Annotated in this window: 96 protein-coding genes and 3 tRNA genes (1 of these 99 running past the window's edge); 58 read left to right on the forward strand and 41 right to left on the reverse strand. The window is 43.3% G+C overall.

Annotation, left to right across the window (positions count from 1 at the left end):
• On the reverse strand, positions 1-268 hold a 268-nt coding region (locus JFC08_RS01995; protein WP_198329526.1), incomplete at its 3' end, for an IS630 transposase-related protein.
• 181 nt (positions 269-449) lie between these two features.
• Between JFC08_RS01995 and JFC08_RS02000 the strand changes: the two genes are divergently transcribed.
• On the forward strand, positions 450-1,079 hold the full coding sequence (locus tag JFC08_RS02000; protein WP_198329527.1) for an HNH endonuclease family protein: 630 nt from the start codon (positions 450-452) through the stop codon (positions 1,077-1,079).
• A gap of 107 nt (positions 1,080-1,186) precedes the next feature.
• Here the strand turns inward: JFC08_RS02000 and JFC08_RS02005 are convergent, their stop codons facing one another.
• Positions 1,187-2,785, reverse strand: coding sequence for a GMC oxidoreductase (locus JFC08_RS02005; protein ID WP_198329528.1), 1,599 nt, complete (start codon positions 2,783-2,785; stop codon positions 1,187-1,189).
• 392 nt (positions 2,786-3,177) lie between these two features.
• On the opposite strand from JFC08_RS02005, the gene trpB reads away from it, so the two are divergent.
• From trpB to nemA, 3 genes are all read left to right on the forward strand, one after another.
• Positions 3,178-4,404 carry a tryptophan synthase subunit beta gene (gene trpB, locus JFC08_RS02010; RefSeq protein WP_198329529.1) on the forward strand — a complete coding sequence of 409 codons (1,227 nt, stop codon included), beginning with the start codon at positions 3,178-3,180 and terminating at the stop codon, positions 4,402-4,404.
• A 218-nt stretch (positions 4,405-4,622) separates the two neighbouring features.
• Positions 4,623-5,525, forward strand: a complete 903-nt coding sequence (locus JFC08_RS02015) for a DMT family transporter (protein ID WP_198329530.1) — start codon at positions 4,623-4,625, stop codon at positions 5,523-5,525.
• Positions 5,526-5,866: 341 nt separating this feature from the next.
• Positions 5,867-6,970, forward strand: coding sequence for an alkene reductase (gene nemA, locus JFC08_RS02020; RefSeq protein WP_198329531.1), 1,104 nt, complete (start codon positions 5,867-5,869; stop codon positions 6,968-6,970).
• A gap of 138 nt (positions 6,971-7,108) precedes the next feature.
• Here the strand turns inward: nemA and JFC08_RS02025 are convergent, their stop codons facing one another.
• Together JFC08_RS02025 and JFC08_RS02030 are read right to left on the reverse strand one after the other, a co-directional pair.
• Positions 7,109-8,080 (reverse strand): pirin family protein, encoded by a 972-nt coding sequence (locus tag JFC08_RS02025; protein WP_198329532.1) that lies wholly within the window; start codon positions 8,078-8,080, stop codon positions 7,109-7,111.
• Between the two features lie 284 nt (positions 8,081-8,364).
• Positions 8,365-9,681: a BaiN/RdsA family NAD(P)/FAD-dependent oxidoreductase gene (locus JFC08_RS02030; RefSeq protein ID WP_198329533.1), complete on the reverse strand. Its 1,317-nt coding sequence runs from the start codon at positions 9,679-9,681 to the stop codon at positions 8,365-8,367.
• A 537-nt stretch (positions 9,682-10,218) separates the two neighbouring features.
• Here JFC08_RS02030 and acs point away from each other — a divergent pair.
• The 7 genes from acs to JFC08_RS02065 all read left to right on the forward strand — a co-directional run bounded on the left by acs (position 10,219) and on the right by JFC08_RS02065 (position 17,585).
• The gene (acs, locus tag JFC08_RS02035) at positions 10,219-12,180 is read left to right on the forward strand and encodes an acetate--CoA ligase (protein WP_060490294.1); all 1,962 of its coding nucleotides are present in this window, start codon (positions 10,219-10,221) and stop codon (positions 12,178-12,180) included.
• Positions 12,181-12,410: 230 nt separating this feature from the next.
• Positions 12,411-13,604 (forward strand): NAD(P)/FAD-dependent oxidoreductase, encoded by a 1,194-nt coding sequence (locus tag JFC08_RS02040; RefSeq protein ID WP_198329534.1) that lies wholly within the window; start codon positions 12,411-12,413, stop codon positions 13,602-13,604.
• Positions 13,605-13,682: 78 nt separating this feature from the next.
• Positions 13,683-14,111 carry an MgtC/SapB family protein gene (locus JFC08_RS02045; RefSeq protein ID WP_055123559.1) on the forward strand — a complete coding sequence of 143 codons (429 nt, stop codon included), beginning with the start codon at positions 13,683-13,685 and terminating at the stop codon, positions 14,109-14,111.
• A gap of 133 nt (positions 14,112-14,244) precedes the next feature.
• Positions 14,245-14,496 carry a hypothetical protein gene (locus JFC08_RS02050; RefSeq protein WP_198329535.1) on the forward strand — a complete coding sequence of 84 codons (252 nt, stop codon included), beginning with the start codon at positions 14,245-14,247 and terminating at the stop codon, positions 14,494-14,496.
• Between the two features lie 132 nt (positions 14,497-14,628).
• Positions 14,629-14,865, forward strand: a complete 237-nt coding sequence (locus JFC08_RS02055) for a hypothetical protein (RefSeq protein ID WP_227675952.1) — start codon at positions 14,629-14,631, stop codon at positions 14,863-14,865.
• 790 nt (positions 14,866-15,655) lie between these two features.
• Entirely contained in the window at positions 15,656-16,327 is a 672-nt protein-coding gene (pgsA, locus tag JFC08_RS02060; protein WP_198329536.1) for a CDP-diacylglycerol--glycerol-3-phosphate 3-phosphatidyltransferase, read from the forward strand.
• A 484-nt stretch (positions 16,328-16,811) separates the two neighbouring features.
• Positions 16,812-17,585 carry a hypothetical protein gene (locus tag JFC08_RS02065; protein ID WP_198329537.1) on the forward strand — a complete coding sequence of 258 codons (774 nt, stop codon included), beginning with the start codon at positions 16,812-16,814 and terminating at the stop codon, positions 17,583-17,585.
• 85 nt (positions 17,586-17,670) lie between these two features.
• Here the strand turns inward: JFC08_RS02065 and JFC08_RS02070 are convergent, their stop codons facing one another.
• Positions 17,671-18,165 (reverse strand): pyridoxamine 5'-phosphate oxidase family protein, encoded by a 495-nt coding sequence (locus JFC08_RS02070; protein ID WP_193009253.1) that lies wholly within the window; start codon positions 18,163-18,165, stop codon positions 17,671-17,673.
• 466 nt (positions 18,166-18,631) lie between these two features.
• Between JFC08_RS02070 and purL the strand changes: the two genes are divergently transcribed.
• The 4 genes from purL to JFC08_RS02090 all read left to right on the forward strand — a co-directional run bounded on the left by purL (position 18,632) and on the right by JFC08_RS02090 (position 25,439).
• Positions 18,632-22,642: a phosphoribosylformylglycinamidine synthase gene (gene purL / locus JFC08_RS02075; protein WP_198329538.1), complete on the forward strand. Its 4,011-nt coding sequence runs from the start codon at positions 18,632-18,634 to the stop codon at positions 22,640-22,642.
• Positions 22,643-22,946: 304 nt separating this feature from the next.
• Positions 22,947-23,420 carry a TIR domain-containing protein gene (locus JFC08_RS02080; RefSeq protein WP_198329539.1) on the forward strand — a complete coding sequence of 158 codons (474 nt, stop codon included), beginning with the start codon at positions 22,947-22,949 and terminating at the stop codon, positions 23,418-23,420.
• Positions 23,413-24,312 carry a DUF4231 domain-containing protein gene (locus JFC08_RS02085; RefSeq protein WP_198329540.1) on the forward strand — a complete coding sequence of 300 codons (900 nt, stop codon included), beginning with the start codon at positions 23,413-23,415 and terminating at the stop codon, positions 24,310-24,312. Before JFC08_RS02080 ends, JFC08_RS02085 begins: the two co-directional genes overlap by 8 nt.
• 62 nt (positions 24,313-24,374) lie before the next feature.
• On the forward strand, positions 24,375-25,439 hold the full coding sequence (locus tag JFC08_RS02090) for a hypothetical protein (protein ID WP_198329541.1): 1,065 nt from the start codon (positions 24,375-24,377) through the stop codon (positions 25,437-25,439).
• 382 nt (positions 25,440-25,821) lie between these two features.
• Here JFC08_RS02090 and tdh read toward each other — a convergent pair whose 3' ends face one another.
• The 9 genes from tdh to JFC08_RS02135 all read right to left on the reverse strand — a co-directional run bounded on the left by tdh (position 25,822) and on the right by JFC08_RS02135 (position 36,432).
• Positions 25,822-26,847 (reverse strand): L-threonine 3-dehydrogenase, encoded by a 1,026-nt coding sequence (gene tdh, locus JFC08_RS02095; protein ID WP_198329542.1) that lies wholly within the window; start codon positions 26,845-26,847, stop codon positions 25,822-25,824.
• Between the two features lie 58 nt (positions 26,848-26,905).
• Positions 26,906-28,096 (reverse strand): glycine C-acetyltransferase, encoded by a 1,191-nt coding sequence (kbl, locus tag JFC08_RS02100; RefSeq protein ID WP_198329543.1) that lies wholly within the window; start codon positions 28,094-28,096, stop codon positions 26,906-26,908.
• A gap of 92 nt (positions 28,097-28,188) precedes the next feature.
• Positions 28,189-28,935, reverse strand: coding sequence for a pyridoxine 5'-phosphate synthase (locus JFC08_RS02105; RefSeq protein WP_198329544.1), 747 nt, complete (start codon positions 28,933-28,935; stop codon positions 28,189-28,191).
• A 44-nt stretch (positions 28,936-28,979) separates the two neighbouring features.
• Positions 28,980-29,855 carry an N-acetylmuramoyl-L-alanine amidase gene (locus JFC08_RS02110; RefSeq protein WP_198329545.1) on the reverse strand — a complete coding sequence of 292 codons (876 nt, stop codon included), beginning with the start codon at positions 29,853-29,855 and terminating at the stop codon, positions 28,980-28,982.
• A 202-nt stretch (positions 29,856-30,057) separates the two neighbouring features.
• Positions 30,058-30,852 (reverse strand): MOSC domain-containing protein, encoded by a 795-nt coding sequence (locus JFC08_RS02115; protein ID WP_198329546.1) that lies wholly within the window; start codon positions 30,850-30,852, stop codon positions 30,058-30,060.
• Between the two features lie 225 nt (positions 30,853-31,077).
• Positions 31,078-31,491 (reverse strand): ribosome silencing factor, encoded by a 414-nt coding sequence (gene rsfS, locus JFC08_RS02120; protein ID WP_045443355.1) that lies wholly within the window; start codon positions 31,489-31,491, stop codon positions 31,078-31,080.
• Between the two features lie 141 nt (positions 31,492-31,632).
• A complete protein-coding gene (locus JFC08_RS02125) occupies positions 31,633-32,547 on the reverse strand; it encodes a nicotinate-nicotinamide nucleotide adenylyltransferase (protein WP_198329547.1) in 915 nt (304 codons plus the stop codon).
• Positions 32,548-32,828: 281 nt separating this feature from the next.
• Positions 32,829-34,985, reverse strand: coding sequence for a phosphate acetyltransferase (gene pta, locus JFC08_RS02130; RefSeq protein ID WP_198329548.1), 2,157 nt, complete (start codon positions 34,983-34,985; stop codon positions 32,829-32,831).
• A gap of 214 nt (positions 34,986-35,199) precedes the next feature.
• Entirely contained in the window at positions 35,200-36,432 is a 1,233-nt protein-coding gene (locus JFC08_RS02135; RefSeq protein ID WP_055123535.1) for an acetate/propionate family kinase, read from the reverse strand.
• Positions 36,433-37,106: 674 nt separating this feature from the next.
• Here JFC08_RS02135 and lptM point away from each other — a divergent pair.
• The 4 genes from lptM to JFC08_RS02155 all read left to right on the forward strand — a co-directional run bounded on the left by lptM (position 37,107) and on the right by JFC08_RS02155 (position 41,036).
• Complete coding sequence (gene lptM, locus JFC08_RS02140; protein ID WP_198329549.1) at positions 37,107-37,391, forward strand: LPS translocon maturation chaperone LptM; 285 nt, start codon at positions 37,107-37,109, stop codon at positions 37,389-37,391.
• 92 nt (positions 37,392-37,483) lie between these two features.
• Positions 37,484-38,839 (forward strand): diaminopimelate decarboxylase, encoded by a 1,356-nt coding sequence (gene lysA / locus JFC08_RS02145; protein WP_198329550.1) that lies wholly within the window; start codon positions 37,484-37,486, stop codon positions 38,837-38,839.
• A 260-nt stretch (positions 38,840-39,099) separates the two neighbouring features.
• Entirely contained in the window at positions 39,100-39,987 is an 888-nt protein-coding gene (gene dapF / locus JFC08_RS02150; protein WP_045443366.1) for a diaminopimelate epimerase, read from the forward strand.
• Positions 39,988-40,001: 14 nt separating this feature from the next.
• Positions 40,002-41,036 carry a tyrosine recombinase XerC gene (locus JFC08_RS02155; protein WP_198329551.1) on the forward strand — a complete coding sequence of 345 codons (1,035 nt, stop codon included), beginning with the start codon at positions 40,002-40,004 and terminating at the stop codon, positions 41,034-41,036.
• Between the two features lie 41 nt (positions 41,037-41,077).
• On the opposite strand, the gene JFC08_RS02160 is transcribed toward JFC08_RS02155, so the two are convergent.
• Positions 41,078-41,977 carry a nitrilase-related carbon-nitrogen hydrolase gene (locus JFC08_RS02160; protein ID WP_198329552.1) on the reverse strand — a complete coding sequence of 300 codons (900 nt, stop codon included), beginning with the start codon at positions 41,975-41,977 and terminating at the stop codon, positions 41,078-41,080.
• A gap of 313 nt (positions 41,978-42,290) precedes the next feature.
• On the opposite strand from JFC08_RS02160, the gene JFC08_RS02165 reads away from it, so the two are divergent.
• Positions 42,291-43,946, forward strand: a complete 1,656-nt coding sequence (locus JFC08_RS02165) for an RNA polymerase factor sigma-54 (RefSeq protein WP_198329553.1) — start codon at positions 42,291-42,293, stop codon at positions 43,944-43,946.
• Between the two features lie 428 nt (positions 43,947-44,374).
• Positions 44,375-44,743, forward strand: a complete 369-nt coding sequence (hpf, locus tag JFC08_RS02170; RefSeq protein WP_045443369.1) for a ribosome hibernation-promoting factor, HPF/YfiA family — start codon at positions 44,375-44,377, stop codon at positions 44,741-44,743.
• 238 nt (positions 44,744-44,981) lie between these two features.
• Here hpf and thiS read toward each other — a convergent pair whose 3' ends face one another.
• The 4 genes from thiS to JFC08_RS02190 all read right to left on the reverse strand — a co-directional run bounded on the left by thiS (position 44,982) and on the right by JFC08_RS02190 (position 47,308).
• Positions 44,982-45,182 (reverse strand): sulfur carrier protein ThiS, encoded by a 201-nt coding sequence (gene thiS / locus JFC08_RS02175; protein ID WP_055123529.1) that lies wholly within the window; start codon positions 45,180-45,182, stop codon positions 44,982-44,984.
• Between the two features lie 124 nt (positions 45,183-45,306).
• The gene (locus JFC08_RS02180) at positions 45,307-45,684 is read right to left on the reverse strand and encodes a DUF423 domain-containing protein (RefSeq protein WP_198329554.1); all 378 of its coding nucleotides are present in this window, start codon (positions 45,682-45,684) and stop codon (positions 45,307-45,309) included.
• Between the two features lie 63 nt (positions 45,685-45,747).
• Complete coding sequence (gene rpoH, locus JFC08_RS02185; protein ID WP_198329691.1) at positions 45,748-46,611, reverse strand: RNA polymerase sigma factor RpoH; 864 nt, start codon at positions 46,609-46,611, stop codon at positions 45,748-45,750.
• A gap of 241 nt (positions 46,612-46,852) precedes the next feature.
• Positions 46,853-47,308, reverse strand: coding sequence for a sulfurtransferase TusA family protein (locus tag JFC08_RS02190; protein WP_198329555.1), 456 nt, complete (start codon positions 47,306-47,308; stop codon positions 46,853-46,855).
• A 649-nt stretch (positions 47,309-47,957) separates the two neighbouring features.
• Here JFC08_RS02190 and JFC08_RS02195 point away from each other — a divergent pair.
• Positions 47,958-49,628, forward strand: coding sequence for a M48 family metalloprotease (locus JFC08_RS02195; RefSeq protein ID WP_227697600.1), 1,671 nt, complete (start codon positions 47,958-47,960; stop codon positions 49,626-49,628).
• A 47-nt stretch (positions 49,629-49,675) separates the two neighbouring features.
• Here the strand turns inward: JFC08_RS02195 and JFC08_RS02200 are convergent, their stop codons facing one another.
• Both JFC08_RS02200 and rpsU read right to left on the reverse strand, forming a co-directional pair.
• Complete coding sequence (locus JFC08_RS02200; protein WP_198329556.1) at positions 49,676-50,125, reverse strand: GatB/YqeY domain-containing protein; 450 nt, start codon at positions 50,123-50,125, stop codon at positions 49,676-49,678.
• A gap of 144 nt (positions 50,126-50,269) precedes the next feature.
• Positions 50,270-50,485, reverse strand: a complete 216-nt coding sequence (rpsU, locus tag JFC08_RS02205) for a 30S ribosomal protein S21 (RefSeq protein ID WP_010195908.1) — start codon at positions 50,483-50,485, stop codon at positions 50,270-50,272.
• 409 nt (positions 50,486-50,894) lie between these two features.
• Between rpsU and JFC08_RS02210 the strand changes: the two genes are divergently transcribed.
• The 4 genes from JFC08_RS02210 to JFC08_RS02225 all read left to right on the forward strand — a co-directional run bounded on the left by JFC08_RS02210 (position 50,895) and on the right by JFC08_RS02225 (position 53,723).
• Positions 50,895-51,293, forward strand: coding sequence for a hypothetical protein (locus tag JFC08_RS02210; protein ID WP_198329557.1), 399 nt, complete (start codon positions 50,895-50,897; stop codon positions 51,291-51,293).
• Positions 51,294-51,377: 84 nt separating this feature from the next.
• A complete protein-coding gene (locus JFC08_RS02215; protein WP_198329558.1) occupies positions 51,378-51,887 on the forward strand; it encodes a c-type cytochrome in 510 nt (169 codons plus the stop codon).
• A gap of 344 nt (positions 51,888-52,231) precedes the next feature.
• Entirely contained in the window at positions 52,232-53,290 is a 1,059-nt protein-coding gene (gene tsaD, locus JFC08_RS02220; protein ID WP_198329559.1) for a tRNA (adenosine(37)-N6)-threonylcarbamoyltransferase complex transferase subunit TsaD, read from the forward strand.
• Positions 53,291-53,351: 61 nt separating this feature from the next.
• Positions 53,352-53,723: a CrcB family protein gene (locus tag JFC08_RS02225; RefSeq protein ID WP_109591191.1), complete on the forward strand. Its 372-nt coding sequence runs from the start codon at positions 53,352-53,354 to the stop codon at positions 53,721-53,723.
• 127 nt (positions 53,724-53,850) lie between these two features.
• On the opposite strand, the gene JFC08_RS02230 is transcribed toward JFC08_RS02225, so the two are convergent.
• From JFC08_RS02230 to potA, 5 genes are all read right to left on the reverse strand, one after another.
• The gene (locus JFC08_RS02230) at positions 53,851-54,822 is read right to left on the reverse strand and encodes a tetratricopeptide repeat protein (RefSeq protein ID WP_198329560.1); all 972 of its coding nucleotides are present in this window, start codon (positions 54,820-54,822) and stop codon (positions 53,851-53,853) included.
• Between the two features lie 321 nt (positions 54,823-55,143).
• Positions 55,144-56,034 (reverse strand): LysR family transcriptional regulator, encoded by an 891-nt coding sequence (locus JFC08_RS02235; protein WP_045452563.1) that lies wholly within the window; start codon positions 56,032-56,034, stop codon positions 55,144-55,146.
• A 108-nt stretch (positions 56,035-56,142) separates the two neighbouring features.
• Entirely contained in the window at positions 56,143-56,973 is an 831-nt protein-coding gene (gene potC, locus JFC08_RS02240) for a spermidine/putrescine ABC transporter permease PotC (protein ID WP_198329561.1), read from the reverse strand.
• Positions 56,973-57,851, reverse strand: coding sequence for a spermidine/putrescine ABC transporter permease PotB (gene potB, locus JFC08_RS02245; protein ID WP_198329562.1), 879 nt, complete (start codon positions 57,849-57,851; stop codon positions 56,973-56,975). Before potB ends, potC begins: the two co-directional genes overlap by 1 nt.
• Positions 57,851-59,113 carry a spermidine/putrescine ABC transporter ATP-binding protein PotA gene (potA, locus tag JFC08_RS02250; RefSeq protein ID WP_198329563.1) on the reverse strand — a complete coding sequence of 421 codons (1,263 nt, stop codon included), beginning with the start codon at positions 59,111-59,113 and terminating at the stop codon, positions 57,851-57,853. The genes potB and potA overlap by 1 nt, the downstream gene beginning before the upstream one ends.
• An 86-nt stretch (positions 59,114-59,199) precedes the next feature.
• Between potA and JFC08_RS02255 the strand changes: the two genes are divergently transcribed.
• The 4 genes from JFC08_RS02255 to JFC08_RS02270 all read left to right on the forward strand — a co-directional run bounded on the left by JFC08_RS02255 (position 59,200) and on the right by JFC08_RS02270 (position 62,262).
• The gene (locus tag JFC08_RS02255; protein WP_198329564.1) at positions 59,200-59,352 is read left to right on the forward strand and encodes a hypothetical protein; all 153 of its coding nucleotides are present in this window, start codon (positions 59,200-59,202) and stop codon (positions 59,350-59,352) included.
• Positions 59,353-59,787: 435 nt separating this feature from the next.
• On the forward strand, positions 59,788-60,426 hold the full coding sequence (locus JFC08_RS02260; RefSeq protein WP_045443399.1) for a carbonic anhydrase: 639 nt from the start codon (positions 59,788-59,790) through the stop codon (positions 60,424-60,426).
• A 152-nt stretch (positions 60,427-60,578) separates the two neighbouring features.
• Positions 60,579-61,160, forward strand: a complete 582-nt coding sequence (gloA, locus tag JFC08_RS02265; protein ID WP_198329565.1) for a lactoylglutathione lyase — start codon at positions 60,579-60,581, stop codon at positions 61,158-61,160.
• A 115-nt stretch (positions 61,161-61,275) separates the two neighbouring features.
• The gene (locus tag JFC08_RS02270; RefSeq protein ID WP_227697602.1) at positions 61,276-62,262 is read left to right on the forward strand and encodes a mechanosensitive ion channel family protein; all 987 of its coding nucleotides are present in this window, start codon (positions 61,276-61,278) and stop codon (positions 62,260-62,262) included.
• A gap of 112 nt (positions 62,263-62,374) precedes the next feature.
• Here JFC08_RS02270 and JFC08_RS02275 read toward each other — a convergent pair whose 3' ends face one another.
• The 3 genes from JFC08_RS02275 to ribA form a co-directional block, all read right to left on the reverse strand.
• On the reverse strand, positions 62,375-62,845 hold the full coding sequence (locus JFC08_RS02275) for a c-type cytochrome (protein ID WP_045443409.1): 471 nt from the start codon (positions 62,843-62,845) through the stop codon (positions 62,375-62,377).
• A gap of 414 nt (positions 62,846-63,259) precedes the next feature.
• Positions 63,260-64,255 (reverse strand): oxygen-dependent coproporphyrinogen oxidase, encoded by a 996-nt coding sequence (hemF, locus tag JFC08_RS02280; protein WP_198329566.1) that lies wholly within the window; start codon positions 64,253-64,255, stop codon positions 63,260-63,262.
• Positions 64,256-64,285: 30 nt separating this feature from the next.
• Positions 64,286-64,957: a GTP cyclohydrolase II gene (gene ribA, locus JFC08_RS02285; protein ID WP_198329567.1), complete on the reverse strand. Its 672-nt coding sequence runs from the start codon at positions 64,955-64,957 to the stop codon at positions 64,286-64,288.
• Between the two features lie 554 nt (positions 64,958-65,511).
• On the opposite strand from ribA, the gene dxs reads away from it, so the two are divergent.
• Complete coding sequence (gene dxs / locus JFC08_RS02290) at positions 65,512-67,569, forward strand: 1-deoxy-D-xylulose-5-phosphate synthase (protein ID WP_198329568.1); 2,058 nt, start codon at positions 65,512-65,514, stop codon at positions 67,567-67,569.
• A gap of 352 nt (positions 67,570-67,921) precedes the next feature.
• Positions 67,922-68,749, forward strand: coding sequence for an inositol monophosphatase family protein (locus JFC08_RS02295; protein WP_198329569.1), 828 nt, complete (start codon positions 67,922-67,924; stop codon positions 68,747-68,749).
• A gap of 53 nt (positions 68,750-68,802) precedes the next feature.
• Here JFC08_RS02295 and JFC08_RS02300 read toward each other — a convergent pair whose 3' ends face one another.
• Both JFC08_RS02300 and JFC08_RS02305 read right to left on the reverse strand, forming a co-directional pair.
• Positions 68,803-70,242, reverse strand: a complete 1,440-nt coding sequence (locus tag JFC08_RS02300; protein WP_045452543.1) for a WS/DGAT/MGAT family O-acyltransferase — start codon at positions 70,240-70,242, stop codon at positions 68,803-68,805.
• Between the two features lie 113 nt (positions 70,243-70,355).
• A complete protein-coding gene (locus tag JFC08_RS02305) occupies positions 70,356-71,180 on the reverse strand; it encodes a thiazole synthase (protein ID WP_198329570.1) in 825 nt (274 codons plus the stop codon).
• A 161-nt stretch (positions 71,181-71,341) separates the two neighbouring features.
• Between JFC08_RS02305 and gspE the strand changes: the two genes are divergently transcribed.
• Positions 71,342-72,895: a type II secretion system ATPase GspE gene (gene gspE, locus JFC08_RS02310; RefSeq protein WP_198329571.1), complete on the forward strand. Its 1,554-nt coding sequence runs from the start codon at positions 71,342-71,344 to the stop codon at positions 72,893-72,895.
• A 176-nt stretch (positions 72,896-73,071) separates the two neighbouring features.
• Here gspE and JFC08_RS02315 read toward each other — a convergent pair whose 3' ends face one another.
• Both JFC08_RS02315 and JFC08_RS02320 read right to left on the reverse strand, forming a co-directional pair.
• Positions 73,072-73,560: a RidA family protein gene (locus JFC08_RS02315; protein ID WP_198329572.1), complete on the reverse strand. Its 489-nt coding sequence runs from the start codon at positions 73,558-73,560 to the stop codon at positions 73,072-73,074.
• A gap of 118 nt (positions 73,561-73,678) precedes the next feature.
• Positions 73,679-74,380 (reverse strand): DUF4442 domain-containing protein, encoded by a 702-nt coding sequence (locus JFC08_RS02320; RefSeq protein WP_198329573.1) that lies wholly within the window; start codon positions 74,378-74,380, stop codon positions 73,679-73,681.
• Positions 74,381-74,727: 347 nt separating this feature from the next.
• Here JFC08_RS02320 and JFC08_RS02325 point away from each other — a divergent pair, with 347 nt between their 5' ends.
• The 22 genes from JFC08_RS02325 to JFC08_RS13710 all read left to right on the forward strand — a co-directional run bounded on the left by JFC08_RS02325 (position 74,728) and on the right by JFC08_RS13710 (position 99,225).
• Positions 74,728-76,185, forward strand: a complete 1,458-nt coding sequence (locus JFC08_RS02325; RefSeq protein WP_198329574.1) for an McrB family protein — start codon at positions 74,728-74,730, stop codon at positions 76,183-76,185.
• A gap of 12 nt (positions 76,186-76,197) precedes the next feature.
• Positions 76,198-77,778, forward strand: a complete 1,581-nt coding sequence (locus JFC08_RS02330) for an McrC family protein (protein ID WP_226914289.1) — start codon at positions 76,198-76,200, stop codon at positions 77,776-77,778.
• 243 nt (positions 77,779-78,021) lie between these two features.
• A tRNA-Pro gene (locus JFC08_RS02335) sits at positions 78,022-78,098 on the forward strand.
• Positions 78,099-78,194: 96 nt separating this feature from the next.
• Positions 78,195-78,271, forward strand: a tRNA-Arg gene (locus JFC08_RS02340).
• Positions 78,272-78,310: 39 nt separating this feature from the next.
• Positions 78,311-78,386, forward strand: a tRNA-His gene (locus JFC08_RS02345).
• A 532-nt stretch (positions 78,387-78,918) separates the two neighbouring features.
• Positions 78,919-79,854: an AraC family transcriptional regulator gene (locus tag JFC08_RS02350; RefSeq protein WP_198329575.1), complete on the forward strand. Its 936-nt coding sequence runs from the start codon at positions 78,919-78,921 to the stop codon at positions 79,852-79,854.
• Positions 79,855-80,145: 291 nt separating this feature from the next.
• Entirely contained in the window at positions 80,146-81,201 is a 1,056-nt protein-coding gene (locus JFC08_RS02355) for a hypothetical protein (RefSeq protein ID WP_198329576.1), read from the forward strand.
• 81 nt (positions 81,202-81,282) lie between these two features.
• Positions 81,283-82,485 (forward strand): type II secretion system inner membrane protein GspF, encoded by a 1,203-nt coding sequence (gspF, locus tag JFC08_RS02360; protein WP_055123510.1) that lies wholly within the window; start codon positions 81,283-81,285, stop codon positions 82,483-82,485.
• Between the two features lie 688 nt (positions 82,486-83,173).
• Positions 83,174-83,593, forward strand: a complete 420-nt coding sequence (gene gspG / locus JFC08_RS02365; RefSeq protein WP_045443801.1) for a type II secretion system major pseudopilin GspG — start codon at positions 83,174-83,176, stop codon at positions 83,591-83,593.
• A 264-nt stretch (positions 83,594-83,857) separates the two neighbouring features.
• On the forward strand, positions 83,858-84,421 hold the full coding sequence (locus tag JFC08_RS02370; RefSeq protein WP_198329577.1) for a protein-disulfide reductase DsbD domain-containing protein: 564 nt from the start codon (positions 83,858-83,860) through the stop codon (positions 84,419-84,421).
• A gap of 67 nt (positions 84,422-84,488) precedes the next feature.
• Entirely contained in the window at positions 84,489-86,621 is a 2,133-nt protein-coding gene (locus tag JFC08_RS02375) for a cytochrome c biogenesis protein CcdA (protein WP_198329578.1), read from the forward strand.
• A 388-nt stretch (positions 86,622-87,009) separates the two neighbouring features.
• Positions 87,010-88,437 (forward strand): phospholipase A, encoded by a 1,428-nt coding sequence (locus JFC08_RS02380; RefSeq protein WP_198329579.1) that lies wholly within the window; start codon positions 87,010-87,012, stop codon positions 88,435-88,437.
• 27 nt (positions 88,438-88,464) lie between these two features.
• Positions 88,465-89,316: a ComF family protein gene (locus JFC08_RS13695; protein ID WP_227697603.1), complete on the forward strand. Its 852-nt coding sequence runs from the start codon at positions 88,465-88,467 to the stop codon at positions 89,314-89,316.
• A gap of 368 nt (positions 89,317-89,684) precedes the next feature.
• Entirely contained in the window at positions 89,685-90,170 is a 486-nt protein-coding gene (locus JFC08_RS02390) for a pilus assembly FimT family protein (RefSeq protein WP_244656490.1), read from the forward strand.
• The gene (pilV, locus tag JFC08_RS02395; protein ID WP_055123504.1) at positions 90,164-90,859 is read left to right on the forward strand and encodes a type IV pilus modification protein PilV; all 696 of its coding nucleotides are present in this window, start codon (positions 90,164-90,166) and stop codon (positions 90,857-90,859) included. Before JFC08_RS02390 ends, pilV begins: the two co-directional genes overlap by 7 nt.
• Positions 90,859-91,800, forward strand: coding sequence for a PilW family protein (locus JFC08_RS02400; protein ID WP_198329580.1), 942 nt, complete (start codon positions 90,859-90,861; stop codon positions 91,798-91,800). The genes pilV and JFC08_RS02400 overlap by 1 nt, the downstream gene beginning before the upstream one ends.
• A 28-nt stretch (positions 91,801-91,828) precedes the next feature.
• A complete protein-coding gene (locus JFC08_RS02405; RefSeq protein WP_198329581.1) occupies positions 91,829-92,659 on the forward strand; it encodes a PilX N-terminal domain-containing pilus assembly protein in 831 nt (276 codons plus the stop codon).
• A 109-nt stretch (positions 92,660-92,768) separates the two neighbouring features.
• A complete protein-coding gene (locus tag JFC08_RS02410) occupies positions 92,769-96,734 on the forward strand; it encodes a pilus assembly protein (protein ID WP_198329582.1) in 3,966 nt (1,321 codons plus the stop codon).
• 107 nt (positions 96,735-96,841) lie between these two features.
• Positions 96,842-97,423, forward strand: coding sequence for a type IV pilin protein (locus JFC08_RS13950; protein WP_055123501.1), 582 nt, complete (start codon positions 96,842-96,844; stop codon positions 97,421-97,423).
• Positions 97,423-97,878, forward strand: a complete 456-nt coding sequence (locus JFC08_RS02420; protein WP_227697604.1) for a type IV pilin protein — start codon at positions 97,423-97,425, stop codon at positions 97,876-97,878. Before JFC08_RS13950 ends, JFC08_RS02420 begins: the two co-directional genes overlap by 1 nt.
• Positions 97,879-98,197: 319 nt before the next feature.
• A complete protein-coding gene (locus JFC08_RS02425) occupies positions 98,198-98,629 on the forward strand; it encodes a pilin (protein ID WP_198329583.1) in 432 nt (143 codons plus the stop codon).
• Positions 98,630-98,778: 149 nt separating this feature from the next.
• Positions 98,779-99,225 (forward strand): pilin, encoded by a 447-nt coding sequence (locus JFC08_RS13710; protein WP_198329584.1) that lies wholly within the window; start codon positions 98,779-98,781, stop codon positions 99,223-99,225.
• 111 nt (positions 99,226-99,336) lie between these two features.
• Here the strand turns inward: JFC08_RS13710 and fdxA are convergent, their stop codons facing one another.
• A complete protein-coding gene (gene fdxA / locus JFC08_RS02435; protein ID WP_055123496.1) occupies positions 99,337-99,660 on the reverse strand; it encodes a ferredoxin FdxA in 324 nt (107 codons plus the stop codon).
• A 206-nt stretch (positions 99,661-99,866) separates the two neighbouring features.
• A complete protein-coding gene (gene mutS, locus JFC08_RS02440; protein ID WP_198329585.1) occupies positions 99,867-102,992 on the reverse strand; it encodes a DNA mismatch repair protein MutS in 3,126 nt (1,041 codons plus the stop codon).
• Between the two features lie 492 nt (positions 102,993-103,484).
• Between mutS and secA the strand changes: the two genes are divergently transcribed.
• On the forward strand, positions 103,485-106,262 hold the full coding sequence (gene secA, locus JFC08_RS02445; protein WP_045443474.1) for a preprotein translocase subunit SecA: 2,778 nt from the start codon (positions 103,485-103,487) through the stop codon (positions 106,260-106,262).
• A 287-nt stretch (positions 106,263-106,549) separates the two neighbouring features.
• Entirely contained in the window at positions 106,550-107,083 is a 534-nt protein-coding gene (locus tag JFC08_RS02450) for a hypothetical protein (RefSeq protein WP_198329586.1), read from the forward strand.
• Between the two features lie 73 nt (positions 107,084-107,156).
• On the opposite strand, the gene JFC08_RS02455 is transcribed toward JFC08_RS02450, so the two are convergent.
• The 5 genes from JFC08_RS02455 to JFC08_RS02475 all read right to left on the reverse strand — a co-directional run bounded on the left by JFC08_RS02455 (position 107,157) and on the right by JFC08_RS02475 (position 113,113).
• A complete protein-coding gene (locus tag JFC08_RS02455; protein ID WP_227697605.1) occupies positions 107,157-107,813 on the reverse strand; it encodes a YsnF/AvaK domain-containing protein in 657 nt (218 codons plus the stop codon).
• A gap of 261 nt (positions 107,814-108,074) precedes the next feature.
• Complete coding sequence (locus JFC08_RS02460; RefSeq protein WP_198329588.1) at positions 108,075-108,923, reverse strand: DUF2382 domain-containing protein; 849 nt, start codon at positions 108,921-108,923, stop codon at positions 108,075-108,077.
• Positions 108,924-109,351: 428 nt separating this feature from the next.
• Positions 109,352-110,533: a thiolase family protein gene (locus tag JFC08_RS02465; protein WP_193836941.1), complete on the reverse strand. Its 1,182-nt coding sequence runs from the start codon at positions 110,531-110,533 to the stop codon at positions 109,352-109,354.
• 96 nt (positions 110,534-110,629) lie between these two features.
• Positions 110,630-111,988, reverse strand: coding sequence for a homoserine dehydrogenase (locus JFC08_RS02470; protein ID WP_198329589.1), 1,359 nt, complete (start codon positions 111,986-111,988; stop codon positions 110,630-110,632).
• Positions 111,989-112,258: 270 nt separating this feature from the next.
• A complete protein-coding gene (locus JFC08_RS02475; RefSeq protein WP_198329590.1) occupies positions 112,259-113,113 on the reverse strand; it encodes a DsbC family protein in 855 nt (284 codons plus the stop codon).
• 413 nt (positions 113,114-113,526) lie between these two features.
• Here JFC08_RS02475 and JFC08_RS02480 point away from each other — a divergent pair, with 413 nt between their 5' ends.
• A complete protein-coding gene (locus JFC08_RS02480; RefSeq protein WP_198329591.1) occupies positions 113,527-114,456 on the forward strand; it encodes a DUF808 domain-containing protein in 930 nt (309 codons plus the stop codon).
• Between the two features lie 104 nt (positions 114,457-114,560).
• Here the strand turns inward: JFC08_RS02480 and JFC08_RS02485 are convergent, their stop codons facing one another.
• Positions 114,561-115,343, reverse strand: the 3' end of a protein-coding gene (locus JFC08_RS02485) for an Rne/Rng family ribonuclease (RefSeq protein ID WP_198329592.1). It continues 3,525 nt past the right edge of the window; 783 of the gene's 4,308 nt are visible here — the last part of the coding sequence; the start codon falls outside the window, past its right edge; the stop codon is at positions 114,561-114,563.

Raw genomic sequence — 115,343 nt, forward strand, 5'->3', positions numbered from 1 at the left:
CAGCCTCGATGCCCGACTTGCTACACCCAAAACGCTGTGCTCTCTCGTACAGGTACTCGTCTGGATGTTGTTCAACATCTTTTAATAATGCTTCGTTAGGTATTTTACTGGGTGGTTTATTGCGAGTGAGTTTGATACTAGGATCTTTGAGCCAATTCTGTAGCGTGGCCTTACTAATGTCATAGAATGCAGAAGCGTGTCTGATACTCATACCTTGTTGTTTAACACTTTTAATCACTTGAGCACGAAAATCTGCTGAATAAGTCATAATCTTTTTACTTTTCGCTTGTTTTAAAACTAATGTACCACTTTTATAAAGGCTCTACTATAGTAAAATTACTGATCTTCTAGTTGAGATAGAGCGTTACAACTTTTGTACATTTTCTTTGAGTAGACGACGTGCTAATACGGGTGACACAGAGTTCTATAGAAATGCTAGCGAGCTTCTGTTGGAAAACAGAAGTATTGATTCAGTTATTAGTAATGTTAGAAGTTGGTGTGATGAATATTTTAGTAAAGAAAAATTCTTGTCTTATGTTCAAGATAAATATGAGCTGCATTCTAAAGAAGGCTTTTATCGTTGGGATGATATAAGATATTTTCTGTATGAGTATGAACAATATCTCAAAGATAAAAGTAAGACTAACGATAAAAAGCTATCTTGGGATGAGCTTAATACTCGTAAGACAGACTATATAAGTGTAGAGCATATTTATCCTCAAACCGATACTGAACCTTACTGGCAAGCGCGTTTCAACACTTTTAATAACTATCAGAAGAATTTTTTAACTCATTCCTTAGGTAATCTATTAGCTTTATCACGTCAAAAAAACTCTTCTTTGCAAAATATAGGTTTTGATGAAAAGAGTAAAAGAAATAATATTTCGAATAACTCAGTAGAGTATTCGAATGGTTCATTTTCAGAAATAAGTGTGTCGAAATATGAGGAGTGGACTTCTAATGAAATATTGGATAGAGGTATGAATATGCTTAAATTTATGGAGGAGAGATGGTCTATAGAATTAGGAGATGATAATTTCAAACTAAAGTTGCTTCATCTTGAATTTTTGGATGAATAACTGTTTTCTGTATGATTTGATGTGCTGAAGTAAATCTAATCCAAACATAAGTAAATGAAGAACACATACCAAATGTGTTCTTCGTAAGTCTATAAACCTTTAATTTCTTATACAAAATCTTCCTTCAAAATAGTGGCCATATTACGCTCGGCAAGTCCGGTGATAAACACATACGGATTGACGCCAGCGCTACCGGGGATTAGCGCGCCATCTTGCACGTAGATATTTTCGTGTCCTTTGACGCGTCCAAATTCATCGGTCGCCAAGCCCAATACGCAGCCACCAAGCGGGTGATAGCAGAAGTCATCACCGAAGCCTTTGGTAAATAGTAAGCTTGAGGTAGAGCCGCCATTAGCTTTAGCGAGCTTATCTAACAGCTCTTTAGCCGCATTTACCGAATACTCATTTTGCTCACGTTTCCAGTTGAGTTTGACGGTTTTGGTAACTTTATCATAGTAATAGTTGCCACGTTCTGGATTGTCGGTGATGGCGAGATATAGCGTCGTCCAAGTCTCAAGTCCTAGCGGTAGTGGCGCAAGCTCAGCAAAGATTTTATATTTAGAATTGCCTCTATCGCCGTCCCACATATTAATAGCTTTGACAGGAATGGTAGATTGGATAGTACCAGCAGCGTGGACGAAATTGCGCCCAGTCATGATATTACCGTTGGGTCCCCAATGTTGTCCGATATGATCGTTTAGCTTAGTAAGCTTGCCCTCCGCTTGGCTTTTAAGCAGTAACTCTGAGGTTCCCGTACTGCCTGCATTAAGGAAGAGCTTATCGCAAGTGTAATGCTCCACTTCATCCACGCCGCCAGTTTTATTGATGACATGCACTTCTAAACGCAGTTGGTCGTTATCGAGCGCTTGAATGCTATTGACTTTGCGCAAGGTTTTGACCATGACATTGCCTGTGGCTTCAGCGTTTTTTAGGTAGGTTAAATCCAGTGAAAACTTGCCCGCATTGTTGCCATAGATGACTTCACCGCCAAGGCCAGATTTATAGACTTCGCCCTTCGCTTCCTTTTGCATATAGTCAAAATCGTAGCTGTTGCCAAAGAATTCGGTTTTCATTCCCGCCCTTGAAGCTTGGCGTTCAGCTGAACGAGTAAATTCGTAGTGCTCGGATTGATTAAAAAACGACTCAGGAATTTGGCTGACTTTTAATTCTCGCATTGCGCGAGGGAAGTAGGTTTCGTACATCTCATCCGCATCAATCCAAGGGAACGTTTCTTCAAAGTGCGAGCGTCTCGGCTGAATGGCAATCGCGCCATTGACGATAGAGCCGCCGCCGTAAGCACGCCCAGCGAAGACTTTCATATCCTCATATTCGATTAAATCTAAAACTCCAGGATATTTTCTGATAGGAATGGGTATCGGAATAGGAGCGTTTGGCATATTGCTAAACCAGCTTGAGCGTTTATCAGCGTTAATCATTTTGCAAAAGGTATTATGTTTGGGGCTTCTATCCCAGCGCATCCCCATCTCAAGGATTAAAACCTTGTGACCTTTTTCACTCAATCGCAGCGCCGATACCGCACCGCCATAGCCACTACCAACGATGATATTAGGAAAATGCCCAGCTTGAGTAATTTTGCTTGGTAGTTTTGGCTGCTTGGCAAGCGTTTGGCAACCACTCACCGCAGCGGAGGTGCTGATAGCGCCTAAGCTTAAACCCATGGCTTTAATCAGTTGGCGTCGTTGCATGGTGTATCCTAATTTGATATTTAAGCTAAAAAGCCCGTATGAAATAATATTAGCTTTAGACTGCAAAGGTGAGCTAAGTTAAGCGAGCATCATATTAGCAAACATAGGTTGCGTTATTATTTCAGTCACACGATTGCTGTAATACTTATAGGCAAATCGGGCTTTCATTCTCCGATTATTCTTGCCAGCTTTTATTAAATGTCTTAGCCAGTTACTTAGTCAATTATTTCTATAGTAAGGCGTAAACTTGACCGAATAGAGAATTTCGCTTATTATCTTGTTTCAATGTACTAGAACATAAATACATTCAATTATTCTTATCCTTAAAAAAGCTAAATCATTTGGCAAAAATGCCAATACTAATACTCCATTTAAAATAATAAGGGTTAATTATGACAACGCAAAATACAGCAGCTGGCTACGGTTTACATCAATCAATACTACCGAATAACGATGGTTTATATGGCGAGTTCGGTGGCAAAATTGGTCATCCTGAGCTTGCCAAAGCCATGGCAGAAATCGAATTAGGCTTCCGTGCAATCATTAAAAATGACGATTTTATCGCTGAGATTAAGCGCTTGCGTGAGACCTATGTTGGTCGTCCAAGTCCTATTTATCATGCGCAGCGTTTGACGGAGCATTGCGGTGGCGCGCAGATTTATTTTAAACGTGAAGATTTAAACCATACGGGCGCGCATAAGATTAATCACTGTTTGGGTGAAGTGTTATTGGCCAAGAAATTAGACAAAACCAAAGTGATTGCGGAGACGGGTGCGGGGCAACATGGCGTAGCATTGGCAACCGCAGCGGCCTTGATGGGCTTAGAGTGTGAGATTCATATGGGTGTGGTCGATATTAAAAAGGAGCATCCAAACGTCAGCCGGATGAAGATTTTGGGCGCCAATATCGTACCAGTCTCGCGTGGTGCTGGTACGCTAAAAGAAGCGGTCGATAGCGCCTTTGAGACTTATTTGAATGAGCTTGATACCAGTATGTTTGCGATTGGCTCGGCACTGGGACCTGCGCCATATCCTGAAATGGTCAGCTACTTTCAGTCAGTGGTCGGACATGAAGCGCGGGCGCAGTTCTTAGCAACGACGGGTAAGCTGCCCAATAAAGTGGTCGCTTGTATTGGCGGCGGCTCCAATGCTATTGGTATGTTTAGTGGCTTTTTTGATGATAAAAGTGTAGAAAAAATAGGCGTGGAACCCGCAGGTGAAGGTCTGGATACTCCTAATCATGCGGCGACAATGTCGCTCGGCGTCAAAGGCGAAATTCATGGGTTTAAGTGTTATGTATTGCTTGATGAAAAAGGCGAGCCAGCTCCTGTACATTCGATTGCCTCCGGTCTTGATTATCCTGGGGTTGGACCACAGCATTCGCATCTGCGAGATTTAAAACTGGCTACGTATGAATCAGCGACTGATGCAGAATGTTTAGAAGCCTTTATGGCATTGTCGCGCCTTGAGGGTATCATTCCTGCTTTAGAGTCAGCACATGCCATCGCTTATGCGATGAAAATTGCCAAAGATATGTCAGCGGATGAGACGATTTTGGTCAATTTGTCAGGGCGCGGCGATAAGGATATTGACTTTATTTTGGATAAAGTGAATTTGTAGAAGAAATCAGCGATAAATACAGAAAATACAACATCAATCGAGCAATTAAAAAGTTATCATCGAGGTTTTTTTATCACACGATACTTTTTACGACTGAGCCTTTTATAACTGCGCTTTTATGATGAATTTATTGATAACAATCATTTCATAACGAGAAGTTCATAAATAGCCATTTTATAAGTAAGGAGCAATCGTCTAACGCTTGATAGGATCACCCCATGTCTAACCGCGACCTCATTATTTTTATCACCTTATCCTTTATGTGGTCGCTGTCTTTTATTTTTTATCGTATCGGCGTGCCTGAGTTTGGCTCGTTAGCTTTTGCGAGCCTTCGTGTGGTCTTGGCTGGGCTGACCATGTTGGTTTTTGTTTTGATCAGCCCAAAAAATAGAGAGGGCATACGGGATAATTGGAAAGTGTTGACGCTGGTTGGATTATTTTCTGCGGCTATTCCCTTTATCCTGTTTGCCTTTTCAGCGCGCTCGGTAAACGCAGGGGTGTTGGCGGTGCTTAATGCGTCTGTGCCGATGATGAGCGGTTTCATCGCCAGTACCTTTTTTAAAGACAGACTGTCAAAAACACAGATTCTCGGTTTAGTCATCGGTGTTATCGGTGTGATTATTTTGATGAGTGAAAACTTATTTGGCGGTAGCGGGCAGGGCGCTGAGTCAAGTTCAGGGTTGCTACCAATGGGCTATGCGTTATTGGCCTGTGTCGGTTATGCCGTCGGTGCCAATATCACCAGAAACTACTTATACAATGTCTCACCAGTCGCTATTACCGCAGGTTCGCTCATCATTGCCAGTATTATCATGTTGCCGATAGCAGTCTACGAATTCCCGTATGGTAAAAGCATTAGCCTTACTGCTTGGGTTTCAGTCATTTGTATTGGCGTATTTTCAACAGCCATTGCCTTGATTTTTATGAATCAATTGATAAAAAGTATTGGTCCTATGCGTGCAACCAGTATTACCTTGGTGATTCCGATTTTTGCGATTATATTGGGTTACTTATTGCTTGGTGAAGCATTGGACACACCTGCGATCATCGGCTCGATGGTGATATTGTTTGGCACTTACTTGTCTTTAGAGTTGTCCATTAAAAAGATGCTCAAGTTGTAAAAATCTCGATTGGGTCATCGTTCAACACGCCCTAAGTAGACTTTTGACTGAGAGGTTATGAGTACACGTTATTGATAAATAATATTATTTTGCTATTTATGTTTTTAAATGATTAAAGCCATTCGCTTAATAGGCTAATAAGAGGCGTTGAATAATGAGTATTATCAATACCGATATCATGCCATATTGATATTTTTATTGGTCATTTTTCCTTGGAATTATCATGTTTGCCCCCTATAAAGACTACGGCTCATAAATAGCGTATTAAAAAACGAGCGCGCTATTTATTCATTAATAACAAACCAATCATTATGGTTTTATAACAACAAATAAGGCTTTTTATGGCACATGATAATTTATTTGAACCCGTAAAAATGGGTACGCAAACCCTAAAAAACCGCATCATCATGGCACCGTTGACACGTCTGCGTTCGATCGAACCTGGTGATGTACCGACGGCACTTGCTGGAGAGTATTATTCACAGCGTGCGAGTGCTGGGCTTGTTATTACTGAAGCGACGCAGGTATCTTTTCAGGCAAAAGGCTATGCTGGCGCGCCGGGTATCCATACCCAAGATCAAATCACTGCGTGGAAAACCATCGTTGATAATGTCCATGCCAAAGGTGGCAAAATTGTCGTACAGCTATGGCACACAGGATTGGTTGCGCATGAAAGCGTGCAGCCTGATGGCAAAGCGCCGATCTCAGCGTCTGATGTGCATGTCGGTGTGCGTACGTCATTGCGTGATAGCAATAATCACGCCATCCGTGTTGAAGCGACCACGCCACGTCCAGCGACACTTGACGAGATTAAGCAAGTCATCGCTGATTTTGCCCAAGCGACCAAAAATGCTAAAGAAGCAGGCTTTGATGGGGTAGAGATTCATGGTGCGCACGGTTATCTATTGCATCAGTTTTGGGTTGAGCAAACCAACCAGCGTGATGATGAGTATGGCGGTAGCCGTGAGAATCGTGCGCGTCTGACTCTTGATGTTATCGATGCTTGTGTTGATGCGTGGGATGCTGATCATGTGGGTATTCGTATCTCGCCACTTGGCACGTTTAACAATGTAGAAGCAGGCTACAACGAAGACGAAAACATCTGGCTAGTTGAACAGATCAACAAGCGTGGTCTGATGTATTTGCATATCTCTGAGCCTGATTGGGCAGGTGGTACGCCTTATAGTGATGCATTCCGTCAGCGTGTCCGTGATGCTTTTGATAATATGATCATCGCTGCTGGTGGCTATACGGCTGAAAAAGCGGAGAAAAATATTAAGGAAGGCTATATCGATGCGGTTGCTTTTGGCCGTGATTATATCGCCAATCCTGATTTGGTTGAGCGTATCCGAGAAGGGGCGGCGCTTAATGAGCAGCATCCAGAGAGCTTTTATGGTGGTGGTACTGAAGGCTATACCGATTATCCATTCCTTAACCAAGCATAATAGATAATCAGCTGCCTTTATGATTAGCTAACCTTAAGGTGTGTTAAAAATACCCTCACCGTTAGCCGATACATAAGCACATAATAAAAAGCCACCTGACGAAGACCGTCAGGTGGCTTTTTGATGCCTGTATTTTAACTATTTAACAAAGTTGCCCGTTTGGTAATCCCGAAACGTTTGGCGGAGCTCTTCTTGGGTGTTCATGACAAAGGGTCCATAACCTGCGACTGGTTCGCCGATAGGTTCGCCGCTTAATAGTAAAAGCTTGACTGGTGCTTGCTTGCCATTTTCGGTAGCAGGATAATGCAGCTCAATGTTATCAGTAGCCAGTGTTTGCTGAGCTTGCCCATCAGTGCGGTGCTGAGTTGGCGCATCAAATTGAATCAAATTGCCAGCACTGACTGACGTACCATTGACCAGTAGCTCACCTTCTTGTACTAGCAGTAGCGTATTGTGGGTGTTGGGCACTTTTAGCGTCGTCGCACCCGCAGTATGCAGCTCAATATCCCATAAGTTAATCGGAGTAAAGGTATTTGCCGCGCCTCTGATTTCTTGCCACGCACCAGCAATGATAGCCGCCTTACCAATAATCGTCGTTTGGTGGTTAGGGTTGCTGCTGTCGATTAACTCAACGATAGGCAGATCTGCCCGTTTGATGCTTTGATAGTTTGGGTCGGTCAGTTTGTGCGCACTTGGCAAATTAACCCACAATTGCACCATACTAAAGACGCCACCACGTTGACCGAAAGCCTCCGAATGAAACTCTTCGTGCATGATGCCACGACCTGCGGTCATCCATTGCACATCGCCTTTTTGAATAATCCCTTGCCCGCCTACTGAATCGGCATGACTGATTTCACCTTCGTAGGCGATAGTGACGGTTTCAAAGCCTTTGTGTGGATGCTGTCCGACTCCATGCGGCTGTGTTTTATAATTGGGGTTCGGATCAAAGGTTGTTGGTTTGCCATAATCAAATAACAAAAAAGGGTCGGTATGGCTATAATTAAAATGAGGATTATCGTCAAGATGGTTGATTAAGGTCTTTACATAAAAGCCGTCACCTACCCAGTGCGGCGCTTTATCACCATGAATATTTTTAATAGGACGCATTTATTACCTCGTCAGACAAAACGTATTTTTTAATAAAAAAGTTCTGTTAAGTTACGCTACATTTATAGCCACCTATATTGTGTTTATTTTAATAATTTATCAAGGACTAATGTAGATAAAAGGCAACTTAAGTAGAATAAAAATAGGGATATCTCATTAGAGCGTGGTGGGCATTTAGCCATGGCGCTGTTTATAAATGCTGTTTATAAATGCTGTTTATAAGTGCTGTTTATAAGTTCTATCTGTAAGCACTGCCGATAAGCACTGTTTATGATTAAATGAGGTTAAACCACTTCACCGCAGACAAAGCCACTGGCCCATGCCCATTGGAAGTTATAGCCGCCAAGCCAACCAGTAACATCCAGCACTTCACCGATAAAGTATAAGCCCTCCTGCATGTTACTTTGCATGGTCTTTGAGGAGACTTCATCAGTTTTTACACCGCCGCGGGTCACCTCAGCGGTACGATAGCCTTCTGTACCAGAGGGTTTGAGCTGCCAGCCATTCAAAGTCGCGCCAAGCTCCGTCAGCCGCTCATCTTTAATATTGGCAAGTTCGGTGTCTTTGATATCGTCCCAAAGGTGCGTTTGTAGCGCGGCAAGCAGCTTTTTTGGTAGCTTATTACTGTCATCGCCACTATCGGTATAATCCGCGACGACCGTCCGAATCAGTTGCTTTGGGTGCGATTTTTTGTGCGCAAGGAGCAGCGCTGTCATGTCGATATTTGGCAGCAGGTTGATACTAATGGTCTCGCCAGTGTGCCAATAGCTTGATAGTTGTAGCATAGCAGGACCTGAGAGCCCGCGATGGGTAAACAACATAGGCAATTTAAAAGAGATGCGCTCATTGCTAGCGATGACTGGCAAACTAATACCAGCCAAAGATCGGATAAGCTCACCCGTTTTATCCGTAAAGGTAAAAGGCACTAAGCTGGCATCGGTTGCAATCAGCGTGTGCCCAAATTGCTGCGCCAATTCATATCCTAAACCACTGGCTCCCATCGTTGGAATAGACAGTCCGCCCGTGGCGACCACGAGTGACTCACAGCGGTAGCCTGTTTGCGGCAGTTTGGTTTGATTGGCGGATTCTTTTCTCTCTTGCTTTTCTTTTTTACTAAACTGCTTGCTGGTCAGTAATTCAAATTTGGCGTTCTTGTCATTTTCGATAGCTTGTACACTGTCAATCTGCGCATTTAGCTTTACTTGTACACCAGCTGCCGTACATTCCGCGAGGAGCATGGTCAAAATATCTTGCGCTGAATCATCACAAAATAGCTGACCATGTTCGCGCTCATGATAAGGGATTTTATGTGCTGCCACCATACCGATAAATTCCCAGCTGGGATAACGACTGAGCGCGGATTTACAGAAATGTTGATTGGCACCGATAAAGTGCTCAGGCTCCACATAATAATTGGTAAAGTTGCAGCGTCCACCACCTGACATGAGGATTTTTTTGCCCGCTTTATTGGCATGGTCTAATACCAGTACGCGGCGACCACGGCGACCCGCTGTGAGCGCACAGTATAGCCCTGACGCGCCAGCGCCGATGATGATGACATCATAGTGGGTGTATTGTGATGCATTGCGGTGATTGCTCATGGTCGTCTCATAAAATAATAGGTTTAAAAACCAGCCACCAAATCGGTCATCGAATCAACAACAGAGTCGATTGCTTATCTTTATAGCAGCAGGTCAATAAGAGGGTTTAGTGAAGGGTATATTTTGGCGTCGTATTTCGCGTGTAGCTATTGTCCATATTTCATACAAGGTTACAAGGATTAAATGTCATATCATTATCTGATATCTGGACGGTGATGCCTTTGTTTATACCAAAATCAAAATTTGTGCCAAAATCAAACATGTTTTAAATTGGCCAATACCAATACCAATACCAATAGTAAAGGCGAGTAGATGCAAAACCACACCTCGTCAATAAATTTTATCATGGGTGATCAAGTATACCGCTATATAGGCATATTGTTATGAATGGCTGTTGATACCTTGCAACCGTTCTGCTTATTTGTCAAACTAACCGTGAGTGTCACACATTATGGAAGATGACCCTTATTACCTGTACAGGCAGTCGTTTTCGACCGTTATGCGTGCAGGTCATAATAATTAAAAAGGACAAATACGATGACTCAAAAATCATTTCCCATTGCAGCCGAATTTATCGCTGCTGCCAATACTACCGCTGAACAATACCGCGAAGACTATGAAAAATCTATCGAATCACCTCAGGCTAATGATGCTTTTTGGGCGAAGCGTGCCGAGCTGATCGATTGGATAAAAAAACCGACCAAAATCAGCGACGTTAACTATGATTTGGATGATTTTCGCATAAAATGGTTTGAGGACGGCGAGTTGAATATCTCTGTCAACTGTCTCGACCGACATGTCAAAAAAAATCCTTACAAGCCTGCCATTATTTGGGAGGGCGATCACCCTTCACTGCACAAAATCATCTCCTTTAAAGAGCTGCATCAAGCGGTCTGTCGCTTGGGTAATTCTATGCGTAAGCTTGGGGTTAAAAAAGGCGATCGCGTGACCTTATATATGCCGATGATACCTGAAGCAATGATAGCGATGCTGGCATGTACGCGTATTGGCGCTGTACATTCTGTGGTCTTTGGTGGCTTTTCTGCTGAGAGCTTGGGTAATCGCCTGATAGACAGTCGCTCAAAAATCATCATTACGGCTGATGAAGGCTTACGTGGTAATAAGCATACGCCGCTCAAAGCCAATGTCGATCGGGCACTAGATATGGATGGCACTGATAGCGTCACCAACGTCATTGTCGTTCATCGTACGGGTAATTCTGTACCGATGAGTGGTCGCCGCGATGTTTGGTATCATAACTTGGTCGATGGCGAGTCAGAACATTGCGAGCCAGAAGTCATGAATGCCGAAGACCCGCTATTTTTATTGTATACCTCTGGCTCTACTGGCAAACCTAAAGGTGTGCTGCATACCACGGGCGGCTATATCACCTATGCACTCTCTACTTTTCGAGATGTGTTCGATATTAAAGACGATGACGTCTACTGGTGTACTGCGGACGTAGGCTGGATCACAGGTCATACCTATGCAACCTACGCACCGCTTGCCAATGGTACGACGACGGTGATGTTCGAGGGTGTACCAGAATACCCCACATGGGCACGCATCGGTCATATTATCGATAAGCACGATGTGACCATTCTGTACACTGCACCGACGGCGATTCGAGCGATGATGAAGGAGGGTGATGTCTTTGTGAGGGAGTCCGATCGTTCAAGTTTGCGACTACTCGGAACAGTCGGCGAGCCGATCAATCCAGAAGCATGGGACTGGTATTATCATGTCGTCGGCGGTGGCAAGTGTCCGATTGTAGATACTTGGTGGCAAACTGAGACAGGCGGCATCCTCATGGCACCGATACCAGGCACGGTCGCCCTCAAGCCGGGTGCAGCGATGAATCCTTTGTACGGCATCAAGCCAGAGATTGTTGATAGTGACGGTACTATGCTAGAAGGCTCTGCTGAAGGAAACTTGGCAATTAACAGCAGTTGGCCGGGGCAAATGCGTACTATTTATAATGACCATGAGCGTTTTTTACAGACGTACTTTAGTGAGTATCCCGGTTATTATTTCACTGGTGATGGGGCGCAGCGTGACGAAGATGGACATTACTGGATCACAGGTCGCGTCGATGATGTGCTTAACGTCGCAGGTCATCGTCTGGGAACAGCAGAAATTGAGAGCGCCGTGGTCGCGCATCCTGCGACAGCGGAGGCCGCCATTGTCGGGATGCCGCACGAGATTCGCGGCATGGGCGTTTGTGCCTTTATTATTCTAAAATCGGGTGAAAAAGAGACAGAGGCGCTAAAGGCTGAGCTGAATCGACATGTTCGCGCTGAGATTGGTCCGATTGCCAATTTGGATGCTATTCATATCGTTGAAGCGTTACCCAAAACCCGCTCGGGCAAAATCATGCGCCGGATTTTACGTAACCTTGCGGCAGGTCAATATGTTGGTTTGGGTGATTTGTCTACTCTTGCGGATAGCTCGGTGATTAATCAGCTGGTTGAGGTAGTCAAAGCTGCGCGAGGAGAGTAGGCTAAATTATCGATTAAAAGCACGTTCAGTAAATAGACGATTAGCGTTCAGAAAAGTCATGTTATGAAAACTAGCATGGCTTTTTTACGCAGACGATATTGATATCAACAAACTTTAAAGGTTCAATACTTTCTATAACCATCTTATCTAACGATAGCCATATTATCTAAAACATTCCTACTATTATCACTCCCTTTTTTATCCAACATTATATGAGGCCTGCTGTCATTATGACCAATCACTCTTTGCCCGGTGTCGCTACAGAATCACCAAAAATTGCTATCATTGGTGGTGGTTTGACGGGGCTGTTTACCGCTACATTATTAGAGCGCGCCTTTGCTCAGAACATAGTACAAGATAGTGCGCAAACACCCTTACCGCAAATCACTGTCTTTGAAAAGTCACGTAGCGTAGGGCGTTTAGCCACTCGATATCGTACTGATAGCCACACTGGCAAAAACTGGCAATGGGCATTTGGGGCGCAGTTTTTTACGGCTAAGACGGCAAGTTTTAAGCAATTCATTACGCCTTGGTTAGAGACGGGATTGCTACAGCCATGGTGCGCGCAGGTGATCGATTTAACACCAGCGAATCATGATACTCAATCGCCTGATATCCAAGCGCCCGATATTCAGAGTAAGGAGCAATGGAACACCACGCAAGCCCGCTATATCAGTACGCCAAAAATGACCAGTTGGGGGCGTACACTGGCTGATGAGTTGCAGTACAGCACCATAAAATTTAAAACCCGCGTTGCGCCATTGGCTCAATTTGACAGGTCTATAGCGGAAAAGGTTGATAAAAAAACTGAGCTATTTGACGAGACTGGTGCGAGTCTAGGGCACTTTGACTGGGTGATATGTACCGCGCCAAACGGTCAGACCATAGAGTTAATGGCAGAGAGCGGCTTTGCTGAGCAAGCCAAGATTTCTGAGCCAAAAATGCTGGCGTGTTATACGCTGATGCTGGGTTGGGATAATTTTGATATATTACCAAAAATGTTAAGCGCTCAAGCAGCGCCACGCTGGGATGTGGCTTATCTGAATGACTCTATACTCGATAGAATATTTATCGAGCATCAAAAACCTGCTCGCGATGACCTGCTACCCAGTGTCACTATTCATGCGCGCAACGACTGGTCAGAGCAGCATGTCGATGACGATATGGATAGGATCAAAGCGCAGTTATTAACAGCTGCCAAGCAAGCATTGAATTGGAATGATGACCATGCTCCTAGCCAAATAGATTGCCATCGTTGGCGTTATGCCGCCACTGTCACTGATAGTGATAAAGAAGCATTAGGCATTTTGATAGACGAGTCTCATCAATGGATTGTCAGTGGTGATTGGTGCGGACAAGGCAATATCGAAAGCTGCTATCAAATGGCGCAACAGACGGTTGAGGCAATCAACAAAGCAAAATAATGGCCAAGTTTACTTAGCGACTGCGCTATCTGAAACTGGACTTTAAGGGCGTTTTCTTAATATGAAAAGGTGATAACGATGTTTGGATTCGATATAGATTTAGAGCTGATGGGCTATCATTTTTTCCAGTTGGGCATCGCCTTTATATTGTCATTACCGATTGCCCTTAATCGTGAGATGAAAGACAACGGCGCGGGGTTAAGGACGTTTCCACTGGTAACCATTGCTTCATGCGCGTTTATGTTAGTTGGTATGGATATTTATGATGCTACTGGTGAAGCGAGAATCATGTATGCCATCATCACAGGTATGGGATTTATCGGTGGTGGGGCGATTTTTAAAAATGAAAAAGGCTCAAAAGGCACTGCCACGGCAGCGAGCTTATGGAATACAGGTGCCATCGGTATTTCGGTGGCTTACGGTCGTTATGAGATTGCCATTATATTATCGGTCGTTGGCTTTTTGATTTTGCAATTCTCAGAGCCCTTTAAAGTTAAAAAACACTAAGCGATGGGTGCGACGAGTTAACCTGCATATACACTTAAATACTAAAGAGACTATAAATCAATACTATATAGTATCTCTATATCTATATGATATAGCAAGAAATCTATGAATTGTTGAAAATAAAGGATAGTTTATGAGTACCAGATTGAGAGGAAGTGGGCTGACTTGTGCCATGCTCGCACGAGGGGATAAGCAGGTTTTATGTGCGGTCAGTAATGAGAGCGACGAGCAAGCGATGGCTAGTATCGATAGCACTGAATATGATTCGCTAAGGCACATTATTTCTTTTGATAACGATAAATTCTCCTGTAAAGAAGGCGTTGAATGGCAATGCGCCATACCAGTAAAAAAAGTAGAACTTTTTTATGATGATATAAATCTATAGTCGCTTATAACTGAAAATTTGTGTATTAATTTGTAATACTTTAATTGAAAATAAAGCTACCCAAATTGCTAATAAACAGTTATATTCGTATAACATAATATACAAAATAGTACGAAGTTAGAGGTGAATATAGTGCTTAGAGGAAGTGAGCTGACTCGTGTAATGCTTGAGCATGGCTGCCATGAGATATGGTGTGCGGTAGATGATAATAGTGATGAAGAAGCTATGTGTGATCAAGATTCAAACGATTTTACTGCCCAAATCGTGTCTTATCATAACAACAGATTCTATTGTACTGCTGGTACTGCGTGGCTATTCGCTGTGCCAATCAAAATAACGGCGATGACACTGAGTGATGTAAAGCTCTAAATACCTTTCTTTGTATTATTAAGCCATCGCCGACTCATCATTTGTATTATAAAAACCCACCTTATGGTGGGTTTTTCCTTGTAAGCAATATGCCGCTTTTTAGATTATTGCTCAAACAATACAGATTTTTGCAGATAGTCATACTTGTATATGACAAGAACCTTTAACTAAGCATAAATTACAGGCAAAAAAAGAGCCCACAGAGGAGGAACTGTGGGCCGAGGAAAACTGATCGTGTAAAGGAACTACAGAGGCAGTGGTTGTGACCTATTGTTATTATGAGTGTTTCTATATTAATTAATATTAGGGTGGTGGTGATTAATTCAATAACTGCATATATTTACTTACATATTTAAGTGTACAAGTGTTTTTATCAGAATCGCTATCATAGCGCAATTGGCAGCGGTTTGGCTATTTTGGTTACAGGACATTACGTTTAGAGCTTATGAGAGAGAAAATTAATGTCGTATTTCCTCTCCAGTAGATGAGTCTTTTAGTTGTGTCATATCTAACATTGAAAAATGCGTAGCAAAGTTTTGTAGTTATATATGAAAGATTGATTAATTTTAATAGTCATTCCACTATAAAAATATTACTGCGTTAACCTCGCTTGAAGTATTAGATATACATCTACACTGCGATGCCTTGTACTAGGTTTAAATTCAACCGACTGTTTTTAAATGCAACTAACTATATCGATAACTGAATAGCTAAAGAGATGGCATGACGACCTGCGTGAAAAATGCTAAGCTATCTACCATCAATATGTCTATATGAAACTGGGTTTGCCATGACTGAGAATACGCATTTGCATACGCAGGATCCGCAAAATACCAAGAGTATTTTTAACTTGCCTAATAACCTTACTATCGCGCGGATTTTAATGATTCCGCTATTTGTCGCGATTGCTTATTGGCCACCTGCTATGGGAATTGGCATGCCTGCCATCTCAGACAATGTGATTGCGCGGGTCGGCATGAGCGAATTTAGTGATAGCTTATTACGTCATTTACTTTTGACTAGCGTTTTTATTATTGCAGCGATTACTGATTGGCTTGATGGATATTTTGCCCGTAAGCTTAACGTTATGTCAGCCTTTGGTCGTTTTCTAGACCCTGTCGCTGATAAGTTAATGGTGGCGGCGGCGCTTATTATCTTGGTGCAATGGCATCCCAATATTATTATGGCAATCGCCGCGATTGTGATTATCTCGCGTGAGATTGCGGTGTCAGCGCTGCGTGAATGGATGGCAGAGCTGGGCAAAAGTACCAGTGTGGCGGTGTCGTATGTCGGCAAGCTAAAAACGACGTTTCAAATGGTGGCTATTACGGTACTTTTATTAAACTGGGAGTCGCTCGAAACAATCGGTTATGTGCTGATGGTTGCTGCTGTTATTTTGACACTATGGTCGATGATGATTTATCTCAAAGCGGCTTGGCCGTACCTAAAGCAAAGCGGGTAAATATATAACGCAGATATGGTCAACAAATAACATAGACAACAAAAAACGCCAGTCGCATTAGCCGCTGGCGTTTTTTATGGTCTGTTTGAAATACGGCTGATGTTGCCTATTTGCCTTAGACATTGTTTGTATGGTTAATATATACTTAAAATTATTAGGGTCTGTTGAACATTCAAATATTAGGGCTGCTGATTGCTAAAATTGCACCAAACTAGGCGCAAACCGACGATAATGTCGAGACCTTAGCTAGGCTTGCAACAACGTTTGGGGTGATTTTAGCATCAGCCTTTCAGGCCAATACTCTTTTTTGCCAATATATAGCGAAATTGTTTAACCTAGAATGACTAGGCATCAAAAATTTCACTGCATATTGTCTAAAAAATAATGACTGCCAGCACCACATTTGAATGTTCAACAGACCCTGAACAAAATACAAGAAATTGGTCAAGCTATCATGAGACGTCATTCAAATAAGGAAATAGGCATGACATCATATCAGGCACAGTCGGGCGTTGCCGTATTATTGTTGGCATTATTAACGGGGTGTTCTTCTGGCTCAAACATGCAGGAAGAGACCACCTCAACCATTCAGCGAGAAAAATCTATTCAAACAGACGCTACTGCAGAACGTTCCACTCAGGACGCGGCAGAATCGGAGCGTTTGGGCACAAAGTGGGGCGATGACGTTAATTCAGAAGTGACAACGGTTGATCTGCGCCGTACGAGCAGTGAGCCTATCGAGCAGATGCAAGTCCGTTATGCTGATAAATCTTATAATGGACGTGCGGTTAATAGCATATCACTACTGGCGGGCAAGGTGGATTTTTCGATGGAAACTGACACAGATACGTTATCGATCTATCGAGATTCGGGCAATTACTACGTGCAAGGTCAAGCGGGTCAGGCCTACCGTTTGGTGTATCATAATAACAGCGACAACACTTATGAAGTCGTCGCTAGTATCGATGGAATAAATGTCCTCAATGGCAGTGCTGCCAGTCGCTATGATAGTGGATATGTGCTAAATCCACATGATAATTTGGTGATTGAAGGTTTCCGTAAGAGCCAAAGCTCAGTAGCTTCCTTTATATTTAGCAAGCCAGAAAGTGCCTATGCTGCCAATACCAGATCAGGTTCTATCAATAACACCGGTGTAATAGGTACAGCAGTTTATGGTCTATATGATCCATCTAAGCCGAAGCCTCAAAAGCCGCAAGCTTACCCTGCGGACAATGGTTATGCAAAACCGCCACAGTAATGCCTATCAATAGATAAAACATAAAGAAACGCCAGTCGCATTAGCCACTGGCGTTTTTAATTTTGCTATTTCTGGTTTAGATAACTTATAACGTCACTGAGTTATTTTCACCCAGATTGGTCGCTTTTTTGCCGTCCATTACAGCAGCAGTGGTCATCTTAAACATATTGACGACCGAGCTACCACTGAGCCAATATTCAGCGCCATGTGGTACGACTTTAATCAGCTGTACATTTGGATCTTCTTTACCTTGCTCATAAAAAGCATTGTAGATCGGCGACCATAGCTCGTCTAATTTCTCTTGGTCTTCGACCAGTTCCGCTTTACCATTAATTGAGACATAATTTTTGGCGTCTTGACTGACATAAGCCAAGTTTACTTGCGGATCTTTCTCAATGTCGCTGACGGTTTCGGTACTCTTGTCACCGATGAACCAAATCTCTTTTGCACCGATGCTCGTCTCGCTCGTTGTCATTGGGCAGGCATGCAAATGGCCTTCGTGAGTACGAGTTGTCATCATGGCAAACTTGATGTCTTTTACCAATTCTTGCACTTTATTGATATGGTCTTGTCTACTCATAGTAAATTTCCCTTTCTTTATTTTGATTAAGTCGTAGTGATTAAATAGTTGATTGTTTTAAATAGTTGATTGTTTATAGTAGTTTTTATTCAGGCTAAGCATTTTCCAAGTATCGAAAACCAGATGAATTTAGAAAAACAATCGTCGCCTTAATAACTGAAACTAGAATACCTAGTTGTGACCTTGTGTTTATATAGGTTGCCCGTAAGGCGATGTGAGGGTTTGTAAGGATTATAAGCTTTAGGTAAAAATTGTGACGACATCGCTGTTAAGTTTCTGTTGTGAAAGTAGCCTGTTGTAAAAGTAACAAGGGTTGCAACGATGGCGAAGATTTCACTATTATTGAATAGCAACCATCAGCAATTTATCTTGGTTTTGACCTGCTTATTACAGGGCTTCTTGTTATAATACCCAGACCATTTACTTTGCATGGCAGAGATGCCTTGATCTTACGGATTATGCCTTTATGATGACCATCGCCGGACAACCGTTTCTTACCGATTTTCAGACGCAGCAACTCATCAGTCAGTTTCAGCAAAAAACCGAGCTAAATGTCAGCCAAATCCATACCCAGCAAGTGTATGTGTTATCACGAGAACTAGAAGGTGATGAGCATAAAAAAGCGCTAGACTTACTTGCTGTCGATAGTAGCACTGTCCTTGAAGCCCCAAAAAGCAATCAATTACAAGTCATCGTAGGTCCACGTTTTGGCACTATATCGCCATGGGCAAGTAAAGCGACCGATATCTTTAATAACTGTGAAATTGCGATCAATCGCGTCGAGCGTGTCGTTGTCTATACGCTGACCATCGATAGCAAGATCAGTGAAAAGCTGTCTACTGCCGCTGAGCAAGTATTGTTTGACCGTATGACGCAGAGCTTGGTCTATGACTTGAGCGATGTCAGTAAATTGTTCGACGATCAAGCGCCAGCATCACTGAATCATATCGATGTCATCGGACAAGGTCGTACGGCACTAGAATTAGCCAACACCCAGTTTGGTTTTGCGCTATCTGTCGAAGATATTGATTATTTGATGAATGCGTATGTCAATGAGCTAAAGCGCAATCCAACGGACGTTGAGCTAATGATGTTTGCACAGGCCAACTCAGAGCATTGCCGTCATAAGATTTTCAACGCTGAGTGGACAGTCGATGGTGCTGTACAGCCAAAGTCATTGTTCCAAATGATTAAGAACACTTACAAAGCCAATCCACAAGGTATCTTGTCAGCGTATAAAGACAATGCCGCGGTAATGGCAGGTTCTGAGGGTATGCGTTTTTATCCAATTCCTACCGACGCGATGGATGCCAATTCAATTCACCCTTATGACTTTCATCAAGAAGAAATCGACATTTTAATGAAGGTCGAAACCCATAACCATCCAACCGCGATTGCCCCTTATTCTGGTGCAGCGACGGGTGCTGGTGGCGAGATTCGTGATGAAGGCGCGACTGGTCGTGGCGGTAAGCCAAAAGCAGGTCTGACAGGCTTCCATGTATCACACTTGCATATCCCAGAGCTCGCTGAGAAGTGGGAGCAGTCAGGTCAGTTGAGTACTCAGGCTTATGGCACGCCAGATCGTATGGCAACCAGTCTTGAGATTATGACTGAAGCGCCTCTCGGTTCAGCCAACTTCTCAAACGAATTTGGTCGTCCAAACCTATGCGGTTATTTCCGTAGTTTTCAGCTTGATACCTCAGCGGCAAAAGACGGCAGCGAAATGCGCGGCTATCATAAGCCAATCATGCTGGCAGGTGGTTATGGCAATATCAAACGCAACCTCATTGAAAAAAACACCATTCAGCAAGGTGATTTATTAATCGTCCTTGGTGGCCCTGCGATGCAGATTGGTCTAGGCGGTGGTGCAGCCTCTTCGGTTGATAGTGGTGACCTTGATGAAGGCTTGGATTTTGCCTCAGTTCAGCGCGATAACGCTGAGATGGAGCGTCGTTGCCAAGAAGTTTTAGATCGCTGCTGGGCACTTGCTGGTAATGATGTCGATGCGAGTAACAATAGTAAAGATGGTAACCCTATCGTGTCATTGCATGATGTGGGCGCGGGCGGTATCTCTAATGCAATGCCTGAACTGGTCAATGACCATGAGATGGGCGCGATACTAAATCTGCGTAAAATACCATCGTTAGAAGCTGGCATGTCGCCAATGGCTATTTGGTCAAACGAAGCGCAAGAGCGTTATGTCCTCGCGATTCGTCCAGACAGCGAAGCCCAATTCGATGCGATCTGTGCGCGTGAGCGTTGCCCGTATGCCATCTTGGGAACAGCCACGGATGTCCGTCAGCTAGTTGTTAATGATACGCTGCTAGAAGACCAACCTGTCGATATGCCGATGCAAGTATTGCTCGGTGGCACGCCGAAGATGAAGCGTAGCTTTGACCGTCATGACACCAGCTTACCTGCATTAGAGTTAGGTGAGGTCAATTTAGCTGAGTCAATCAAAGACGTGTTGCGTCACCCAACGGTCGCTAGCAAATCATTCTTGATCAGCATTGGTGACCGCTCTATCACGGGTATGGTCGTGCGTGATCAGTATGTGGGTCGCTATCAAGTGCCTGTATCAGATTGTGCGGTGACAGCGTCAGGCTTGATTGCGCTCGATGGTCAGGTGATGAGCGGTGAAGCCATGAGTATTGGTGAACGTACGCCAGTTGCGCTCATCAGCCCACAAGCCTCAGCACGACTTGCCATTGGCGAAGCGATTACCAACATCGCTGGTGCGCGCATTGCTCAGTTGTCTGATATCACGATGTCAGCGAACTGGATGGCTGCCTGTGGTGATGATGCAGAAGATGCAGCATTGTTTGACGCTGTATATACAGTCGGCGAAGAGCTATGCCCAGCATTGGGTATCGCGATTCCAGTTGGTAAAGACTCGCTATCGATGCGTGCCAACTGGACTGATAGCAGTGAAGAAGGCGAAACGGATAAATCAGTCGTATCACCAATGAGCTTGGTGATTACTGCCTTTGCTCCTGTCGTTGATGTGGCAAAAACGCTAACGCCTGAGCTAATCAATGGCGACAGCGCGTTCTACCGTATCGACTTGTCTAAAGGTAAGCTACGTTTAGGCGGCTCAATCCTTGCGCAAACGCTTAGCCAATTGGGTAACGACTGCCCAGATTTGGCACAGCCAAGCGACTTGGTAGACTTCTTTAACTTTGTCCAAGCGGGCAACGCGCAAGGCGTCATCAGTGCCTATCACGATATCGGTGATGGCGGTCTATTGGCAACTATCGCTGAGATGCAATTCACCAGCCGTCAGGGTATCAAGCTGTCATTAAATGATGATAACTTACTTGGTCAGCTGTTCAGTGAAGAGTTGGGTGCAGTTATCCAAGTATTGCCAGAAAACGTTGCGGCGCTCATGCAATTGGCAGAAGAATTTAACGTCAGCGATATGCTCAGCCTAGTTGGTCAAAGCTCGGAAGAAGACAGCTTAATTATCCAAACGCCTTTGCACATGGGTAATGAAACTCTAAGCTTTAGCCGTAGCGAATTACAACAAGAATGGAGTCAGGTCAGCTATCAAATCGCGCGTCGTCGTGACAATCCAGCTTGCGTACAGCAAGAATATGACTTGATTAGCGATGCTAGCCACCAAGGTCTTATCGCAGCGCCAAACTTTGACCTCAATCAAAAAGTCGAAGCACCCTACTTAAACAGCCGTGCTGATTCTGATAACAGCAAACCAAGAGTTGCTATCCTACGTGAGCAAGGCGTCAACGGTCAGACAGAAATGGCAGCAGGCTTTACTCAAGCAGGCTTTGAAGCGGTAGACGTACATATGAGCGACCTGCTAGAAGGTCGCATCAATCTACGTGACTTCGATGGTTTGGTCGCTTGTGGTGGCTTTAGTTACGGTGATGTCCTTGGCGCAGGCTCTGGTTGGGCAAATTCTATCTTGTTCCATGACGAGCTACGCATGCAGTTTGTCCGCTTCTTTGCCCGTCCGGATACCTTCTCACTTGGTGTCTGTAACGGTTGTCAGATGATGGCGCAGTTAAAAGACCTCATCCCCGGCGCGGAGAATTTCCCACGCTTTATCGCCAATAAGTCAGCTCGCTTTGAAGCGCGTACGGTCAACGTAAAAGTCGAGCGTACCAAGTCTATCTTGTTTAAAGGTATGCAAGACAGTATCTTACCAATCGCTGTTGCTCATGGTGAAGGTTATGCCACATTGAATACCACTGAAATTGATGGTATGGCAAAACACGGTCAGCTCGCCATGCGTTATGTCGATAGTCAAGGTCATCCAACTGAGACTTATCCGCTCAATCCAAACGGTTCGGTTGGCGGTGTCACGGGTCTGTGTAGCACTGACGGTCGCGTCACCCTTATGATGCCGCATCCTGAGCGTAACTTAAAAGCCTATAACCACAGCTGGAAACCAGAAGCGTGGGATGAGGACGGTGCGTGGATGCGTATGTTCCGCAATGCGCGTGCTTGGTTGAGATAGGCTGGTTTGAGTTGTTTTAGATAATAAAAAAGGTGGGCTTAAAGCTCACCTTTTTTGTGTTTCCATTCAGAATGTATAGTCAAACCTAACAAACATTAAGAACTAAAAACTGAGTTTTAGCCTCGTAACCTTGAAGTAGTTATAAAATTTATGTGAATCGAATATAATTATCTTTGGACCACTGCTTTTACCGATACTCTCTTAGCGAAACATGATATTGATTTTGCTAATAAATACTTAACCTTAACTAAGTTATGATACATTGGTACAACATTATACTAACCAATAATACAGGGATTTTTTTATGGGATTACCTCGTGCATTCGTTGGATTTAGCTCAACTGATATTCATTATTTTAGATTAATGAAAGCTTGGAAAGCTAATACAAGATTTGACTTTAATTTTGCAGATTTTCAGATTGAAAAGGCAATCAACTCTGAAAATGAAGAGTATATTAAGAGCTTAATTAGAAAAAGAATAAATATGTCCGGCACATTCATATCTTTAATAGGTGCAGATACCAAAAATAAGCATAAGTTTGTAAGGTGGGAAATGGAAGTTGCTTTAGAGAAAAAATGTAGAATTATTGGTGTTAACCTAAATGGTAGCAGAGTTTTCGATGATTTACTATGCCCTCCAATTCTAAAAGATAAAGGAGCTATATTTTTACCTTTCTCTCCTACCATTATCGCATATGCACTCGAAAACTTTCAGAAAGAAGAAAAAAGTAACTGGTATTATGGAGATAGCGTATATAAAGAATTAGGTTATGAGTGAATCTTTTGAAGATAAGGATTTCCCTAGTATTTTTAATATGGCAGATAAATGCTCTATTGACAGTCAAAAGGAATATCTAAAAAAAATTAAATTGAATGCTTTTTTAGGTACAGTTTCCATAGGGTTGGCTCTTTTTACTGATACTTCTAGAATATCTTTAGCATTATTAATTATATCATTAATATTTTGTGTTATTTCAATGTGGTCATTAGTATCTGAACAAAAGGAGAAAGCATGGTATAAGAGCAGAGCGCTAGCTGAATCGGTGAAATCTCTTACTTGGAAATATATAATTGGGGGAGAGCCTTTCATACACAGTCTTGATATGGATAAGGTTAATAAAGACTTTATTATTAAAATTAAAGGACTAAGAGAAGAACATAAATCAATTTTCCGAGATATGATAATAAGCGATGATAGCTTATCGATAATAACTGAAAAGATGAAAAAAATTAGAATTTTGTCAGATAAGCAGAGAGCAGAATACTATTTGAAAGAAAGAATAAGATCTCAAAAAGAATGGTATATTAAAAAATCTAAATATAATGGTCAAAGAAGTAAATTTTGGAGTCGTACAATAGTGTTATTATTAGTATGCGCATTAGTTTTCGCTGTTCTAAAAGCTATATTTCCTGAATATAAATATTATCCCATAGAACTATGCATATTTCTGTCAACATGCTCTTTTACATGGCTACAGACTAAAAAGTTTAATGAACTCAATGCTGCATATAATTTAACAGCTCATGAAATTGCTGATATAGAAATTGAGATGATTAGAATTATTGATAATAATGTATTTGAAAATTATCCAGAGTTTATATCTGATTGTGAAACTGCATTCTCAAGAGAACATACTCAATGGCTTGCTAGAAGAGATTCTTTGAGTTAGCTCTATAAAATAATTGTTAGTTGTTTTATTAAATCAGAAAATATTGCTCTATAGGGTTAAATATGTTTACATTTTTCATGGTTTTTGCTGTTTACCGTGGGAGTATGTATTATCTTGAAAAATACGCAGGTCGACAAAATCCTTCATGGGGGCTGAGTTTTTCTTTATTTAGCTTTGTAACACTATTTGTTCTAACTATTTTTATTATGGCACCATTCAAAAAATGTAGAATAGATGTTACAAGTTGTAATATTTTTATAATTTTAGCTCACTTTTTAAACGCTATTATAATAATTGCTATTGCACTAAAAGTTAGTAAGAAAATAAAAAAAATAGACATTAGAAGCCGAGAAAAAGTAACATGGATCAACTTCAAGTGGTCAACAATTGGATTTTTACTGCTTCTATCAGTATGGCCATTATTTATTTATTATAAAACTGAAATCAAAAGTTTATGGATCTTAGGGCTTATTCCAATACTAGCCGTTAGAGGTCTAAATATGCATCGGCGATCTTTGTCTTCTATTGAAAAAATTGAAAGTATCAATATTGAGGATGAAAAATATATTATTTTTTTGAGAGATTTTAAGATTGATAAAATTAAAGCAAGACCTAAAAATGTAAAATTAAATTTTTTTGATTCAGTATTGGGAATTAATGTTGAGCAATACTTAGAAAAATACTTACCAAAACATATTGTCTTTATTGCTTTAGGTAGCCCTAATGACTACATACCAACACTTGGTGCAAAAAAAATATATTTATCTGATAAGGAATGGAAGGATTACGCAGCTAATTATATACAGAATGCAACTCTAATAGTTATTTTAGAAGGTATTTCTGAAGGTCTTCAATGGGAGTTGAGTTATATTAGAGAAAATATCTCACCAAACCAAGTCAAAATTATTTCTTTACCTAAAGAATTTAAAAAATACAGCTTACTTACTGGAAAACAGAAAAAACAAGTATTTAAAAGATTTTTAGCCAAATATAATTATGTGGTTGAAAATGAAATTGAAGAAGGTAAACTAATATCTTTCGATAAAAACTGGAAAGCAGATAAATACGAAAGTTATGAAAAAATATTAAATTATTTGCCTTTATATGATGCTGTTGAGAAAAAGTGAACAAGTATAATATTTCAGTTTAAGATGTTATCTAACTGTATACAAACTAATATTCTTAAGTTTTACATCATTTAACCAACATTCTAAATAAAAACTTTAACCTTTTTTTTAGATTTATACATCGATTCACGCATCTTAGCACTTTCCTTTAACACGCAAGCATCATAAGCAGAAAGAGGCTCAGGTTCTTGCTCCTTTTCCTGTGCTTGCTTGGCTTTTTCTTATAGATAATTTTGCAGGTTATCTTGCTCAGAGTTACTCATCCTTTATCTTTTTCATCACTTTTTAACCTCAAAAAAAACGGCACTGAAACCAGCGCCGTTTTATGAGTCATAACAGGGTAAAAGCTAACCACGACTTATCAAATGCTGAATCGCCAAAATTAATCCCAGCTTAAAATTACCTTACCGCATTGCCCACTTTCCATGATATCAAAGCCTTCTTGAAAATCATCGATATGCATGCGATGGGTAATGATTGGCGTCAAATCAATACCGCTAATCAGCATTTGCTCCATCTGATACCACGTCTCCCACATCTCGCGCCCATAAATACCTTTTAGGGTTAACGCCTTGAAGATAATCTTGCTCCAATCCACCGTGGTAGTGTTAGGTAAAATGCCCAAGAGCGCAATTTTAGAGCCGTTATACATATTACTAATCATCGAATCAAAGGCCTGAGGCGAGCCTGACATCTCAAGCCCAATGTCAAATCCGTGCATTTTTAACGTATCGATAGCGCCTTCGATGGTTTCACCTTTGGCTGGGTTGATGGTCATCGTCGCGCCCATTTTTTTGGCAAGCTCCAGACGATAATCACTGATATCGCTGACCACGATATTACGTGCCCCTGCGAAGCGGCAAATCGCTGTTGCCATGGAACCAATCAGACCTGCACCCGTAATCAGTACATCCTCACCAAGGACAGGAAACGAAAGGGCAGTATGCGTGGCATTGCCAAAGGGGTCCATAATGGCTGCCATCTCATCGCTGATACGCTCATCGAGTTTGATGACATTATCGGCAGGTATCACCAAATATTCGGCAAATGCGCCATCGCGATCAACGCCCACGCCGATGGTGTTTTCGCACACATGTAGCTTACCACGGCGACAGTTACGGCAATGCCCGCAAGCGATATGTCCTTCGCCAGTGACTCGATCACCCACTTCGAAATGCTTTACGCCATCGCCCATCTCACTAATGATACCGACGTATTCATGTCCGATGATCATAGGTGTCTTGATGGTTCTTTCTGACCACTCATCCCACTTATAAATGTGCAAATCCGTACCACAAATGGCGGTTTTTTTAATTTTAATTTTAACGTCATTGATGCCAACCGTAGGTTCTGGCATGTCTTGCATCCAGATGCCTTTTTTGGCATGGGCTTTAACCAGTGCTTTCATACTTTTCTCTTATTTAGCTGCATTTTATGGTTGAATTTAGATCAATACCGAACGACGCTTAATCAATCACTTTCATTTGCTTGGCGACTTTGATAAAGGCGGCGATACATTGGTCGAGCTGTTCGCGAGTATGAGCAGCAGAGAGCTGGACACGAATGCGAGCCTCGTCTTTGGGTACGACAGGGTAGAAGAAGCCAATCACATAAATGCCTTCTTCAAGCAGTGCGTCTGCCATTTGTTGCGAGACATTGGCGTCATAGAGCATCACCGCACAGATGGCCGATTCGGTAGGCTTGATATCGAAGCCCGCGTCTTGCATTTGCTTCACAAAGTAGGCGGTATTTTCATGCAATTGGTCTTGTAGTGTATTGTCTTGCGATAGCATTTCAAACGCTTTTACCCCAGCGGCAGCCACCATAGGAGGAATAGAGTTTGAAAATAAGTACGGGCGTGAGCGTTGACGCAGCATCTCAATCATTTCTTTTTTACCCGTGGTAAAGCCGCCAATAGCACCGCCAAATGCCTTGCCTAACGTACCCGTGATCAGCTCAATATCGCCACGTAGATCAAACAATTCAGTCACGCCGCCACCAGTGCGACCGACCACACCTGCTGAATGCGATTCGTCAATCATGACCATGGCATCATATTTTTGTGCCAACGCATAGATCTCATCCATTGGTGCCACGTTACCGTCCATTGAAAACACACCGTCGGTGACAATCAAACGAAAACGCTGTGCTTGCGCTGCTTGTAATTGCGTTTCTAAATCTTGCATATCTGCATTGGCGTAGCGATAGCGCACGGCTTTACACAAGCGCACACCATCAATGATTGAGGCATGATTTAGCGAATCAGAAATGATGGCATCTTCGCTGGTCAGCAGTGGCTCAAAGGCACCACCATTGGCATCGAAACAGGCGGCATAAAGAATCGTATCTTCGGTATTAAAAAACTTGGAAATCGCCGCTTCTAATTGCTTATGCAAATTTTGCGTACCACAAATAAAACGCACCGATGACATGCCATAACCTGAGTCTTCAATGGCTTGGATAGCCGCCTTTTTAATCTCAGGATGATCAGACAGTCCAAGATAATTATTGGCACAGAAGTTAAGCATCTCACGGCCATCGGCGATCTTGATGAGCGCATCTTGCGGAGAGGTAATAATGCGCTCGTTTTTATACAGGCCTGCCTCGCGTATATCGCTGATTTCTTGTTGTAGGTGTTTTTGAAAGGTTTGATACATAAATATTCCTTTTTTAGTATTATTGGTGTTCGTTTGATAATAGAAATATTGGGACTGGTAATAGAACTAAGCTATTTGCGTATTAATACGGATTAACCACAAATTGCTAAATACTGACGCACCACATTATCCATGCCTTGCTCCAGTGATTCAATCGTAAATGCATGACCAATCGACACTTCAGCGATATCACTAAGCGCGAGCAAGTCAGCCAAATTATCCAAATTTAAATCATGACCCGCATTGACGCGGATGCCGTTTTGATTGGCTAGATTAATACAGTCGCTAAAGCGTTGCTTGACCTCATCGAAATCAAACTTGTCATCGCTCTTACCATTACTGTAGGCGCGTGCCCATTCTTCGGTATACATCTCTATCGTCTGTACCTCACTCTCGATGACCGCTTTGATTTGTTCGATATCAGGGTCGATAAATACTGCGCAGCGTGTACCAAAGGCTTGTAGCTCTTTGCTTAACGTTGATAAAAACTCATGGTGAGTGATGATATCAAAGCCATGATCAGAGGTCAGCTGATCGTCGCTGTCTGGCACGAGCGTACATTGATGCGGCTTTACCTCACGGATAATCTTTAAGAACTGCTCGTTTGGATTCCCTTCGATATTGAACTCAATCTCTGGATAGTCCTTTAAGAATGCACTGATATCATAGACATCTTGGTATCTGATATGTCGCTCATCGGGTCTCGGGTGTACGGTAAAGCCTTTGACACCTAGGTCAATCAGCTTTTTCACAAAGGTCAACAGGTTAGGGTAGTCAGTACCGCGAGAGTTACGGATTAAAGCCAATTTATTCAAATTTACGCTAAACAATGTGCTCATAAAATTCCTTGTACAGCTTGTTTATTATTGATGATATGAAAGGGTTAATAAAAATCGTTGGTATCAGCATACTTCTTATTCAATGCCTTTAAAATAGCATAAGTCTCTAAATCTACCGTTCCTGTTGGGTTACGGGGTCTAAAGTGCAGTTGAAATGCATAGACGACATCACGACTGGTTTTATCCCACTCGTCACTACTGTTAATCTGATAGCCATAATCACGAAACTGCTGCTTCAGCTCAGGTATCGTGGCCGCTGCAAATGCGTTTGTATCCATAAAAGCAAGCTTATCAGTGTCATCATACCAAGCACCGATGCCATACTCTTTATATAGCTGCTGCCAAGGGAACTTTGCACCGGGGTCTATTTTGCGCGAGGGTGCCATATCAGAATGACCGATGATATTTTTCGGTGAAATGTCATATCTCGCCGTGATATCTTGCACCAACTCTGCGACTTTTTTAATCTGTAACTCGTCAAACGACACATAATGGTCATAAGGATGATAGTCGAGTTTGCCATTTTTTAGTGCATTCTGATATTCAGGCGCAATCCCTGCATTGACGATTTCTATGCCGATAGAGGTATCGTTCAAGATGGTTCTACCTGCAAAGCCGCCGTCACCTGCATGCCAAGCGCGCTCGTTTTCTGGTACGAGATTATAGATTTTATCATCGTCATTATCTAACACTAGATAGTGTGCGCTGACCTTGCCTGTGGTCAGTGTTTTAATGGATCGGTCATTGTCTGACACCGTATAGTGCAGCACAATGGTTTTGATGCGTTCGCTTTTGCCAGTGGCTTGGTAGGTTTTACTATCCACGATGTAGCTTTCGGTGGTCGCTACTGGAGAGGTCGTGGTCACGCAGCCAATCAAGGGCAGTGTTAAGCCAAACGCTAAGAAGATGTTTTTTACCATGAAATGCTCTGTATGAAAAAAGGTAAGCTTTGATATAGTCGTTTCAATATAATTTGGATACAAGGAAGGCGAGCGAAAGTACTACAAATAGTAGACTAAGCGAGCCTGACACCGTATCTGATTTATATAGGATTGACTATACTTGCCTTTATTTTTTTATTGATAGTAGATAGATGAGTTCGAGATATCTTTGAAAGCTTTTTTAATCCTTGCGAATCTTCTTCGCCAACACTTTTTTCCAACTCTCTTCCAAGCACTCAATCGACAGCCACGGCTCAATCACCTCGGCATCGTATTTTTCTTTTGAATTGGCCAGTTGCCACAGCCTCTCTAACGTGGCAAACGGATAAGGGCGTTCTATCAAGTAAACTGGCAAATCAGCGCTAACCATGCCATCACGTACCACTTTGAAATACCAACCAGCGATACCTTGTTTACTTACCCATGCTGCGATATTTGGCACTTTGGTAAACTGTCCGATTTGATCATTGATTTTGTAGCAGGGGCGTCGTGGTTGGACGATACGCAGTTGTAAATTATCAACATCATCCGTACTAGTAGCCGTATCACCATACTCTCCTCCATACTGATAAACATCACCAATGCAAACCGTAGACTCAGTCATTTCAGGTAGACCATTGACGGCTTCGGTCGTGAGGTTTTCGCCCAGCGTACCGACGCGTACCTTTAGACTGAACTCTGTATTGATTCTCTCATAAGTTGCAGGTGCCAGTTGATGCACGGCTTTGAGTGGGCCGCCATGATGCTTGCGATCGGCTTGCTCATCAGTTATCAGTCCCATAAAATTGACCGCAACAGGTGCGTTAATTGGCGCTTTATCAATGGCACTCATTTCTTCACGGGTAAATGGCATGGCTTTGCCAGCGCGGACGCAGATTAGATTGGCGATATGTAGCGGCAGTGTTTGGTTAAAGTCGGCTACATCTTTTTGGGTAGAGGATGTTAGCGTTGCTACATTTATAGGTTCTAAGCTCATAAGTTTTCCTAATCTATAGGGATTTATTAGGGGAGAGGCTACTTTGATACTGGTATTAATAATGCGTATTATCTTAGCTTAATCATTCATCTAATGCTAAGCATTCAGCCGCTTAATATTTAGCAGTAGGTGAAAGAGTATTAGAACGGTAAATTTTAGACAAAAAAAGACCAGAATAGATATCTGGTCTTTTTGGTTTTCACAGCGTTATAAAAATAAATAAAATTATTTATTTTTATTGCGGCGACCAGCGGTTTTCTTTTCACGCGGTACAGCGACCAGCTCAGCCAATTGCTCAGGTGATGACCATAGACCTTCTAAGTCATAGAACTCACGGGCTTGTGGCGTCATTACATGAACGACGACAGCGCCCAGATCAATCAATGTCCAATCAGAGTCGATACCGCCTTCGCGACCAAGTGGCATAAAGCCCGCTTGCTTCGCTTCAGCACCGACATTGTCAGCCATCGCGCGTACATGGCGCTTAGAAGTACCGTCAGCGATAACGATGCGTTCGGTTACGTCAGTCAAATCTTCTACATTCATTACGGTGATGTTCTTCGCTTTCATATCATCTAGAGCGGTCTCAACAACGGCTAAGCATTCTTTTAAGCGTTCTTCAGTCATGGTGTTGGTCATAAATTTTGATCTCTTGAATCGTCAATATTAAAAATAAAAAGGTAAATCGTCAATTTGCATGCGTTGGCATTGTCGAATGGACTAGATGTCGCCAGTCAGCTGTAGAGACTGGATGGGCAAAATGACAAAGATAAGGCGATTTTAACGGAATTGAGCAGCAGAATATAGCTGATGGGCGATAATATATTGATAAACAGCAGGATTTAGCCATTTAGTTAATGGATTGGGTGCAGTATTGTCTATGATATCATTTATTGGTGCGATAGATGTCATTTGCCTTGCCGCTGCCGATATTATATTCGATCGATTGTCTGTCGGTTGCAACTGTTGGCGTATCTGTGTACTGGATATCGTGGCGATAGGACGAGAGTCTATATAAATGTGGCCTTGATGGGTGTTTTTCAAGAGACGGCTATCGGTCGATGCTTGAGAGGTGGGCTGTAATAAATCAATAGGCGCATCGATGCGTAAAGATTGCAGCTGCGCAGGTAATTGGGTGTGCAAGTTCATCGCATCCTGCGCGACTAACGTTTTGTTCGCGCAATGAGTCGTGGTTGCCAACAGGTGATTATTTTTATGATTAATATCAGACAGATCATCACGATTAAACACCCAAAGATTGACGTAATCCGTAAGCTCTAAACCATTTTTCCATTTGCTCAAACTCAGCGCGCTATCCATACCGATGATGAATATTAGACTGTCATTTGGATAACGCTGGCGCAACGTGCGTACACTATCGATGGTATAAACAGGCGGTGTTTGCCACAGCTCAAGCTCATTAATTTGTAGCGGTGTGTTGAGTGTCGCAAGCTTTAACATCGCCAGACGGTGTTTAGGAGCTGTACTTTTTTCTTTAAAGGGAGAGCGTGCATTGGGCAATAGTGACACGTGCAGCGCGCGCTGTTGCTGCTTGGCTATCGGTAGCAAACGCTGATAAACAGTCATTGCCATTTGCAGATGACCCTCATGTACGGGATCAAATGAGCCGCCAAGATAAGCACGAATGGCTGGCGCAGGTGTATTTTTTTGAGGATTTTTGCTGGTATTTGGCATAAATAAATGCGTAAAAATAGATAAGAGGTACGTTGTCGTTGATGCCTTTTACCCTTTTATCAGCGGACCTTTTTAGGTTAAATGCTTCGATGGTAGCGCTATTGTAGAGGGCAAGCGGGCATCTGTCATTAAAAGCGCTGAAATACTAGGTAAAATGAGCGCTTAGCTATCCGTGATGAAAATTTTTTAAAAAGTCAGTTGTAAACGTAGCCAATAAAAAACCGACCATCATGTTGATAGTCGGTTACCTATAGCGCAATTAGTCCTACATTTTAATGCAATTAAATTGCGTCGCTATGAGCTTGAATAGCGGTAAGGGCGATGGTGTAGATAATATCATCGACCAAGGCTCCGCGAGACAAGTCGTTTACTGGCTTATTCAAACCTTGCAGCATTGGGCCAACACTCACTACATTGGCGCTACGTTGTACGGCTTTATAAGTGGTATTGCCCGTATTGAGGTCTGGGAAAATAAAGACATTGGCTTGCCCAGCGACAGGTGAGTCAGGCGCTTTTTGCTTGCCGACGCTCATGACAGAAGCGGCGTCATACTGTAGCGGCCCATCGACTTTTAGGTGTGGCGCACGCTCGCGGACGATTTGGGTCGCACGAGTGACTTTTTCGACATCTGCGCCAGTTCCTGATGAGCCTGTAGAATAGCTAATCATCGCGACTTTTGGATCAATACCGAAGGCAGCAGCAGACTGTGCTGATTGAATGGCAATCTCAGCCAGTTCTTCGGCATTTGGATCAGGATTAATGGCACAGTCACCGTAGACCACCACTTGCTCAGGCAGCAGCATAAAAAATACTGATGATACGAGCGAGTATTGCGGTGCGGTCTTAATCAACTGAAACGCTGGACGGACAGTATTGGCAGTGGTATGAATCGCGCCAGAAACGAGGCCGTCGACTTCGTCCATCTGTAGCATGGTCGTGCCTAGATATACGGTGTCTTTTAAGTATTCAGCCGCGACTTCTGCGCTGGTTTTGCCTTTACGGCGTTCGACCACTGCAGCGATATACTTATCCATATCAAGCGTATCGGGGTCAATTATTTCAAGACCTTCTGGTAAAACTAAGTCAAGATTTTTAGCCACTTGCTCGACATCGCTACGCTTAGCGAGTAGTACACAGTTGGCGATGCCGCGGCTTTGACAGATACAAGCGGCTTCAACCGTACGCGGCTCGGAACCCTCTGGTAGCACGATGCGTTTTTTGGCGTTTTGTGCTTTTTTAACCACTTGATGACGGAATGCAGATGGTGAGAGGCGCGGCTCATGATTTTGACTAAAATAGTCTTTAATCCAGCTAAGATTTAAATGAGCGGCGACATAACGAGCCACTTCTTCAGCACGTTCGGTATCATCACTTGGAATCTCTGCGCTCATGTGCATGAGGCTTTGTACGGTCTCATAGCTGTCCCTTTCGACACTCATGACAGGGATACCTGTTTTGAGGGCAGATTGCCATAGCTCAGCGACGGTTGCACTCGGCTCGACGCCGCCGGTTAATACCAATCCTGCCAGCGGGATACCATTGATACAAGCCAGTCCAGCTGCTAATAGTAAATCATCTCGATCGCCCGGTACGACGATAAGGGTGCCACGTTTAAACACCTCATCGACGCGTGCGACCGAGCGTGCGGTTAGGCTAATGCGGTTAATACGGCGTGACTTAGCTTCACCGACATTGAGCCATTTGGCATCAAGCTCAGTGGCGATATCCCACGTACGAGGCACGGACAGTGAATCACTGAATGGCACTACCCCGATTAAACGGAACGCATCAGTATTAAAATGTGGTGATAGGCGCTGGACTTCTTGCATAAAGCCTTCATCTAAACTCACAACTGCTTCGCCAGGGGCAACGATTTGATTTTCTACGGTGCTTTGTGCATTTGGCAAGTCATGTACACGCATCAAAATCGCGCCGAGCGTGCGCTCATGGGCGATGCCGCCAAACTCACGAGCGTGAACGTCAAGCTTATCAGCCAGATAGGCCGGTTTACTGGTATCAGCAGTGCTAACAAAGATTATTCTAGCATCTAATGCATGGGCAATCGCACGGTTGATTTGTGAGGCATAAGAGGTCTCTGTGGTCGGTACTAAGCCTTCACAGATCACCACATCATAATCATCGCCAAGAGTATGATAATTGACGACCACTTCTTCCATTAAGTCATCAAGATTACCATCACCAATCATACGCTCGACACGCTGCCGACTGATAGATTTAGGTGGCGTCAGACCAAAAGCATGCATTGCTAACGCGCTTGAGCTATCTAAACTGTTTTGCTTATCAAGTGTATCATCTTGCAAAAATGGCTTCATAAAGCCCGCTTTGATACCGTTGTAATCAAGAGCGCGGATCAATCCAAGCGCTGCTGACGTTACGCCGATACCACGGCTGATGGGAACTAGTAAAATGGTTTGCATAAAGTATCCTACGGTTTATTATATTTTTAAAGCTCACTTCATCCTTGCTGGAATGAGTAAAACGTCGCGCTTCTCATCATAGGCTATGTATAAGAAGCGCTGGGCAAAAAACAATCCAAAACGTCTAATGAATAAAAGCTTATAAGGCGACTAGAAGTTTATGAGAAAATTATAAGCAATTTATAATATAAGCAACTTATAAAAAATCTCGAGCTTAGAGTAAGCCCAATGCTTCACGTGTTTCTTGAGCAATACGGCACTCTTCATCAGTTGGCACAACCCACAGCTCGATGCTGCTATCGTCTGCGTGGAAGCTGCCTTCGCTACCACCAAACAAGCTCGCATTTTTGTCAGCGTCTACTTTTATGCCGAAATGACGCATCACTTCTAGGATACTGGTTCGGGTGGTTACTGAGTTTTCGCCGATACCACCTGTAAAGACAATGCCTGTGAATTCTGGCAGCGCGCAGCTTAAGCTGGCAAGATATTTACCGACGCGGTAACAGAACATCTCGATAGCGAGTTTGGCATCTGCATGACCTTCGTTCGCCGCTTGTTCGACGGTACGTAAATCATTAGACAATCCTGAGACACCCAATAGACCACTTTCATTATTGAGCATGGCATCAATCTCTTCCAAGCTCATACCGAGCTGGCGCTTTAGGTGTATGTGTAGACTTGGGTCAACATCACCACTACGCGTACCCATCATGAGCCCCTCAAGCGGGGTCAGACCCATACTGGTATCGAAACTTTTGCCATCATAAACGGCAGTTGCCGAGCAGCCATTACCCAGATGCGCTGTAAGCCAGCCATGTGGGCCTTTAGACTCAGTAATTTCACTGGCACGCTCTGAGACATAGGCATGAGACGTACCATGAAAGCCATAACGGCGGATTTTGTGTTCTTCGTATAGGGCTTTTGGTAGTGGGTAGCGAAAAGCAACAGGAGGCATGGTTTGGTGAAAGGCTGTATCAAAGACGACGACTTGAGGAATATCAGGATAAATCGCCTGTACCGCTTCGATACCTAAAGCATGGGCAGGGTTATGTAGGGGTGCGAGTATTTTTAAGCGTTTTACTTCGTCTAGCACATGCTCATCGACACGGACCGCTGCAGAGTACTCACGGCCACCATGAACCACGCGATGACCAACGGCGATGAAATGATACTGTTCTAATAGCTCAAGGATTTTTTGTAATGCTAACTGATGACGACCACCTGAGATAGAGATTTCCAGCTTATCACCATTCAACGTCGTGTGTTTGATACGAGCAGTATCGAGTCCTAAGTTTTCGGCCAAACCAGTGATACGAATAGAATTGTCTTCGCTAATCAGCGCGTATTTGATAGAAGAGGAACCACAGTTGAGGACTAAGGTGGGATTGATTAGATTCGATGTTTCGGTATTTTTGTCATCAAAAGTGGTGGTTAGGCTGGCGCTCATACTCTGTCCTTAGATTGTATTTTGTAAAGGGTGACTCATCACAGACGAGTACCGGTTGAATAAACAAAAACCAGCCGCATCCATGCCGACATAGGTCAAGCAAGTACATTGCTGATTCTGGTCACTCTTGGGCTGGCACTATTGATCAGTGCTTGTTAAGTCGCATGCTAGCGCCTCAACACAGTCGCAAGGTCTACACATAATGTACCATAGTTTTATGGCTATACCACGATAACTATAAGGGTTAAATTGATAGAATGTGGTATAGACAATACAACTGTACACCGAGTGTCGCTAGGGTTTGTCGGCTGCTACAGCCAAATATAGTAGTTAATAATAAATTGTAAGAAAATTTGTCTAAGTAAATATAATAGGCTGTTTTACCATTATAGCGATACATTAAGACCGCTAGTATCAACGCTCGCTTAGTAAATGGCAGTCGCACGGTCTAGTAAAGCTTAGCAAAACCAAACTCGTCCAAATTTATTGATTAGGGATATTCAGTATGCACACAGCATTATGTAATAATGCTATTATCCAAAGCAGTCATATTGTCATTTTTTAGCGATGGCGATAGCTTTTATTTAGCTGTCTATAGGGTTTGATCTATCGACTTTATGACTCGTGTTTTTTATCATTTTCATGCCATTGCAAAGTCACAGGTTCTCTATTCTATGTTTACTATTAACCGCTTTTCGAAAACTGAGCACACTAATGTCGCTGATCTTGGTCGCCGTGTTATCTCCACTTTTATTATTAGTGGGGTGATGATGATGGGTTTGACGGGTTGCGGTCAAAAAGGCAATCTATACCTCGCCGACGCTAGTAGCCAGACGGTTCAAGGAGCTACGGATAGCGCTGGCATACAGGGTAGTACCTATTCGACACAAGATGATGGTCATCAAGAAATGGATGATTTTAAGCTACCGGAACCTAGTGAAGACCCTAATGATTATTGATTCTGATTAAAGAATCAATGCCGTCAACGAGATTTCGGTGTACACCCTAAGATTTTTTAACTTTGTAACCTGATGAAATTAGAGATGTTTATATGAGTCATTCTGAGCAACAAACTGGCGAATCTGTCACGATCCAAACTGAGCAAGGCTTGTATGTTAATCCTCAAGCTTTAACCGTCCATTTACCCGCGCTAGATTATCACAATGGCGCATTGTATATGGAGCAGGTGAGCATTGATGATGTGGTTAAACACTATGGTACGCCATGCTATGTCTACTCAAAACAAGCCATTTTGGATGTCTATCAAGCTTATAGCGATAGCTTTGCCAGTTTAACGCACCAGATTTGTTATGCTGTAAAAGCCAATTCTAATCTTGCGGTACTTGGTATATTGGCGCAAGCAGGCGCAGGATTTGATATCGTCTCTCGTGGCGAGCTCATGCGGGTATTGGCGGCAGGGGGCGAAGCTGCACGTGTGGTATTCTCAGGCGTCGGCAAAACCTATAGCGATATTGAATATGCCCTGACCCAAGGTATTGGTTGTTTTAACGTAGAGTCAATCAGCGAGCTGACTTTGATTAATGATGTGGCACAGAAATTGGATAAACCTGCGCCAATTTCACTACGGGTTAATCCCAATGTCGACGCCAAGACGCATCCGTATATTTCAACAGGGCTAAAAGACAATAAATTTGGTATCACCCACGAAGACGCAGTTGCCGTCTATGAGCAAGCGGCGCAATTATCTCATATTGATATCGTCGGTATTGACTGTCATATTGGCTCGCAGTTGACTGAAGTTGCGCCATTTGTCGCGGCTTTGGATAAAGTGATTGAGCTGATACACAACCTACGTGATAAAGGTATCGAGCTGCGTCATATCGATTTGGGCGGTGGTTTGGGTGTGCGTTATATCGATGAGACACCAGTATCTATCGACGAGTTTGCTCAAGCGTTATTACCGAAACTTAGCGAGCTTGGCTTAACGGTATTCTTTGAGCCGGGTCGCAGTATTGTGGCAAATGCTGGGGTATTATTGACCAAGGTTGATGTGCTAAAACCAACGGAACATAAGAACTTTGCCATTGTTGACGCAGCAATGAATGACTTGATTCGTCCGGCGTTATATCAAGCTGAAATGGCAGTCATTCCAAGTGTCTTGCCTGATAATGGCATCGACACTGATGGCACACAGGCATGGGATATCGTTGGCGCTATTTGCGAAACGGGTGATTTTTTAGCGAAAGACCGTTTATTGTCGCTCGCGGCAGACGATATTTTAGCAATCACAGGCGCTGGTGCGTACGGCTTTACCATGAGTAGCAATTATAATTCACGCCCGCGTGCTAGTGAAGTAATGGTCGCCGATGATAGCCATCAACTGATTCGCAAACGCGAAACCATTGAAGCGCTATATGCAGACGAAGTATTGTGGCAAGGTAAATAAATCGATGACCAACGGATTTAGCCATTTTTAGCCCATTTAGGCGCTTTCGTTCAGATTGAGGACATGCCCTAGATAAAAAGCCCGTTGTCTTTGATGATGGGCTTTTTTATGGCCTGCTCTAATAAGAGATATCAGTTTGACTGTACAAGATGGATTCAGCATCGTGTTAACTTAGTATTCGATAGCGGTGATAGTTATGATTGTATCTGACAGCGTGCTAATATAAGACATACATAAAAATAGGATAGGATAACAAGGATATGCTAATAGAATTTACGAAGATGCATGGTCTGGGCAATGATTTTATGGTCATCGATTTGGTGACTCAGCGCTTAGATTTGACCAAGGATTTGGTACAGTTACTGGGTGACCGTCATTTGGGTATTGGCTTTGATCAGCTGCTCGTCGTTGAGCCACCGATGCGTCCTGACGTTGATTTTAGTTATCGCATTTTTAATGCTGATGGGTCAGAAGTTGAGCAGTGCGGTAATGGTGCGCGTTGTTTTGCCCGTTTTGTGCAAGCGCGTAAACTGTCATTTAAACAGCGTTTGCGTGTTGAGACGGCAAGCGGCATCATTTCATTGACCACTGATCGTTACGGCTGGGTCGAAGTCGATATGGGTAAGCCGAAATTTGAACCAAGCGAGATTCCTTTTACCCCCAGAGCCACAACCAAAATTCAAAACGCCTATCATCTCGATGTAAATGGCACTCCTGTACAGCTTTATGTTGCCAATATGGGCAACCCGCATGCCGTTATCAAAGTTGATAACGTGCTCGATGCCGACGTTGAAACCTTAGGCAAAGCCATCGAATCGCATCCCGCCTTTCCCGACCGTGTCAATGTCGGCTTTATGCAAGTGATGAATCAGCGTCATATTCGTCTGCGTGTCTATGAGCGCGGTGTCGGTGAGACACAAGCCTGTGGTACTGGCGCTTGTGCCGCAGTAGCGGTTGGTATCCGCGAAGGCTGGCTCGATGAAGGCGAAGACGTGCGTGCGCAGCTTTATGGTGGCAGTATGATCATCAAATGGCAGCCGGGTTATTCAGTGATGATGACCGGTCCGACCGCCTTTGTTTACGAAGGCGTATTTAGCCCAGATGGTCTGATGGCGCAAGCGGGCATCAAGCCCAATCCAGAAGGCTAATGGATAATAGGGCTATGTCCAATAAAAACAATCATACGATGGAGCCTACCTCAGATTCTGAGGCAGAAGCATGGCTATCAGTCGAGCACGCCGCAGCTATAGAGTCGGATGATGCGTTACGTGATTTGTTAGCGCCCGTGCATCGTTGGCTTAATGTCTTGTCGGTGCGCAATCACTCGCCGCATACGTTGACCGCCTATTTTGCAGGACTGAATCAATTGGCACTATTTTTACGTGGGAAACGCCTGACGTGGACGCGCTGCGATAAGCGCCAATTAGCCCAGCATATTAGTCAACGCTTGGATGAAGACAAGCTGGCACTTGCCAGCGTCCAGCAAGAGCTGTCAGCCATTCGCCATTTTTATGGCTGGTTGATAGAAGAGAACTTGGCACGTATCAATCCAACGACTGGCTATCAGCTCAAACGTAGTCCTCGACCGCTGCCGTCTATCGCTGATGTTGATTTGCTCACTCAGCTGCTTGACCAAGAGATGCCTGACACACCCGAACAAGCGCGCTTATGGCTCCGTGATAAGGCGATGTTTGAATTGCTATACAGCAGCGGTCTGCGCGTAGGCGAGTTGGTCGCGTTGGATATGGCCGATGTGGATTTGTCAGACCTGCGCGTGCGCGTGACAGGTAAAGGCAATAAAACGCGTTTGGTGCCGTTAGGTATCAAGGCAGCAGAAGCGATTAGCCGTTATCTACCGCATCGTAATCTGTGGGTGGAGCAAATGGACAGCGCATTATTTATTAGTGAAAAATTGGGTACGCGTTTATCGACACGGGCAGTGCAGCAGCGTCTCAAGGTTGCGGCTACCCGTGCCGGCATCGCACAAAATATGTATCCGCATCTATTGCGTCATTGTTTTGCCTCGCACATGCTGTCGGGCAGTGGCGATTTGCGCGCGGTGCAAGAAATGCTTGGGCATAGCGATATCAGTACCACGCAAATTTATACCCATGTCGATTTTGCTAAGCTCACGCAAGTCTATGATCGCGCTCATCCGCGCTCGACTCATACACGGACCGAAGAAAACAACACCTAATATTCGATATTCAATACTTACTATTCAATATTGAAATTGACTTACGCCAAACGATGACAATCAAAAATGGGCATTTTTTGGCGGCCTTGCTGTTGAGTCTGTTTATCTAAGGTTGCCAAGATCAAAGCATAATCTTGGTTTTTTTCGTTACCCGTGGTTTTATCTAGTGCACTCGCATCATAGCTGTTAATAATCGTGCCATCAAAAGCTGTGATAGTGGTATGCCCCCACGTTTGACGGATATCACCGTTTTTATAAACATGGTCGCCGCCTTGTGCTGCACCAATGACCATGCACTGACTGTCTAACGCCCGTGCGCGAAGTAACAGCGACCAGTGTGCTTGCCCCGTTAAATAAGTAAATGCCGATGGCGCACTTAATATGTCAGCGCCTGCTTGACGTAAGCGCTGTGGCAATGCAGGAAAGCGTAGATCAAAGCAAATCATCATACCCAGTTGATAGACAGCATGATCACTCTCTACTGTTGCAACTACAGTCTGTGTACCGGGCTCAAACGTCGCCGCTTCATTATAGCTGCCATGTTTATCTGCTACCGTCGCCGTGAATAGGTGAATTTTGTCATAGCGTGCCACTCGCGTACCATCAGGGGCAAATAGCTGACTGACTTGGCGCAGTCTGCCATCAGGCACGATGACGCCATCAGGGCGATAAGGGCAGGGCAGTGAGCCTGCCAGCACATAGACACCGTAAGTACTGGCATAGTCTGCTATCGTCGCTGATAGCGAATCAAAGCGTTCTGCGGTGGCAAATTGCTCGCCCATGCTACAGCAGTTTTCTGGTAAGACAACAAGGTGAGCACCTTGATGACTGGCATCGCTGATGGCAGCTTTTATAGCCGCTACGTTTTTTTCGATGTCTTGCTGGCTATTCATTTGAATCGCAGCAGTGACAAGGTGCAGTTTATTTGCTTGGTCATTCATCGTATTATTCTCGGTTAATGTTAAGAGTGATTCAATTTGCTCAAAGGTTTTGTGTCATGTACCTTGTGTTTTTTATACAGTCTTATTATGATCAACAAGATTTGGTTATTTATTCTTTAGCAGTTCATGCTAAAACGGTCAAATTTATAGGATTTTATAAGTAGAGAGCAATAAGCGTATTGGGTCGTCTATAAATTATCATAGCAAAATTGCCACGAAAAATGCTATCGTCATGTCCTGATAACGTTAAATCGCTACTTTAAGTGGCAACATATATAGACTATCACCAGTATCGGAGTGTAATAAGCCACCCATGAGTATGTCTTTCGGATTGGCGACCACGCTGAGCACCTCACAAAAACTGACCCCGCAAATGCAGCAAGCCATTAAATTGCTGCAACTCTCTAGTCTTGAGCTTGCGCAAGAGGTTCAGGCCAAGCTGGATAGTAATCCATTGCTTGAACGTATTGAGGATGATGAAGATGAATACGATTATGGCAGCGGCGATAGAGTAGATGAGTCATTGACACTTGATAGCTGGAACCAGAGTACTGATACTGATTCATTTAGCGTAACCTCTGAGAGTAATACCCACAACTCTGAACAAGATGAAGACTTTAGTGACAGCTTGGACAAATTACAGCAAGCCAGTATCGATGATGGTGCCATAGATAATCATATTATGGATAGTGACGACTATAGTAGCTTTGAAAATAGTACTGATAGCAGCAATTATGCATCTACGGCAAGCAGTTCGGGGAGCAAAAGTGACGAGGATTTTGACAGTTATCAAGGTGGCACTTCTGCCACCATACAAGACCATGTGCGCTGGCAGCTGAACTTTAAGCATCTCTCAGAAGCGGACATGTTGATTGCAACCTATCTGATGGACTCTATGGATGACATGGGTTTTGTGCGGCTTGATATCGATGAGCTGTTGCAAAGCTTCGATACGATGGCAAGTTTTTATCAATGGGATGAATCTGTTGAGCACGATGAAGTCATGGCTGTTTTACGTGTTATTCAGTCTTGCGATCCGCTGGGTGTCGGGGCGCGAAATCTCAGTGAGTGCCTAGCGATTCAGTTGTCCAAGCTCGATGCAAATACTGACCATCTAAAAGAAGCGCAAGCATTATTGTCAGCCAGTGAGCATTTGGTGAGCAATAACATCAAAGCATTGACTGAGCGGACTGGACTCGCGCCTGCACAGATTACCCCCGCGCTTAACTTACTGCGTACTTTGAATCCGTCACCTGGATTGCTGTTTCAAAGCAGTCAACCAGACTATACTCAGTCGCCAGCCAGCTATGATATTCCTGATGTTTTGGTCACGCCTATACGTCACTATCAGAGTCAGACGAGTTCAGATACATCGACGCAGGAGGACGGCTGGAATGTGCGCCTCAATCCTGACACCATGCCAAAGCTAAGAGTCAATCAAGAATATGCCAATTTGGTGAAGCGCGGTGATGACAGCCCCGACAATCAATATCTGCGTGAAAACCTCACCGATGCCCGCTTGTTTATTCGTAGTATCGAAGAGCGTAATCAAAACCTATTAAAAGTGGCAACCAGTATCGTGCGTTATCAGCAAGATTTCTTGCAGCATGGCGCAACTGCCATGCAACCCCTTATTCTAAAAGCCATTGCGGAAGAAGTGGATTTGCACGAATCGACCGTTTCACGTCTAACCACCAGTAAAACAATTTTGACGCCGCAGGGATTGTTTTCACTCAAGCATTTCTTTTCATCTCATGTTAGCAGTACCGACGGCGATATTTCATCGACTGCCATTAGCGCCATGATTAAGCAACTGATAGCCGATGAAGATGCCAAAAAGCCATTATCTGACAGTCGGATAAAAGATTGTTTATTATCCGAAGGTATCGATATCGCCAGAAGAACCGTGGCCAAATATCGTGAAGCAATGAATATTGGCTCGTCTACTCAGCGTAAACAGAAATATTAAATGTCACAATTCAATGACTTAAGAGAAAAATCGTGCTATCGCTAATATATTTGTTGGTAAATATAAAAAATAAAATTTTCTGATTATATAGAAACATTAAGGAAACAACCGTTTTTATTACATTTAATTACACTTTACTGTCTTGCTACTATTCGATATTCATGACAAATTAGAGTCATACCAACAACGAAATCTAAGTGTCGATTTAGCGTATTTACTTATCTCATTAATCAAAATGACAACGAAAGGACACGTTCGATTTTTGCTAAAAGTATCGATTACTAAAGGCGCTGATCAATAAAGACACACCATTCATTGTTGGTAAGGCAGGGTGAAAAAGCAGGAATGCTGGCTCATCTGTTGATTGTAAGTAACAACGCAAGCAACAACGTAGGCAACAATGTAAGTCATAATAAAAGGACAACAATATGAATGTTTCTATCAGTGGTCACCATATCAGTGTTACCGACGCTATGAACGCAGCTGTTCAAGAAAAACTTGATAAAATTGGTCGTCATTTTGATCAAATTCAAAGTATTCAAGTCATTTTATCATTAGATAACAGCGGTGCTATAAAGAGCCATAAGGCTGAAGCGATTATGCGAGTCTCGGGTAAAGAGATGTTTGTCCAAGCGCTTGACGATGATATGTATAAAGCCATTAACGAGATGGCAGACAAACTTGATAGACAAGTACGCAAGTACAAAACCAAGTTGGAGAGCAAAAAGACTCAGGGTGCTGGGCGTGATGGACGCTATGAAGAGCTGATGACAGACGATGCTGCTCCAGCAGTTTAATGTTATAGAGTTTAGGATATTTAAAGGTTAATGATTACTGGCTGATGAAATAATAAATAGTATAAGTAGCCGCATTTTTAGATATCTCTAAATGACATTGCCTAAAACGGAAAAAGACCTCGAACATTTGCTATGTTGAGGTCTTTTTTATGAGCAATTATTTTTTTAAAAACTCACCTTTAAATACATTTCTTTAAGCACATTTGTTTTCAAATCAACAGATCATCATTTTAGCTAATTAGCCACCACCGACTGCTTGCACCACTTCGATATTCATACCTTCAGCGATACTTAATTGAGCAAGCTCACTCTTTGGAATCAGTTCACCATCGACTTCTACTGCATAACGACCTTGGCTAAGACCAAGCTCATTGATGACCAATTGCACGGTCTGATGGGTAGTCTGTAGTGTCTTACCATTAACGATAATGGTACTCATAAAATATACTCCTTAATGATTTTTTATCCTTTTGTGCGTACTAAGGCGTGTTCTCATTTTTATCTCTATTTTCAAAATGAGGATATGCTATAGAGTGCAACTTACTTATCGTTTGATCGATTGATTATTTTGTGACCAATTTGTTCATCTTAAATGATGACACTGCTAACCATAGCCAACCTGCAATCATTAGTACGCCGCCGATAGGCGTAATCGCGCCAAACCAAAGTGGTGCGCCAAGTGTCATTGCATATAAGCTACCAGCAAATATTATAATGCCAATTTGTAGTAGCCATGCAGTAGTTTGCGTGGCATATCTCAGGCGAATCAACAGACCAACCAGTAATAAACCCAGCGCGTGTATAAATAAATACAGTGTTGCAGTGTGCCACCATTCGAGTTGTTGCAAACTGGCGATATTTTTTAAGCCATGCGCTCCAAACGCTCCTAAAGCGACGGCGATGGCCATATTGATCGCCGCAATACCTATCCAATTTAACATGACAAACTCGTATTATCTAAAAACTACCGCTGGTGAAAGACAGGCACTACTGATAGGTAATTGCTACTGAATATCGTCTGGCAAAATAACGCTATCAATGGTCATTGCCTCGCGGATTTTGTCCATGGCATTTTTTTCGATTTGGCGTACGCGTTCTGCTGAGATAGAGTAGACGGCTGCCAATTCGTGTAAGGTTGATTTTTGCTCAGAGAGCCAGCGTTGCTCCACGATATCGCGTGAGCGCTCATCAAGGGTATCCATTGCCGCGATCAATGCAGATGAGTTACTTTCTTCCCAATCTGCTTCTTCTAACTGCTCGGCAGGATCGATACCATCTTCTAAAAATAGCTGCGGTGCATAACGTCCATCGTCGTCATCGCTAGATTGCGCCTCAAACGAGGCGTCATAAGAGGTAAGCCGCGACTCCATTTCTAACACTTGCTTGCGTGTGACATTTAAGTCTTTGGCAATGGCATCAGCCTCTTCTAGCGTGAGCTGGTTGTTGGTTTTTTTGAGACTACGTAAGTTAAAGAACAATTTACGGTGCGCTTTGGTGGTCGCGACTTTGACAATGCGCCAGTTACGAATCACAAATTCATGAATTTCTGCTTTAATCCAATGCACTGCAAATGACACCAAACGCACGCCCTTATTCGGGTCAAAGCGTTTTACAGCCTTCATTAGTCCCAGATTGCCCTCTTGGATTAAGTCTGCTTGCGGCAAACCATAACCCGAGTAGCTGCGGGCAATATGAATCACAAAACGCAGGTGCGACATCACGAGCAAACGCGCTGCTTCTACATCGCCTTCGTCATAATAGCGATGCGCCAGCTCTTGCTCTTGGATTGGTGTCAAAATTGGGATTTGGTGCACCGTGTTGATATAAGCGCCCAAATTGACCCCAGGCGCTGACAAATGAGTCGGCATCGCTGGCACTAAGTCGCGCGTACTGGTATCACCTAAGGCGCTAGCATCATAAGGTGGACGTTGGGCGGCAGCTTTTAATGCGGCATCACGTGCTTCGTTTTTTATAGGAGCTGCCTCATCTTTTTTATTCGTTTTTGCCGTATCAGTAGAATTATTAGCCATATTCTTGACCTTGATTAAATAGTGACGCAAATAGTCAGATAAAAATCTTTATAGTTGTAATTGTAAAGGATAGCGACACTTAGTTGCTATCAGTTTTAGTAATGATGAAGTGATATATTGTATCGAAACGCTGTGCTGATAAGCTATCCGCTGATGGCTGATCCGTCATGCTATTAACGATTAATCGCAGTTGACTTGCGGCATTTGCTTGCTGGCTTTGTTGACAAAAAGCGGTGATATCAGCCTGTGAGTTGGCATCAGTTGCGACCACATATAATGAACCGCCAGCTGTGACGTCACGTAGTGCTACTTTGGTTTTTAACAGCGGCATTGGACAAGCAAGTCCGCGACCATCGACGAAACGTTGGAGATGAATGGGCTGCGTTTCATTCGCCTCATGATCTATAGTGACAGTATGCGCTGGTAACAAGTCTAACAGGTTGTTGATGTCTTGCTGCTCAGTATCAGACAAATCTGCTGATAAGTTTATAGAATAAGGCGAATATACGGTGGTTGACTGACGATCAGCAGACATAAAATAAACCTTATAAATATTTTGGTTTGTACTAGGGCGTGTCCTCAATTCAATCGATTACTTTCTAAATGGGCTAAAAATAGCTAAATTTTGCCAAACATCGTCAAATAGCTTCTTAATATCTCGATATTATGTGCGCTATCTTCCTTGTTTGACGGCAATTTATCTCATTTTTATCACCATTTTTAAAATGAGGACACGCCCTAGATTGTATTGAACATTCACAAACACGCAATGACAGTGCCTGTTATTCCTAAAAGACACTCGGCAGTGACCAGATCCTATAGTCGTGAAATGCCATTATACCAAATAGCCGATATGTAGTTGAAGTTGAATATAGTCAACGTCACATTCAGTTCATTAGAATCACATATAGTGTGTTCAAGATAATTTAGATACAAGGAAGGCGAGCAAAAGTACTAAAAATAGTAGACTGCGCGCGCCTGACACCACGCCCATTTTATATGGGATTGACTAAAGCCATGTTGCACAATAGTGACGGACAGCTGAGTTATTGGTAGTCGAATGCAGACTAGAATTGACCTTATATCAGCAAGCTCGTATAGTCGAAAAACGTTTAGTCAAAAAATCAGTCGAAAAGACCTTACTTCAAAAACAGTATCATTACTCACTTGCATAGGATACGTACTTGAACCATTTTAATAGACAATCGATACTTGGTAATGCGCCCATGACTCAGGAAAAAAAATGTAAAAGTGCAGCGCGTTCGATGGCATTATCGAGCGCTATTAAATTGGCGTTGTCGGCGATACTAATGACGATGACCACTGCTGCCATGAGCGAGGATAGTCTTAATAATGCTAATACGAGCAGCAAAGCGATGGCATCCAATTATAATTCATGGCAAACCACCGGCTCAGAAGAGTTAAATCTGCCCAATTTGCGCGGACAAGGCTTGAGCTTCGCTGAGCAATATCAAAACAAATTGCTTGGCGAATGGTCGTTACGGAATGTCAATGGTCGTATCAAAATGGAGCATGATCCTTGGATTCAAGAAACGGTCAAAGACATGACTTGGCGTCTCAATGCGCAAGCAAGGCAGCAAGCGCCGATGGGTTTGGTTATCATTGATAACCCAAGTATCAATGCCTTTGCAGCACCAGGCGGTGTCATTGGACTCAATACAGGGACGATTCTGGCCGCCAGCAGTATGGATGAGCTTGCCAGTGTGGTGGCGCATGAAGTTGCTCACATCAGTCAGCGCCATTACGAAAGTGGTGCTGATGAGCGCAAAAAGGCCTTGCTGATGCAGATAGGCGGTATGCTGGCAGCGATTGCAGCATCAGCGGTCGATGGTGATGCAGCGGCGGCAGTGATGATGGGTAGCCAAACGGCAACGATGAACAGCACGATGGCATTTAGTCGAAATAATGAGCGCGAGGCCGATCGGGTGGGCATGCAAATAATGACCCAAGCAGGCTATGACCCAAGGGCGATGCCGCGATTCTTTGCCACAATGAATCAACGCAGCCAGCTCAACCAAGTTGAAAATCGATTTTTACCAAGCTTCGTACGCTCGCATCCACTCAGTAACGAGCGCTTAAGTGAAGCACAAAGTCGTGCCCAGCATTATCCCTCATTGTCACTAAATCAGCAGCAACGCCATCAGGCTTTATTTGATCTGCTCTACTGGCGTGTCCAAAGTACGGGTAAACATGCCTCAGAGACAGTGCTAATGACGGCTGCTAAAAATAGCGTAGGTGCCAAATTGGCTCTGATGAACTGGTATGGCGAACAGCAACGCTTTACAGAGGCAAGCGATTTACTGGCTGAAATCAATCGACTGCCGCCTACGCAGCGCCAAAATTTAGAGCCTTTACTATCGATTACTCATAGCCAAATTCTAACGGAGCAGAATAAATGGTCACAAGCGGCGGACGTATTAGCCAGCCAGCAGCGTGTTTACCCTGAGCGTCGTGATCTGCGTCTTTATTTGGCAGAAGCGCTCACCAATAGCAATCAGCCAATCAAAGCCCAAGCACTACTCAAGCCACTGACCGAGCAGCAGCCAAGCGACCGTTATGCTTGGCAAAGTCTGCAACTGGCCAATGAAAAACTGGCAAAAACGACCGACTCTGCGTCCCTGAAAAATATTGCCACTATTAACGCGCTACGCTATCGCAGTCATGACCAACTATGGAGTAGTCGTTACGAGAGTGCATTGACGTCACTCACCCAAGCCAAACAACTGGCGGAAAAACTACAAACCACGGCTCAAGCCAGTAGCGCCCGTCCATTACTTGCCAATATTAATGCAGAAATCAAAGCAGTAAAAACCGCCAAAGACTTTGAGCCTTAGGCGGTTATTTTTACGATGTCGTCATTAGCTTTTGAGGACACTAATTACTAGCCTTGCAGCGCATCTTTCACCAGCTTAGAGATGAGCGCAGGGTCTGCGCGTCCTGCGGTTTTGTTCTTTAATACACCCATCACACTGCCCATGTCACGCATAGAGGTTGCGCCTTGTGCCACGATTTCCGCATTGACCAAGGCCGCAAGTTCAGCATCATCCATTTGTTTTGGCATAAACTCATTGATGATATCAATCTCAAACTGCTCTTTGGTCGCTAAATCATCACGATTGTTTTCGTTAAAAATAGTCAATGACTCATGGCGTTGTTTTAGCTGCTTTTGCAGTATATCTAAGACTTGCGCATCATCAAGCTCTATTTGACGGTCAATCTCAATTTGCTTGATAACCGCTTGCACGTTACGCAGTACTTTGACACGCTCAAGCTCACGCGCTTTCATAGACACTTTGACATTGTCTGATAAAGTCTGTTTAAGTTGGCTCATTGTTATTATCCTTATTTGTTAAGAGGTATTTATTCAAATTTTTAAGCAATAATAATAAAAATTGTAGCATAAAAAACGCCACTGATATCAATGGATAACAGTGGCGTTAATGTAGCACTTGTACTTAATTAATCGAATTATCGATTAGTACATACGAGTGGTACGAATAGTTTCGCGTTGTAATTTTTTCTTATAACGCTTTACGGCAGCAGCTTTTTTACGCTTACGTACTTGCGTTGGTTTTTCATAAAACTCACGCTTACGTACGTCTGATAATACGCCAGCTTTTTCGCAAGCACGCTTGAAACGACGGATAGCGATGTCAACTGGTTCGTTTTCTTTAACCTTAACTGCAGGCATGAAGACTCCTCGATTAGGATGAGATATAAGGGCATTAGTCTGGCTGTGTATTAGTATTTAGCCGTAATATCTCAAGATTACAGGCATCAGCTCAAACTAGGATAATCTTGCGCATGAGCACAAGGGCAAGTATTTTAATAAAAAATGTCAGTTAAGTCAATGATTTTAGCACATTAATCCATATTTATCATTAAGTTGCAAGGGGCAATGCGCAGAGACAATTTTAAAAGTAGTTAGAACGCAGGTTTTTGCTCCAGCTTTAATGAAACTATAAATGCAAAGTATAAAATTACTATGAATAAAAAACCCTACTGTCTATAACGGTTTGGTTGGAGTTTATGCTATGATAATTTGCATATAATAGTCAGCATATTAACCATTTTATGTGTATTTTATTGAGGATGTTGGAATGAAAAAAACAGGACTAAATACAGCGCTAAGCACCGCATTTATCATTGCTCTTGGCTTTGGCATTAGCGCTTGTAGTGGTGAAAAAGAAGGCGAATCACACGAAGTATTGGCAAAAGATCGCGTTGATGAAGCCGCTGAGCTGGCTCGCAAAAACGCACCTGAAGCTGAAAAAATGGAGTTCCCAGAAACGGCTCCAGCGCCAGTAACTGAAGCTGAGGGCACAGTAGATGGTGCTGCAACTGCTGAAGCAGGGACGACTGCTACTGATATGACAGATGCAACGGATAGCGATGTTGCTGTCGCTGACAGTGCAGATATGCCAGCTAGTAGTGCAGATGTGCCAGCTGCTGCTACGGCGGCAACGCCTACTGCTGACGCTGAACCAGCTACGAACTAATCACGGTTTGTGTGTTGATAGGTTTTGAATTTATGCGCTGTCATAAACAGTCGCTAACATGAAATATCGAATAGAGGTGTGATCATGATAAGTAAACAGCAGCGTATGAATAAACTGGTCTTATCTGCTATCAGTTTAAGTGCGCTATTAGCAATCACTGCTTGTAGTAGTGACAATGCAGCGGTCGAAGAGCCAGCTGTTGCCAGTGAATCTGCCGATACAACGGTAGTGGTAGAAGACGCGCCTATAGTCGAACCTGAGGTCGTTACGCCTGAACCTGTGGCAGATACCGAGACGACGGTCATTGAAGATAAGCCAGTGCAGGAAATCTCTGCGGAGCCAGAAGTGTTGGCTGCGGATGCAGGCGCCAAACTTTATGAGACCAACTGTAAGGTTTGTCATGAAGGCGGGCTGCTGAACGCGCCTAAATACGGTGATAAAGCCGCGTGGGAGCCGCGTCTGGCTAAAGGCACAGAGACGCTGCACATGCATTCGGCAAAAGGCTTTAATAAGATGCCAGCCCAAGCCACCGATAAGGTCAGTGAAGCCCAAGTTTACGCAGCTGTAGATTACATGATTGAAGCAGTTAGTTGATCCGGTATATTAAGAGATATTGACCATTGAAATTTGTTAAACTGACCGTCATTGTGTCTGACAATGGCGGTTTTTTTTATGCACGTTTTTTGGCAGATACTAGGGCGTGTCCTCAATAATTCAATCGATTAACCTCTAAATGGGCTAGAAATGGCTAAACTTTGTCAAACATCGCCAAACATTGTCAAATAGCTTATTAATATCTCGATAGTATTTACGCTGCTTTCCTTGTTTGACGGCAATTTATCTCATTTTTATCACCATTTTTAAAAAGACGACACGACCTAAAAGATAGCAGCGTTGTAAAAATAATACGCAGACCAAAGTATGATAAAGGCAAAAATATGAAAGTATTGGGTTTAGAGACTTCTTGTGATGAGACAGGTCTGGCGATTTTTGACAGTGAGCAGATGAATAGTGGCAATCAAGGGCTGGTTGGACAAGTTCTGTATTCACAAATAGAGCTGCACGCACTGTATGGTGGCGTTGTGCCTGAGCTTGCCAGCCGCGATCATATTCGTAAGTTGGTGCCTTTGCTTAATGAGTTGTTAGAGCAGTGTAATGTGAAGAAAAGCGAGATTGATGCCATTGCTTATACCAAGGGACCCGGACTCATTGGCGCTCTGATGACGGGCGCATTATTTGGGCGAAGTTTGGCGTATGGTTTGGATATCCCTGCCATTGGCATCCATCATATGGAAGGACATCTGCTCGCACCGCTGATGGGTGCCAATCCACCCGCCTTTCCGTTTGTTTCGTTATTGGTCTCAGGTGGGCATACATTACTCATCGCCGCACGTGGTGTCGGGCAATATGAGATACTGGGTGAGTCGATCGATGATGCCGCAGGTGAATGCTTTGATAAAGCCGCCAAAATGTTAGGTTTGCCCTATCCGGGTGGTCCCAATATTGCCAGATTGGCTGAAACAGGCAACCCAACTGCTTACAATTTGCCAAGACCCATGCTACATCGCGGATTAGATTTTTCTTTTAGTGGTATGAAAACCGCCGTGCATAACCTTATTAAAGACACCGATGGTTCAGGTGGCTCAGGGAATAATACGGACAGCGATCCGCAAGTTCGCGCCGATATCGCCGCCAGCTTTCAGCATGCAGTCGTCGATACGCTAGTGCGAAAGTGCGTGAAAGCACTAAAGCAAGTAGAGATGAGTCGATTGGTGATTGCGGGCGGTGTCAGTGCCAACACTCATTTGCGTGAAACTTTGGAGAGTGAGCTTGCCAAGATAAATGCCACTGTGCATTATGCGCCGCCTGCATTATGTACTGATAATGGGGCGATGATTGCTTATGCTGGTTATGAGCGCTTGCAGGCAGGGCAGTCTGATGATTTAGCGGTGAGCTGTGTGCCGCGTTGGCCGATGACTGAGCTACCAGCAGTGTAAGACGGCTTTGCTCAATACTAATACTATCTCCGTTAACCTTTATTAAACCTAAGGATGAACTATGCAGTGGCTTGCTATTGGACTAGGGGCTGCCATTGGGGCTTGCCTGCGGGCATGGTTGGCTCGCTTTAATCCGCTGCACCACTGGATACCCCTTGGGACGCTTGGTGCTAATGTATTGGGTGGACTATTAATAGGGTTGGCACTGGTGTGGTTTGAGCGCGTGGGCAGCAGTTTATCGCCCAATGTCCGACTATTTGTGATTACCGGTTTTTTGGGCGGATTGACCACTTTTAGTACTTTTAGTGCAGAAGTTTTTACCTTTATCAATGCTGGTAAACTACTAGCAGGTTTGGGATTGGTTGGGCTACATGTGGGACTGACGTTACTAGCAACCGCTATCGGATTTTACTTCTTTAAGCTGGTTTTATAAGCTTTGATAGATGCCATTCGCATAATGGTCTAATATAAGTGGTTCCATTATACCAGTCTGTTTTAAGTGGTCTATTAATTGATTAATCAGCCTAATTAGGTGGTTCCGTTGGGGTATACCCAGAACTCTATTCTTGGTTCAGTAGTCGATAGTTATCACATCCAGCTTGATTTCCACCATCACAGGTCTTACCAAATATTTCTTTAGCTTTAGCCTTGTTTTGGCGAACCCCATAGCCTTTGAAGTACATCCGACCAAGGTTGTTTTGCCCATCAAAATTTCCTTGATTAGCTGCTTTTTGATACCACTTAAATGCCTTTTTATAATCTTGACGGACGCCAAGACCCTCGAAATACATAAAACCAAGATTATTTTGTGAGCTGGCTGCCCCTTGATTAGCTGCTTTTTGATACCATTCAAGTGCCTTTTTATAATCCTTACCTGCGCCATAAGTACCATAACCTTTGTGATATGTCACACCAAGATTATGTTGAGCTTTAACATTTCCTTGATTAGCTGCTTTCTCCCACCATTCAATCCCCCTTTTATAATTCTTAGTGGTTCCATCGCCATGAAAATACATTCCTCCAAGATCAGATTGAGCATCAATATTTCCTTGACTGGCTGACTTCTGCCACCACTCAAACGCCTTTTTAGAATCCTTGACACTACCAAAACCACCGAAATACTCTGCTCCAACAAGATACTGAGCCTTAGCATCACCTTGCTCTGCTAGTACTTCCAGTGGATTGCTAATATTTTTAAATTTCATAGATGTAGCTAGCTCTTGAGCTAAACTTGCTTGATCTTGAGCTAAATCTGCTTGATATTGAGCTAAATGTATTTCGTCTTCATTAGCTGTATTTGCTTGCGCTTGGGCTATATCTGCCTCAGCCCGAGCTATATCTGCATCTGTTTTTGGGTACGTTACAGGTTTCACAGGATTAAATATCGTTGAACCTTCAGCCGGTATGGTCGCTGATGCGAAGGCTAATATTTCAGCATCTGATAATGGTGAGGCAGTGGCTAATATAGAAAAAAATACTGATACTATAAAAATTACTAGCTTGTATATGACTGAGTTTTTCAGCAGTGACATGGCAAGTCTCTATTTATAAAGTTGGAAGGTTGTAAAGTTAATAACATGTTAGCAGGTATATTTTAGAGCTGTCGGCTCGGTGGCTTTTTTGTGCTAATTTTCATTTAATATAAGACCCATTATTGGAATATGTTCAATGCCTGTTATGTACACTACGAAGTACACTGGAATTATTTCCATAATTCAAACTCTTATTATCATTAGCACACAGCCGAACCTTCAAGTCCTCACTAGGGTACCGTTATTTACCATAACGCTCGTCATAGCGTAAGAGAGCGGATGATATTTCTTAACTGGAATAATTTAGTAGATAGTGAAATACTACACCGGCTTCACAATACCTTCTAACAAATTCGCAAATCCTTGCATATAAGCGGTATCTTGGCTTGATGTGCGCGTCGCTGCATATAGCTGACAATGCACACCCGTACCCAATGGACGCGAGACGACCCAGCCTTTTTTCTCATATTCAGCAACCACCCAATCAGGTAACGCCGCCACACCGCGTTCACTAGCAACCAATTGAATCAGCATCGCCGTCAACTCTGTAGTGCGAATACTATCAAAGCTTACTTGCGCAGGGGTCATAAAGTTGGCAATAATATCGAGACGCTTGGCTTCCACTGGATACGCAATCAGGGTTTCATTGGTTAAGTCATCTGGCTCAATAAATTTCTGCGCCGCCAAATCATGCGTTGGTGATAGCACCAAGCGACTTTCATACTCAAATAACGGCTGATAGCTGATACCGTCTATCGGTAAATCGCTGGTGGTAATGAGTAAATCAATATCACCTTCCATCAATAAGTGGTGCGGCTCTGGCTCAAAACCAGTCGCAAAATCTAGCTCTACATCAGACCATTCGCGGCGGTAATGATTGAGTATCGGCATTAGCCAATCGAAGCAACTGTGACATTCAGAGGCTAGCCGTAATCTACCCGCTTGACCGTGAGCTAAGCGTTTAAGGTTGGATTTGGTACGAGTGACCTGCGGCATGATGCTATCTGCCAATGCCAATACCGTCTTGCCAGCTGGCGTAAAAGTCAGCGGGCGTGTTCGGCGATTGACCAAGCTGATATCGTAATAATTTTCCAGCTCTTTTAGCTGATGCGAGACCGCAGACGCTGTGACGTGCAATTCATCGGCAGCCGCCGCCAATGAGCCATGCGCTCGTAGCGCGGTTAAGGTATTGAGATGACGAAGCTCTAACATAAGACAACCTAACCGCTAAAGTGAGAAAAATTCATTATAATCGATATAGCGCTGATTTTCATTCAAAGTCCGATTTTTAATCAGCAATATTAAATGAGCAGCGATAAATTAGCGTCGACGCAATAATAGCTGCGAAATAATGACCAATATCAGCGAGGCAACCAATAAAATCGTCCCAATGGCATTGACCTCTGGTTTGAGTCCTACCCGTACCATCGAATAAATTCGTAGCGGTAAAATCTCATAACTGGGCCCCGTGACAAAGGTAGAAACCACTACATCATCAAGCGATAAGGTAAAGGCGAGCAACCAACCTGCCATCACTGCGGGCAGAATGACAGGAATGAGCACGGTACGCACCATCGTTGATTCACTAGCACCCAAGTCGCGTGCGGCTTCCATCAAGCGTTCATCCAGACTGCTCAATCGTGCAAACACCGTGATGACTACAAACGGTAAGCAAAAAGTAATGTGCGCAAGTAACAGCGAGACGAACCCTAATTGCAACCCTATTAATAAGAATAATGCCAATAATGAAATAGCGAGTACAATTTCAGGCGACATCATTAATACAAATAACAACCCATTTAATAAGCCTTTACCGCGAAAGTTATACCGATGTAGCGCGAGAGCAGTTAGCGTTCCTATCAAAGTTGAGACGGTGGCTGCGACCAATCCTAATACAATAGAATGCCAAAAAGAATCGAGCATCGCTTGGTTATTCAACAGCGACTCATACCACTTTAAGCTAAAGCCGCCCCAGTTATAGCCGACTTTTGATTTATTAAAGGACATGACGACTAAGACGATAATTGGCAAATACAGCATGGTATAAATGAGACCAAGATAGCCTTTAGCCGCGATACTGCCAATCTTAATAGACGATCTTTTTTTAGTTGCCGAGCTATTCAGTTGATGATTCAGTGAAATATCAGACATTAGGCCACCTCATTAAAGTCGGTCTTGCCAATGCGGCGACTACTGGCACGGTAGGCGAGTAATAATACTGCCATTGCTAGTGTTAATAACACGCTGGCAGCTGCGCCAAATGGCCAGTCACGCGCATCCAAGAATTGGTTTTTGATGATATTGCCGACCAATAAATTGCGTGAACCACCCAAAATATCTGCCACATAAAACATACCCATTGCAGGCAGCAGCACCAATAATACCCCTGAGATAATGCCAGGCGTCGTCAATGGCAATATGATATGCCAAAAAGTCTGGGTCTTTGATGCGCCCAAATCCTGTGAAGCGAGTAGCATGTCATTACGCAAATCGGTAAATACTGCGTATAACGGCAACACCATAAATGGGAACAATAAGTACGTCAAACCAGCAATCACCGCCACTTGCGTGTATAAAATATCAATCGGGGCATCAATGATACCGATTGCCAGCAGCGATTTATTAATCAAACCATTATTGGCAAACAGTAACTTGAGTGCATAAGTACGCACCAAAGAGTTGGTCCAAAATGGTAGGATTAACAGCATCATGAGTAGCGGCTGCCAACGCGTTTTGGCCTTGGCTATCAGCCAAGCAAAAGGGTAGCCAAGTAACAAGCAGATGATGGTTGTGATACCTGCCATCCATAACGAGTGAATAAATACGCCAAAATATAGCGGATCAATCATGCGTATATAGCTGTCGATGCTGACAGGTAAGCTAATAAAAGCACTGCTATCGCGGCTCAAAAAACTGACAGCGATGACTAAGATATTTGGCAATAGCGCAAATACCAGTAACCAACCCCAAATCAGCCAGAGCGTTACGGTACGAAAAGGACTCTTGCTGCCTAAGCTATGACCTGCCATCAGCTAATATCCTTTTGAGCAGCTAAACTGGCAGCTTGATGATTGGCTTCATCATCAAGCGTACCGTCTTCTGGTAGTACCCACTCCCAGCCATCGACCCATGATACTTTGACACCTTCATATAACTTGTAATCAAAGCTTGGATCATCCTCATCAAAGAATTCAGAAGCCTTAATAATGTGACCGTTTGCTAATTCAATAATCGAATCTAAGGTGCTACCTTTATAGTTGCTTTCAATCACTCGCCCGAGTAAGCCACCATGTTCTTTATCATTGGGGTCATAAATTCGTAAATCTTCAGGACGTAGCAATAAATTAACGATATCGCCCACTTGTACATCGTTAGCAAAATCAGGGCGGCGTAAATTGCGTAAGGTGGTCGGACCATCTTGCGCTTGTGCTTCACAAACTTCGACTTCGATACGGCCATTGGTCACGCGACCGTCGCGATCTGGTTGCTCAGGGTAAACGCCTTTGACTTCCGCTTTAAACAAATTGGTCTCACCGATAAACTTGGCGGTAAATAAATTCGCCGGCGTTTCATAAATCTCAATAGGCGTGCCGATTTGCTGAAAAGTGCCATCTTTCATCACGGCGATACGATCTGACATCGATAGCGCTTCTTCTTGATCATGGGTGACAAATACAAAAGTGATGCCAAGCTCTCGTTGCAGCCGTTTAAGCTCAGATTGCATTTGTAAACGCAGCTTATGATCGAGCGCAGATAGGGGCTCATCAAGTAGCAACAGTTTAGGACGATTGATGACGGCTCGTGCAATGGCGACACGCTGCTGCTGACCACCAGACAAGTCTTGTGGTCTGCGATTGGCTAAATGCTCCAGCTGTACCATGGCGAGCATCTCGCGCACGCGGGTTTGAATCTCATCTTTCGGTACTTTTTTGAGCTTAAGCCCGTAAGCAACGTTTTGCGCGACACTCATATGTGGAAACAAGGCGTACTGCTGAAATACTGTGTTCACGGGACGTTTATCCGCTGGCAAGCCTGCCATCTGCACGCCGTCTAGATAAATTGCCCCAGCATTTGGCTGCTCAAAACCAGCGATTAGGCGCAGTAAGGTTGTTTTACCGCAGCCTGATGGACCAAGTAGCGTCAAAAATTCACCGTGCTTGATATCAAGATTGATGTCTTTTAATACTTCAGTTTGATCATAGGTTTTTTTTAGACCAGTCAGTTGCAGTAGTACTTTGTCATCTTGAGCTGATGCAGAGGCTCTGTGCATATTTGGCGGTGAATTGGTCATAATATTTATTCCTACGTGTCCGACATCGCAGTACAGCTATTTATTTAGGACACTGTGGTCAAGGTGATTTGATATGGATATAAGCGATGGGTGTAAACCCGATTTGGTCGCCGCGTATTATAACAAACCCTTGGTATAAATCAGTGCAAGTTCGTTATAAGTTCTGCGAGCAACACGGTTATGCTGTCAATGGCTGTCAATGGCTGTTGATGCTTGATAGTTCGGTGTTGTCTGTTTGATGCTCGGTTTTGGCTAATGCATTTCTGTTTTTCAGTTTCACTTCCAACTTTATAATTCTGTATGATTAGGGCGTGTCCTCAATTCAATCGATTACTTTCTAAATGGGCTAAAAATAGCTAAATTTTGCCAAACATCGTCAAATAGCTTCTTAATATCTTGATATTATGTGCGCTATTTTCCTTGTTTGACGGCAATTTATCTCATTTTTATCACCATTTTTAAAATGAGGACAAGCCCTAGTAATAACTGCCATTCTATGACGATATTTAAACAAAATTTTTTATCATTTTTTGGTTTTTATTCCTATACAATCACGGTATGGCAGACAAACACAATGCGCCTGATAGGTTGGTAGCCATTCGCAAATCTATGTTTGAATACATGTGTGTAAAGCTGTTTATAACGCTAATATTATTAATGATAAAGGATGTCTTATGCCTAACGATACACGCCCGAAAACCGGTCAAGAAGCTCTTGCGCTTTTAAAAGAAGGCAATATGCGCTACATAGATAGTTTGACCACCACTGACCCAACAATGCAAAGACGACCTGAATTGGTTAAAGATCAAGATCCCTTGGCCATTATTTTGGGTTGCTCGGATGCACGAGTACCAGTTGAGATTGTATTTGATCAAGGCTTGGGTGATTTGTTCGTTATTCGAGTCGCTGGTAATGTCGTCGCGCCTTCACAGATTGGCTCGATTGAGTTTGCGGCCGAAAAGTTCGGTACAAAATTGGTGGTCGTGCTTGGGCACTCACATTGCGGCGCTGTTACGGCTTGTGTTGAGACACTGATCAATCCTGAGAAAAACTATTCGCCCAACTTGCAGTCGATTGTCGATCGCATTCGCCCAAGCGTTTATAACTTGCATGAGCTTGCCACTGCCAATGGTCAAGATGTCGATGCCGACGAGTTGGTCGATCGCTCTATCCGCGCCAACGTCCGTATGTCAGTTAGCCAGCTCAAACATGGCTCGCGGGCATTAGAGGACCTAACCAATAGCGGTCAATTGCTGGTCGTGGGTGCAGAGTATGATTTGGAGACAGGAAAAGTACGTTTCTTAGACAGCTAATTAATCGGTTAAATGGGTAGCACCCAGTGTGCGCTCTTACAAAATCCACTCAATGCTTTCGCGATTTTTTATTATGATAAAAGGGTCAAGCGCGTAAAAAGCATTCACGCGCTTGTTTTTAAACTCTCTATTTTGTCAATATTAGGATGACTATGTCTACAGCAAATACTGGCTCAGCCACTGATAATAATAACGAAGTACTTATCGCTCAACCAACGAGCAGCGTCAATACCGATGGTGTGCAGCCTATCTCAGCACAGACGACAGGTTTTACTTTTAACCACACCATGCTACGTGTCAAAGATCCTGCCAAGTCGTTAGCGTTTTATACCGGTGTCCTTGGTATGACTTTGCTGGCAGTCAAAAAATTCCCTGATATGGGTTTTGATTTATATTTTTTAGCCAAGTTAACCGAAAGCGAGCGCGACAATTTGCCCGCGGGTAATGATTTGGAAATCTTTGCCTTCCGTCAACGCGGCATCTTAGAATTGACCCATAATTATGGTACTGAAACGAAAGCTGACTTTAGTTATCATGATGGTAATGGTGAGCCACAAGGTTTTGGACATATTTGCTTTAGCGTACCTAGTCTCGATGAAGCGGTTGCTTGGTTTGATAAAAACAATGTCGAATTCAAAAAACGTCCAGAAGATGGCAGCATGAAAAACATTGCCTTTATCAAAGATGTTGATGGCTACTGGATTGAAATTGTACAAGCAGATTTAATGGGCTAGCTTGACAGGCTGGTATGTCAATACGTCAGTTAATCTAGGACATGCCCCAGTCAAACAATCAATTAATCGAGTGAATGGAAGCATAAAGCCAACCAACCAAAGGAGTGACATCTAGATGCCTACCTCTGAGGCAGAAACGACAGTAAATACCAATATAGCGGCTGAACCAGTGACAACAGATGTGCTGACATATCAAAGCATCATTGATTCAGCAAATGGGATAGTGGTTGGCTTTGTTGAACGCATTCCCTATTTTGTCGCATCAATTATTGTTATTCTGATTTTTTGGTTTCTATCGATTGTCTTCAAAAAAGTGGTATACAAACTTTTAGGCAGTCGCAGTCGGCATCAGAACTTGGTTAAAGTGTTTCAGCGAGTAGGCGGCGCACTCATCATTTTTATCGGTTTTATGATTGCTATGGTGATTGCCGTGCCCGAATTTACGCCTGCTAAGCTGATTGGCGCACTCGGTATTGGTTCCGTCGCTATTGGTTTTGCTTTTAAAGATATTTTTCAAAACTTGCTCTCTGGTATTTTGCTGCTGATCTCAGAGCCGTTTCGTATCGGTGATCAGATTGTCTCAGGCGACTATGAAGGGACGGTTGAGGATATTAAGATACGTGCCACGACTATCAAGACGTATGACGGTCGGCAAGTGGTTATTCCCAACTCTGATTTGTATACCTCAGCATTGACTGTCAATACCGCCTATAAGCAGCGCCGTTTGCAAGTGGCTGTCGGTATTGGCTATGAAGATGATATCGAGGCAGCAAAAGCTGAGATTCTACAAGCGTTAAATAAAGTCGAAAGCGTATCGAAGAAAGCGCAGCCAAGTGTGATTGCTACGGGCTTTGGTGATTCAACGATAGATTTGATGGTACGTTGGTTTATCGAAGATGGCACTCAAGCCAACAAAGTGACGTCGATTCATCAAGTGATCGTTGAGATTAAGAGCGCACTCGATGCAGCAGGTGTCAACATTCCATTCCCGATACGCACGATAGATTTGAGTGACCCATCAGTGACATCGATTGTGAATAAATTGCATGAGCAAAAGGCGATCGATGTTAATAACGATGTTAATAAAGCTGTAGCAGAGTAATTTGTTTAGCGCGTTATTTTAAAAAACTACCTTTTACACAATATTTTCGAAATAAAAATCCGCCCTATCAAATGACATGGCGGATTTTTTTACGATATCAATTTATGATAATTTAGTCAGTTTTGACTTTAAAGTCAGTATGACATGATTTACAGCTAGCGCCGACTTCACCAAAGGCTGGTTTAACATCGTCGATGCTAGTGGCTGTTTGTGCAGCAGCGTTCAGCTCAGCAGTGACTTTTTGAAAGTTTTCTGCTTCTGCGCGAAAACCATCGGCATTTGACCAAACGGCATCAGTCGCATTGCCAACGGCTTCTTTATTTTCAAAATGACTCCAAGGCGTAGCAGCGTCTTCTGCTAAAAATGCGGCTTGCTCTTTGAATACGGCGGCATCAAAGGTGTCAGGTGCTTTCATCATATCACCCATGACACCCATCGCATCACCATAGCTTTTCATGCTATCTTGGCGGGCTTTTACATCAGGGTCAGTGGCAGTGCTACACGCTGTTAGACCTAGGGCGGCTGCCATCAATGTGATACCAAAGATAGATTTTAATGATTGGTTGGTATGAACCTGTGCCATGTGAATTACTCCTGTAAAATTGGTTAGTAGTAGGCGCGCTTATAAACGCTGGCTTTACATACTGTTTTTAAGTATCTGCCCTTAAGGGCTTCTTCTAAATTAAAAGGTTTCTTTTAAATACTGCTTTTAAATAAAGCGTATTGTTATAAAAATTACCTCATCATCTTTTGGAAACGCATTCGCTTCTAAAGGATTTTTCCAACAATAGTTTTCATTGTAACGGTTATCTGTGCGGTGGACGTAAATTTAGTTGTTATATCATCGTAATTTTTGAGTCAGTGACTATCGTTCATATACATTTGCGCTCATATAAATTTGCGCCCATATAAAAAGGTCAGCATGGATAGCTGACCTTCTGGATACTCTCTAAAGACAAGCTAATAAATACCTTAGCCTTTATTATATTCACACAAACTATAGAGTCAACCAATCGCGTGGTTTTAGATAAAAATCGGTCAATGCAAACTCAGGCGAGCCTTTAGTCGGCTCAAAGCGATAATGCCAGCTGGCAAGCGGCGGCATACTGACTAAGATAGACTCGATACGACCATTGCTTTGTAGTCCAAATAGAGTGCCACGGTCATAAACAAGGTTGTACTCAACATAGCGACCACGGCGATAGAGCTGAAATTCGCGCTGTGCCTCGGTATAAGGGGTATCTTTACGCTGCTCAAAGATGGGCATGATACCGTCAAGATAACCGTTGCCGACCGCCTTCATAAAATTAAAACAGGTCTCAAAATCCCAGCCGCGACTTTCTGTATTGACATCATCATAAAATAAGCCACCGATACCGCGTTGCTCATCACGATGACGTAGGTGAAAATACTCATCACACCATTGCTTGAAGTCAGGGTAGACGCTGTCACCAAAAGGCGCGCATAGATCATGACAGACTTGATGCCAATGCACGCAATCAGCGAGTACGGGATAAAACGGCGTCAAATCAAAACCACCACCAAACCACCAGATAGGGTCTTCGCCCTCAGCTTCAGCAACGAACAAACGCACATTGGCATGGCTGGTTGGGACGTTCGGGTTTTTGGGATGGACAACCAATGAGACACCCATGGCTTGGGCTTTACGACCAGCGATATGGGGATGGCGTGCAGTGGCTGAAGCAGGCAAGTTATGCACGTGAATATGACTGAACATTACACCTGCTTTTTCAATCACCTCACCATCTGCTAGGACACACGAGCGACCGCCGCCGCCTTCAGGACGTTCCCAGTCATCAGGGACAAAGGTTGCATTGCCGCCACCATCGCGCTCTTGCGCTTCTAAGGCTTGACAGATACGAGCCTGCAAATCGACCAAAAATTCACGCACACGCATGATGTCGTTATTGGCTGGCACTGTTAAGTCTGTCGCTGGCAGATTTGGAAGGTTATCACTATTTGGAATACTCATAAAATATCTATTTATTTAGTGTATTGATGTCTATTTATTAAGATGTAACGCGGTATTGAAATCTTTATCTAACAAATGACCCATGCGGTCACGCTTGGTCGCTAAATATTCAGCATTCATATCATTCACCCCAACCAATAAAGGCACGCGTTCCACGACATTAATACCGTGCTCAGTTAGATAAGCCACTTTGTCTGGATTGTTGGTGATAAGTCTGACGGCGTCAACACCGATATGAGCGAGCATCGGCCCGCACATATCATAAATGCGCGCATCAGCAGGTAAGCCCAACATGAGGTTGGCATCTAAAGTATCATGACCTTGGTCTTGCAGGGCGTAAGCACGAATCTTATTGGTCAGACCAATACCGCGACCTTCTTGGCGCAAGTATAATATCGCCCCGCAGCCAGTCTCTTGTATTGCTTGCATCGCTGTGTTGAGCTGCGGCCCACAGTCACATTTTAATGAGCTAAAAGCATCGCCCGTCAAGCATTCTGAATGAATACGAATCAATGGAATGGTTTTTTCTGCTCGCGTGGCGTCCGTTTGACTCGGTGAGTTGTCCGCCGTATGTTTATCGACGACAGGCAAACCAACAGTCAGCATCACATGCTCTTGACCTTCGTCGTTCTCAAAGATATGAATATCAAACTCGCCGTGACGAGTAGGTAGTTTGGCACTGGTAATAAATTGATATGACATTAATGTCCTGCATAAGCCGATAAGCGTGGCGGTAGAGGGTCTTTTTTAACCATATTAAAACAGCGATGACATCCTAGCTGCATGATGAAAGTAGGATAATGCCAGTATAATTCATTCGTAAAGAGTGCATGCTGATTGTCTTTATTATAAAAACACACAAAGTTCACAAACGACGCACGATGATTAAAGCGACAATTAAAAATAAATGCTATTATGCCATACTATTTTGACGGATACAGTGACAAGTCTTTGCCCTTACATTACTATGTCGTCACTAACATCCGATATTGATGCAGAATAATAAGGCATAATATTATCCCTTGTTATGAAAGCGTCAAAGCAAAGCTCCATCGCTGTCCATTACGGCAGCTTATGTGCTATTCGGCGCAGCTTCTATATGTTTATATAAAGACATAGAGGCTGCCTGAATAAATTTATAAACAGTTATATGGTCGATTACACCAATAATGGTGTAGATATTATTGACGTCACTTAGGTAGCATTCTGCACTAAGAGGCTGTCTTGTCAGCAGATTGGTAGGTATCGTACGGTTTATGCAGCAGTCACCTCATTCCCCACAGTCTCAGTCCGTATCTATGCCAGCTGTCGATTCTGCTGCCCAGCTGTCGAATTTACAGCAGACTTATACTGTGATTCCACGCGTCCGTCCTGATACGCCTTTGCTGGATAGCATTGCAGCGCCAGCTGATCTTAATACTCTGACAACCGCTCAGCTTATCACCTTGGCTGATGAGCTGCGGCTATTTCTATTGTATTCAGCAGGTCAAAGCGGTGGGCATTTTGGTGCCAATTTGGGCGTGGTTGAATTGACCATTGCGCTGCATTACCTACTAGACACGCCGCAAGATCAAATCGTTTGGGACGTGGGTCATCAAGCCTATGCCCATAAAGTCTTGACGGGTCGCCGTGATCAGTTGGCGACGATTCGCTCAAAAGATGGTTTGACGGCCTTTCCAGAACGTGCAGAATCCGTTTACGATACCTTTGGCGTTGGTCATTCATCGACGTCAATCTCAGCTGGTCTAGGCATGAGCTTAGCACTGCGTTATCAAGGTCGCGCGCAAACCGTGGCTTGTATCATTGGTGATGGTGCAATGACCGGTGGTATGGCGTTTGAAGCGATGAATGATGCGGTGCAACAAGATGCGGATTTATTGGTCATTTTAAATGACAATGATATGTCGATCTCTTGCTCTATCGGTGGTTTTTCACGGCATTTGGCGATGCTGTGGGAGTCAGGGTATCAGGTTGATATCTCTGATGCAGGCGAGCCAGTACTATGCCAGCGCCCTTATATGCAAGGCTTTGATCGCCGTAAGCGTCACAAAGAGATGCGCGATGTGCCGCAGCTAGAAGACAATTTATTTAAAGCGATTGGTTTTACCTACTTTGGTCCTTTTGATGGACACAATATCCCTGAGCTACTGCGGGTATTGTCACTTGCCAAGCAGATAAAAGGGCCTGTTTTAGTCCATATTTATACCACCAAAGGTAAAGGTTTTGCCCCAGCTGAGTTAGATCCCGTCGGCTATCATGCTATCAGCAAGCTCCCTGTCGAAATCAAGAATGATACTCAGGCTGTCGCCACAGAAAAATCACTGCCCAACACCAAACCTGCGTTAAAATACTCGCAAGTGTTTGGGCAATTCTTATGTGATAAGGCTGCTGAAGACGATAAACTGCTTGCCGTTACACCTGCTATGGAAGAAGGCTCGGGGATGATTGATTTTGCCCGTCAATTTCCGGAGCGGTTTTTTGATGTAGCCATCGCTGAGCAACACGCAGTCACACTGGCTGCTGGTATGGCAACCCAAGGCGTCAAACCGATTGTGGCGATTTATTCGACGTTTTTGCAACGTGGCTATGATCAGCTGATTCATGATGTGGCTTTGCAAAACCTTGATGTGATGTTTGCTATTGATCGAGCAGGTTTAGTCGGTGAAGATGGTGCAACGCATGCCGGCGTATTCGATTTTGCCTTTTTACGCTGCGTGCCCAATATGCTGATCGCCGCGCCAAAAGATGAAAACGAATGCTACCATTTGCTCAATACGTGCTATGAATATCAAGGCTGCACGGCAGTACGCTATCCGCGTGGTGTCGGTACTGGCGCAGTTATCGCATCGCCAGCACAGACTTATAACGTTGGCGAGGCAGTGATAGAGTCGGTATTAGGTAGTGAGGATGCGCCTAAAAAGCTGGCGCTACTCGTATTTGGTACCATGGTTGCGACGGCTCAGCAAGCGGCAGAAAGCTTGATTGACAATGATATAGAATCAGATTGTCAGGTACATGTCATTAATATGCGCTGGGTAAAACCTTTAGACACGGCATTATTAGAAAAGTTGTTAGAGCAAGGTATTACACACATTGCGACTTTGGAAGAGCACATGATTATGGGCGGCGCGGGCAGCGCGGTAAATGAGTATTTGCTTAACGAATCGCCAGCCTTTAAAAACAACCGTCCTGCCGTTATGAATATCGGCATTCCAGATCGCTTTGTCGCCCATGGCTCACAAGCAGAGCAAATGGCTGATTGTGGTTTAGATGTTAATGGTGTGGTAAGGCAGCTTAAAAAGTTGCTGTTGTAAGTTTAAGTTATACCTTTGAACGTTTTTAAGTTTTTAAACTGTCATTTGGACAGAATATTGGTTAAATAGATAAAAGCTCGATCGATAGAGCGAACGCCTACTTAGTCGTAGGTGCTGACTTTTTTACAACTTACGCAGTTTGTGATGACCACCAGAATTTGGGTTGGTTTGACGAACGTCATGGTTTTTTTCGTTTTTTATCGAACAATTTTAGTATAATGCGATCATCGCTTTTAAATGGCGCATTTTTTTAATCGTATAAATACAGTGTGATGCAGCGGCTGATTGGCATGTTGTGGGCACAGAATTCGTCTTATTTTTGACATTCATTCATCAAGCAAATAGGTTATTTATGGAACCCATGGTCGTCATCGCAGCACGTACTGCTGAAAAAGTTGGTAAAGAGATTTTATATGCGCATCAAAACCGCCATAAAATCGAATTGGATATTGAGTCAAAAGGGCTTGATGGATTGGTTACGCGTATTGATCGCTTTAGCGAAGAGCTGACGATTGAAACCCTAAAAGCCAGCTATCCAAACCACTCGTACTTGGGTGAAGAGTTTGGTATGCAAGAAGGTCGCGGTGAAGATGCGGACTGGTGCTGGATTATTGATCCGCTAGATGGCACCAAAAACTTCGTCCATGGTGTGCCGCAGTTTTGTGTGTCTATCGCCGTACAGCATAAAGGCGTAACCCAACATGGCGTGATCTATGACCCTGTCCGTGATGAGATGTTCTCTGCTAGCCGTGGTAAAGGCGCGCGCTTGAACAATCGCCGCATGCAAGTGAGCGAGCGCAAAATGATTGATGGCGGTCTATTTACCACTGGTCATCCGCTTGAGCGTAAACGCAATGGCGAAATCATCTCTTATGCCAAGCAGCATTTTGAGAGCTTACAGAAAATCTCTGAAGCTGGCGGTCAAGTGCGCCGTTTAGGCTCTGCTGCGCTTGATTTATGTTATGTCGCTGCCGGTCGTTTTGATGGTTATTTTGAGATGTCAATTAAGCCTTGGGATATCGCGGCAGGTGAGCTTATCGTGACCGAAGCACGTGGCGTGGTGGTTGACCATACAGGTGCACACAACTCAATGACTTCAGGCTCTATTTTCGCCTGTAACATTAAGTTATTGAAGCCATTGATGCAAGTGGTTGTCCCAACGTGGGGTGACGCATTTTAAGCACCACTTAAGCATAATTATTAAGATAACTTAACACTAAAAAGCTGGTTCCATTATGGAGCCAGCTTTTTTGTTTTACCATTACCTTTATAGCTACTTTTATCTTCAACCGTAATGCCCTGGAACTTAAGCGCTTTACTAGTGGTTTCCAACAGTTGCAACTCTTCTTCAATAAGCGTCAGCATTTCTTGCACATGTGGTAGTGCCTTACTACAAGCCGTAATCCCAAATTCAATCTTATCTAGATAACTAGCAAGGGTGATATTCATTGCTTGACCATTAAAGACAATAGACGCAGGGTACAACGATTGCAAACGTGCACCATTCCAATATAGCGGTTTTTCAGAGCCAGGCACATTAGAGATAATCAGGTTAAACGCCTGCTTTTTGGGAAATAGACTGGTCGCTAAGTTGATACCTTCCCAAGCATAGGCAATCACGCTGTAGTTAATCACTTGGGCTTGATTCATACGTCGAAAGCGGCGTTTGCCGTTATTCATACTGCGATGAATCAGTTTGATTCGGCTCAAAGGATCATCTAAATGCGTGCCCAAATTGGCCAGTACAAAGGATAATTGATTGCCTGCCACACTGTCATCCGTACGCAGCGACATCGGTACAAAAGCAATGAGCGGCTTGCTCGGCAGCGCATCCATGGAGATGAGATAACGACGAATGGCACCCGCACATACAGCCAGCACCACATCGTTTTTACTGATATTTAGTCGCTCAGCGATATCGTTAAAACGCTGAATATCATAAGACTGCGCGGCTATACGCCGTGATGCTGAGATGCGTTTATTGAGCACACTCATCGGTGCATCAAAAGTACCGACATAACTGTCATCACCATAATTTTTCAAATTATCCAGCAGTTCGGTAAATACGGGCTTAATGGTAGATATTTGCTCTTTAATGATGCGTAATGCGGAGCGCTCTTTGGGTAAAATCGCATCGACTTGATTGCGATGGCGTGCCATTAATGACCAAATCGGTAGCGTTACTGGCTCAGTGGGCGATTGTGATAATGATTTTTTGACAAGGCGCATGGCAGCAATGCCATCAACCAACGAATGGTGAATTTTGAAGTATAGGGCAAAACGCTCAGGGTCGCCTTCGTTTTCTGGTTGAATACCCTCAATCACATGACATTCCCACAATGGCATGGCACGATCCAACAGCCGACCATGTTCTCTTGAAACATACATCAATAACTCGCGAACCCGTGCAGGCTTTGGTAAGGCAACATGATGCAAGTGATGCTCAACATCAAAATGCTTGTCCTTTTTCCAAAAAGCCAAATGCTCAAGCACTTGGTTAAAAGGAAAGGTAGGCGACACATCAGAATCTTGCATTTGTTTGACCAATTGGCAAACAAAACCGCTACCCGCATTCTCTGGCAATTCAAATAGGAATAAACCTCCAACATGCATGGGCTGTTTACGCGACTCAAGAAGTAAAAACAACTGGTCGACTGCTGTGAGAAGCCGCATAATAAATCCTTTTATGACGATAAGTTGAGTAAAAGTTACTTCTTTTATTATTATTTTATAGCTGACTTTTTATTAAATACTATGAATTTAATAATGGTCATTAAATTTAAAAGCTACTGAAAAAAGTATCCTGTTTGCGGTGAGCTCGCAGTCGCCATTTTGCGCATTGGCATACGACCCGCCAAAAACGCCGCGCGCCCTGCCCAGATGGCATGCTTCATGGCATGGGCCATCATGATTGGGTTTTGCGCATTGGCAATCGCCGAATTCATCAGGACGCCATCACAGCCAAGCTCCATGGCCAGCGCTGCATCAGAGGCCGTGCCAACGCCTGCATCGACCAATACCGGTACTTTGGCATTCTCGATAATAAGACTGAGGGTGTGACGATTCAGCAAACCAAGACCTGAACCAATCAAGCTACCAAGTGGCATAATTGCCACACAGCCCATACTTTCTAATTCTTGAGCGACGATAGGGTCGTCTGAGGTATAAACCATCACCTCAAAGCCATCATCAATCAATACTTTGGCAGCTTTTAGCGTTTCCATCACATTCGGGTAGAGGGTTTTTTCATCGCCCAATACTTCAAGCTTAACCAGATTATGCCCGCCTAACAGCTCGCGAGCAAGCTTACAGGTCCGAATGGCAGTCTCGGCATCGAAACAGCCAGCAGTGTTGGGTAGGATGGTGTATTTATCGGGGGAAATCACATCAAGTAGATTGGGCTCATTGCTGTTTTGTCCGATATTGGTACGACGAATAGCGACAGTGACAATCTCTGCTGCCGACGCCCCAATGGCGGCGCCCGTTTCAGCCATATCCTTATACTTGCCTGTACCGACCAACAGGCGAGAAGAAAAAGTACGACTCCCGACCATAAATGTATCTTGTAAAAGGGGCGTTGGCTGAGTAGCAGTGCTCGTGTTCTCTGACATAACTGAAAATCCTAATGGCAAGTAAAACAAAATGCTATTATAACAAAATCATGCAATCTTACTTGCAGTGTTTTTTGGTTTAGCCTGTTAAGCATAATACGTTTGCTATGCTTTGACACGAGTTTCTTTCTAAGTTTGTCTTTATCTATCAGGTCGCTTTTATGATGCAACTGCCGTACAGTTTTGCGAAACGCCATCAAATTTTGGCCATACTTGCCATTGATCCTGAGCTGCCAGCGACTTTGGTGCTGACCAAAGCCACGCCATTATCAGCGATTAATGAGGCAGTGCGATTTTTACAGCAGCAAGGGGTACGCGGTGTGCCCACTTATGAAAGCATCAGCGCCGATGACTTTGAAAAGCGCATGAACGCCGCTTATGCAGGCAATACTGGTGAGTCGCAACATATTGCCGCTGGACTCGAAGACCATCCTGATCTCGATAGTTTGGCAGATAGTGTCCCTGAAACTGAAGATTTGATGGATCAACAAGATGATGCGCCTATCATTCGTCTCATCAATGCATTGTTGTCCGAAGCGATACGTTTAAACGCCTCAGATATCCATATTGAAACCTTTGAAAAACGCTTGGTCGTTCGCTTTCGTGTCGACGGTGAATTAAAAGAAATCATTACGCCAAAACGCCAATTAGCACCGTTATTGGTATCGCGTATCAAAGTCATGGCCAAGCTCGATATAGCCGAAAAACGCGTGCCACAAGATGGACGTATCAGCTTACGGCTGGCAGGGCGTGAGGTTGATGTGCGGGTATCGACATTGCCATCGAGCTTTGGTGAGCGCGTGGTCATGCGTCTATTAGATAAGCAAGCTGGTCGCTTGAATATGACGTATTTAGGGCTGTCTGATAACGATTATAGCGAGCTAAAACGCTTGATTCATCGCCCACACGGCATTATTTTGGTGACAGGGCCGACAGGTTCAGGGAAAACCACGACGCTATATTCAGCATTGACCGACCTCAATGACCAAACCCGCAATATCTTGACCGCTGAAGATCCGATTGAGTTTCAGCTCGATGGCATTGGGCAAACGCAGGTTAATAACAAAGTCGATATGACTTTTGCCAAAAGTTTACGTGCGATGTTACGCCAAGATCCGGACGTGGTCATGGTTGGTGAGATTCGCGATTTAGAAACGGCAGAGATTGCCGTACAAGCGTCGCTTACTGGACATTTGGTTTTATCAACTTTGCATACCAACACCGCCATTGGTGCCGTCACGCGTCTACAAGATATGGGCGTTGAGCCATTTTTATTATCGTCATCGCTGATTGGTGTCGTTGCCCAGCGCTTGGTGCGTACTTTATGTACACATTGTCATGGCTGGCAGGCTGCTGATAGTGAGCAAGCCAAATTATTTACTGAAATTGGTATTGTGCCAGTCTCAGAGAATGGTGCTGAAAATTTAACAACTACACCTATCAATCTACCCAGACCAGTTGGCTGCGACAAATGCAATCAATCAGGGTTTAAAGGACGGACGGCGATATACGAAGTGGTGCCGGTTGATGATACCTTGCGCCGTATGATTCATAGTAATACCGCCGAGTATGAGCTAGAGGAGTACGCACGTCAGCAGACACCGTCGATTCGTGCGGATGGGCTACATAAAGTCATTGCAGGTCGTACGACGTTAGAGGAAGTGCTACGAGTGACGAAAGAGAGTGCCTTAGCTGATGACACGATACTTGTATAAAGTGCCTAGAGTGCATTGGTGATTGTTTAATCTACCTCAGCCAAAGGGTTTGTATAGCAGATAAAACATAACTGGCTCTGGTAGCCAGTTATTTGATGGTCATTCTTTACTGTTTTTAATACTTTAGTGTTTTGAATACTTCAGTGCTTTTAATAATTTAACGTGTGACATCGCTATTATTTTGCAGCGATACATTCAACTTCAACGCTGGCACCTGCCGCCAATTCAGCGACGCCAAAGGCTGAACGTACCGGATAAGGTTTGGCCAATTCCGCTTTATAGACTTTATTAAAATCGTCAAAGTCATCCATGTCTGTCAGCATCGCCATACATTTGACGATGTCTGACTTTTGATAGCCATATGTTAACAAGGTTTCATTGATATTATCCAATGCTTGCTTGGCTTCGGCTTTGACACCACCTTTGACCAATTTGCCATCTTTAAAACCAATTTGTCCAGACATGTATAGCGTATCGCCCACCCGTACTGCTTCTGAAAAAGGATAATTGCCACCATCACCAAGAAACACAGGGCTAGATTTAGTCACACTTGCGGTATTTGCCATTGGCGCCGCATTCGCTGTCATAGCAAGGCCTAGTGAGCACGCGCCCACGAGCAACGCTTTAGTTAAATGGGCGGTCAATTTATGGGTAATCTTGGACATCGCTGTCTCCTTATTATACGTTTTTTTCACAATTTTTCTAAATTCACTATACAAGTTTAACAAACATAATGTCTCATCACACTAGATGACACATTATGTCTTACTTATGCTTAACCAGTTATTGGTCGTTTTGTTCAGCTTCGACTTCTGTTTTAGATTCAGTATCAGCTTCTAGCGGCTTGTCGCTGGTCTTGCCCTGACGGCGCGCTTCTAACTCAGACTTAGGTATCCAAGCCCATGTCATCTCAACCACGATAGGGTCACGATCACTGTCAGACTCACGGTCATGAATGACGCACGGAATTACCATTTCACCTTTTGGTGTATTTAGGATATCTAAGCGCTGTTCATCCGATAAAGACGCCACTGCTGCAATTTGGCCTTTTTTAATCGGGCGATAAAAATTAACCGAGTATGATTTAATCAATAGTACGCGGTCAGAGGGTAGGTTTAAACCCAAAATAAAACCAGTCGCTGTTTCGGCAAGTAAGGTAATGGCGACCGCATGAATAGAGCCAATATGATTTTGCACTGCTTTGGTGTTGTTTAAGCTCACGACGACTTGGTTGGGTTCGACCGTTTCATAATAGACGCCCGTTGTGCCTACGTATGGCACCACTTTACCAAAAGCTTTGGATAAAATGCTCGAGCGTGCGCTGGCAGGTAAGTACTTGGTGATAGATAACAGTTTGGTGAATTGATTGCTGATTGGCTTGAGCGTGCTGTTGGGTTTTTCGACGGGCGATCTTGTGCTGTCAGAGGTTTTGGCTGGCAATTTATTGGTTAGCTTGCTAGGGAGTTTTTTTAATAATCCTGACATACAAAATTCCTTAATGTAGATAGATTAAATGACGCTTTGAGTGTTATATATTTCATCATAGCAGCTGATAGGATGCCTATTGTGCAAGCTGCCATACTTACTATGGTACATTAACCGCCGTCTGCCTACTATTATTAGCATGAACTGCTGCGCTTATAAAATAGGGCTAACGTCATGATACTCTAGATGCTAGGAATACTATCGCTCAAAGCAATATCATATCACTCAGATGCTTTCATAAACAGTGCTGCTGGATGCCATAAAGACAGCCACGCTATAATGATGACATTTTAGCGTATCTTATTGATTATTTTTCTTATTTCCTTTTTTCTATGCTGGATGAAGCTATGCCTGACACGTCAATTCATGCGCCGACCAATATCATTTATACAGGCGTTGCTGGTACGGGGAAAACCTATCGACTGTTACAAATTGCTAAGCGATATACCGATTATCTGCCGAGAGCCGATGAGGCAGATTTGTTGGGGCAGCTATTGCAAGAGCTTAGCTGGCGTGAAATTGTATGCTTGGTACTTTTGGATTTTCAATCTAAACACCAAGACTTGGTAAAAGTGCCTGAAATCGTCAATCATGCGTTCTTTGTCGCGAAAGCGGCACAGAATGCACGCGAAAAAAACTTAAGCAATACGGCTTGGTCTGTCCTTCAAATGCATAGCCCTACCAATTCAAAAACTGTGACTTATAAAAACCGTGTCAGCCAAGCCTATTTTGATAAAGATGAGGGCGGTGCGTGGTATTTGCTGCCAGAAAGCTTTGAGTTATTAACAGAGCTATCGCAGCAACTTGCCGAATTTCAGCAGGCGCAGCGTGATAATAGTGTCAACCAAAGCCAAGCTAACCCAAATCAAGGTTTTAGCCAGCAGCGTTTCACCATGGTCAGCTTCCATCAAGCGTATGGCTATGAAGAGTTTGTCGAAGGCATTCGCCCTGTCATGGTAGCGTCTAATCATACAATGAATAGCTCATCTCAAATGAATTACGCCATTCAAGATGGTGCATTCTTAAAATTGTGTCAAAGGGCAGCAAATGATCCAGAGCAGCGTTATGCCATCTTAATTGATGAGATCAATCGCGCCAACGTGTCACGAGTATTTGGCGAGCTACTCAGTCTAATTGAGCCAGACAAACGGGCTGGCATGGCAAACGCGATGACCGTTCATTTGGCCTATTCTGGACGGGCTTTTAGCATCCCTGCCAACATTGATATTTATGCCACGATGAACATCCAAGATCACTCGTTAGCACCACTTGATATGGCATTACGTCGGCGCTTTCGTTTTATCGAATGTCCACCGCAACCAGAATTATTACCCATCATTCATGTACCCCAAAACTCAGAAGCTGACAGTCCAGCGACGGTAGATTTGGCAAAGCTATTAGCTGGTTTGAATAATCGCATCACGCAAACAGTGGGAATGGAAGCGCGATTGGGTCATGCTTTTTTATGGTCAGTGACGGATCTTGGACAATTGCAAGCGGTGTTGGTCGAACAAATCATTCCGCAGTTAATGCAAGCGACGGGTGGGCAAGAGGGTACTTTGCAATATATTTTTAGAGATGAGCAGCAGCCACTGCAAGCACAGTTTATTCATGATAGTCACGCATCCATTAATGACAGTGTGAATGACCAAGTGAATGCTAGTAGTCAAAATCCGCTGTTTACTGGTCAAAATGCATTTTTCGGTCAGTCTATGAGCACATCTGGCTATAGGACAAATACCGACCTTATCGCGAGGGTAGGTGAATTTGCCAAATCCACTGTCTATCAACGTTTATATCCATAAAGGTGCTCAGCGTTGATAAATAATAGCTTTAGTCATAAAGTCATAGCCAATAATATTGATAGTGCTAACGTTAATGCGTTTGATGTAAATACCATCACGGTGTTTGAGCATCAGCGTCTAACAGCGCATGACTTCTTACGGGTATCTGATTTCCATTGGTTGATGGCGCAAGAGTTTGCGGTTTTTAGCATTAAGCGCAGACAGGGACAATGGCAGTTAAAAGTCGGACATTATATAGGGGTTATTTTACTGCCCAGCGGCATGACGCTTGAGATATTACCCAAACTCGCAGCAAAAACTTCTAGCGATCAAGTCGCGCAGCAATCATACCTTTCACAGAATGCCAGTCATCGCCCTGATATCAGGCAAACTCGCCAATGGGTGCAGGGCATGCTATCGGATTTGACCAATAGCAGTCATGCCAAAAACAAGTTACCCAATACAAAAAATCTAGGGCAATTTAGCAGTCAACTGGCGACACTATCGATAGACGTACTGCCATTATCAGATTGGCTTATCACGCAGTTTTTGCAGCGGCTGGCTCATTATCGACCAAGCAAACACTATCAGACGCAGGTCGATAATCAAGCATCGCTACAAGGTCGACTGCTCATCAAAGAACAATTGCGCCACAACAGCATGCAGCCGCATAAGTTTGTCTGTGAGAGCAGTATACTGAGCCAAGACATGCTAGGTAATCGGCTGATTAAGAGCACGTTGGTTTTGATGACACCTTTATTTTTTCAATCAACGCTATCGAAAGCAGATGCGCCTAAATTTTTGCAGGTTTGGCAGCGAGTAGCGGCGTTGAGTTATCAAGAGCTGACACAGTTAGAGTCGATATACAAGCAAGCAAAGCGTCAGTTAGCCGCTCAACCGCTTCGAGCACCGCAATTACAAGCTGCTCAGCAGTTGTTAGATATGGCTTATTGGTTACTAAGGCAGTCCAATGTGGCAACAGGTAATGGTATTGCGCCAAATAAACCATTCAAGCAAAATCTGTCGTCTCCGCGTTTATGCTTGCTGATTGATATGAATCAAGCTTTTGAACAATGGGCAAGTATGCGCATTGCCTCGATGTTTCAGCAAGTGAGTCAACAATATCAGCCGTTATATCAAACGCAAAGTATCTGGCTAACGGATGCAGAAGGGCGCGCATGTCTGTCTATACGACCTGATTTGCTCATATATAAAACTGATGCTAATGATAATTGTCAAAATCAGAGTAGCACTGCGGTTATTGAAGCTAGAGAAAAAGGTCACTATAGCCATGTCATCGATATTAAATGGAAGCATTTATCGCAGACAGCCAGCATTAGTGCCAGCGATGCTTATCAACTGATGAGTTACGCTCAGGCCTATCAAGCAGGGCAGGTGTGGCTGGTTTATCCAGTACAAGATAATGAGCGGTTGCCAGTTGCGCTCAGCCAACAAGTGCATGATTATAAAAAAACTGATGGCGCTAACAACCATGATAAGAGCCATAATATTGCTGATGAAAAGGTGAGTCCTGCGCCATTGTGGCTCGTACCGTTCAATGTTCTGACTGGTACGATAAACGGCGGCTTGCTTCCTGATTGGAATAGAGTATAATGAGCGCTGTCGATGAGTAAGTATCACTTAGCATCGTGGAGAAAAGGATTTGTCATAGTGGTTTTTATGATAAATGAGCGTTTTTTAAGTAATTTAGCAGTTTTTTTAAATTAATTAAAAATAGGTGTTGACACCATCGGCTTTTCCCCTTAATATGTGCACCTCGATAGCAAGGAACGTTAACAAGTTAGTGGCATTGCCAACAACGAGTTAATTAACAAACTATCGTGATAATAGAAATTTCGGAGTGTGGCGCAGTTTGGTAGCGCATCTGGTTTGGGACCAGAGGGTCGTAGGTTCGAATCCTATCACTCCGACCATCTATTTTTAAGAGCCTTACAGGCTTTTTTTTATGTATAATGGTTTAGTTTCTGATATATTTAAAACTTGCTTTAGTATATAAAAGTCCTCTAAGAGCGCCTGTAGCTCAGCTGGATAGAGCATCTCCCTTCTAAGGAGGTGGCCGCAGGTTCGAATCCTGCCAGGCGCACCATTTAGCCTGCAAATCTTGCCTCATCAGGCAATAGTTATGGCGGTTGTAGCTCAGTTGGTAGAGCCCCGGGTTGTGATCTCGGTTGTCGTGGGTTCGAGTCCCATCAGTCGCCCCATATTTTATTCTGCATTATCCTCTTCTTGTTCTACCTCATTATAAAAACCTTATTCTAAATAATAATACTTGCCATGTTTGGCTTTTTTTTGTGCCTGTATGATTGGTTTTAACCTATCTTACCCCCTGCGATTAAAATTTGTAGACTCATCAGCCCTTTGATTGTCTATTGATTTACTGGCCTTTTGTCTCATTTATTTTTATTATAGGTTCTCTTTTGAGACACTCGCTATCTCTGTACGTGCCTTAAACCTGCTTTGTTATTCTTTAACCGCCTTTATATAGAATAGCAAAATATAGAATAACAAAGGCAACGCTTTTAGTGATGCATCATGATAAGGTCTTAAAGCCCGTTGATATATTAGGTCATCCATTAAGAAGTGATCCATTGAAGATGATACGAGTGTTAAGAAAACCAAAGGTCAGTTAAAAAATATATTGAATAGATTAAGTAAGCCTAAGACTGTAGTAGGGATGTGAGTGCTTGTCTGAGATGCGCTGCTATGGATCTTATATTATTGAGGAAGTGATTAATGGACGCATTGAGCGTATTGCTACAAAACGTGCATTTGTTTGAAACCAAGTATTATCGTTTGAATGGGACTGGTAATTGGTCTTATTCCATCACTAGACAAGATACGATTTTATTTTATTTAGTGATGTCTGGGAGCTTTTGTATCGACGTCGGCAATGGTTTGCGACAGGCGCACGCAGGCGATATGATTATGATTCCCAGTGCCCATAAGCATGTGAGCTATGCCTTAGATCATAATGGTGACGATGCGCTACCGCTAGATGAGTTGCTGACTCATTGTAAGGAAAACACCCTTGATATCGATGGCAACGGTGATCCTAACTCGTCTCTGATATTGATTGAATGCAAGTATGACAAAGAAATGATACGTCCTTTGTTGTCTGTGCTGCCTGCGATTTTGCCTGAAATCAATGATGAGTCTGATGGTAGGTTTGAGGTCATTGATGTCGAGATTAAGCTGCTGACCTTAGAAGCCGAGCGTGAGCGCATGGGCAAGACCGCGATCATCAATCATTGGGCAAGTATTATGATGATTGAATGTTTGCGGGTTTATATTGAAAGTTTGCCTGAGGCCACAGAGAATTGGCTAAAAGCCATGAAAGACCCGTTTTTGACCAAGGCGTTAGCAGCGATGCATCAAGCGCCCAATCAACACTGGACCATTCATAAGCTGGCTGAAGTCGCAGGAATGTCACGCTCGAGCTTTGCGCAGCGCTTTAAAGATACAGTTGGTATGCCGCCGCTGACTTATCTAATTGATTATCGCTTGCGCTTGGCGGCCCGTTATCTACGCTTGCAGCAAAACAGTATTGGCCGTATCAGTGAGTTGGTTGGCTATGCGTCAGACTCGACCTTTAGTCAAGCATTCAAGCGCGTTTATGGGTTATCACCAAAAGCCTATCGTCAACAATATCAACAAGAAAACATCGCATAACGTATCGTTAATGCACCATAAAAGCGTTAAGGTTGCCATTAGGCCCTTAACGCTTTTTTGTTTTCTCATAGTGAAGTATGAGACTTTTATGAAGATATTTCGTCTATTGTTGACAGGTGTTGATAGAGAGTATTTTGACGATGGACAGCTGACAATGTGCTTGTGTTCAGGTACTATGGAATAATGAGTCATTTAGGCGCGAACGCTTGTTTTTAGCGTAAGATATGTCACTGTATGGTGGTCAGATCGTTTGTTCTAAATGATATTTATTTTTGCTGCTGATGGTATGTTATGACTGAACCGACCGCAAAGCCACGCGCAGGAGCCAGTAGCCAACAAGGCTCAGCTGTGTCCGCTAAAAAACAAAGCGATATGAATCCAAGCAACGTCAAGCATGGTCGAAAAGACAAGGCGGGTGCGACACCTGACAAAGCGATGTTATTGGCACTGTTTACGCTGCCAGATATTGAAAAGGCAGTCGTCAAAGAGACAGTTGTTAAAGGCGCAGCTGATGAGTTGTCTAATACCCATAGCAGGGTGCAGCAGCCTGCTGCTAGCGAGATGAATATTGCCGAGCAGCGTGTGGCACTGTATCGTACCCAGCATGAGCGTACGCGATTATTATATATGGCATCCGCTGCCACGCGACCTACTTATTTGGTACAAACGCTCAAATCACAATTCGCAGAACATCAGCAATACTTGCTGGCACAGCAGCTTGATAAACGCGGCTTGATGGATACCGATGGATTAGAGCGTCTTTGGCAGCAACTGCATGTGGTCGATGACATCATCGCTGATATTGTCCGTCATATGCCAGCTCAGCAACAAGCAGGTTGGCAACTGACTACTCAAGATGGGCGAAATCCGCTATGCTTTGCCACCGTTGGCAAATTAAAGAACAGTAAGCCTATTCGTGATCAAGGCAGTCTAAATAGCTATGTACTTGGGCACTTCGGCGTGAGTAGTTTTACCTATGACCGCGGCTATTATATTGGACATGTCGTTGGCTACTTATTCAGCTGTTATTTTTGTGCCCATCTATCTATTAGCTATGGTGTTACGGCACTTGGTTCGCAGGTTATAGCTGATTACGATTATGCCAGTCTGGAGACGCCATACATGGTTAGACTGCTACAAGGGCTGGATGGCTACTGTAAAAAACGTATTTATCAATTGGCAGTTATCTGTGCGCGATTGAGTGTCTTTGCCAGTGACAAGCGTATCGAGAGAATGCTCATTGCTGAGGTCAACGACTTCGATAAAAAACTGCAGCAGCAGCACTTAGATGTTTTGTTATTGCAAGGTTTGATGCCAGACAGTAGCGATTCCACGCCGCTTTTTTAAGCCATTGAATCTCGATAGACCTCCTTTATAAGTCCTTGTTTATTACCTTTTCTTATTGACCACTTTAGGATATTCGCTGCTATGCCCGCTTATCATTATAAAGCGTTAGATGACCATGGCAGTGTGCAAAAAGGCTTGCTCGAAGGTGATTCTGCGCGACAAGTTCGCCAGCAGCTGCGTGATAAACAATGGACACCCGTTGAAGTCAGTGCCGTCAATGATAGACAAAACCAGAATAAAAACCGCTATAAAAAACCGTCTGCTTACGAGTTGGCATTGCTGACCCGTCAATTATCGGTATTATTGGCAGCGGGTATTCCGTTAGAGGAAACGCTTGCCGCCGTCGCCAAACAATCACCAAAAACCCATATTAAATCTCTCATGCTTGCCGTGCGCTCGCATGTATTAGAGGGTTTGAGCTTGGCGCGAGCATTGCAGCAAGCCGCCAGTTTTCCACCACTATATATCGCGACCATTGCGGCAGGAGAAAAGTCAGGTCACTTAGATTTAATCTTGAACCAGTTGGCAGATTACACCGAAAACCGCTTTGCATTGCAAAAGAAAATCCAAGGCGCAATGGTTTATCCGATTGTGCTGATGGTGATGGCAATTGGCGTGATTATGGGTTTGATGAGTTTTGTGGTGCCCAAAATTGTCAAAGTGTTTGAGCAGTCTGAACAGGCATTGCCGCTCATTACCCAAATTGTTCTTAGCCTATCTAATCTTATTACGCAGTGGTGGTGGCTGATGCTGCTAGTATTGGCCGGAACAGCGTTTTTGTTTTATCGTTTTGCGCAGACGCAAGCGGGTAAGTTAGCGATAGACAGCATCGTGCTAAGACTACCGATATTGGCGCGGTTATCAAAAGGGCTGAATGCAGCACGTTTTGCCAGTACATTGGCGATATTGGTACGCTCAGGGGTGCCGTTGATTGAGGCATTGCATATTGGTGCGGCGGTGACGACCAATTTACACATTCAAAAAACCATCATCACTGCGGCTGACAGGGTGACGGAAGGCTCAAGCTTATCGAGTCAATTAGAAAAGTCCAGTTACTTTCCGCCGATGATGGTGCAAATGATTAAAAGTGGTGAAAACTCAGGCGAGCTCGAAAATATGCTCAGCCGCGCCGCCAATATGCAGGAAGCGGAAGCCACTAACTTTATCAGTACCCTATTATCGCTACTTGAGCCGTTGATGCTAGTGCTGATGGGCGTGGTAGTCATGATTATCGTAATGGCAGTGATGCTGCCGATTGTCAATATGAATGATCTGGCAGGATAATGAGCACTCAAATATTCTGAGCTTGTGTGCCTCCCGCTCACATTTCTATTGTAGCCATCTTACTAAATATTACGCTAGCTTTCTTAAGATTTGCTTACTGTTGTAGATTGTTGACTGAGTCACGTTTTTATTAGGGTAAAGCCAGCCATCAAGCTATAGTAAGCGTCAGTCAAAAGTTATCCTTATAAATATTACTCGTCAATCTGTGGTTCAATCTGTGGTTCAATATTGATGCTTATAAAAGTCAAGGTTCATAGCAATCTACTTGCGGTGCTAGGGCGTTTCCTTATTTTAAAAATTGTGATAAAAATGAGATAAATTACCGTCAAACAAGGAAAGTAGCGCAAATAATATCGAGATATTAACAAGCTATTTGGCAAAATTTAGCTATTTTTAGCCCATTTAGAAAGTAAACGATTGAATTGAGGACACGCCCTAGATAAAAATAAAATCATGGTTTATAGTGATAATCGTTTCAGTGCTCATTAATACGCCGATCATTGCCGATCATTAATGTTACTTGAACGCCACTTTTCCTATTTACATCACCCTGATGCCAAAAGCGATGACAAAAGCGATGACTATAATTGACAAAATTCAAGTAACTACTATGCCAACAAGTGCTATGCCAATAAGTGCTATAAGTGCCAACAAGCCAGCTCCTACGAGAGCCAACAAGCCACTGTCTATGCGTAATAACCAGTCTGGATTTACTCTGATCGAGATCATGGTCGTGATTGTAATCTTGGCAATTCTTGCAGGCTTAGTTGTCCCTAAAGTGGTGGGACAAAGTGATAAAGCTCGCGTCAAGACCACTGAAACAGCGCTTGCTACAGTATCCAACGCCCTTGATATGTATAAGGTTGATAATTCGCGCTATCCGACTACCGCACAAGGTTTAGAAGCATTAACCACACCGCCAGCAGAGGCCAAAAACTACCCAGATGGTGGTTATATCAAAGGCGGCTATCCAACAGATGGCTGGGAAAACGAGATGCAATATGTCGCCCCAGGCAGTGAAGGTCGTCCTTATGATTTATTCTCGCTGGGTGCAGATGGCCAGCAAGGCGGCGAAGGTCAAGATGCTGATCTTTATGCTCAATTATAAGTATTAGCTTGATGAGCAGTTAAAATATGGGTAGCTAACGATCCCTTACTCAATAGTATGTTTATTAGTGACGGCCGCTCTAATGCTCTTAAATATCAACCAATAAGACCTTATTGGTTGATATTTTTATATCAGTAAAATAAGTGGCGTGGCATTCCATAGGTAGTGTCAAACCATCCATTTTTCCAAAAAGCTATACGTTTGATACCAGTCATATCGCCCCGCTTATTTGTCATTAAAATCAGCCAGTAGAGGTCATTACTCATGTTTACCAACAAACTCAATTCACAAGCCGTCATTATAAATAAACGAGTCTCTAAGTTGCCTCACGCACTTGCAATCATGAGTACTTCATTGATGATAGGGTTGTCAATGGCATCTATGAGCGCTCAAGCTGCAGGTTTGGGCGAGTTATTTGCTAATAATGGTGCTGCAAAATCGAAGTTTTTGCCTGTCGATAAAGCGTTTCAAGTTATTAGCAGCACTAAGGCCACGTCTAAGGGCACGCGATTATCTATTAATTTTGATATTACGCCAGGTCATTATGTCTATAAAGATCAGCTTACTCTCAGTTTTCCTAAGGGCGTGAGTGCAACTCCCTTTACTTTTAGTCAGTCGCCGGTCTCCATTGACGACCCAACCTTTGGTAAGGTTCCCGTTTTTACCCAAAAAAATATGGTAGCAACCACGACTCTGACTACTAACAATGGTAAAGGCGCAAAAAATGCACCGATTATCATTGGCTGGCAAGGCTGTGCAAAAGCTGGGCTATGCTATCCGCCAGAGAAAATCAAAACCACGGTTGATATCGCCGTGACACGCAAATAGACCACAAGCCGATCGACTCAAATATTGGTAGTAAATAGAATATTAGGTAATAAATAGGTAGCTCTTCATGTCCATCAAGACAATAGAAAAAAAACCATCGCTAACGGTACATCGCTCGTTTAAAAAATCTTATCTACTAGCATGTGCGGTCTCTAGTAGCTCGTTGTTTATAGGACTGGCTGCTATGCCCATGATGACGCATGCGGCAGGGCTGGGTGATTTATTTAGCAGTGATAAAAATGCGGCACAGACGAAGTTTTTACCAGTGGACAAAGCTTTCCAAGTCAGTGATAGCAGTAAAGCTACCAATAATGGCACGCGCTTAGCCATTAACTTTGACATTACGCCTGAGCATTATGTTTATAAAGACCAAATCAAACTGACGTTGCCAGCTGGCGTGACCGCTGCGCCTTTTACCTTTAGTCAAAAGCCAGTCTCAATCGATGATCCGACATTCGGAAAAGTACTGGTGTTTGACCAAGCGAATATGGTGGCGACGACGACCTTGAGCAGTAGTAATGGCAAAAGCGTCAACGATGCCGCCGTGGTGATTGGCTGGCAAGGCTGTGCCAAAGCAGGGCTATGCTATCCACCTGAAAAAATTAAAACGACGATTGATATCGCTGCTACAACGCCACAAATTGCAGGAAATAGCGCTAGTACTTCTACTCAAGAAGCTGCTAACAACAGTCTGACAGATAATGACAATACCGCCGAGTCAAGTGCAACGGTTGCCGATAGTCTTGCAGCAGAGCAAGCGCTGACTGATGATGGGGTGATTGATTATGCCTTGTTGGATGATGAGGCTTTAGAGGGAGAGCTTGGCGCTACCAATACGATTTCTGGCGCAGATGAACAAGGCGTCGATGGCACTGCGACAAGTGAAGTGCCAGCAACAACCAATAATACTGTTGCTGGAGCTAATGCCACTGATAGCGATCCTTTTGGTTTGGCTTCTCATCCTTGGTTGGCATTGGTATTATTGTTTTTAGCAGGGCTGGGTTTGGCATTGACACCATGCGTACTACCAATGTTGCCAATCGTTGCCAATATCGTTGCCCGTGAGGAAAACCCAACGGTGAAACGCGGTGTTATTCTCACCACCAGTTACGCTATTGGCGTGGCAACGGCTTATGGTATTTTGGGCGCAGTTATCGCCGTGTTTGGTGAATCATTAGGCATTATCGGCTGGCTACAAAACCCCATTATCCTGATTGGTTTTGCGATTGTATTTGTCCTACTCGCACTATATATGCTGGGTGTGTTTAGTATCCGCTTACCGAGATTTATTAGTAATAAAATGCAAGGCTTGAGTCAAGCAGGGGATAGCAAGCTGGGCAGTACGGGCGGTAGTTTAATCGCGGGTTTCTTATCTGCGCTCGTAGTATCGCCTTGTGTTTCTGCGCCATTGTTTGGGGCACTGCTTGCCGTATCGACGATTGGTAGTCCACTACTTGGGTTTGCGGCTTTATTTATGCTGGGTTTTGGTTTATCCGCACCGCTTATCTTAATTGGAGCCACCCAAGGTAAAATTATGCCGAAAGCGGGCGCGTGGATGAACTGGGTCAAGCAAGGTTTTGCCTTATTACTCTTTGCCGTTGCTTTATTATTAATTGAGCGCGTCTTTATCTCACCCGTGATGCTAATGGTATGGGCGTTATGGTTTATGGTTGTAGCGATGTGGGCGTGGAGTTGGTTGGGTAAAGGTCGTATGCTGACCCAAGCATTAGGGTTAATTGCCGGTATTTGGGCAACATGTTTAATCATCGGCGCGGCGTTGGGTAACGATGATAGCTTGCATCCGCTGGCATCTTTAAGTGCTGCTCCGATGATGCAGACGACTGGTCAGCCAGCCATGAGTAATACAACAGATAAAACCGTCACAACGCTGACTGAGTTAGATGCCATTATCGCCGCCAACCCTAAAGTGCTTGTCGATGTCACTGCTGAATGGTGTATCGAATGCCGTATTATGGATAAAAACTTATTTCATAATCGTCCAGCGCAGATGCAGGATTGGCAATTGGTGAAACTGGATATAACAGAAACCACTGACGATTCTAAAGCAATCTTAGCGCGCTATAAATTGTTCGGCCCACCGGCATTGCTATATTATCAAGACGGTCAGTTGACCAATCAACAAGTAGGTGAGATTGATCGTCCAGAGTTTGAACAAGCATTGACGATGCTTAATAACTGATATCTTAATAACTGATACTTAATAACTGATACTTAATAAAACGAATAAGTCTTTTCTAAAGGCTTAACAATACAAAAGAGCCAATGTACTATTCATACAGTACGTTGGCTCTTTTATTTTTATCAATGGTTACCTGACATCCTGACGCTAAGCATTTGGTTTAGCGTTGATTATTGATATTTACATTGGTATAGGGCAGCGATAAGGCTAGTATAGTCCACACATTTTCATTACAATAAAGCAACAATGCTGAAGGCGCATTACTCGTTGTAATTGCTCACTTCTATGTCTGAATGTCATTGGGTTTATTTTAGCGATGACGCTAATGGTCATACTCATTATCTTATATACTCTGCTGGCGATAATGTCAGTTAGATAAAGGACACTTATGTTTTCCCATATCACCGCACAGCGCCGCCCTATACCTCTTATTACAGCGCGCAAAAACACTTTATTTCAGACAAGAAAGCATTATTTGAATATTGCTGTTGGTCTAGCGTTAACCTGCTTTACCGTGCAAGTCCAAGCTGCCGATAAAACTCAGAGCGATAATGAGTTACCAGTACCGGAGGCAGCGTTTGAGTATGAAGATTATCAGGTATCACAGGATGCCAATACAGCTGCGCAAGATCGCCAAGTAGTCAGTAAAGAATTTATCGCCCAGCAAGCGAAATTGTTTTTTGAATGTACTCAAGTACAGACCAGTGCCGCACGTTTGGCTTGCTTTGACAAAGTAGCTGAAGAAGGTAAAACGCCGAGCTACACCACAACTAAGCAGCCAGTAGATTTGGCAAAAACCTTTCAAAGTACGCTTTCAGGTAATCCGCAAGTTGTCTTTGTAGAAGAAAAATCTACCATTGCTGGGGCTAATAATGCCGCTACTGACTCAGTTGCGCGCGCGCCTGCTACTAATGAAGGTTTAGACACCGTTGGGCTAACGCAAAGAGAAGCACAAGTTTTAGAAAATGTTGGGGTCACTCAAAAAGATATCGAAAAATATACACCGCTTAGTTTATCCTATGATCTCGATAAAAACAGTGAGCGTGGGACTTGGACCGTCAGACCATACCGACCGACCTATGTATTGCCAGTATTTTATACCTTTGACCCTAACCTAGATCCAAGCACGCCGTCACAGGAAACAGAGTCTTTTACTTCTAATGACATACGCAATACTGAACTAAAATTTCAGTTGTCTTTGAAGACCAAAGTTGCCGAAGACTTATTCGATACCAGTGCTGATTTGTGGTTTGGTTATACCCAAGAGTCACATTGGCAAGTCTATAACGAAGACAACTCGCGACCATTCCGTGCCACCGACTATCAGCCTGAAATATTTTTGACTCAGCCAGTGACCGCAGATTTACCTTTTGGTGGTCGTCTTCGTATGCTTGGTGCTGGTGCCATTCATCATTCTAATGGACAAGATGATCCGTTATCACGCTCATGGAACCGTGCTTATCTCATGGCAGGGGCAGAGTGGGGTAAGCTATCAATCGTACCGCGCCTGTGGGCTCGAGTGAATAGTGAAAGTAGCAGCAGTGAAGACAATCCAGATATCGAAGACTACATGGGTTACGGTGATATCAAATTCTTATATGATTTGCCTGATCAACAGAGTCTGAGCGGTACATTCCGCTACAATCCAAGCACCAATAAAGGGGCGGCGCAAGTCGATTATATTTATCCATTATCAGAGAATGTTAATGGCTTTGTTCAGGTTTTCCAAGGCTATGGCGAATCCATCATCGATTATAACCACGAAAATACCTCTATTGGTTTTGGTATCGTACTGAATGATTGGAAAGGTTTCTAATATCAGCGCACATTTTGACAATCGTCCATGCGACTTTTAGCGCCTTATCAAACTGGACTATGGCTGGCAGAGTATCTCGATATACGCTGCCAGTTGTGCCGTGTTTATCGCAGCACGCCACAATCTCAGCTATCTCAAAATTACCTCTTATCAAATATTCGTAGCTTGCCAACGGCTGATTCTATACCGCACTCCCTAAAACCCCTGCCAAACGATCCTTCATTTTTTGCTAATTTGCGCCAGCAATTTAACCACCGTTTTAACAGCGGACTACTTTGCTCGCATTGTCATGACAGTATCGCGTGGTTGCCGAAACCCTTCAATGTTGATATTGCTGCTGGTACGGTTTTATCCATCCAAACGGCGACTTATTATGAGTATCCGCTGCGTCAAGCGATCAGAGCTTTTAAGCATCATGAAGACATGACCAAATTGCCGTTATTGTTACATGCTATACGTCAGCTACCACGTCCTCATGGTTGTCATCATGATAATAGCGTGATTGTCGCCATGCCAACAACCGAGCAACGACTGCTCAAACGTGGCTTCGATCCTGTCAGTATTTTATCGGCGCAATTGTCTAAGCATTGGCAGATACCTTTATGGCATGGTGTAAAGCGCATTGACGACACTGTCAGTCAGCAAGGGCTTACACGTGCTGAGCGCCTGAGTAATCTAGACAATGCTTTTGTTTTAATCGAAAAGCCTCCTGTGAAACGCTTATTATTGTTTGATGATGTTGCGACCACGGGCGCTAGTTTACAAGCATTGGGACGTACACTGCTTACCCCGTCTGAAACAGTTACCATGTCAGATATTCAAGCCAATCATAAATACCATCTTTCTGCCTATGCTTTAGCGCATGGAAATCAGTCTTAAAATCTGTTCCTCTCTATTGTTAATCACTAATATGTTGCTAATATGTTGCCTTAACGCTATATTATTAAAATAATATATGTTTATTTGTTATTAATATTCCAAAATACTGTGCTTATCACTCAATAGCATTGCTTATAAAATGATATTTTCTAAATAGCTTGCATAACTGTTATGGCTATTGTTATTTCTATGCAAAACTTTTGTCAAATATTATGGAACATAAATTGCAGCATTTTGATTAAATAACAATAAAAAGACGGGCAAAAATGATACGAAAATATGAATTCATTGTTGATGTTTTTAGTCCAGTATTGGTATTAGACAAACAATAGTTATTATAAAATTGCCGTTATAAATAGGGATTTGATGTGAACGCATCTACAAACAATCTACCACTTACGCTACGAATAACCAACTCAGGATTTACCCTGATTGAACTGATGGTAACGATTGCAGTATTGGCTATTATTGTCGGTATTGCTGCGCCTAGTATTAGTACTCAGCTTGCCAATCAGCGAGTCAAATCGACAACAGCTACACTTGCTAATGCGTTAAAGGAAGCAAAAAACGAAAGTTTGATTCGTCGTCAACCCATTACTTTAATCTATAAGGATAGTAGTAATCCCAAAGTGATAAATATTACTAATGCAGATTCGGCGATAATAGCAAGCTACCGTTACGATAGTAAGAGCATTATTAAATCTTCTAAAACCAGTATTAAGTTTGAACCTAGCAAGCGTGTTGATGCGGCAGTTACCTATACTATATGTGATGCAAAGACATCGACTATACCCAAAAAGGTTAATGTCAGTAAACTTGCTAACATCGATATTAAGACGGGAGTGTCATGCTAACAAATAAATTAACTCATCAGCGTGGTGTTGGTTTGATAGAGGTGTTAGTCGCCGTATTATTGCTATCTGTTGCAGTATTAGGCTTTAGCGCACTACAAGTACGAGCCGTCAGTGCAACAGATGAAAGTCTTGTACGAACTAAGTCTTTAACGGTGGTTCGTAACTTGGCTGAAGTAATGCGTGCTTATCCTGAGGCTTATGTTACTGGTAGCGGTACAACCTTTACTAGTTCTGCTTCAGATGTTTCGGGGGCAACACCAACTATACAAGCTGTTATGAGTAGCCCAGCTACTAATACGGTCACTGTTTCTAGTAACAAAACCAAGGCTGATGGGACGATTGTTAAGGATACCAAAACAATTTCGATCTTGGCTTCAGGTGCCAATTGTCTCTCTACAGAAGTTGAAACAGTCAGTGGTAAAAAGATACCAAAACAGCCCTGTAGTATAGATCAGCTTGCTGCTCGAGATGCCTTGATGGTCAAAAAAATAGCGGCTGATGAAGAGATTAAGCTTGCGATTACGACATGTCCAGGTACATCAGCAGAAGCTATTCAACAGCAGATGTGTATCGTTACTGCATGGAACGATACAAAAGCTATTATGAGTGATAGCGATACAAAGGCTTGCGCGACAAATAATGGGGTATATAAAACTGGCAGTCACTGTCTGATATCGGAGGCTTACTAATGATTGAGCAAAACCAAACAAGTCATCATCAGCTTAACCGTTATCCAGCAGCTGTATCAGGCTTCACGCTTATTGAGCTTATGATTTCTTTAGTACTGGGCCTACTCATTTCTGCTGCAGTCATGCAAGTGTATTTAATCAATACTCGAACCATCACAGTGCAGCAGAGTGCATCAGAAGTACAAGACAGTACTATTTTCGCCATGCAAGCATTGGAAGATCATATTCGAATTACTAACTTAGGTAATCCCATTACTAGTATTAATGATAAAACCAATCACGGTGGTGTGGTTTTAACAAAAAGTAATTTAGGCAGTGGTAATACCACTGATGTTAAATATTTTACGGCTAGCACTGGCAGTACAGATTGGACTGGGTTATCTAATATAGACAGTATTGGCAGTGATCAACTGACTATCCAATATAAAAATATCACTCCAAATCTATTATATGATTGTGAAGGAACTGAAGTGGCAGCCAACAGCAATGATTGGGTTGTTGAACGTTACTTTATACGTTCATCTGGCAATACAACAGGGGAGCTTGCTCTAGCTTGTGATGCTGGACGCGTTAATGATACTGGTATTGTTACTTCTGTTTTCACCGGCAGTGGTGAGATTATCGTACCCACGATAGAACAATTTAAGGTGCTACTAGGTACTCAGACAGGTGTCGATGAATTAACCTACCTGCCAGCTAAGACATACTTAGAGTTGACAGATAAACCGTCGATTACCACTGTCAAGATCGGTGTTATTGTCCGCAGTGATACGCCTTTAATAGCAGATGCTGATAAAGAAACATTTACCCTTCTTGGTAAAGAGCAAACACTGAAAGCTGACAGTACACGTAAGAAATACTATCGCCGTAGTTATGAGTCAACCGTTTTGTTACGTAATGCTCGTGTCATGGCTTTGACGGGCGTCTCGGCTAGTAAATAGTTGTGCAACATTATAAGAAGAGAATAATATGTCAAATACTCAGCAGTCTTATTATCCAAGAGTGTCTCTGTCCAGTCAGCAAGGCGCAGTATTGATCGTGGTATTACTGTTTTTAGTATTGATCATATTAGCGGGCGTTATCGCTGTTAAGCAAAGTACGACTGACCTGCGACTAGCCACCAGTGACCAAATCAATACCTTGCTATTACAGTCAGCAGATAACGCCAATCAGAATATTGAACAAAGTATCAATGGCAGTAGTAGTGCCAGTATTTATGACGATATGCTGTCACGTAGTGGCCCGTTTGGGCACTTCATCTTAGATACCAGTAGCACCAACCATGAATATGTTTTTTGTTTCCGTCCTCGTAGTCTGTTTTTTGACATTAATAAGACAACCATTACTGTACCTGGTGGGGGTAATATACTAGGCGCTGGCAAAGGCTATTGTAATCCTGCTAAATCTGCTGATTATGTCAGCGAACGTAATGCGAGCATGACCCAAGTAAATATATCACTGACACCACCAAGTGCTAGCAATGAAGCATTTGGTAGTTATACGATTGGTCAAGACAGTGGCACAATTTCCAGTCAAGCGTTTATGTTTGATATCAACAGCACTTCTGTATTACCTGCTTATGCTGATCCAAAGGTTAATGGTAAAGATTGTTTTGAGCAGACTAGTAAAGTCGATAGCGTTAGCAATAAAGACAACACTATTGGTGGTTGCATGATAAAAGCTGGTGTTCCCAGTAAAGTCTTGTATGAAAAGGCTAATGTAGAGAATAAATCAGAGCGTACACAGTGTGTTGACTTTGGTAAAGGCAGTGGCCTACGTTGTACGCTTCCTTCTACCTAATACTCGTCACTAGCAACTATTTTATAGACAAAAAATCTGTGCAGCTGACCATCGGGATATGATTGACATATGGTTAGCAAATTGAATTGACACATATAAGGAATAGGTCATGCAACATGTATATAGCAAAAGGTCTAACCGACAGTCATGGCCTATCAAAGCTTTAGCGATAGCGGTGGTCATAGGGCTGACTGGTACGGTGACTCAAGCCGCTACTGTCAATAGAAAGCCGATAGGTGACTTGGAGATTTATGCACCAGCCAAACCAGGCACCGCGACCATTTTTATGATGTTGGATACCTCAGGTAGTATGGGTGATGGTTTCATAGACGATGATTATGGAAACTCGTTCCGAAATTGTCGTACCAGCTCCGTGAGTTCAGAAAAAATCAATGCGGTTATCTATAAGCGTAAGCTTGATCCATCTGCTGAAGACGGGTTACTTCGAGATGTAGATGGTAATACGGTTAAAGACTTCCAAAATAAATACGCGACCATCAGTTTCACGCCTAGTGGTTGTACTGTTAATCGTGTGACAAGATATTCTAGATTGGTGCGTTTACAAATAGCCCTTATTGAATTGTTAGCAGATGATGTCTATAAATCAGATAATAGTTTAAAAGACACTGGTTCATTAGCGGACGACTATGAAATAGGCTTAGGTAACTATAGCTATAAAGGAGATGGTCGCTCAGGCGTGGTTGTTGTACCAACTAAAGCACTGACAGCTGAACAACGTGCCAAATTGATTGAATCAACGAAAGATTTACAAGCAACCGGTGGTACACCAACCTCACATGCTCTAGCAGAGTCCGGGGCTTATATGATGGGTACTACAACGGCACCTGACATAAAAATCGTTGGTGAGCGTGGCGTAAGTGGAAACTACTACCAGTACCGTAAATGTGAAAAAAACGCCGATTCACTATCACTTGACACTGGTCTCAATAAATACGTCTATACGTGCAGTACTTGGGGTTCTTGGTCATGGGATCAATCTATCCTGCCCAGTTATGATTCTACAGTCAATACTGGTTATTACGACCGTCTTTATTATCAAGGTAGCGACAATAGAGATAGCGGTTTCAATGACTCAGTAGAGACAGCCAAAACTCAAGGTAAAAATAGCTATAAGTCTCCTTTAAACCCAAAAGAATGTAGTGGAAATGGCATCTATCTGTTAACGGATGGTGAGCCGAATGGTAGTAGCAACGATAGATCGAAAACATTAATGAATACCTCATTATTAGGGGCTACATCACCATTGTCAGTCAGTAGTTGTAATGGTCTATCTGGTGGTAGCAGCAACGGTGCTTGGGGGTGTATGGCTGACTATGCAGAAGTATTACGTAACCCAGCCAATAACCCTCTTGGGTTGCCGATAAAAACCGCCACTGTTGGTTTTGGTAAAGCCTTTGATGGACTGACAGGCAAACGCTCTATCGTTATCGATGGAAAAACGAAAGAAGTCACAGACTGTGATAGTGGTAGAAGTGTAAACGCGAATACTCGGAATTTATGTAAACTGGGTGAGCGTAAAGGTGACAATGAAGTCAAAACCTTTGGTGATGGCGGTTTTTACTATACCGAAGAGTCAGCAGATATTGCTGCCAGTATTGTTGATTTTGCCTCAGGCTTGGTACAGATAATCAATACGGCACCTTCAGGTACTATTACTATTCCAGAGGATCCTTATCGCGCAGCAAACCAACTACCCTATGCCTATCTACCGATGCTCGATCCTAGTATTGCTTCAGCAGCCAGTATTTGGAGAGGCAACCTTAAGAAGTATGAGCTGAATAAAGGCACGCTATTCGGTAATAGCAGCAAACTGCTATACAAAGATGTCGCAGGTAACCTTGATGAGAAAACTCAAGATCTATGGCAAACTGCTGATTTCAAAGTAGAAGGCAGTATAGCCAACAATAATATTACCGCTGGTGGTGTTTATGCGCAATTGCGTACACCAAGCTCAAGCCTTGGTAGTGTTCGTAGCCTTTATGTTGAGGACTATACTTCGAGTGGTAATACCACACCGATTTTACGTAAATTGAGTGTGGATAGTAGCGGTAAGCCGCAAGGGTTTGACAAGCTAATAGATACAGGAGCGTACAGTCAGCTAAATCAACGCCGCTTACTGAGCTTTTTAGGTTTTACCAGTGTATTAACCAACGATGGACAGCCTACCTCCACGACAGAGGTGAAAAATTTAGTACTGACTCGTCCAACGAATGAAACTAAAGTTTTGGGCGGAGTGGTACATTCTAAGCCTGAAGCGATCTCCTATAGCGCTACTTTAGATGATAACGGGCGTATTACTGATACCCGTGATGATTATGTTTTATTTGGTTCTATGGACGGTGCCTTGCATTTGGTTGATGCTGATGATGGCAAAGAAGAAGTGGCTATCATCCCGAGGTCTATGTTGATTGCCCAACCAGAAGCGTTAGTAGATGGTTCGATTAGAGATAGAGTGGGCGAACCTTACTTTGGCGTTGATGCACCGTGGTTGGTAACAACGGATTACAACTTTGATTTGCCTGGAAAGCAGGTAAAAGTAGAAGAGGTAGCAGGTGAGAAAGGTATGTTTGCCTATGGCGGTCTAAGAATGGGCGGTGAGGCTTTTTACGGGATGAATATTAGTAAAAAAGCTGAACCAAAAATGCTGTTTACCATTACTAAAGCAGGACTGAGTTCAACCACGACTGCTAAATCTAACACTGTCGGTTTTGAGCGTCTAGGTCAAATTTGGAACAAACCAACATCAGCCAAAATTCGTATGAGTAAGGATGCTGACCCTATCAATGTACTAGTGTTTGGTGGTGGTTATGATATGAAATACGAAGATGATAGCTATGTACCAACAGCTAGTGCGCCTGCGAAAGGTAATGCTATCTATGTGATTAACGCCCAATCAGGTGAACTGATATGGTCGACCAGTGGTGAGTCAGGCAGTACAAAGAATATCAAAACCGACAAGATGATCAATAGTATGGTTGGTGGTATTACTGTACTTGATAGAGACAACGATGGTCTTATGGATCATTTATATGCAGCTGATTTGGGCGGACAAGTATTCCGTGCTGATTTTGAGAATGCTCGTCCTGAAAAATATGGTTTTACTGAAGTGGCCAGTTTCTCAAATAAGCGTGTTACACGAGTGCTTAATGCCGCACCTAGCACTGAGGCTTTTAAAAAATATGCGTATCGTTTCTATGATCGCCCCATCGTTAGTTTTTATCGTAATGAAGGGATTAGTGGGCAAACCATTGCTAATAATGGCAAGCTCTTTGCGTTAGTCAACGTTATCTCAGGTAATCGTAGTGCACCTTTATCTACTTTGCGTAACAATAATGACTACGCCAACCGTGTCTACGGCATCATTGACACCGATATTACCAACGCTGATTTATACAAAAGTGGATTTACGCCTGTAGCGCAAAATCTAACAGAAGGTGAACTGGTTAACTTAGCGACTACCCTTGGTGCTTCTCCTTCTGAAGCGCAGAAAAATGCTGCCAAGGTAAATATGATCAAAGGAAGTAAACAGGGGTGGTATTATCCGTTGACGAGATTCGATGGATACAACAATGTTAGGCATAATAAAGGCGTTGGTGATAGTGCAGTCATCAACAACTTGCTATATACCACGGTTTATAATCCAGATAAGCAATACGGTACAGTGGCTAGCTGTGCAGCTAAGATATCGGGTGGCTCAGAGCGTCAATTATACTGCCTACCTTATGGTGTTTGTATGGATAGCACTTCAGTATCAGGAACGGGTGGCTATATACCTGCTGGTCAGGGTATTCAGGAATTGACCCTTGGCGCATACGACAAGGACAATACAGACGTCAAAATATTGATAGGTACAACGACCATTACTGATCGTATAGAAGCAGCTAATCGTGCAGGGTACGGTTTGGATGGTATAAAGAACGATAGTAATATCAAAGACTTGTACCCAGGGGAGCCGAGTCGTCCTACACAGGCAACAGGTGATGGTACGGCTGCTGAGTTTTTATTCAATGAGCGCTATACTCTACAACCGCGAGCATGGTATGAAAGAAAGTAACAGCGTTAGTAGTGTAGTGATAAATGTATACATAAGCTTGCTAAGTACCATCCTTAGAGTCATTAAAAGTAAATGACTCTACTCGCACTCACAACAGGACACCGCGTATGACCAAGTCGCCCATCAATAAGACAGTAAGTACGGTAGCGCATAGCGGTGTGCGAGGCTTTACGCTTATAGAGCTGATGATTGTCATTTTTATTGTCAGTATACTGGCTGCCATCGCTGTTCCAAGCTATCGTCAATATGCCATCTTGAATGCTGAGCGTGATGTGCAAGCAAAAATGTTGCAGACACAGATAGAGCTTGAGCGCTGGCGTTCGAGAGCGTTGAGCTATCAAGGTTTTAGACCACAAGTCATTAGTAATAATATAGCGGCTTATCGTTATGATGAAAATGATAATAAGACTATCTATGTACCAGACGGTAGTGATGCAAGCAATTATCGCTATAAAATTGCACTGGTTGACGGTGGTGACACGAGTAAATCCCTTGTGACAACTGCCTCAGCTGGTAGTGTGGATAGCATTACTGGTCGTCGATGGAAAATGTTAGCCACACCGAACAGTTCGGGGATTACGAAAGGTGCCAATTATATCGTATTGACCAGTACAGGCCTGCATTGTCAAAATATCAGCAGTATTGATATTGCAGCGACTGACTGTGGTGCTGGACAGGAGACGTGGTAATGCTAGCAAGTTTTAATAAATGTCATCCATTATGGAAAAATAAACTAATGCATCAGCGTGGTTTTACGTTGGTAGAAGTTATGATTGTCGTCGCTATCATCGGTGTATTGGCGGCAATTGCCTATCCAAACTATCAGCGCTATGTCATGAAGTCTAAACGCACGGATATGATGAGTGAAATGCACAATATTGCATCACAGATTCAAAGTCGTAAATTGGTAGAAGGTAGCTACAGCAATGCTTTAGTGACGGGACTGGGTGGCGACTTTCCTAAACAAGGCAATGCGCTCTATACCATCAGCTTTACCCCCAATCCGCTCACTTCCGAGTGGCGCATCATTGCCACGCCAAAAGCTGGCAGCCAAATGGCAAATGATGGAACGCTCAGTCTTAATTATCAAAATAATAAGTGTCGCGGCAGCGTCTGCGGTACTGGAGATGATTGGAATGACTAGGAAAATATCTCTATGTATAAATTAAGCTGACAAAAATTGTCAGTAAGACTTACCTTTTACTACCTATAATAGGTGAACTGACAATTTTCAGTAGGGTAAGCGTAACATTATCTGTCAATTACTATTAGAGTCATCATTTTTTATGCAAAAATAGTAATAATAATCGGGTACTTAGCACGCATGTACATTATAGCCATTATTTTTGGCACGTTATATGCAACATCTCCTATAAGAGAAACAAACATATTATATTACTAAAGATAAAATGCGGCTGTATTAAAAGCAGCCATTTATCTTTATATACCCTAAAGGAGTTCTTATGAACACTGCTCAAAAAGGTTTTACCTTAATCGAACTAATGATCGTTATTGCTATTATCGGTATTCTAGCTGCGATCGCTATTCCTCAGTATCAGAACTATATTGCTAAGTCGCAAGTATCTGTCGGATTAGCTGACATAACTGCGGGCAAAATAAATACCGAATCGCAGCTTGCGGAAGGTATAGATGCAGATATTACTACTGCAGAGGCAGTTGGCTTACCAGAAAAGTCAACAGCATGTTCTGCAATTAGTGCATCAGTTACTGCAGCAGATGGTTCTGCAGAGCTAGAATGTACATTACAAGGAACTTCCCAGATCAGTGGTGAATCTATCACATGGACTCGTACTGCAGATGCTCCTGGAGCTAGTGGAGTATGGACTTGTACTACAACCGTTGATGATAAGTTATCACCTAAAGCTTGTATCTAAAATATAGTGATTTTGTTGTAGATATATTATTTATAAATAATTAAAGCCAAACATATATGTTTGGCTTTTTTATTGTCTATTAAATATATTAAACCATAATGACATCATGCATGCACTAATAGATATATGACCTTGGAGCTATTGCCACTATGAACTTAACTTTGAATTCTCATTCTGATTCGCAGTCTGGTTTCACGTCAATAGAGCTAATGATAGTGATTGCGATAATTGGTATTCTTGCTGCGATAGCTACTATAAGCTATCAGACGCAAGTTAGACAATCTCAATTAGCCTCTATACATCATGAACTAAATCAATTTCGATTACCGTATCAGATATTGGCAGATCAGGGAGCAGGAGTGATAGGTTATTCACCTACAGAGATGAATATACGAGCGAAGACGAATTATTGTCAATTCAGCGTTACAGCACCCAATACTGGTACTAAAACTGAAAATGCAGTCATTTGTCAAATACAAAATTTAAATTATGTGCAAGGTGAGACTCTTAGCCTTGATCGTAACGCTGATGGAGTTTGGCAGTGTAGAGCTTCAGCAGGTATTTCAAATAAATATTTACCTTGGGCATGCCAGTAAATTTTATCAAGATAATATATAAAATTACTAGTAATAAGAAATCGACATAGTAGCATATCGCTATTAGGTCGATTTTTATTATCTCAAAAAATTAAGTGCTTTAATAAAACGTTACTTCTCTAAATACTGAATCTTACCTTCCACACCATCCCACTTTTCAGCTTCTGGCAACTGACCTTTCATCTCAGTGATGTTTGGCCATTTTTGTGCCAGCTCTTCGTTTAGCTGAGTAAACATCTCTTGCCCTTTTGGTACTTCATCTTCTGAGAAGATAGCATTGGCGGGACATTCAGGCTCACATAGCGCACAGTCGATGCACTCATCAGGATCGATGACGAGGAAGTTCGGGCCTTCATAAAAGCAGTCCACAGGACAGACTTCCACACAGTCGGTGTATTTGCAAAGAATGCAGTTATCTGTAACGACAAAGGTCATAGTGAGGTCTACCTGTTATTGGATTGGCTAATATAATTTATCCTTTTTAAAAGAGTTACTATGCTCACCGTGCTTGAAGTATTATTGATACTTCTACACTCGGTTGCCTTAACTTTCTTTTAAATTGAATCAACTATAAGGGCTACATAGAATAGTTGGAAAATAAAGCACATTTTAACGCCTTTAAGGCTAATTGACAATTCCCTTTAATGACTAATGATTTTCTTCAAACGATACAATAAATCATGCGCTTGTTTTGGCGTTAGACTATCGGGATCAATCGCGCTAAGTTCATCCTGTAAGCTAAACAGCTGATTTTGCTGAGGAATATCATTCATGGCTTGAGTATGATTAGTAAGGTTTATATCTACTTTCTCTGTTTCGTGATAATTCATATGTTCGCATTTATCATTTACTGACTTAGCTAATTCATTTTTGTCATCAACGGTTGTCACGTTTTCTACGTTAATAGGGTCTAATTTCAAGTTATCTGCTAAGTAGCGCTTGGCATCATCCAGTACTTGGGTAGGAATTCCTGCCATTTTTGCCACATGCAGACCAAAACTAGAGCTTGCGGCACCATCCTTGATTTGGTGCAGTAGTAGCAGTTGACCGTCGATTTCACTGGCAGCGACATGGACGTTGCGAATGCTGGCATGATAATTTGCATTATTTTCTATGTGATTGTCTATATTGTTTTCCGCCAATTTTGTCAGTTCAAAGTAGTGAGTGGCAAATAATGTCAGACAGCCAATCTCTAGTAGCCGATTGACGCAAGCATGAGCAATGGCCAAGCCATCAGTAGTTGCTGTGCCACGTCCGACTTCATCCATCAGCACCAGCGACTTATTAGTTGCTTGATTGAGAATATTGGCGGTTTCAATCATTTCCACCATAAAGGTGGATTTGCCGCCCGCCAAATCATCAGCCGAGCCAATACGGGTAAAGATACGGTCGATATCACCAATATGAGCACACGCAGCTGGTACAAAGCTGCCGCAATGCGCCAGTAAGACAATCAGCGCGGTTTGACGCATATAGGTGGATTTACCACCCATATTAGGACCAGTAATCATCAACAGTCTTTCAGGGTTTTCATCACTGCCTAATGCACAATCATTAGCGACAAAATGGCAGCTATGCTTGGCAGGAGTATTGCTGTGAGTATGAACAGGGTTTAGTGCGGCTTCGACGACGACATGACGACCTGCTTTTATATCGATACTGGTTTGACTGCCAGTATTGGATCTATTTGTATTCTCTGAATTATTATTCATGACTGGGCGCTGCCAGTTATAAATAGTTGCCAGCTGCGCCCAATTACTGAGCACATCTATTTGCGCAACCGCAGCGCTGAGTTGTTGCAGTTCGGCTAAATGGTTGCTGAGTTCAGTTAAGAGTTCGTGATACAGCTGCTTTTCACGAGTCAATGCTAAGCTTTGCGCGCTCAGATATTCTGTCTCAACTGTTTTTAGCTCATCAGTGATAAATCGCTCGCTGCTCTTCAGCGTTTGCCGACGAATAAAATGTGCTGGTGCATTCTTTGCCTGCATCTTGGGCAATTCAAAATAAAAGCCGCTGACTTTATTAAAGCCTACTTTTAGGCTAGGTAATTGGCTCTCTAAACGCGCGCGTTCCACCATCTCATCCAAAGTCACTTGAATATTGTCATGCAGATGAGTCAGGCGATCAAACTCAGCATCATAGCCTGCGGCGAGCATGCCGCCATCACGAATATGGGCAGGCGGTTCTGCGATAATAGCTCGCTCAATCAGCTCAGCGACGGAATGTATGGCAGGTAACTGCGCAGGCAATTGTTGCATTAGCATCGGCAACAGTCCTGCTTGTTCATGGCGAATACCTGCATTCGTCAGTAGCGTCGTAAGCTGGGCGCTACTAGCAATACCCTCAGCCAATTTACGTAAATCGCGCGGCTTGGCACTCATTAGCCCAATACGGCTACTAATACGTTCAATATCGCCGATAGCGTTTAAGGTTTCGCGTAAGCTGGTAACTAATGAGATATTTCCCGAGCTTTGCTCAGGCTGTTTATCAGTATTTAACAAACTGGTTATCGCATCTAAGCGCATATTAATGCGCGAATGCTGACGCAGTGGGCGTTTCATTTGCTGCATGAGTAAGCGTCGACCCATCGGCGTTTGACAATGATTAAGTACAGATATTAATGACGTACCATTACTGCTAACGGGGGTAAATAGCTCAAGATTTTGCTGACTATTGGCATCAATAATTAAATAGTCGTCACTGTACTCAACGATCAGCTGATTAAGTTGTGGCACATGACGCTGCTGAGTTTGCCGCGCATAATGTATGAGCGCTGCACAGCTAGATTGGGCAAGAAGTGCGTCATTGATTCCTAGTCCCTCAAGGCGCTGCACGTCAAACTGCTGGCAAAGGGTTGCGCTGGCATGCTCACGGTGGAAGTCATTTGCCGCCACTTCGATAATCGGACAGTCGAGATGTTGACGTAGCCACAGCATCCAATCTTCGCCGATACGGTCGTTAAGTGCTTCGCTAACGATACATTCACTGGGCGCAAAGCGTGCCAGCACCGTCAGCATTTGCGTTTGTAATTCTTCAATATCGTCATGGCTGTTATTAGAGATGGCGCTAAGCGTTTGCGTCGTTAGTGTTCCAGCGGCTAAATCCATTTGGCTAATGGCAGCTTGCACAGGTTGTTTGCTGTTCGATTTAGGTATCTCGATATCAATGGCGACCACAGTTGGCGTATGATTGGGCGCAATTAAAGCATCATCAGTAATTGTCCCTGCGGTCAGCGTTTTAACCACTTCACGGCGCATAATACTGCCAGCAGCAGATTTACTTTTATCTTTTTTCTGCTTATCGCCCATCGTCGGAGCATTGGACGGGTTATTCGTGTTGTCAGTGCCAGTGGCTGATTCGTCAATTTGCTCACACACAACGACGGTTTGCCCAGCAGCTATCAACCTTGCCATGTAGCTATCGGCCGCATGAAAAGGCACACCTGCCATGGCAATGGTATTGCCCGCTTTATCTGTACCACGGCGAGTCAAGGTGATGTCTAATATTTGTGCCGCGCGCTTGGCATCATCAAAAAATAACTCATAAAAATCACCCATGCGGTACAGCAGTAACGCTTGTGGATAGTTGGCTTTCATGGTTAGATATTGCACCATCATCGGCGTATGATCTGCCAAATGATAAACGGTATCGCCTACCATCAACTGATCGGAGGTCAAAGGTGTTGCGGTCTGTTGTTTTGATATTGCGTACTTCGACGGAGTAGGTTTGGCGGCGTTAAGGTTTTGAGCGGATGGCTTAGCGATCATGCAGAGTCTCTTATAATGCTTCAATGGGTTTTTTAGTCAGCTGGCGTTAAATAGACGACGGTATATACAGATCAGCGTAAAAAAATAGATGAGAAAAACACTCGCTTATGAGTGGTTGATTTGCAAGATTTTGGTTAATTTTTACCAAAATAGCTTTATTAAAGAATCATCATAGCGCGCAAATTTAGCAGTCAAAAAACTAAGAAGTGTGAAATTGTAAGTACTATTTTAGCACGTCCTGCCGCGCTTTTACGTCGGCAAATATCTACTCGCTGCCCTTGTATCCATCGGCGTCATAACCATATATAATGACGTCACACTTAATTGGGCGATACTTCATTAGGCGACACTTCATTGGGCAGTACCTTATTAATCAGTGCTTTGTTAACAAAAGGTACTTAGTCAGGTGATGACTGTAATGACAAGGCGGCAGCGGGCGAAGCTTTGGCTAATGCGCACTAATTATCGAATATTTCCATAGGTCAAAAAATTATGTTATCAAAGATTATAGGCAGTGTGGTTGGCACTAAAAATGACCGCGAATTAAAGCGCATGCGCAAAGTGGTCAGCAAAATCAACGCACAAGAGGCTGCGGTACAAGCCCTGTCTGATGAGCAATTACAACAAAAAACTGAAGAGTTTAAAGCAAGGCACCAACAAGGTGAAAGCTTAGATGCATTACTACCAGAAGCGTTTGCCGTCTGCCGTGAAGCGTCATTACGCGTCAATGGTATGCGTCATTATGATGTGCAGCTGATCGGTGGTATCACCTTGCACGAAGGCAAAATCGCTGAGATGAAAACCGGTGAAGGTAAAACCCTAATGGGTACTTTGGCGATGTACCTCAATGCCATCAGTGGTAAAGGTGTCCATCTGGTTACGGTCAACGATTATTTGGCGGCACGTGATGCTGAATTGAACCGTCCATTATTTGGCTTTTTGGGCATGACCGTCGGTGTCATTTATTCACAGCAACCGCCGCAAGAAAAAATCGACGCTTATCAAGCGGATATTACTTACGGTACCAATAACGAATATGGCTTTGATTATCTGCGCGATAACATGGTCTTTAGTTTAAAAGAGAAAAAGCAGCGTCCATTAAACTTCTGTATTATCGATGAAATTGATTCTATTTTAATCGATGAAGCTCGTACGCCGCTGATTATTTCAGGTCAAGCCGAAGATTCTTCACGTATGTACGCGCTGATTAATACCATTATCCCTGTGCTGATTCGCTCAAAAGATGAAGAAGCCAATAAGAATAATGAAGAAGAAGATTTTTGGATTGATGAAAAAAATCGTCAAATCGAAATCAGTGAAAAAGGCTATGAAAAAATTGAGCGCTTCTTAATCGAAGTCGGTGAGTTGGGTGAAAATGAAAGTTTATACAGCCCAAGCCGTTTGCCCTTATTGGCTCACGTACAAGCTGCCATTCGCGCCCATCATGTATTTGTTAAAAACGTCCACTATATCGTCGATGATGGTGAAGTGGTTATCGTTGATGAAAACACGGGTCGTACCATGCCAGGTCGCCGTTGGTCAGAAGGTCTGCATCAAGCGGTAGAAGCCAAAGAAAACGTCGAAATTCAAGCAGAAAACCAAACGCTTGCGACCACGACGTTCCAGAACTACTTCCGTTTGTATGAAAAATTATCAGGTATGACAGGTACCGCTGATACCGAAGCAGCAGAATTTAAATCAACTTATGACTTAGATGTCATCGTGATTCCAACGCACGAGCCGATTGCTCGTATCGATATGGATGACCAGATTTTCTTAACCAAGTTAGGAAAATACAAAGGTATCATTCGCGAAATCAAAGAGATTCAAGCCAAAGGTGCCCCAGTCTTGGTTGGTACGGCGACGATTGAAGCCAGTGAAGAGTTGTCTTATTTGCTCGATCAAGAGGGCGTCAAGCATAACGTCCTAAACGCCAAACAACACGAACGTGAAGCCGAAATCATCGCGCAGGCGGGTAGTCCAAAGGCTGTGACGATCGCGACCAACATGGCAGGTCGCGGTACCGATATTATCCTTGGTGGTAACTGGCAGTCGTTTATTGAAGACATCGATTCGGTCAGTCCTGAAGAAATGGCACGCCTAAAAGCAGAATGGCAAGTCAAGCATGACCAAGTGGTTGCGGCTGGCGGTTTGCATATCATTGGTTCTGAGCGTCACGAATCACGCCGTATCGATAACCAGCTACGTGGTCGTGCCGGTCGTCAAGGTGACCCTGGGATGTCGCGTTTCTTTTTATCGCTCGAAGATGACTTGATGCGTATCTTTGCTGGTGACCGCGTCGTAAATATGATGCGTGCCATGGGCCTTAAAGAAGATGAAGCCATTGAGCATAAAATGGTCTCAAAATCAATTGAAAATGCCCAAGGTAAAGTAGAAAGCCGCGATTTTGATGCGCGTAAAAATCTGTTGAAATATGATGACGTCGCCAATGAGCAGCGTAAAGTGATCTATGGTCAGCGTGATGACTTGCTAGCAGAGATGGACTTGCTTGAAGCCATTGAGATTATGCACGAAGAAGTTTATAACGCCATGATTAACCAGTTTATTCCGCCAGGTTCTATCGATGACCAATGGAATATTGATGGCTTAGAAGACGAGCTTGAAAATGAATTTAAGATTGCGATGCCGATCAATGATTGGCTCGATGAAGATCGCCGCTTAGATGAAGAAGGGTTGCGTGCCAAAATCATCCAAACAGCTATCGATCGCTATCATAGCCGCCGTGAGCAGATGGGTGAAAAAGATGCTGCTCAGCTTGAGCGTCACTTTATGCTACAGAGCTTAGACAAGCATTGGAAAGAGCATTTGACCCAAATGGATCAGCTGCGTAAAGGCATTCATCTGCGTGGTTATGCACAGAAAAACCCTGAGCAAGAATATAAGCGTGAATCATTTGAGCTGTTCCAAATGATGCTTGGCGCAATTAAATCTGAGACCGTTCAAGATTTATCACGTGTCCATATTCCGACTAAAGAAGAGCTAGAAGCGCTGGAAATACAGCAGCGTGAGAATGCTGCTCATATGCAAATGCAGTTCGAGCATAGTGATATTGATAATATGGATAGCGGAGCTGAAAAAGCCGCCGCGCAAAATCGTAATCTTGCTGGTAGTGCGGTCGCAGGTGCTATTGTGGGTAGTGGTAATAATGCCAATGAGGCAGACCCATACGCTGGTATGAATATCAGTCGTAACGCCCCATGCCCTTGTGGTTCAGGTCTTAAGTACAAGCAATGTCATGGTAAAATATAGCATTCATAAACGAATATTGATAATAAAAAGCTAAGCATTGCTGCTTATATATCTTTAATATTCGTTAGTCTCAAAAGCCCTTATCTACTTTAGATAAGGGCTTTTCTGTATTTGCTCATATTCTTTGTCTCTAAATCATCTTGAATCGACTATATTATTTGTAGATAGTAAAGTTGACTCTTCACAAACGTGTTGGCTATATTTCGTATTGATTACTTACAAATTCAACATAGGCGTGAATTTATGGACACGTTATAGTGTTTAACATATTCATTGGGGAAAGTGTTATGACTATAGAATTATTAAAAAAATTGCGTACTTCTGTGGCGCTGACTGGCTTACTTGCTGGCGTTCTGACGCTTAGTGCTTGTCAACAACAGTCAGAGACAGAAGCGGGTATAGATGATGGTGCTCATAGCGAAGAAACGGTACCGATGTCCGCTGAACCTGCTGAGCCTAATGAGGTGGTTGTCGATACAGCGGATGCATCGCTTAGTGAAGTACAGGATGATACCGTAGCTTCGGTCAATAGTGGCGTCAGTCAAATAGCCTATCTGTGCTCACCCGAGCTGAAAGTTAATGCAACTTATAAAGAAGATGCCAAACAAGTAGTCATCGCGACTGATACGGGTACGGTGACATTAAATAAAACCAATGATGCCAGTAATCCAGAAGTGTTCGAAGTAGCAACTGCTATTGATGGTAGTCAGGGCTTTACCCAGTGGCGTGTAGCACACGAAGCGCGTGAGACGGGTGTGATGCGTACAGCAGGTACAGATGCGGCGAACGTCAGCACTTATGAATGTAAAAAAACCTCATAATAAGTAAGCAATCAAGAAAAAAGCAACGATAACGTTGCTTTTTTTTATGTCTAGTTTTAATGAGTCAGAAAAATTATTTATGAGGAGTGGCACTAGACTCATGTGCCAAAAATCCCTCTTCTTTCACATCTAATTCTTCATGCTTAAGCACTACTTGGATACTATCTGTATGGGTATGAGTGGTTTTATTGATATCGATTTCTTGGATAGCATAAGTGTCTTTAGTAATAGTAGCCACTTGACGTGATAGGACAATTTCAATCGGTTCATCACCAATTTCGATCTGTTTACCATTCACGATAACGACCGCCTTGCTATCTAACGATGGCTCGACATGGCGTAATATATCCTTTTCATCATAATTGCCTGACAATAAGTCCTGACTTTTCGCATCGTGGTATTCAGTGCGAATAGTAATATATTCTTCTACCAACTCAATAGGCACGTCAATAGTTTTGGTACGAGCATGCTTGGTCACCGTTACTTTACCGACATCTAAACGCTCTTTATTGATGACAGGACGCTCTTCTAATAGCTCCAAGTGTCCAACATTATGATTGCTCTTATCTATGTCATTACTGCTTATATCATTACTCTCTATGTCATAATCTACTGTGCCATTATTACTATCAATTGGGGAAGTTATAGCGTTTGGTGTCACTTGCTTGTTATGTAAACCCTCTTTTAGAAAGCTATCGTTCTGGATGCTGTCGTCGTGATTGGTAGTCATCATAATGTCCTTATCTTTAAGAAATAATCGTTATACAATATTTAAAAGTCGTTTTTGCAGATTTTGCAAGGTTAGCATTATCAGATGTCATTAAGTATTTTTAATTCCTAAGTATTTTTGAGTATAGTAAGCAAAAAAAGACCAGAGGCATGCTCTGGTCTTAATTCACTAAGTAAAAATACTTAGCTGCTTATTACGGTCATATATTGCTCGGCAATCTTACTTTTTAATGAGAGCCAAACAGTATGACGGTTTAGCGTATTACATACCACGAGCGCGGCGTACGTCTTCTGCAGTAATACCATCACGGTCGATTATGTTACCTTCGCGGTCTACTACGTTACCATCGCGATCGATATCCAATTCTTCACGTTGGATAGTCTCAACGATAGTTTCAGTATGACGTTCAGTGGTTTTACCGACATTCACTTCTTCAGATACGTAAGTGTCTTTACCAACGCGGGCACGTTCAGCCTCTAGTTCAACCTCAATGGTTTGATTACCATCAATGTCACCGATACGGCGATCTGTTGGACGATCTACGTTAGTACGCTGGATATTAGCATGCTCTTCTTCTAGTTCAACATCGACATTACGCTCTTCGGTCACTATATGCTTACCAACTTTAACCAAACCTGCCACGATACGATCTTTATTGACGGTCAAGCGCTCTTCTAATAGCTCTAGTGTGTTTGGTGCGTCATAGGCATGGTCTGCAATCTCCATACGCTCTGCAACTGGAACAGTATCAGCGACAAATGCTTGACGATCCTTTTGATACTGATCTTTGTAGCTATACTGATAATCATGGTCATATACTTCCATGGCATCGACTTGAGCCTTGGTCAAGCTGTCAAAGAATACGTCATCACCAACGATACGTGCCAGACCTGCTGGTACTAATACTTCTTTTGAGCTGAACCAGCCGCCTGCATCAACGATCAAATAACGAATGCGACCAGTGGTATCTTCTACTAATGCACCTTCAATTTTACCGATTTTTTCTTCATTGACGCCGTAAGCAGTTTTACCTGTTGGGTCATAATAATCATCACCGATTAAATCTTTATGAGTAGCTTGGATATCCTTTAAACGAATTAGTTGGCTCATTGTTGTCTTCCTTTTTTATGAGTTAATCATTATTAATTATTTTAAAAACAATCGTTGTTTTGGAAAAGTTAAATTTCTAGTAAAAATATTTTTATAATAAAGTGTGTAGCAAGCCATGTGAGTAGCCTCTACATCGACTTGTAAGAATCTTAACATCATGATTTTCGATGAGATATATGAGCAAGGTAGCAAAGTGTGCGCTTGAAGTAATTGCGTGTAATAGGCTGTAAGTGGCATAACATAGCTGGGGTCAAAGATTAACGTGTCTTTACACAGAGCAATATTCCTAGCTTATTTAAGAGTCATAGACACGGAAAAACCGCAAAGCAAATAGCGATGCGGTTCCTGATATTTTGAAAATTTTATAATAAATGATAATGATAAAAGCTAATTTAACATATCAATCGATTAATTAATCTGCTTGAGTATCAAGCAAGTTCAATAGCAACAGCCACGGCTTCACCGCCACCAATACAAAGTGTCGCAACGCCTTTTTTGCCGCCAGTACGCTTGAGAGAGTTGATAAGCGTGATCAAGATACGAGCACCTGAACAGCCTACTGGATGACCGAGTGCACAAGCGCCGCCTTCGACGTTTACTTTAGCATGGTCGATTTTTAGCTCGTCCATCGCCGCCATGGTTACCATTGCAAACGCTTCGTTGATTTCCCATAGGTCAACATCAGCGACTGACCAATCAGCACTAGCCAATACTTTTTCAATTGCACCAATCGGAGCAATGGTAAATTCGCTTGGGTGACGAGAGTTTGATGCGGTTGCAACGATACGCGCTTGATAATCAAGGCCTTCAGCTTTCGCTTGCGATTCTTTCATGACCACAACCGCTGCCGCACCGTCTGAGATTGAGCTGGCGTTTGCTGCCGTGATGGTGCCATCTTTGGCGAAGGCTGGACGTAGAGTAGGGATACGCTCAGCATTAGCAAGCGCTGGTTGCTCATCGGTATCGACGGTTTGCTCGCCTTTACGGGTTTTAAAAGTCACTGGCGTGATTTCATCTTTGAAGTGGTCGTCTTTGATAGCAGTGAGCGCACGATTTAGCGATTCGATAGCAAACGCATCCATTTGCTCACGGGTATAGCCTTTTTCATCGGCCATTTCCTGTGCGAACATACCCATCAGTTTGCCAGTTTCAGCATCTTCCAAACCGTCTAGGAACATATGATCTTTGACTTCTTTATGTCCCATACGGTAGCCGCCACGTGACCCTGGCATAATGTATGGCGCATTAGTCATTGATTCCATGCCACCAGCGACTGCCACATTGAAACTACCTGCTTTGATGCCGTCATGTGCTTGCATGACTGCTTTTAGCCCTGAACCACAAAGCTTGTTAATAGTGACAGCGCCAGTTGCATCAGATAAACCTGCATTACGCATCGCTTGACGCGCAGGACCTTGACCCAAGCCTGCGGTCAAGATACAGCCCATAATGACTTCATCAATACTATCGACTGCCACACCTGAGCGTTCGACAGCGGCTTTAATAGCAGCGCCACCAAGTTCCGTTGCGCTCATATCTTTTAGTGCGCCTTGGAAGCCGCCCATTGGAGTACGTGCGCCGTTTAAAATTACAATTGCATCATTTGACATCGTTATTATTCCTTTTTACGTATTTTAAATGAGTTTGTTTTAATTAAAACCAAACGCGGACTAGATAGCATCTTTTAGGCTCAATAACTGCGGGCTTTATGCTAGCTCATCTAAGCGAATGCGTACTACTTTATCAGTAATGGTCTCTAATTTTTCAATTTTTTCGATGGCTAGATTCATCTGACTTTCGACCACGGGCAGCGTCAAGATAATAACCGGAACTTGACCAACTTTGTGCGCAGGTTTTTGTAAAATCGCATCGATATTGATACCAGCATCGCTTAGAATGCGAGTAATATCTGCCAAGACACCAGGGCTATCATAAGCATGTACGCGCAGATAATAACCGGTAATCATCTGCTCAGCGCGCAATATGGGCGTGTCTGATAGCTGCTCAGGGATAAATGCTAAATGCGGCACATGGTGACCGTGGTTGTTTTGATTACTGTTGCTTTCATCGTTACTGTCTTTGCTACCTAGAACACGCACCAAATCCATCACATCGGCCATTACCGCAGAAGCGGTTGCGCCAGCACCAGCACCATCACCGCAATATAGCGTCTGTCCAAGCGGATGAGAGTTGACCAGTACGGCGTTTTTTACGCCATTGACGTTGGCGAGTAACGCATCCTGCGGAATGAGCGTTGGGTGCACGCGCAGCTCGATACCAGAAGCCTCATCATTACCTTGACCATCACGGCGTACGGCAAAGCCCAAATGCTTGATACGGTAGCCAAGCTCTTCCGCATAGTTGACGTCTTGTAAGGTGATACCAGTGATGCCTTCACAGTAGACCTTATCAAATTGCAGCGGAATACCAAAGGCGATAGAGGCGAGTAATGCCAGTTTATGAGCCGCATCAATACCTTCGACATCAAAAGTCGGATCTGCTTCTGCATAACCCAATTCTTGTGCTTCGCTCAACACGTCGGCAAACGGGCGACCTTTGTCACGCATTTCGGTCATGATAAAGTTGCCAGTACCGTTGATGATACCTGCTAGCCAATCGATTTTATTGGCAGCGAGCGCTTCGCGCATTACCTTAATGATAGGGATACCGCCTGCGACTGCTGCTTCATAAGCGACATGGACGTTATGCTCTTCAGCAAAGGCAAAGATTTCGTTGCCATGTTCTGCCAATAGCGCCTTATTTGCAGTCACCACATGCTTGCCGTTTTTAATGGCGTGCATAATTACGTCTTTGGCAAGGGTCGTACCGCCAATCACCTCGACGACGATATCGACATTGTCGCTTGCAGCAGTTGCCATCAAGTCACTGTTTTGCATAATATTGGGATCAATATCATCACGATGACGGCGCGTACCAACTTCGGTAATGATAATGTCGCGTCCGCTACGGCGTTTTAGCTCACTTAAGTTGTCATTGATTAGATTGATCACGCCCGTTCCGACGGTGCCCAGACCAAGTATCGCTAGTTTGATGGAATTACTCACAGTATCCTCAAGAGGTTAAATATAATGAACCAATGGTAACGCTGTCACAGAGTCAAATGCACATGCGCTACTAGCTGTAGTAGTTGCGTGCATTTTGACAGTCGCAGCTTTATCGATTTTTCATTACAGTTGAATAAAAAATACTCAAATAAAAAGTATGCTGCTGATTTTTCATAGCGCTTTATCGTATCATACCGACAAGCAGTTGTGACGTCTACACAATGTCGCCACCGTCATAGATATCACAAATACCTGAAAAAATAATAAATTTTAGCTAGCACCGACAGCTTGAGCCAACTCCGCCGCAGGTAGATAGCCGCCTACTTGCTGACCAGATTCTGTAAAGATAGCGGGAGTACCACGCACACCAAGTTTTGCACCCAGTGCCATGTGTTCTTGTACAGGGCTGGCACAGCTAGGCGCTTGTACATCAGCGCCCATTTTTCCTTGATTCATTGCCGCCTTACGATCTTGACTACACCAAATGGCTTCCATTTTTGGCACCGATTCCTGACTGCGCGGCCATGCCAAATAACGTACTTCGATACCACGTGCATTGATATCATCCATCTCTTCATGCAGTTTACGACAATAACCACAGTCTGCATCGGTAAAGGCATAGACCACTGACTTCGTTTCGCCTATGGCTGGATAAATCACCATGTCTTTTTTATCGACGGCTTTTAGGGCTTCTTGTGCGGTACTAGCAACCAATGCCGCACTGATATCGACAGGCAGAGCCTCACCAACAGCAATAATCTGACCTTGGATAATGTGTTTGCCAGACTTATCAGTAAAGAAAGAAGGCAGTCCTTCCACTGTGACCCAATAAATACCATCCATATCTGTTGGTACGGCTGAAATGATATTTTCTTCAATACCGGACGTATTCAAATTCGCCTGCAACGCCTTTACCACGGCAGCATCGCTATTATCGGATGCCTTACTCGTACTGGTTTTAGCATCGGTATTATTGACGATACTGGTGTTGCTAGTCGCATCTGCTGCATTGTTTGAGCAGCCCGTAGCAACCACAACAAGCAGTGCACTCATCATAAAGCGAGATAAATTATTTCGAGAAAAGCGGTTTTGAGCAAAGGTGTTTTTTGCAATCGGGGATGACATATATAGGTGTCCTGTAGGCATCGTGCCTAATCGTGAAGTCGTTTTAAGAAAAATGATACTAAATTTCCATATAAAGCAATACGTAGCGATATTGTCTTAAAGGTTTAAAATTAAAAGGTTTTTTTACAATTTAATAATTATAAAAGGTAAGTAATCATGTCGCCTATATTAACATATTTATGGCAAATAACAGCCACAGGCTATGAGGTGATATAGGGAGGTTAGGGTAGCAATAATAGTAGTAGGCATAAACGTCAATTCAAAAAAATAAGATACATTCGTACTATTTAATATCGACGCTTGCCCTTGTAGTCTACGGCTAATAACAGTGTTTTTATAAAAATTCCTATAAAACTATTGGTATCAGTTATTTTTAACCCTTTATTTCAATAAATTTTTGCTAAGGAGTACACATGGCAGGTGCCAGTTTATTAACCCTACTTGATGATATCAGTGTGATATTGGATGATGTTTCCGTCATGACCAAAGTCGCTGCTAAAAAAACCGCTGGTGTATTGGGCGATGATTTGGCGCTCAACGCAGAACAGGTCACGGGTGTCAAAGCCAATCGTGAGCTACCAGTGGTCTGGGCGGTTGCCAAAGGCTCATTTATTAATAAACTTATTCTAGTACCAGCGGCACTCTTGATTAGTGCTGTTTATCCACCGCTGGTCACTTTTTTACTAATGTGTGGTGGTTTGTTTTTGGTTTATGAAGGCGCTGAAAAAGTCATTCATCGATTTTGGCCACATGCTTTGCCGCATGATGAGGAGCAAAATGCTCGTCGGCAAGCCAATGCTGATGAGACTATAGATTTGGTCGCTTTTGAAAAGGAAAAGATCAAAGGTGCAGTACGTACGGATTTTATTCTGTCAGCTGAGATTATCGTAATTGCCTTGGGATCAACGGCAAGCGCCACTTTGTTAGAACGAAGCTTGGTGCTGTCTATTTTAGCCATCGGTATTACGATTGGTATTTATGGCTTGGTTGCTGGTATCGTGAAGATAGACGATGCAGGTCTGCATTTAATGGAACAAGAAGGGGCGTTCAAGCAAAAATTGGGCAAGTTAATGTTTGCAGCGGCACCCAAACTGATGAAGTTTCTATCTATCGCTGGCACGTTGGCAATGTTTTTAGTAGGCGGTGGTATCTTAGTACACGGTATCGGCTTTTTACATCATGGAGTAGAGGATATCGCTGATTTAACGGGTATCTTTGAAAGCTTAACGACAACGGTATTAAACGGCGTCATTGGTTTTATCATTGGCGCTGCGGTTGTGGCTATCTTCACAGTTATTAGTAAAATTCGTGGAAAGGACGACACAGCGTCATCTGCACACTAAGTCGGTTACCTGTGCTTTAGCTTTATATTTTTTGTCATTTTATTTCGTAAAAAAGCCCCAAAGTTGCTGACAACTTTGGGGCTTTTGCGTTGGGCGTTATACGATTAACTTTCGCTATTTGAGTCATCAGCTTCTAGCTTTTCAGCTTGCGTGGGCTTTTTATGCTCCGTTTTAGGCTTACGGCTACGTGCCTTTGGTACTTTTGGTGTGGTCAAATTAAACATACCAGTTTGCGGCAGCAGTTGTTCAGCCACATTCTCAATCATGTTTTTATAACTGGCAATCGTGGTTTTTGACTTAGCAGCCTGACTGTCGTCTTTGCCCGCTTCTTTGGTATTGATAAGTTGCTCTACCTTAGGCTCATCTGCTGGCTTAGTTTTTTCAACGTCAGCCTCTTGAGTATTAGCCTCTTGAATGTCAGCAGCTTCGCTATCGTCATGTGCCCCGTCAATCTTTTCAGCTGCTACATGCTCAGCCATAACAGTGCCTTCATTCGACGGCTCGTTAGTTGCTTCTACTAGGGCTTGATCTGCTTCTAGTAATTGTTCGCTGTCAGCACTGATATTATTAGCCTGAGCTTGATTGGCTAGAGCATTTGCCTCAACATCATGAGCATCCACATTGTTATCATCATGTTCAATAACCGCTTGCTCAGTATCAGTCGTCTGTTCGGTCGGTAGACTCAACACTGCGGGCTCCTGATAACTAGGATGTTGACCACGTGGATCGTTGCCAGCACGCTTACCAATGGCGCGTGGTTCGACGTCTGTTTTACCTTGCGTTGCCGCAAATTGACTGACCGCTTGTGTCATCGTTTCAAAGCGCGTCAGGTAATCTGCCGCCAATGGCTGATAGCCATAGTTGCTAAAGTCGAAATTGCTATCCTC

The sequence above is a fragment of the Psychrobacter cibarius genome (assembly GCF_016107535.1).
Taxonomy (GTDB): Bacteria; Pseudomonadota; Gammaproteobacteria; order Pseudomonadales; family Moraxellaceae; genus Psychrobacter; species Psychrobacter cibarius.

Coding starts and splice junctions, on each gene's coding strand:
- JFC08_RS02320 (WP_198329573.1), bottom strand. CDS start 74,380: ATGTCAGGATTATTAAAAAAACTCCCTAGCAAGCTAACCAATAAATTG.
- JFC08_RS02275 (WP_045443409.1), bottom strand. CDS start 62,845: ATGGCACAGGTTCATACCAACCAATCATTAAAATCTATCTTTGGTATC.
- JFC08_RS02160 (WP_198329552.1), bottom strand. CDS start 41,977: ATGAATGACCAAGCAAATAAACTGCACCTTGTCACTGCTGCGATTCAA.
- JFC08_RS02405 (WP_198329581.1), top strand. CDS start 91,829: ATGTCAAATACTCAGCAGTCTTATTATCCAAGAGTGTCTCTGTCCAGT.
- acs (WP_060490294.1), top strand. CDS start 10,219: ATGACTCAAAAATCATTTCCCATTGCAGCCGAATTTATCGCTGCTGCC.
- JFC08_RS02190 (WP_198329555.1), bottom strand. CDS start 47,308: ATGTCTGCTGATCGTCAGTCAACCACCGTATATTCGCCTTATTCTATA.
- JFC08_RS02375 (WP_198329578.1), top strand. CDS start 84,489: ATGTCCATCAAGACAATAGAAAAAAAACCATCGCTAACGGTACATCGC.
- ribA (WP_198329567.1), bottom strand. CDS start 64,957: ATGTCATATCAATTTATTACCAGTGCCAAACTACCTACTCGTCACGGC.
- JFC08_RS02460 (WP_198329588.1), bottom strand. CDS start 108,923: ATGAGCCAACTAATTCGTTTAAAGGATATCCAAGCTACTCATAAAGAT.
- JFC08_RS02045 (WP_055123559.1), top strand. CDS start 13,683: ATGTTTGGATTCGATATAGATTTAGAGCTGATGGGCTATCATTTTTTC.
- potA (WP_198329563.1), bottom strand. CDS start 59,113: ATGACCAATTCACCGCCAAATATGCACAGAGCCTCTGCATCAGCTCAA.
- JFC08_RS02050 (WP_198329535.1), top strand. CDS start 14,245: ATGAGTACCAGATTGAGAGGAAGTGGGCTGACTTGTGCCATGCTCGCA.
- JFC08_RS02030 (WP_198329533.1), bottom strand. CDS start 9,681: ATGAGCAATCACCGCAATGCATCACAATACACCCACTATGATGTCATC.
- JFC08_RS02015 (WP_198329530.1), top strand. CDS start 4,623: ATGTCTAACCGCGACCTCATTATTTTTATCACCTTATCCTTTATGTGG.
- JFC08_RS02315 (WP_198329572.1), bottom strand. CDS start 73,560: ATGTCCAAGATTACCCATAAATTGACCGCCCATTTAACTAAAGCGTTG.
- JFC08_RS02465 (WP_193836941.1), bottom strand. CDS start 110,533: ATGTCAAATGATGCAATTGTAATTTTAAACGGCGCACGTACTCCAATG.
- JFC08_RS02370 (WP_198329577.1), top strand. CDS start 83,858: ATGTTTACCAACAAACTCAATTCACAAGCCGTCATTATAAATAAACGA.
- gspG (WP_045443801.1), top strand. CDS start 83,174: ATGCGTAATAACCAGTCTGGATTTACTCTGATCGAGATCATGGTCGTG.
- JFC08_RS02270 (WP_227697602.1), top strand. CDS start 61,276: ATGCCTACCTCTGAGGCAGAAACGACAGTAAATACCAATATAGCGGCT.
- JFC08_RS02090 (WP_198329541.1), top strand. CDS start 24,375: ATGTTTACATTTTTCATGGTTTTTGCTGTTTACCGTGGGAGTATGTAT.
- JFC08_RS02380 (WP_198329579.1), top strand. CDS start 87,010: ATGTTTTCCCATATCACCGCACAGCGCCGCCCTATACCTCTTATTACA.
- JFC08_RS02305 (WP_198329570.1), bottom strand. CDS start 71,180: ATGTCAGAGAACACGAGCACTGCTACTCAGCCAACGCCCCTTTTACAA.
- rsfS (WP_045443355.1), bottom strand. CDS start 31,491: ATGACCAACACCATGACTGAAGAACGCTTAAAAGAATGCTTAGCCGTT.
- pilV (WP_055123504.1), top strand. CDS start 90,164: ATGCTAACAAATAAATTAACTCATCAGCGTGGTGTTGGTTTGATAGAG.
- JFC08_RS02355 (WP_198329576.1), top strand. CDS start 80,146: ATGACTGAACCGACCGCAAAGCCACGCGCAGGAGCCAGTAGCCAACAA.
- purL (WP_198329538.1), top strand. CDS start 18,632: ATGATGACCATCGCCGGACAACCGTTTCTTACCGATTTTCAGACGCAG.
- JFC08_RS02135 (WP_055123535.1), bottom strand. CDS start 36,432: ATGAGCGCCAGCCTAACCACCACTTTTGATGACAAAAATACCGAAACA.
- potB (WP_198329562.1), bottom strand. CDS start 57,851: ATGGCAGGTCATAGCTTAGGCAGCAAGAGTCCTTTTCGTACCGTAACG.
- JFC08_RS02295 (WP_198329569.1), top strand. CDS start 67,922: ATGGAACCCATGGTCGTCATCGCAGCACGTACTGCTGAAAAAGTTGGT.
- JFC08_RS02325 (WP_198329574.1), top strand. CDS start 74,728: ATGCCTGACACGTCAATTCATGCGCCGACCAATATCATTTATACAGGC.
- rpsU (WP_010195908.1), bottom strand. CDS start 50,485: ATGCCTGCAGTTAAGGTTAAAGAAAACGAACCAGTTGACATCGCTATC.
- JFC08_RS02225 (WP_109591191.1), top strand. CDS start 53,352: ATGCAGTGGCTTGCTATTGGACTAGGGGCTGCCATTGGGGCTTGCCTG.
- JFC08_RS13710 (WP_198329584.1), top strand. CDS start 98,779: ATGAACTTAACTTTGAATTCTCATTCTGATTCGCAGTCTGGTTTCACG.
- hpf (WP_045443369.1), top strand. CDS start 44,375: ATGAATGTTTCTATCAGTGGTCACCATATCAGTGTTACCGACGCTATG.
- JFC08_RS02450 (WP_198329586.1), top strand. CDS start 106,550: ATGACTATAGAATTATTAAAAAAATTGCGTACTTCTGTGGCGCTGACT.
- JFC08_RS13695 (WP_227697603.1), top strand. CDS start 88,465: ATGCGACTTTTAGCGCCTTATCAAACTGGACTATGGCTGGCAGAGTAT.
- JFC08_RS02260 (WP_045443399.1), top strand. CDS start 59,788: ATGCCTAACGATACACGCCCGAAAACCGGTCAAGAAGCTCTTGCGCTT.
- JFC08_RS02070 (WP_193009253.1), bottom strand. CDS start 18,165: ATGAGTAGACAAGACCATATCAATAAAGTGCAAGAATTGGTAAAAGAC.
- JFC08_RS02065 (WP_198329537.1), top strand. CDS start 16,812: ATGACATCATATCAGGCACAGTCGGGCGTTGCCGTATTATTGTTGGCA.
- dapF (WP_045443366.1), top strand. CDS start 39,100: ATGCTAATAGAATTTACGAAGATGCATGGTCTGGGCAATGATTTTATG.
- gloA (WP_198329565.1), top strand. CDS start 60,579: ATGTCTACAGCAAATACTGGCTCAGCCACTGATAATAATAACGAAGTA.
- JFC08_RS02230 (WP_198329560.1), bottom strand. CDS start 54,822: ATGTCACTGCTGAAAAACTCAGTCATATACAAGCTAGTAATTTTTATA.
- JFC08_RS02420 (WP_227697604.1), top strand. CDS start 97,423: ATGCTAGCAAGTTTTAATAAATGTCATCCATTATGGAAAAATAAACTA.
- JFC08_RS02400 (WP_198329580.1), top strand. CDS start 90,859: ATGATTGAGCAAAACCAAACAAGTCATCATCAGCTTAACCGTTATCCA.
- lptM (WP_198329549.1), top strand. CDS start 37,107: ATGTTTACTATTAACCGCTTTTCGAAAACTGAGCACACTAATGTCGCT.
- hemF (WP_198329566.1), bottom strand. CDS start 64,255: ATGAGTATTCCAAATAGTGATAACCTTCCAAATCTGCCAGCGACAGAC.
- nemA (WP_198329531.1), top strand. CDS start 5,867: ATGGCACATGATAATTTATTTGAACCCGTAAAAATGGGTACGCAAACC.
- thiS (WP_055123529.1), bottom strand. CDS start 45,182: ATGAGTACCATTATCGTTAATGGTAAGACACTACAGACTACCCATCAG.
- JFC08_RS02085 (WP_198329540.1), top strand. CDS start 23,413: ATGAGTGAATCTTTTGAAGATAAGGATTTCCCTAGTATTTTTAATATG.
- tsaD (WP_198329559.1), top strand. CDS start 52,232: ATGAAAGTATTGGGTTTAGAGACTTCTTGTGATGAGACAGGTCTGGCG.
- JFC08_RS02005 (WP_198329528.1), bottom strand. CDS start 2,785: ATGCAACGACGCCAACTGATTAAAGCCATGGGTTTAAGCTTAGGCGCT.
- gspE (WP_198329571.1), top strand. CDS start 71,342: ATGATGCAACTGCCGTACAGTTTTGCGAAACGCCATCAAATTTTGGCC.
- JFC08_RS02210 (WP_198329557.1), top strand. CDS start 50,895: ATGAAAAAAACAGGACTAAATACAGCGCTAAGCACCGCATTTATCATT.
- JFC08_RS02025 (WP_198329532.1), bottom strand. CDS start 8,080: ATGCGTCCTATTAAAAATATTCATGGTGATAAAGCGCCGCACTGGGTA.
- JFC08_RS02080 (WP_198329539.1), top strand. CDS start 22,947: ATGGGATTACCTCGTGCATTCGTTGGATTTAGCTCAACTGATATTCAT.
- lysA (WP_198329550.1), top strand. CDS start 37,484: ATGAGTCATTCTGAGCAACAAACTGGCGAATCTGTCACGATCCAAACT.
- JFC08_RS02425 (WP_198329583.1), top strand. CDS start 98,198: ATGAACACTGCTCAAAAAGGTTTTACCTTAATCGAACTAATGATCGTT.
- JFC08_RS02115 (WP_198329546.1), bottom strand. CDS start 30,852: ATGAGCTTAGAACCTATAAATGTAGCAACGCTAACATCCTCTACCCAA.
- tdh (WP_198329542.1), bottom strand. CDS start 26,847: ATGAAAGCACTGGTTAAAGCCCATGCCAAAAAAGGCATCTGGATGCAA.
- JFC08_RS02255 (WP_198329564.1), top strand. CDS start 59,200: ATGGGTGTAAACCCGATTTGGTCGCCGCGTATTATAACAAACCCTTGG.
- JFC08_RS02165 (WP_198329553.1), top strand. CDS start 42,291: ATGAGTATGTCTTTCGGATTGGCGACCACGCTGAGCACCTCACAAAAA.
- JFC08_RS13950 (WP_055123501.1), top strand. CDS start 96,842: ATGACCAAGTCGCCCATCAATAAGACAGTAAGTACGGTAGCGCATAGC.
- kbl (WP_198329543.1), bottom strand. CDS start 28,096: ATGTATCAAACCTTTCAAAAACACCTACAACAAGAAATCAGCGATATA.
- secA (WP_045443474.1), top strand. CDS start 103,485: ATGTTATCAAAGATTATAGGCAGTGTGGTTGGCACTAAAAATGACCGC.
- gspF (WP_055123510.1), top strand. CDS start 81,283: ATGCCCGCTTATCATTATAAAGCGTTAGATGACCATGGCAGTGTGCAA.
- pta (WP_198329548.1), bottom strand. CDS start 34,985: ATGCAAACCATTTTACTAGTTCCCATCAGCCGTGGTATCGGCGTAACG.
- JFC08_RS02105 (WP_198329544.1), bottom strand. CDS start 28,935: ATGAGCACATTGTTTAGCGTAAATTTGAATAAATTGGCTTTAATCCGT.
- fdxA (WP_055123496.1), bottom strand. CDS start 99,660: ATGACCTTTGTCGTTACAGATAACTGCATTCTTTGCAAATACACCGAC.
- JFC08_RS02155 (WP_198329551.1), top strand. CDS start 40,002: ATGTCCAATAAAAACAATCATACGATGGAGCCTACCTCAGATTCTGAG.
- JFC08_RS02215 (WP_198329558.1), top strand. CDS start 51,378: ATGATAAGTAAACAGCAGCGTATGAATAAACTGGTCTTATCTGCTATC.
- JFC08_RS02350 (WP_198329575.1), top strand. CDS start 78,919: ATGGACGCATTGAGCGTATTGCTACAAAACGTGCATTTGTTTGAAACC.
- dxs (WP_198329568.1), top strand. CDS start 65,512: ATGCAGCAGTCACCTCATTCCCCACAGTCTCAGTCCGTATCTATGCCA.
- JFC08_RS02410 (WP_198329582.1), top strand. CDS start 92,769: ATGCAACATGTATATAGCAAAAGGTCTAACCGACAGTCATGGCCTATC.
- JFC08_RS02480 (WP_198329591.1), top strand. CDS start 113,527: ATGGCAGGTGCCAGTTTATTAACCCTACTTGATGATATCAGTGTGATA.
- JFC08_RS02110 (WP_198329545.1), bottom strand. CDS start 29,855: ATGGTAAAAAACATCTTCTTAGCGTTTGGCTTAACACTGCCCTTGATT.
- JFC08_RS02125 (WP_198329547.1), bottom strand. CDS start 32,547: ATGCCAAATACCAGCAAAAATCCTCAAAAAAATACACCTGCGCCAGCC.
- JFC08_RS02475 (WP_198329590.1), bottom strand. CDS start 113,113: ATGTCATCCCCGATTGCAAAAAACACCTTTGCTCAAAACCGCTTTTCT.
- JFC08_RS02455 (WP_227697605.1), bottom strand. CDS start 107,813: ATGACTACCAATCACGACGACAGCATCCAGAACGATAGCTTTCTAAAA.
- JFC08_RS02040 (WP_198329534.1), top strand. CDS start 12,411: ATGACCAATCACTCTTTGCCCGGTGTCGCTACAGAATCACCAAAAATT.
- JFC08_RS02200 (WP_198329556.1), bottom strand. CDS start 50,125: ATGAGCCAACTTAAACAGACTTTATCAGACAATGTCAAAGTGTCTATG.
- mutS (WP_198329585.1), bottom strand. CDS start 102,992: ATGATCGCTAAGCCATCCGCTCAAAACCTTAACGCCGCCAAACCTACT.
- trpB (WP_198329529.1), top strand. CDS start 3,178: ATGACAACGCAAAATACAGCAGCTGGCTACGGTTTACATCAATCAATA.
- JFC08_RS02300 (WP_045452543.1), bottom strand. CDS start 70,242: ATGCGGCTTCTCACAGCAGTCGACCAGTTGTTTTTACTTCTTGAGTCG.
- JFC08_RS02180 (WP_198329554.1), bottom strand. CDS start 45,684: ATGTTAAATTGGATAGGTATTGCGGCGATCAATATGGCCATCGCCGTC.
- rpoH (WP_198329691.1), bottom strand. CDS start 46,611: ATGCCGACTCATTTGTCAGCGCCTGGGGTCAATTTGGGCGCTTATATC.
- pgsA (WP_198329536.1), top strand. CDS start 15,656: ATGACTGAGAATACGCATTTGCATACGCAGGATCCGCAAAATACCAAG.
- potC (WP_198329561.1), bottom strand. CDS start 56,973: ATGTCTGATATTTCACTGAATCATCAACTGAATAGCTCGGCAACTAAA.
- JFC08_RS02235 (WP_045452563.1), bottom strand. CDS start 56,034: ATGTTAGAGCTTCGTCATCTCAATACCTTAACCGCGCTACGAGCGCAT.